This is a genomic window from Lyngbya sp. PCC 8106 (genome assembly GCF_000169095.1).
Lineage (GTDB): Bacteria > Cyanobacteriota > Cyanobacteriia > Cyanobacteriales > Microcoleaceae > Capilliphycus.
The window spans coordinates 115,343-203,149 of sequence record NZ_AAVU01000006.1 but is presented as its reverse complement, the minus strand read 5'-3'; the positions used below and the strand labels follow the sequence as shown (position 1 = coordinate 203,149).

General features: G+C 41.3%; 60 protein-coding genes and 1 riboswitch (1 of these 61 running past the window's edge). Of the genes, 33 read left to right on the top strand and 27 right to left on the bottom strand.

Annotated elements, in window-relative coordinates; genetic code table 11:
* Positions 1–250 precede the first annotated feature (250 nt).
* The 5 genes from L8106_RS06515 (at position 251) to L8106_RS06495 (ending at position 8,345) form a co-directional block, all read left to right on the top strand.
* Positions 251–646, top strand: a complete 396-nt coding sequence (locus tag L8106_RS06515; protein ID WP_009783440.1) for a hypothetical protein — start codon at positions 251–253, stop codon at positions 644–646.
* An 84-nt stretch (positions 647–730) separates the two neighbouring features.
* Entirely contained in the window at positions 731–1,864 is a 1,134-nt protein-coding gene (locus L8106_RS06510; protein WP_009783439.1) for a glutathionylspermidine synthase family protein, read from the top strand.
* Positions 1,865–2,108: 244 nt separating this feature from the next.
* On the top strand, positions 2,109–5,786 hold the full coding sequence (locus L8106_RS29415) for an MHYT domain-containing protein (protein ID WP_009783438.1): 3,678 nt from the start codon (positions 2,109–2,111) through the stop codon (positions 5,784–5,786).
* A 252-nt stretch (positions 5,787–6,038) separates the two neighbouring features.
* The gene (locus L8106_RS06500) at positions 6,039–7,547 is read left to right on the top strand and encodes a GMC family oxidoreductase (protein ID WP_009783437.1); all 1,509 of its coding nucleotides are present in this window, start codon (positions 6,039–6,041) and stop codon (positions 7,545–7,547) included.
* A 3-nt stretch (positions 7,548–7,550) separates the two neighbouring features.
* Entirely contained in the window at positions 7,551–8,345 is a 795-nt protein-coding gene (locus L8106_RS06495; RefSeq protein ID WP_009783436.1) for an SDR family NAD(P)-dependent oxidoreductase, read from the top strand.
* An 83-nt stretch (positions 8,346–8,428) separates the two neighbouring features.
* Here L8106_RS06495 and arsC read toward each other — a convergent pair whose 3' ends face one another.
* The 10 genes from arsC to L8106_RS06445 all read right to left on the bottom strand — a co-directional run bounded on the left by arsC (position 8,429) and on the right by L8106_RS06445 (position 16,501).
* The gene (gene arsC, locus L8106_RS06490) at positions 8,429–8,821 is read right to left on the bottom strand and encodes an arsenate reductase, glutathione/glutaredoxin type (RefSeq protein WP_009783435.1); all 393 of its coding nucleotides are present in this window, start codon (positions 8,819–8,821) and stop codon (positions 8,429–8,431) included.
* Positions 8,822–8,874: 53 nt separating this feature from the next.
* On the bottom strand, positions 8,875–9,486 hold the full coding sequence (gene arsH / locus L8106_RS06485; RefSeq protein WP_009783434.1) for an arsenical resistance protein ArsH: 612 nt from the start codon (positions 9,484–9,486) through the stop codon (positions 8,875–8,877).
* A gap of 24 nt (positions 9,487–9,510) precedes the next feature.
* Positions 9,511–9,957, bottom strand: coding sequence for an ArsI/CadI family heavy metal resistance metalloenzyme (locus tag L8106_RS06480; RefSeq protein WP_009783433.1), 447 nt, complete (start codon positions 9,955–9,957; stop codon positions 9,511–9,513).
* Between the two features lie 14 nt (positions 9,958–9,971).
* Positions 9,972–11,120: an ACR3 family arsenite efflux transporter gene (arsB, locus tag L8106_RS06475; RefSeq protein ID WP_009783432.1), complete on the bottom strand. Its 1,149-nt coding sequence runs from the start codon at positions 11,118–11,120 to the stop codon at positions 9,972–9,974.
* 30 nt (positions 11,121–11,150) lie between these two features.
* Positions 11,151–12,182, bottom strand: a complete 1,032-nt coding sequence (locus L8106_RS06470) for a PstS family phosphate ABC transporter substrate-binding protein (protein WP_009783431.1) — start codon at positions 12,180–12,182, stop codon at positions 11,151–11,153.
* A gap of 135 nt (positions 12,183–12,317) precedes the next feature.
* Positions 12,318–12,638, bottom strand: coding sequence for a helix-turn-helix transcriptional regulator (locus L8106_RS06465; RefSeq protein WP_009783430.1), 321 nt, complete (start codon positions 12,636–12,638; stop codon positions 12,318–12,320).
* Between the two features lie 82 nt (positions 12,639–12,720).
* Positions 12,721–13,494, bottom strand: a complete 774-nt coding sequence (gene pstB, locus L8106_RS06460) for a phosphate ABC transporter ATP-binding protein PstB (RefSeq protein ID WP_009783429.1) — start codon at positions 13,492–13,494, stop codon at positions 12,721–12,723.
* 41 nt (positions 13,495–13,535) lie between these two features.
* Positions 13,536–14,459, bottom strand: coding sequence for a phosphate ABC transporter permease PstA (gene pstA, locus L8106_RS06455; RefSeq protein ID WP_009783428.1), 924 nt, complete (start codon positions 14,457–14,459; stop codon positions 13,536–13,538).
* Positions 14,460–14,470: 11 nt separating this feature from the next.
* On the bottom strand, positions 14,471–15,403 hold the full coding sequence (gene pstC / locus L8106_RS06450; RefSeq protein WP_009783427.1) for a phosphate ABC transporter permease subunit PstC: 933 nt from the start codon (positions 15,401–15,403) through the stop codon (positions 14,471–14,473).
* Positions 15,404–15,574: 171 nt separating this feature from the next.
* Positions 15,575–16,501 carry a PstS family phosphate ABC transporter substrate-binding protein gene (locus L8106_RS06445; RefSeq protein ID WP_039895595.1) on the bottom strand — a complete coding sequence of 309 codons (927 nt, stop codon included), beginning with the start codon at positions 16,499–16,501 and terminating at the stop codon, positions 15,575–15,577.
* A 555-nt stretch (positions 16,502–17,056) separates the two neighbouring features.
* Between L8106_RS06445 and L8106_RS32000 the strand changes: the two genes are divergently transcribed.
* Positions 17,057–17,290: a hypothetical protein gene (locus L8106_RS32000; RefSeq protein WP_156803599.1), complete on the top strand. Its 234-nt coding sequence runs from the start codon at positions 17,057–17,059 to the stop codon at positions 17,288–17,290.
* A 16-nt stretch (positions 17,291–17,306) separates the two neighbouring features.
* Here L8106_RS32000 and L8106_RS06435 read toward each other — a convergent pair whose 3' ends face one another.
* Complete coding sequence (locus tag L8106_RS06435; RefSeq protein WP_009783425.1) at positions 17,307–18,767, bottom strand: mechanosensitive ion channel domain-containing protein; 1,461 nt, start codon at positions 18,765–18,767, stop codon at positions 17,307–17,309.
* A 105-nt stretch (positions 18,768–18,872) separates the two neighbouring features.
* On the opposite strand from L8106_RS06435, the gene L8106_RS06430 reads away from it, so the two are divergent.
* Both L8106_RS06430 and L8106_RS06425 read left to right on the top strand, forming a co-directional pair.
* Positions 18,873–19,856 (top strand): acetamidase/formamidase family protein, encoded by a 984-nt coding sequence (locus L8106_RS06430; RefSeq protein ID WP_009783424.1) that lies wholly within the window; start codon positions 18,873–18,875, stop codon positions 19,854–19,856.
* Positions 19,843–20,736: a sulfite exporter TauE/SafE family protein gene (locus L8106_RS06425; RefSeq protein ID WP_009783423.1), complete on the top strand. Its 894-nt coding sequence runs from the start codon at positions 19,843–19,845 to the stop codon at positions 20,734–20,736. Before L8106_RS06430 ends, L8106_RS06425 begins: the two co-directional genes overlap by 14 nt.
* A gap of 15 nt (positions 20,737–20,751) precedes the next feature.
* On the opposite strand, the gene L8106_RS06420 is transcribed toward L8106_RS06425, so the two are convergent.
* Both L8106_RS06420 and L8106_RS06415 read right to left on the bottom strand, forming a co-directional pair.
* Positions 20,752–21,624 (bottom strand): S-methyl-5'-thioadenosine phosphorylase, encoded by an 873-nt coding sequence (locus L8106_RS06420; RefSeq protein ID WP_009783422.1) that lies wholly within the window; start codon positions 21,622–21,624, stop codon positions 20,752–20,754.
* A gap of 194 nt (positions 21,625–21,818) precedes the next feature.
* Complete coding sequence (locus L8106_RS06415; protein WP_009783421.1) at positions 21,819–23,270, bottom strand: calcium-binding protein; 1,452 nt, start codon at positions 23,268–23,270, stop codon at positions 21,819–21,821.
* 300 nt (positions 23,271–23,570) lie between these two features.
* On the opposite strand from L8106_RS06415, the gene L8106_RS06410 reads away from it, so the two are divergent.
* Positions 23,571–24,629, top strand: a complete 1,059-nt coding sequence (locus tag L8106_RS06410) for an AAA-like domain-containing protein (protein ID WP_009783420.1) — start codon at positions 23,571–23,573, stop codon at positions 24,627–24,629.
* A gap of 11 nt (positions 24,630–24,640) precedes the next feature.
* Complete coding sequence (locus tag L8106_RS34175; protein ID WP_009783419.1) at positions 24,641–24,934, top strand: AAA-like domain-containing protein; 294 nt, start codon at positions 24,641–24,643, stop codon at positions 24,932–24,934.
* An 86-nt stretch (positions 24,935–25,020) separates the two neighbouring features.
* Here the strand turns inward: L8106_RS34175 and L8106_RS29410 are convergent, their stop codons facing one another.
* The 7 genes from L8106_RS29410 to L8106_RS06370 all read right to left on the bottom strand — a co-directional run bounded on the left by L8106_RS29410 (position 25,021) and on the right by L8106_RS06370 (position 35,468).
* The gene (locus tag L8106_RS29410; protein ID WP_009783418.1) at positions 25,021–26,577 is read right to left on the bottom strand and encodes a calcium-binding protein; all 1,557 of its coding nucleotides are present in this window, start codon (positions 26,575–26,577) and stop codon (positions 25,021–25,023) included.
* Between the two features lie 114 nt (positions 26,578–26,691).
* Positions 26,692–27,054, bottom strand: coding sequence for a hypothetical protein (locus L8106_RS06395; RefSeq protein ID WP_009783417.1), 363 nt, complete (start codon positions 27,052–27,054; stop codon positions 26,692–26,694).
* Between the two features lie 728 nt (positions 27,055–27,782).
* Positions 27,783–28,109, bottom strand: a complete 327-nt coding sequence (locus L8106_RS06390) for a hypothetical protein (RefSeq protein WP_009783416.1) — start codon at positions 28,107–28,109, stop codon at positions 27,783–27,785.
* A 213-nt stretch (positions 28,110–28,322) separates the two neighbouring features.
* Entirely contained in the window at positions 28,323–29,390 is a 1,068-nt protein-coding gene (locus tag L8106_RS06385) for a trypsin-like serine protease (protein WP_083798374.1), read from the bottom strand.
* 310 nt (positions 29,391–29,700) lie between these two features.
* A complete protein-coding gene (locus L8106_RS06380; protein WP_009783414.1) occupies positions 29,701–33,372 on the bottom strand; it encodes an NB-ARC domain-containing protein in 3,672 nt (1,223 codons plus the stop codon).
* 774 nt (positions 33,373–34,146) lie between these two features.
* Positions 34,147–34,569, bottom strand: a complete 423-nt coding sequence (locus L8106_RS06375) for a TIGR02588 family protein (protein WP_009783413.1) — start codon at positions 34,567–34,569, stop codon at positions 34,147–34,149.
* Complete coding sequence (locus L8106_RS06370) at positions 34,566–35,468, bottom strand: TIGR02587 family membrane protein (RefSeq protein ID WP_009783412.1); 903 nt, start codon at positions 35,466–35,468, stop codon at positions 34,566–34,568. The genes L8106_RS06375 and L8106_RS06370 overlap by 4 nt, the downstream gene beginning before the upstream one ends.
* 432 nt (positions 35,469–35,900) lie before the next feature.
* Here L8106_RS06370 and L8106_RS06365 point away from each other — a divergent pair, with 432 nt between their 5' ends.
* The 7 genes from L8106_RS06365 (at position 35,901) to L8106_RS06335 (ending at position 44,843) form a co-directional block, all read left to right on the top strand.
* The gene (locus L8106_RS06365) at positions 35,901–37,016 is read left to right on the top strand and encodes a carboxylate-amine ligase (protein WP_009783411.1); all 1,116 of its coding nucleotides are present in this window, start codon (positions 35,901–35,903) and stop codon (positions 37,014–37,016) included.
* A gap of 262 nt (positions 37,017–37,278) precedes the next feature.
* The gene (locus tag L8106_RS06360) at positions 37,279–38,871 is read left to right on the top strand and encodes an FAD-dependent oxidoreductase (protein ID WP_009783410.1); all 1,593 of its coding nucleotides are present in this window, start codon (positions 37,279–37,281) and stop codon (positions 38,869–38,871) included.
* Positions 38,872–38,923: 52 nt separating this feature from the next.
* Positions 38,924–40,450, top strand: a complete 1,527-nt coding sequence (locus L8106_RS06355; RefSeq protein ID WP_009783409.1) for a GMC oxidoreductase — start codon at positions 38,924–38,926, stop codon at positions 40,448–40,450.
* 42 nt (positions 40,451–40,492) lie between these two features.
* Entirely contained in the window at positions 40,493–41,362 is an 870-nt protein-coding gene (locus L8106_RS06350) for an SDR family oxidoreductase (protein ID WP_009783408.1), read from the top strand.
* A 324-nt stretch (positions 41,363–41,686) separates the two neighbouring features.
* Positions 41,687–43,219, top strand: coding sequence for a sodium:alanine symporter family protein (locus L8106_RS06345; RefSeq protein WP_009783406.1), 1,533 nt, complete (start codon positions 41,687–41,689; stop codon positions 43,217–43,219).
* 151 nt (positions 43,220–43,370) lie between these two features.
* Complete coding sequence (locus tag L8106_RS06340) at positions 43,371–43,907, top strand: Dps family protein (protein WP_009783405.1); 537 nt, start codon at positions 43,371–43,373, stop codon at positions 43,905–43,907.
* Positions 43,908–44,117: 210 nt separating this feature from the next.
* Positions 44,118–44,843, top strand: coding sequence for a rhomboid family intramembrane serine protease (locus L8106_RS06335; RefSeq protein WP_009783403.1), 726 nt, complete (start codon positions 44,118–44,120; stop codon positions 44,841–44,843).
* Between the two features lie 109 nt (positions 44,844–44,952).
* Here L8106_RS06335 and L8106_RS06330 read toward each other — a convergent pair whose 3' ends face one another.
* The 3 genes from L8106_RS06330 to L8106_RS06320 all read right to left on the bottom strand — a co-directional run bounded on the left by L8106_RS06330 (position 44,953) and on the right by L8106_RS06320 (position 50,140).
* Entirely contained in the window at positions 44,953–46,890 is a 1,938-nt protein-coding gene (locus L8106_RS06330; protein ID WP_009783402.1) for an iron uptake porin, read from the bottom strand.
* Positions 46,891–47,070: 180 nt separating this feature from the next.
* Entirely contained in the window at positions 47,071–49,314 is a 2,244-nt protein-coding gene (locus tag L8106_RS06325) for a PhoX family phosphatase (protein WP_009783401.1), read from the bottom strand.
* Between the two features lie 85 nt (positions 49,315–49,399).
* Positions 49,400–50,140 carry a winged helix-turn-helix domain-containing protein gene (locus L8106_RS06320; protein WP_009783400.1) on the bottom strand — a complete coding sequence of 247 codons (741 nt, stop codon included), beginning with the start codon at positions 50,138–50,140 and terminating at the stop codon, positions 49,400–49,402.
* A 514-nt stretch (positions 50,141–50,654) separates the two neighbouring features.
* On the opposite strand from L8106_RS06320, the gene L8106_RS06315 reads away from it, so the two are divergent.
* Positions 50,655–51,395, top strand: coding sequence for a creatininase family protein (locus L8106_RS06315; RefSeq protein ID WP_009783399.1), 741 nt, complete (start codon positions 50,655–50,657; stop codon positions 51,393–51,395).
* Positions 51,396–51,413: 18 nt separating this feature from the next.
* On the opposite strand, the gene L8106_RS06310 is transcribed toward L8106_RS06315, so the two are convergent.
* Both L8106_RS06310 and L8106_RS06305 read right to left on the bottom strand, forming a co-directional pair.
* The gene (locus L8106_RS06310) at positions 51,414–54,446 is read right to left on the bottom strand and encodes a UPF0182 family protein (RefSeq protein WP_009783398.1); all 3,033 of its coding nucleotides are present in this window, start codon (positions 54,444–54,446) and stop codon (positions 51,414–51,416) included.
* Between the two features lie 266 nt (positions 54,447–54,712).
* Positions 54,713–55,372: a DNA-3-methyladenine glycosylase gene (locus L8106_RS06305; RefSeq protein ID WP_009783397.1), complete on the bottom strand. Its 660-nt coding sequence runs from the start codon at positions 55,370–55,372 to the stop codon at positions 54,713–54,715.
* A gap of 16 nt (positions 55,373–55,388) precedes the next feature.
* Between L8106_RS06305 and L8106_RS34170 the strand changes: the two genes are divergently transcribed.
* The 10 genes from L8106_RS34170 (at position 55,389) to L8106_RS06250 (ending at position 73,581) form a co-directional block, all read left to right on the top strand.
* A complete protein-coding gene (locus tag L8106_RS34170) occupies positions 55,389–55,511 on the top strand; it encodes a putative tcpA (RefSeq protein WP_023065523.1) in 123 nt (40 codons plus the stop codon).
* Positions 55,512–55,649: 138 nt separating this feature from the next.
* Positions 55,650–55,757, top strand: a riboswitch (Glutamine riboswitch).
* Positions 55,758–55,800: 43 nt separating this feature from the next.
* Positions 55,801–56,154: a DUF4278 domain-containing protein gene (locus L8106_RS06295; RefSeq protein WP_009783396.1), complete on the top strand. Its 354-nt coding sequence runs from the start codon at positions 55,801–55,803 to the stop codon at positions 56,152–56,154.
* A gap of 229 nt (positions 56,155–56,383) precedes the next feature.
* Complete coding sequence (locus tag L8106_RS06290; protein WP_009783395.1) at positions 56,384–57,214, top strand: ABC transporter permease; 831 nt, start codon at positions 56,384–56,386, stop codon at positions 57,212–57,214.
* Positions 57,215–57,276: 62 nt separating this feature from the next.
* On the top strand, positions 57,277–58,683 hold the full coding sequence (locus L8106_RS06285; protein WP_009783394.1) for an ABC transporter ATP-binding protein: 1,407 nt from the start codon (positions 57,277–57,279) through the stop codon (positions 58,681–58,683).
* Between the two features lie 24 nt (positions 58,684–58,707).
* A complete protein-coding gene (locus L8106_RS06280; protein ID WP_009783393.1) occupies positions 58,708–60,150 on the top strand; it encodes a class I SAM-dependent methyltransferase in 1,443 nt (480 codons plus the stop codon).
* A 41-nt stretch (positions 60,151–60,191) separates the two neighbouring features.
* Positions 60,192–61,760, top strand: coding sequence for a methyltransferase domain-containing protein (locus L8106_RS06275; RefSeq protein ID WP_009783392.1), 1,569 nt, complete (start codon positions 60,192–60,194; stop codon positions 61,758–61,760).
* Between the two features lie 63 nt (positions 61,761–61,823).
* The gene (locus L8106_RS06270) at positions 61,824–68,141 is read left to right on the top strand and encodes a glycosyltransferase (protein ID WP_009783391.1); all 6,318 of its coding nucleotides are present in this window, start codon (positions 61,824–61,826) and stop codon (positions 68,139–68,141) included.
* 64 nt (positions 68,142–68,205) lie between these two features.
* Positions 68,206–69,789 (top strand): sulfotransferase domain-containing protein, encoded by a 1,584-nt coding sequence (locus L8106_RS30360; RefSeq protein WP_009783390.1) that lies wholly within the window; start codon positions 68,206–68,208, stop codon positions 69,787–69,789.
* A 66-nt stretch (positions 69,790–69,855) separates the two neighbouring features.
* The gene (locus L8106_RS06255) at positions 69,856–71,073 is read left to right on the top strand and encodes a glycosyltransferase family 4 protein (protein WP_009783389.1); all 1,218 of its coding nucleotides are present in this window, start codon (positions 69,856–69,858) and stop codon (positions 71,071–71,073) included.
* A gap of 390 nt (positions 71,074–71,463) precedes the next feature.
* Positions 71,464–73,581, top strand: a complete 2,118-nt coding sequence (locus L8106_RS06250; protein ID WP_009783388.1) for a calcium-binding protein — start codon at positions 71,464–71,466, stop codon at positions 73,579–73,581.
* Between the two features lie 847 nt (positions 73,582–74,428).
* Here L8106_RS06250 and L8106_RS06245 read toward each other — a convergent pair.
* Positions 74,429–75,343, bottom strand: coding sequence for a hypothetical protein (locus L8106_RS06245; RefSeq protein ID WP_009783387.1), 915 nt, complete (start codon positions 75,341–75,343; stop codon positions 74,429–74,431).
* A 21-nt stretch (positions 75,344–75,364) separates the two neighbouring features.
* Entirely contained in the window at positions 75,365–77,104 is a 1,740-nt protein-coding gene (locus L8106_RS06240; protein WP_009783386.1) for a glycosyltransferase, read from the bottom strand.
* A gap of 268 nt (positions 77,105–77,372) precedes the next feature.
* Between L8106_RS06240 and L8106_RS06235 the strand changes: the two genes are divergently transcribed.
* The 5 genes from L8106_RS06235 to L8106_RS06215 form a co-directional block, all read left to right on the top strand.
* Complete coding sequence (locus tag L8106_RS06235; protein WP_009783385.1) at positions 77,373–81,086, top strand: glycosyltransferase; 3,714 nt, start codon at positions 77,373–77,375, stop codon at positions 81,084–81,086.
* A 403-nt stretch (positions 81,087–81,489) separates the two neighbouring features.
* Positions 81,490–82,242 (top strand): peptidylprolyl isomerase, encoded by a 753-nt coding sequence (locus L8106_RS06230; protein WP_009783384.1) that lies wholly within the window; start codon positions 81,490–81,492, stop codon positions 82,240–82,242.
* Positions 82,239–85,223 carry a peptidase domain-containing ABC transporter gene (locus L8106_RS06225; protein WP_009783383.1) on the top strand — a complete coding sequence of 995 codons (2,985 nt, stop codon included), beginning with the start codon at positions 82,239–82,241 and terminating at the stop codon, positions 85,221–85,223. Before L8106_RS06230 ends, L8106_RS06225 begins: the two co-directional genes overlap by 4 nt.
* Positions 85,224–85,379: 156 nt before the next feature.
* Positions 85,380–87,335, top strand: a complete 1,956-nt coding sequence (locus L8106_RS06220; protein WP_009783382.1) for a chromosome segregation ATPase — start codon at positions 85,380–85,382, stop codon at positions 87,333–87,335.
* Positions 87,336–87,442: 107 nt separating this feature from the next.
* Positions 87,443–87,807, top strand: the 5' end (the start) of a protein-coding gene (locus tag L8106_RS06215; RefSeq protein WP_009783381.1) for a hypothetical protein. 1,405 nt of this gene lie beyond the right edge of the window; the window shows 365 of its 1,770 coding nt (coding positions 1–365); the start codon lies at positions 87,443–87,445; the stop codon falls past the right edge of the window.

The window sequence follows — 87,807 nt, the reverse complement described above, 5'->3', positions numbered from 1 at the left end:
CCCCCGTCACCCCATCACCCCCGTCACCCCGTCACCCCATCACCCCCGTCACCCCACCACCCCCGTCACCCCATCACCCCCGGCAATTTTTAACTCGGGAAGCGAGTCATCCGCAAGCACCGCCAATTCCGAGGCGGTGAACGGATGACTGAGAATGAAACAGCCCTGCCCATAGATCAGCATTTGACTCGCTTATTCTCATTCAAGGCTATCAGCTATCCTAAAGTTAGAAGTCGCTGAAAGCCTCTTTATGACTACTCCTCCTCGTAAATCTAAAAGAACGGCAGTGATCACCCTCGTCTTAATCGCATCAGTCGGTTTGAAAGCCTGCGAATCCTCCAAAAGACGAGAAGTTTATCGCAATCTGCCAGACTGTCAGCAAGAATGGGGTCAACCCGAACTCTGTGAACCGATCACCGATGGCTCCTATCCTGTTGGTTATTATTATGGCCCCTATTACCGACGACGCCGAGGTAACTACTACTATTACCGTACCTACAACAGCCCTCCCCGAGTCATTCCTCGCAACGCTGGAATTGTCACCACCTCTCCGAGTCGTCCGAGTTCCTCCGTCGGTCGAATTAAACGAGGAGGATTCGGTTCAGGGAGCCGATTCGGGGGACGAGCCGGGAGCCGAGGCGGTTGATTGAAATAGAAGTCGTCAAAACCCTTGAGAATGGGAACTCTAAAACTAAATCACTAACATTTTATCCAAAAAGCAGGTTTAGCTATGAAACGCATCCCCCTCACTCCACGTCCCCACTGGGAACAAAAATGCGATGAGGTTGGATTTCACTTTTACAACTACGATGGACTGTATTGGAACGAAAGCGCCTGTTATCAGTTTAGTTCTCCAGAAATAGACGAACTCGAAGCCGCAACCGTTGAACTCCATCAGCTTTGTCTAGAAGCCATTGAGCGCATTATTATAGAAGAACGCTATACTCAACTTTCCATCCCGCTCGAATTTTTTCAAATCTGTCGTCAGTCCTGGGAAGAAGGTGATCCTAGCCTTTATGGTCGCTTTGATTTTGTCTATGATGGCATCCATCCCCCCAAACTCCTCGAATACAACGCCGATACTCCCACCGCCTTACTCGAAGCCAGTATCGTTCAGTGGACGTGGTTAGAAGAAAGCTTTCCCAACGCTGATCAGTTCAACTCCATTCACGAAAAACTGATCGAACAATTTCACCAAATCTACTCTTATCTATCTCCTCATCTCAGACATCTACACTTTACCTGCGAACGGGATAGTACAGAAGATCTCGGAACCGTTGAATATCTCAGAGATGTAGCCATTCAAGCCGGGTTCTTGACTAAACATCTATATATAGATGAAATGGGCTGGAACTCTAGTGATCAGTGTTTTTGTGACTTGGAAAACTTCCCCATTCAAGCACTCTTTAAACTTTACCCGTGGGAGTGGATGATCCAGGATGAGTTTGGACAACACCTTTTAAGTGAACCGATGCTGCTGTTAGAACCGGCTTGGAAAATGATTCTCAGCAATAAAGCTATTTTACCGATTTTATGGGAATTTTTCCCGGATCATCCTCACCTATTACCTGCCTATTTTGACTCAACTCAACTTTCTCATCCTTACATCAGTAAACCGATTTTTTCCCGTGAAGGCGGTAATGTTACGATCTATTATGGCGATCGCATTTATCAAACCGAAGGCATCTATCAAGACGAACCCCTAATTTATCAATCCTACTGGCCGTTACCCCAATTTGACAGTTACTATCCGGTTATTGGATCATGGATTATCGGTGAACAAGCAGCCGGAATTGGTATTCGAGAAGATCAAACTCCCATTACCCAAAATACCAGTCAGTTTATCCCGCACTACTTTGTCTAAAGATCTATATCTGCCTTTCTAATCTCGAGAAAATCAATAAAGAATATGACTGAATTGTTTAAACTGTAAGTTAATGAAAACATTTTTTAGGTGATTTTTATGACTCCTATAATTTAACAATAGATAGATCGACAGAATTGAAAGTCGAAAAGTAACAAAAAAAATTGATATCATTACAAGACACACAGAATCTTAGAACGGCGAAAGAAATTCGTAAATATAAAAATTATCAGGATCAAAATCGATGGAAAACACAACAGAAATTGTAGGTCAATATAACACACTATTAATCGTTCTTTCCTTCATCATCGCTGTAATTGCTTCCTACACAGCTTTGGATTTAGCAAAACAAGTAAAACTCGGAATCAGCAAACGCAAAAGCATCATCTGGTTACTGGGGGGAGCGGTTGCTATGGGATCAGGAATTTGGTCAATGCACTTCATCGCCATGCTCTCATTTCACTTACCAATAGCTGTTCGTTATGATCTCAAGATAACATTGTTGTCTCTTGGTTTAGCGATCGCCGCCTCCGGTTTAGCATTATGGTTATTATATCAACCCAGTACCAATCGATTATCGCTTGTTTGTGGTACTATTTCCATGGGAACTGCGATCGCTCTCATGCACTACACAGGAATGGCAGCTATCAGACTAGAAGAAGCTCAAATACAATATAACTCTCTGATTGTAGCCTTATCTGTAATCATCGCGATACTAGCATCAGGGGCGGCTTTATGGTTAGCATTTCGCGCACAAAATCCAGATTCAAATCAGCAATTCTGGAAACAAATAGGAAGTGCAGCAATTATGGGAACTGGAATTAGTGGAATGCACTATACTGGAATGTGGGCAACTCACTTTTTTCCAACATCAGTTTTAACGGCTGATTCATTCTCAACATTCAATCAATTTGGGTTGGCTTTAGGGGTTGGTGCAATCACCTTAATGACTTTAATCTTTACCCTGATTAGCCTCTTTTTTGATCGACGTTTAAATGCTCATCAACTGCGAGAAAAAGCTTTAGCAGAGAGTGAACAACGCTTTCAAACACTGATTCGCGAAATGCAAGTCGGTGTATTACTCCTAAACAACCGTGCAGAAATCCTGATTAGCAATCAATCTGCACAAACATTATTAAAGCTGAAATCCAACACCGAAACCCCTCAAATTTTCGGTCAAGATTGGTATCTTATGCAAGAAGATGGCAGTGATTATAACCCCCAAAAACTTCCGGTACAATTCGCCATTACTCAACGTCAACCTGTTCGGAATATAATCATCGGAATTAAAAACTCATATCCGAACGCTCAATGTCGGTGGTTACTGGTGAATGCGACTCCGCAACTGGCAAAAAATGGCAGCGTTGAACGAGTGATTTGTACCGTTAGTGATATTAGCCAACAAAAGCAAACTGAAGCCGCATTAAGAGACTCAGAAGAACGATTTGCTTTAGCCGTAGAAGGTGCAAATGATGGGATTTGGGACTGGGATATCCCAACCGGAAAAACTTACTTTTCTTCTCGCTGGAAGATGATGTTGGGTTATGGTGAAGAAGAATTACCCAATCATCTCGAATCTTTCAAAAAAATCCTTTATTCAGAAGACTCAGAGCGGGTTTTTAACATTTTAGAACGTTACCTCAATCAAGAAATTCCTTACTACGAAGTTGAGTTTAGATCCGTGACTAAACAAGGCAATATTCGTTGGATACTTTCTCGGGGTGTAGCACTATGGGATAGTAAGAATAAAGCCTATCGAATGGTGGGTTCTAATACTGATATTACCGAACGGAAACAAGTTGAACAAGCCTTACAAGAAAGTGCAAAACGGGAAAGATCAATTGTTCGAGTCATGCAAAGAATGCGCGAAACCCTGGAACTTAAAACCATATTTAATGCAACGACAGAAGAACTCCGACAAGCGTTGTGCTGTTCGAGAGTTCTTGTTTATCGTTTTAATCCTGACTGGAGTGGAGAAGTCCTTGCAGAGTCTGTGATGTCAGGATGGAAAACATTAATTTCCAAAACAGAATATCAATCCTCTCTCAAACAAATTGCTGTCAATCAAGCCGATTGTGTGGTTAAATTACTTGATAGTAACGAAGCTTTGATCGAAGATACTTATCTACGAGAAAATCAAGGGGGATTTTATCGCCAAGGAAAGAGTTACTATCGCTCTGTACGAGATATTTATACGGCAGGATTTGATGAGTGTTATCTCAATTTCTTAGAGCAGTTACAAGCTCGTTCCTATATGATTGCACCGATTTTTTGTGGAACGAATCTATGGGGATTACTCTGTGCCTATCAAAATGGAACGCCGCGAGAATGGACGAACGCAGAAATCAAAATTCTAACCCAAATTGGGAGTCAGTTAGGGGTTGCGGTTCAACAAGCTGAACTCTTGGCTAAAACTCAGCAACAAGCCCAAGAACTTCAAGAAGCCAAAGAAGCGGCTGATGCTGCAAACCTAGCGAAAAGTGAATTTCTCGCCTCAATGAGTCACGAATTGCGAACCCCTCTAAATGCGATTTTGGGTTTTGCACAATTAATGAATTACGACTCTAGTATAAAAGTCGAACATCACCAATACCTGGAAATTATTAGTCGAGCAGGTGAACATTTGCTAAACTTAATTAATGATATTTTAGAAATGTCAAAAATAGAGGCAGGTCGAGTTACACTGACAGAAGATGATTTTGATTTGCTTCATTTGCTGGAAAATCTAGAAAAAATGTTGTGTTTGAAAGCACAATCAAAAGGATTATTACTAACCTTTGAACTAGACGAGACATTACCTCAATGGGTGAGAGGAGATGAAAAGAAATTGCGTCAGGTTTTAATTAATCTTTTAGGAAATGCAACAAAATTCACAGAATCAGGTTGTGTAACGTTACGCAGCTTTAGAGTGAATCAAGCCAAAGTTCGAGAAACAGAAAATAGTTTGATCAAGAATGATGCACTCAGAATTCGTTTTGAAGTTGCCGATACAGGTTTAGGTATTGCTGAAAATGAATTAAAGCGCTTATTCCAAGCCTTTTCTCAAACGACAACCGGGTTAAAATCAGGTGAAGGTACAGGTTTAGGATTATCCATTAGTCAACAATTTGTACAACTGATGGGTGGAGAAATAACCGTTAAATCTCAAGTTAATGTTGGGAGTACCTTTGCTTTTGAAATTCCGATGAGTTGCACTCAAGCTCAAAACAAATACAGAAATTATCATCCTGATCCAGTTATTAGTTTAGTTCCTGAAGATCTGAAAAGAAGTATTTTAATCGTAGAAGATCAACCGAATAACCGTTTACTCATGATCAAGTTACTCTCAGAAATTGGCTTTGAAGTTCGAGAAGCCAGTAGTGGTCAAGAAGCAATTGAAATTTGTTCAACTTGGCAACCTGACTTAATCTTGATGGATATGCGAATGCCTGTTATGAACGGTTTTGAGGCAACTCAACAGATTAATGCGATGTCTTTTGCCAAAAAACCGATTATTATTGCCTTGACAGCCAATACGTTTGAAGCAGAAAAACAGGCGATTTTTAATGCTGGATGTGACGATTTTATCGGCAAACCCTTCCAACGAGAAGAACTCTTAGAAATGATTAGAAAATATTTGGGAGTTGAATATATTTATGCTAAAGATGAGTCTGAAACTCTAAATTCATCGGCTCAATCCTCTGATTCAGAAAAAAGGCAGCCTATCTCTAATCTTGAGATGATAGAAACAATGCCCCCAGATTGGGTTGAAAAACTTCATAAAGCGGCTCAAGCTTGTAGTGACTTATTGATTTGGGAACTCATCGATCACATTCCTCCAGAACATAACATCTTATCAGAAACTTTAAAAGAGTTAGTTGAGGATTTCCGCTATGATCAGATTATGGAATTGACTGAACCTAAGACGGTTTCGCAGAAGTGACTTCATTGAAAATCAGTTCTCATTCATTAACTTAGAGGTCATTTTTTGATTCAATCAAAACTTGTGTTTAATATAGCGCTACGCGAATACATGATTGTCATTTCTAAATCCTAAAACCCCTCAAACCCGAATCATCGGAAAGTAAATCAAAGTCGGGACAATTGATCAATTGTCTGTTAACGCCCTCTCAATCATTTGTAGCAAACAGTAAACTGAGAAGAACAAACGAATCATATACATTCGGAGAACAGCGTGGGTTACGATTTTGATGCAATAATTATCGGTAGTGGTGCAGGAGGCGGAACGGTGGCGTTTGCGTTAGCCAGCGCTGGAAAACGGGTTCTATTAGTCGAACGTGGATCTCGATTTTCTGACACAACAGCCTACCAAGATGAACGCCGAATGCTGATTAATAAAGAAGCCTTCGACGATCGCAATTTTGAGGTCAACGGACAGCAAACTCGCTTACACATTTCCGGAATTCTCGGGGGTGGAACTTCCCTCTATGGTGGTGTTCTCATTCGTCCCAGTCGTTATGACTTCCATCCCGGTAAATATTACGACAAATGGCTACCGCGTCATCTCTGGGATTGGCCGATTACCTACGATGATCTCGCTCCCTACTATGACAAAGCTGAACAATTATTTCAAGTCAGCGGCGACAATACTACTCAAATTCCTAACGTTGAAACCCCAACCCACGGTTATCCCTGCGATGTTCCCGCTTTAGCCCCGATCAACCAACACCTCGAACAAGCTATCGACGCCGCAGGTTTTACCCCCTTTCACTTACCCTTTGGGATTGATTTTAATCGCTGTTTACGTTGTCCAAGCTGTCCGGGTTTTTATTGTCCTAACGATGCGAGGGCGTCTACAACGGTTCGACTTCTGGATACACTGCTTGAAAACGGCAATTTACAACTCAAAACCCTCACCGAAGCCGATCAGTTAGTTACCAATAGTCAAGGTAAAGTTACCGCAGTTCAGTTACAGGATCGCCAAACAGGTAACATTGAACAACTCACCGCTAAAGTTTACATCCTCTCTGCTGGGGCGATTGGGAGTCCCGTTATCCTGCTAAAATCGGGCTTAACCGGACGAAGTGACCAAGTAGGGCGAAACTATATGTTTCACTGTGGCGCCCTCGCAGCAGGCTTTTTTGCCGGGGAAACAGGCGGTGCAGATAGCTTAATTAAACAACTCGGCTTTACCGATCTCTATCTCGGTTCCCCAGATTTTCCCCACAAACTCGGACTCGCCCAAACTGTCCCCGTTCCCGGGCCACTTTCGATCCAAGCAGAACTTCCCTTTCCCCTTCCCACTGCGATCGCCCGTTTTCTGCTGAAGCGAATGTTAGTGATTACGGGGTTAGTCGAAGATATACCCCAAAGCGAAAATCGAGTTGAATTGGGTAAAAATGGAGAAATTCGTCTGACTCACCGCTTTCATCCCTACGACGTCTATCGTTCCAAATATTATATGCGTCAACTGAGAACTGTATTTCGTCAGGCGGGCGCTGTTTTTACCTACGGGGTAACGGGGGATAAAGACGAGGTTCATACTTCCCATCAAGCCGGAACGACTCGTTTTGGCAGCGATCCGCAAACAAGTGTACTTGACCCGGATTGCCGTTTGCACGACCATGATAACGTGTTTGTGGTTGATGGGGGATTTATGCCTAATTCTTTGGGGGTGAGTCCGGCTTTAACAATTATGGCGAATGCTTTGCGTGTATCAGAAGTGATCAAGGAGGTTTGTTAAAAAATGAAGAAAACAGTCGTAATTACTGGAATTTCGGGGACTTTGGGGAGTGCATTAGGAAAGGCGTATATGCAGCAGGGTTGTCATGTGGTTGGAGTGACTCGTCAGCCCGATTTACAGGGAGAAGGCTATAACGAGTTATGTGTTTCCCCGCAAGAAACCCTCGAAGATGCCCAAAAACTGTTTAGTTATAATCCCGATGTTGTCATTTTAAATGCGGGTCAAATTGAAACGGAAGTGGGTGAAGGCGGAGTTCCTTTGGTAGAATTAGTCGAGTCGATGAACCGCGTTAACTATACTTGGCCGGCGATTGTGGCGGTAGAAGCTGCCAAACAAAAGCGTGATCAACTGTTGGATGTGATTGCTATTGGTTCAATTGCTGATGGGAGTCCTTCTTGTTTTGGGCCTGTTTATCATTCGGGGAAAATTGCCTTACATTATTATTGGTCAGGTGTCGGGCCGATTGTTTATTATGCCAGTGACAAGATGATTCGTCTGCGGTTTTACCGTCCGGGTGTCATCGCTGGGCCGTTAGCCTGGGCGCCGGTCAATCGTTTGAACGAAAAAGCCTACAAAATTCGTGAAAGTCGGGTTAATTCTGCACCTTCTGCCGATCATGTTGCGGGTAAGATTGTTAATTGGATTGAAAACAGTAAACAATGGGTGGGAACTTACGAGGAACCGTTTAGTTTCAAAATCTTTAAGTACCTATTTGCTTTGTTTCCCAATCAGTTTTATCGTTTGCAATTGTTAGGGTGGCCGAGGGGGAGTAAGTTTATTAAACCCTCTGAGAAATAAACTCACTTCTGATTTTATTGTTGAGAGAGTGAAGAAGGTTTGGTGATTTAGCCAAACCTTAACTCTACTCAAAACAGACAAACTCAACTTAATTTTGCAATCAACTTTTCAACTCGTTCTCGAACTTCTTCTCGCACACGGGGAAAGATTTCGGGTTGTTCTGCGGGGTCATCGAGTTGCCAATCTTCAAACACTTCTTTTGTTACCCATTCCGGCGGTAAATTTACCCCACAACCACACAATGAAATCACCGCATCATAATCTTTGGGGTTAAATTCACTTAGGGCGTTAGAGGTTTGATTGTTAATATCAATTCCAACGTCTGACATGGCTTTAATTGCGTGGGGATTGACTTCGCTGGCTTCTAACCCTGAACTCGTGACGCTGATTTTTCCCTCACCTAATTTTTTTGCAAATCCTTCCGCCATTTGAGAACGAGAAGAATTTTTCTTACAAACAAACATGACTCGTTTCATTAGAGTAACTCCTGATTTTTGATGAATTTTATTGGGCTAGTTTTTGCAGAAAATTAGTTTATTTTTTCTTTGCGTTCACTATAGCGATCTGTCAGATAATCTACTTGATCTCGCAACAGTATGGTAAACTTATAAAGTTCCTCCATCACATCAACAACGCGATCGCGATAGGGTGAATCTTTCATCGTTCCATCTTCGTTAAATTCTTGATAAGCTTTCGCGACTGAAGATTGATTGGGAATGGTAAACATTCGCATCCATCGACCCAAAATTCGCATGGTATTCACTGCGTTAAAAGATTGAGAACCGCCACTGACTTGCATCACGGCTAATGTTTTTCCTTGGGTGGGTCGAACTGCACCAATACTTAAAGGAATCCAGTCTATTTGATTTTTGAGAATTCCGGTAATATTACCGTGCATTTCTGGAGATGACCAGACTTGACCTTCTGACCATTGACTGAGTTCTCGGAGTTCTTGAACGAGAGGATGAGATTCTTCAACCCTCCCCCGCAGAGGTAAGTCATAGGGATGAAAAAATTTAACTTCTGCTCCCATTTCTGTAATAATTCGCGCGGCTTCTTCTGCTAACAAACGACTATAAGAGCGTTCTCGCAAGGAACCATACAAAAAGAGAATTCTGGGGGGATGATCTAATTTTTCCATCGGTGTTAACGTGAGAATCGATGACTATTTACAGCAAGTCGATTTGACAGGTTCAGCCGCTTTTGAAGCTGTCGTTAAGTTGTCTTCTGGGGTGGTATCGGCAAGTTTAACCACAAATATTTCCCAACGATTTCCATCGGGGTCAGTTACCCAAACTTTATCCTGAATGGCATAACAACAGTCGGTATTGTGTTCTTCAAAGGTTGCGAGTTTTGCCTGTTTAAATCGTTCAATTGCCGCTTGTACGGTTTCCGAACTTTCGACTTGAATTCCTAAGTGAGACAAGGTGCCACCCGGTTGAATTTCTTCGGCTAAATTCAGGGTTAGATTGAGTGGGGGATTGTTCACGTCAAATTTAGCATAATCGGCTTTATATTTGACAGGTTCAACTCCAAATAAAGTCTGATAAAAGGTAAGAGACTGTTCTAAGTTTCGGACAACTAAAGCGACATGAGTTTTAAAGACTGACATAATTCACCTCTAATTTAACACTTCAAACAACGGGGATCAAGTAATGTTGCTTTTTCTGGTTCGCGGGGAAACCAAGAAGCAGTTCGTTTGCAAACTTCGACCAACATTAACATTACCGGAACTTCAATTAAAACGCCGACAACAGTTGCTAATGCAGCACCCGAATTTAAACCAAATAAAGTCACGGCTGTTGCAATGGCGACTTCAAAATGATTACTCGCCCCAATTAACGCTGCGGGTGCGGCATCTTCATAGTACAAATTCATCTTTAATCCAGCAACGTAAGCAATCAGAAAGATAAAGTTAGTTTGGATAAATAGAGGAACTGCAATCAACAAAATATGCAGCGGATTTTCAACAATCAATTCTCCCTTGAAGGCAAACAACAATACTAAGGTAATCAATAAAGCTGAAGTCGCAATCGGGCTTAAATACTTCAGAAACTTGCGTTCAAACCACGCTTTACCTTTATGTTTAAAAATCCAATAGCGACTATACATTCCTGCGGCTAATGGTAATCCCACATAGATTAACACTGATAAAACAATCGTTTCCCAAGGCACAGTTAAATCATTAGCAGACAGCAACCAACGTCCTAAAGGGGCATATAAAAACAGCATGGCTAGGGAGTTAATCGCCACCATCACTAATGTATGACCTTGGTTACTATAAGAAAGATATCCCCACATCAAAACCATTGCCGTACAAGGGGCAATTCCGAGTAAAATTGTTCCGGCAATATAAGAGTCAGCTAGTGTGACTTCTGTTCCTCTTAATACCTCTGTTGTACTTAATAACGGCCGAAATAAATACCCCAGAAAAAACTGTGAAAAGGCAACCATTGTAAATGGTTTGATTAGCCAGTTAACGACTAAGGTTAGGATGACTGGTTTGGGTGCTTTTGCCGCTTGACGAGCCTGGGTAAAGTCAATCTTTACCATGATGGGATACATCATAAAAAACAGGCAAATTGCAATCGGAATCGACACCTGATAAACACTCATCGAATCAAGGGCAACCGCCACACCGGGAAACAATCTTCCGAGTAAAATTCCGCCTAAAATACACAAAAATACCCAAACGGTGAGATACTTTTCAAAAACGCTCAGTTGACCGCCTGCTTGTACGGCAGATTCATTAACTTGAGGTGAATTAGAACTCATAGAAATTCCTCAAAATTACAGCAAAATCGACTACCATTCTGTAAACTTAGTCAACACTTCATCAATCGTCATTGTGAATTCAGATTCACCTCCAAAAGCAGTTCCTACTTTGGTTTTATGAAAGTTGCGGAACAGCAAAGCATAGTCATCTTCTTCAAAGGGAATATAACCGACAGAACTCACAACCCCCTCTGCATTTCTCAGATAAAAATCGATAAAATCCGTCATCAAAGGGTTGTCTTTAGCGGAGACAGCATTAACATAAATAAACAGGGGTCGCGCTAACGGTCTGTATTGATTTTGGCGGGCATTTTCTTCCGAAGGCATCACCGCAGAACCCGTACCATTATCAATCGCTAAGGGTTTTAATTTGTCTTGGTTTTTGTTGTAATAAGCATAACCAAAATAACCCAAAGCGTTGGGATTTCTACTCACTCCCTGCGCTAAAATCTCATCATCTTCACTGGCGGTAAAATCACTACGAGAAGCACCAGGTTGACCAACAATTGCTTCTGTAAAATAGTCATAGGTTCCTGAGTCTGTCCCTGGCCCGTACAATACTAACGGTCTATTAGGCCAAGACGGACGCACTTGATTCCATGTTGTAATTCTCCCTTGCGCCCCAGGTTCCCAAATTTTCTTCAACTCCTCAACGCTGATGTCAGACGCCCAAGTATTTTGGGGATGAACAACAACGCTGAGGGCATCAAAAGCCACTGGGAGTTCGATATAAGCAATATTGTTTTGTTTGCAGACTTCCATCTCACTGCGAGAAATGGGGCGAGAGGCGTTGTTGATGTCGGTTTCGCCTGCACAGAATTTTTGAAAACCACCTCCGGTTCCGGAAAAGTTTGCGGTTACATCAACATTTTTTGTGCTTTCTGAGTTGAACTGTTCGACAATTTTCTCGGTAATCGGATAAACGGTACTGGAACCATCAATTTTTATCGGTTCGTTTTGCTGCGCTTGATTGGAACCACAACCGGACAACAAGACAGTTGTACCAATAGCGAAACTAGCTACATTAAAGGTTTTTAGCCAGTTTGTCGGAGTTGTACTCATCGCTTTCTCCTCCTTTGCGGAGTTGAAGGTATACTTGTACTTTATCAAAAAAGTTTGATTAGTCAAGTAAACTTAGGTAAAGATTTTATATAAAAGCAGCGTTCAAAGCTGTAAAAATTTTGATGGGTCAACAACTTACTCACATTTGCGAGCGGGCCAAATTGGGCTAAAACGGCGAAATTCCGACAGATACTCCTCTAGGGCGATGAACTGGGCAAGGTTAAGGCGATAGTATATCCACCGCCCTTCTGCCCGAGATTGGACTAAACCTGCTTTCTTGAGGATTTTCAGGTGAAACGAGAGTTTGGACTGGGCGATGTCAAGTTCTTTACAGAGGTCGCACACGCACAACTCCGCCTCTCGCAACTCATCAATAATTTGCATTCTGAGGGAATCAGACAGGGCGTGAAATCCAGCAGCAAGTAAAGTTGATGATTCGGTCGAGGTTGTTTTCATCAATTTTTTTTGATACCATCACTGAGACATTATCTCTAGGATGCCCCATTCTGTCTGTTGTGGCAAGATACGGGTTTAAGTTTTAACCAATTCGTCCACGTAGATAGTTTTCTGTTTGGCTGTGAGAAGGGCTACTAAATACTTCTGAAGTGGTGCCAAATTCTAGCATTTCTCCTAAGTACATAAACGCGGTATAATCAGAAAATCGAGCTGCTTGCTGCATACTGTGAGTCACAATTAAAATAGTAACGTGCTGTTTCAATTGACTCATTAATTCTTCAATGCTAGCGGTGGCGATGGGGTCAAGGGCAGAAGTCGGTTCATCAAATAAAATCATTTCGGGATTTGCAACTAATGCCCTGGCAATACATAAGCGTTGTTGTTGACCGCCCGATAGATTTAACGCCATGTCTTTTAAACGGTCTTTGACTTCATCCCAAAGGGCTGCTTCTTTGAGTGCCTGTTCAACTTTTTCATCAATTAAACTGCGCTTTTTCTCACCGCGTACCCGTAACCCATAGGCAACATTTTCATAAATCGATTTGGGGAAAGGATTTGGCTTTTGGAATACCATACTCACCCGCATTCGCACTTCTATCGGGTCAATTTCTCGAGCTAAAATATTATCTGCATCTAAGAAAATTTGACCTTCGTAGCGATTCCCCGGATACAAATCGTGCATTCGATTAAAACAACGTAACAGAGTTGTTTTCCCACATCCAGACGGCCCAATTAAAGCGGTAACTTGTCGTTCAGGAACGGTGAGATTAACATTTTTGACTGCATGAAACGAACCATAATAAAAGTTGAGATCACGGGCTTCTGCTTTGGGCTTGAGGGTAATTAATTCTTTCATTTTCAACCTACTTAAACAATTTCAAAATAAACTTAATCACTTTACCATTTGATACCCCGACGGAACTGATAACGCAAATAAACGGCTAGGGCGTTCATGGTTAGCGTCATCATAATTAATACCGTACCTGCTGCTGCCGCATTTACAGTAAATTCTGCTTCTGGGCGAGATACCCAGTTAAACATTTGAATGGGCATAACGGTAAAAGGTGCCTTTAACCAAGCAAAAGAAATAAAGGGAAATTCACCCTTAAAAGGAGCATCGGGTAAAAAGGCAATAAATGTTAATGCACCAATGGTAATTACGGGAGCAGTTTGGCCAATTGCTCGGGATAAACCGATGATTACACCTGTTAAAATACTCCCGGCAGAATAGGGCAGAATATGATCCCAAATCATTTGCCATTTACTCGCACCCAAGGCATAAGCGGCTTCCCGCAAACTATTCGGAATTGCTCGCAATGCTTCACGAGTGGTGACAATGACAATGGGTAGAATTAACAAGGCTAATGTTAAACCTGCGGCGAGAACACTTTCTCCGAGATTGAGGATATAAACAAACAGACCCAGGGCTAATAATCCGTATACAATTGAAGGAACACCCGCCAAATTGGTAATGTTAATTTCAATTAAATCTGCAATCCAGTTTTTGCGGCTATATTCTTCGAGATAAATTCCCGAAGCAACCCCTAGAGGAACTGATATTATTGCGGTGACAAGCATAACTAAAGTGGTTCCTACCCAAGCTGATAGAATGCCTGCTTGTTCAGGTTTACGACTGGGAAAACTAAAAAAGAAATCAGGGGTAATTCGAGAAATCCCACTAATTGCCATTTGTAGGGTTAACCCAACGAGAATCAAAATGGAAAAGAAAATCACTAAAAAGCCAACAATGGCAAAGAGTTTATCAATTTTTTTTCGACGGTTTAATTCGCTGCGAATTTCTTGAAGGTTGGAGTTAGCCATCTGGTTTAAACTTAATAAATTTCTCGATAACGTTTTGCTAAAAAATGACCAATAACGTTTAAAATTAGTGTCATTAAAACAAGCGTTAATCCAGCCGCAAAAATGGTATGATATTCTAGAGTACCATGAGGAATATCTCCCAAACTCACCTGCACAATATAGGAGCTAATTGTAGCGGCTTGATCGAAAGGATTCCAGGTGAGTTGTGGTTGTAATCCGGCTGCAACTGCGACAATCATTGTTTCACCAACTGCACGAGAAACTGCCAGAATATAAGCGGCACTGATACCAGAAATGGCAGATGGAAATACAACTTTTAAGGCTGTTTGTAGACGAGTTGCACCCATCGCATAAGACCCTTCTCGTAGTCCAACCGGAACAGAACGCATCGCATCTTCACTAATTGAACTCACAAACGGAATAATCATTAATCCCATGACTAAACCCGCACTTAACATATTAAAGCCGGGAAGCATCGGAAAAATAGATTGGAGAATAGGTGTAACAACAAGTAGGGCAAAATAGCCATAAACAACAGTTGGAATGGCGGCTAAAACTTCTAGCCACGGCTTAACAATTTCGCGGAGTTGAGAATGAGCGAATTCACTTAAATAGATAGCCGCAATGGTTCCTAAAGGAATAGCCACAAACATCGCCACCGTTGAGGTCACAAGGGTTCCTGAGAGTAGGGGTAAAATCCCATAATGAGCATCAGCAAACAAAGGAGTCCATTGAGTACCCGTGAGGAATTCTACAATCGAAACTTCCTGAAAAAACAATACAGATTCATCAATGAGAATATATAAAATTGCTATTGTGGTTGCTACCGAAGAAAAGGCAGCAAGAAACAAAATAAATTCAATGACTTGTTCTCGTAAATTCCGAATTTGCTTCGGACTCAATTGTTTACTCTTTTTTGAAAGTTGCAGTTGGTTTTGGGTCATGTGCTAGCTGATTTTTAAAAAACTTAATCTGTTCTTTCCAAGACTAATATAGGGATTAGAGAGTTTTGCTATAGCAACAGCATTCCCCAATCCCTCCGGTGTGATAATAACCCTGATCAACGTGTTATTAATCAAATCAGATGGCAGTCAATCTTATTGAGCAGAATTACTTTAATTCTGGCTTTGCAAACGGCTGAGGGCTTGTTGCTGCATATTGCTCGGTAGAGGCACATAACCTACTTCTTTCGAGAGTTCAGCGCTATTTTGTAGGTAATATTCTACAAAGGCTTTAACCTCTGGCCGCTTAAGAGCATTAGTGCTAACGTAAATAAAGATGGGTCGAGAAAGGGGTTTGTAGCTGCCATTATTTACTGTGTCTAAAGAAGGCTTAACCCCATTAATTGCCAGTGATTTTAACTTACCTTTGTTGTTTTCATAGTAAGCATAACCAAAGTATCCTAATGCACCCTGATCACGAGAAACACCCTGTACCAAAACGTTATCATCTTCACTGGGAGTATAGTCAGTGCGGCTTGCTTGGGACTTACCGTTGATTTCTTCGGTAAAGTAATCAAATGTTCCTGAATCAGCACCCGGGCCATACAATTTCAGGGCTTTATCCGGCCAAGCTGAATTAATCTGATTCCACTTCATGATCTTACCTTGAGCAGCCGGTTCCCACATTTTTTTGAGTTCAGCAGTGCTAATACTTGTGAGTGGATTGCTGGGATGAACAACGACAGTAATCGCATCATAAGCAACTGGAAGTTCTATGTAGTTAATTCCTGCACTTTTACAAGCTTGTGCTTCAGAATCTTTGATCGGACGAGAAGCATTTGAAATATCAGTTTGTCCAGAACAAAACTTCTTGAAACCACCTCCTGTTCCGGAAATACCAACAGTCACTCGCATTGCGCCTTGTTTGGCTTTTTGAAATTCTTCGGCGACGGCTTCAGTAATCGGATAAACGGTACTAGAACCATCGACTTTAACCGTGGGAGTCCCTTGGGAACGTACCGCAGGGATAGATAATGCAACCGTTGCTGCGATCGCAGTCAAAGTACCAGCCAATGTCCAACGATTTTGTTTAAACTGCATATTTTTTAATTGCATAACTCTCTGTAGGATGAAGGTAAATTTAGAACAAAGGTCTGTCTACTTAATTCCTAATCCTTAGTCATCAAAATACTAGGAATTTACGATGAACAGTTATCAGGTTAAGATACAATTGCTATTTCTAATTTAAGTTTTGTTTAAATTTTGGTTAAACTTTATTCAAGCAGCTTTTTTGACAGTAGATAAAAGCTAACTCTATAAATCCAACTTTACAGATCAAATAAACCTATATTAATCTCAAAATCTACGAAGAATAGCTCAAGAGATGATTCACAAGTTCTACAGTCGAGAGAGCAACCAGGAACGAACCTCTACTCATCACTGTGACAGTTGAAGACTTGTCCGATCTTAACCGATCAGCTACAATCCGAGTGATCGCGGTGAAAGTCCTTAACGAAGACCAATTCAACCTTTCCTCAACAATTGCGATCGCGATCAATTATTCAAACAATTTAGAAATTAGCATAACCTTTCTCGCTGCACTTTGCAAGTTTGTTTAAGCTCAATGAAATTGTCGATCAAAAAACCGTCTTTGTTATGGAATCTCTAACCGTCTCACTCTTTCCATTATTCTTGTCTCTAACCGTTGCCAGTGCTGCAACATGGATTAGTTTCGATAGCGGTGAAGAAATCGTCTGTGTGTTCACCAGAGGAATCGCCTTGTTAAGTTTATTATGCGCCTTAAGCTTTACCCCTTGGTTTGTGCTACTCATCTTCATCACCCTCTTATTAGGCTTGAAAATTCCAAGTTTAGAAAAATATATTCGCTAAAATTATAAATTTCAATCTAAATATTAAATAAAGTTTTCATCCGTTTACGAATCCAAACCAACGGATTATTTTCCAAATCTTCATCATCGGATAAACCCAACTCTTTTTTCCGTTCAATAAATTCTTGTTTACGTTCAGCCAACTTTTCAGCAATTTGATTAGCCAATTGCGGATAACTGGATAAAAAGTTTTGAAAAATATTCCGACTCACCACAAATACAATTGTTTTTTCTTTGGCTCTTACTCCGGCTGAACGACGAATTCCCATCAATAAAGACAACTCTCCAAAAAAGTCTCCTGCATACAGATCTCGAATATGTTTATTTGCTTTTTCAGCGATAATTTCAACTGAACCTGATAAAATAATATGAAACGCATCTCCCGGATCACCTTCATGGAAAATAAACTGTTCACTATAATAGGTTTGGCGATAGCCTTTTTCAATTAAACTCAAAATCTCCAAATTGCTGAAGTTTTCAAAATAGACTACCTTTTTTAACAAATCGCGTAGAGACAAGTCTTGTGGAGAATATACTGGCTCTTTACTCAGATTAATTCGAGTAGATTTTTCATTTTCTTGCTTAGATCGATTAAAATTAATAGATTCAAAAACTGATTTTAAATCTTCTGGATTCCTGAGCCATAAATCTCGCTGAGAGACGGGAATGCGGATATTTTTAAAATAAAACTCGTGATGAATAATAAAATTTAAAGAACTCTGAATCGGTAATCTAAAGCGGGGTTTATCAATCCAAACCAGCAGTTCAAAATTAATCGAATCTTCACCAAAATTACTCAACCAAACCTGCGGAGGTGGAAAAGACAAAATTCGAGATTCTTTCTGGGCTGCGGCTAAAATCGCTTCTGTGACTAATACCGGATCGCTTCCATAAGCAACGCGCACCGGAATATGAATCCGACTATTCATATTTTCATAACTCCAGTTAATAATCCGATTATTCACTAAATCAGAATTAGGAACAATAATCGAAATTCCATCATTCGTTAGAACAATAGTAGAACGAATCGAAATTTTACGAATAGTTCCTTCTAAATCTCCCAATTCAATATAATCACCCACTCGGATAGGTTGTTCAAAAACTAAAATTAAACCACTCACAAAATTTTGGGCTAAACCTTGAAATCCAAACCCAATCCCAATCCCTAAACCTCCCGCTAAAAAAGCTAACGAACTTAAATCTAAACCCGCAGCTTGGGGAATAATAATAAACCCTAATGTAATCGTAAAATAGCGAAAAATTGTAGCAATCGCTTCACGAGTTCCTTCCTGAAAACCCAATCGAATCAAGAGATGATCTCTCAACCAGTTGCTCAGATAGCGAGAACTTATAACCACCGCAAAAAAAGCAACTAGAATCGTAAAAATGGAGCTAAGAGAAATCGAAATTCCACCCAGAAAAATGGGTTGTGTAAAAACTCTAGATAAAAACTGTAAAATATTTTCAATAATTTTCATGCAAAATAGAGGATTCACAAAAAGGATTTGTTTAGAGTATTAGTTGAAGTTCAGAAAGTGATAAACTGCAACAAACACTCTCACTTGTAGGATAACAGAATTAATATGGTTGATCATCTTTTAAAAGCAAATTGTCAAACCGTTCATTTAGGGGGATTTTCCGATCAACTTCCACCCGCCTTAACCGTTGACTCTGGCGATCGCATCTCAGTTGAAACCTACACCGGATTGAAAATTTGTCAGCAAGCACCTGAAGCCTTTGTCACGCCAGAATTAATCGAAATTTATCACAATTTACCCCCAGAACGCCGGATTGAGAATGGCCCTCACCTACTAACTGGGCCAATTTATGTGAAAAATGCTCAACCCGGAGATGTACTAGAAGTGCGTCTAGAAGCCATTTCTCCCCGTTTAGCCATGGGGTTTAACGCCATTCGTTCCGGTTGGGGTGCTTTACCCCAAGAATTTTCTGAACCCAACCTACGGTTTATTCCCCTCGACTTAGAACGAAATTGTGCAGAATTTCCCCCCAAAAGTGAGATTTATATTCCCCTACATCCCTTTTTTGGAATTTTGGGCGTGGCGACAACTGAAACCAACCGTTCATCTATTCCTCCAGGAGTTTATGGTGGTAATATTGATAACCCAGAATTACAAGCAGGTTCTCGTTTATTTTTACCAATATTTGTTCCTGGTGCGTTATTTTCAATCGGTGATGGACATTCAGCACAAGGCGAAGGAGAAGTTAGCACTACAGCAATTGAAACATCGATGAATGGCACGATTATATTAAACTTACATCAAAATTTATCTCTAACGACACCAATTGCAGAAACACCCACCGATATCATCACAATGGGATGGGGTTCAACCTTAGACGAAGCCTTTGAATCTGCACTCAAACAGATGATAGAGTTTCTCGAAAAGTTTATCGGATTGGAAGCAGAAGAAAGTTATGTTTTATGTTCTCTAGCCGCTAATTTTCGGATCACCCAGGTAGTTAATTCTCCACAAAAAGGGGTTCATGGTATGATCTCAAAGTCTACTTTACCTCAAACTTTTAAATTTATCAGGGATGACTATTTCTGAATTATTGACTTTAGCGGTCAGCGGAATTTTTGCCGGAATTTTAGCTGGTTTTTTAGGTATTGGTGGTGGTACGGTTCTGGTTCCAATGATGCTAGGATTAGGATATGAACCGATTAATGCAGTCGCCACCAGTACCCTTTCAATTATGATTACCTCCATTTCCGGTAGTATTCAGAATTGGCGCATGGGTTATCTGAGTTTAAATCGGGTGATTGGGATTGGATTTCCAGCTTTAGTTACAGCGCAAATTGGGGCTTATCTCGCTAATCTTTTTTCAAGTCAAATATTACTGATTTTATTTGGACTATTACTCCTGCTGAATATTTATTTAGTCGAAGTTCGGAAAAAAGTGACAAAGCAAAAGAAAAAACAGGAAGAAAATCAAAATTCATCGGAGTTTTCAAGCTATCCTCAAAACTCAACTTCATTAAATCTTATTCCTGAAACTCTCTTTCCGATTACGCCTCATCCGCTTTCGTTAGTCTTTGAATATCAACAAAACTCTAAACAAATTCAATCTCAACAAATCGCCCAAATTATTACCGGAAGTTTAGCCGGATTACTCGCTGGACTATTTGGAATTGGGGGCGGGGTGATCATGGTTCCTCTACAAATATTACTCTTAAATGAAACCATTAAAACCGCGATTCAAACCAGTTTAGGAGTGATTGTAATTACCGCTTTTTCGGCTTGTTTAGGACACGCTTTGCAAGGAAATGTGATCTGGATTACGGGTACAATATTAGGATTAGGCGGCTTACTCGGCGCTCAATTTAGCACTCGATTTTTACCCAATTTATCCGAAAAAACAGTGAGTTTAGCGTTCAAAAGTTTACTGTTTATCCTCTCAATCTACATTTTTTGGAAAGCGTTTCAATAATTTATTCTCGTCTAATTAGAGATATTTTTTCAACAGTAATTCTAATTCTTGGATTCGTTCAGCCGGAACTTTATCTAATGGCGTTAAAATTGCAAACTTTAAAGCAGAATGGGCTTCAGATTCGGGGAGATTTTGACTTAACCGTTTAACCGTTTCTTGAATCACTTTTTGAGCATTAACAGCATTACGTTGTAAATTCCCCACAACCATTTCTACCGTGACACTATCATGTTCAGGATGCCAACAATCATAGTCTGTAGCTAGGGCTAATGTAGCATAAGCAATTTCAGCTTCACGGGCTAACTTTGCTTCGGGTAAATTCGTCATTCCGATAATCGTTCCGCCCCAACTGCGATATAAATTAGACTCTGCTTTTGTAGAAAATGCTGGCCCTTCCATACAGACATAAGTTCCACTAGAATGTAAAGTAACATCCGGTAAATTTAGAGCAGAAATAGCATCTGTTAACACTTTTGCTAACTGCGAACAAATCGGATCACCAAAGGTAATATGAGCAACAATTCCATTCCCAAAAAAGGTTGAAATGCGAGAGCGAGTGCGGTCAATAAATTGATTTGGAACCACCATATCTAAGGGTTTCACTTCTTCTTTGAGAGAACCCACCGCAGACGCCGAGATAATATATTCAACCCCTAAACTTTTCAACGCATAAATATTAGCACGATAGGGTAATTCTGTGGGTAATAAGTGATGAGTGCGTCCATGTCGCGCCAAAAAAGCCACCCGCATCCCTTCTAACATCCCGATAATAATGCGATCAGACGGTGAACCAAAAGGAGTATTGACTTCAACTTCTTCAATATTTTGTAGTGCCTCCATTTTATACAAGCCACTACCGCCAATAATTCCAATTTTCGCCTGAGTCATCTGAGCATTCCCCTATCATATTGTTACTCAAGGTATTTTAGCAGCTAATTTGCTGATTCATCACAGTCGAGAACAATGAACTGTGTATTCTGCTGAAAGTGTGGACTAATCCTGTTAAAATCAAAAGATTGAGAAACCGAGTTCTGATTAAAAAACTAAGTTTCTCACGACGGAATAGTTAATTAAACAATGAATTAAACAAAGTCAAAATCGTTACCATCTAATTCCATTACATCTTTTACAAAAATTGTCGCTTCTGAACCGCCCAGAAATTCACCCTGAGATGGATCAACAGCACCGAGAACATTAATCGTAATCCCCGAAGAACTCACACTCACATTGAAATCTCCATCATCTAAAATATCATTGTCGTTGGTGTCTAAAGCATCAAAGTTTGTTCGGAGTTGATCGTCAACAAATACCCCCAGAGGAACATCACTCAAGTCAATGATATTAGATCCTCGCAAAAAGCTATCAATAGTATCATTTCCAAAAGACTCAAACTCAGCTTCTTGATTCATTTCCGAAAAAGTAAAGGAGATTCTATCACTACCCCCACCCGCAATTAGCGAATCATTTCCTAATCCACCATTGAGAATATCATAACCACTACCCCCAGTTAAAATATCACTACCATCACCACCATTTAAGAGATCATCGTCATCCCCACCATCAAGAAAGTCATCACCAACACTACCATTTAAAAGATCTTCGCCATCACCGCCATTTAAACTATCATCACCATCGCCACCATTTAAACTATCATTACCTTCATCACCTGTGAGGAAATCATCCCCCCAATCCCCTTCGAGTGTATCATTTCCGAGATCACCCGAGAGACTGTCATTACCAATTCCGCCCGAAATCGAGTCATCTCCCTCTCCCCCTAAGAGTTCGTCATTTCCACTACCTCCGTCAAGAGTGTCATTATCCTGTTGTCCAAGTAGGCGATCATTATTTTCACCTCCACTGAGAAAATCTGATCCTAAACCGCCTGAGAGTAAATCATATCCAGCTTCTCCTCGAACGACATCATCACCCGAACCCCCGTCTGCAATATCGTTACCGTCTCCAGCAAATATATTATCGTTTCCCGAAACTCCACTAATATTGTCATCACCGTCACCACCAAAGATTTCGTCATCTCCTGAGTTACCGACAAGAACATCGTTTCCGACACCCCCGTAAACAGAATCATCACCAGTTCCACCAAAAATGCGATCATCACCGCTATCACCATATAACCTGTCGTTACCTTGTTCACCGAGAATGGTATCTTTACCTGTTCCTCCCCGAATTAGATCGTTATTCGTGAGGAAGGTAAAGTCATCAAAGCGAACATTTAAAGTTGGAGAAAATTCAGCAACAACGGGAGTAAAAGAGTTATTAACTGTTGTATTTTGTGAAGTTGTATTCAGTCCCAGGGTAATGTTACCCGGCCCTCCAAATTGACTCCCTTCCGAATCACCTAGTAAGCGATCGTTGCCGCTATTTCCTTCAATTGTATCTGCACCTAAACCGCCGAAAACCTCATCGTTACCAGCATTGCCGAATAATTGATCATTGCCATTTAATCCTCGAATTCGATCTGCAAGCCAAGTTCCGTTGATGATATTATTACCGTTATCTCCATTTAATAAAGCCATTTTTTTCCTAGATAAATGAGTGAACTGTGAAATTTTGTTTGGGTCTTTCTACAATGTTCAATAGGAAAGAGTCAGATTTTTTATGCAAATCTTTTAAAAAGATAGATAGATCAAGATTAGATCGACTGATTAGAGTTAAACTAAAAAAAGCTGATCTAATAAAACTGATCGTTTGTCAAGTCACACAAATGAACGACATCTAAAAAAGGGACTTGTTAATAAATTTCAAAAAAGTTATACTGATTTAGTATCTGAAATTTGAAAACTAGGCAAACTTGCTTAATATTATATATAATTTATATGAGTATTCAAGAATCAGAGTTTAGTTGGGCTGAAGCCAAAGAGTCAGCGAATCTTGTTCTATTCAAAAATAGTGGAAAATATTTAAGTGATATCGAAATCAAAGTTCTTCAAGGTGCTTGGCAAGGAAAAACCTATGAAAAAATGGCTCAGTTTTATGGTTATAGTCCAGAATACTTAAACAAAGATATTGGAAACAAACTCTGGAATAAGCTGTCAGATGCTTTAGGGGAAAAAGTTAGAAAAAAGAACTTTAAAGAAGCCTTAAAAAGAGAATGGAAAAAACATCAAACTTTATCTAATTTTATTTCAGAAAATATATCAGTGAATCAATGGGTTACAGAACTTCCCTTTCCTGAAGGTTCTGTTGCCTTAAGTTCATCATTTTATCTAGAGCGAGAAGGAATTGAAAGTCTGTGCTATGAAACCGTAATGAAACCCGGTTCTTTAATTCGGATTGAAGCCCCAAAACTTATGGGAAAAACATCCTTAGTCAGAAGAATATTAGCTTATGCTGGCAATCATGACTATCAAACCGTCTATCTAGATTTGCAAAACGTAGATAAAGCTATTTTAAAAAATTTAGATAAATTTCTACGCTGGCTTTGTTTGAAAGTTAGCTACTATTTAAAGCTAGAGAATCAGTTAAATGAATATTGGGATACCGAGATTTTAGGTAGTAATGATAACTGTACGGCTTACTTTGAAGAATATTTGCTTGCAAAGATTAATAGTCCTTTGGTATTAGCATTTGATAACGCTGATCGAATTTTATCCTCTGCTGAACTTGGAGAAGACTTGTTTGGGATGCTGCGAAGTTGGCATGAAAAAGGAAAAATATTTGACTTGTGGAAACAATTAAACCTGGTACTTGCTTACTCAACTGAAACGTATACTCTCCTCGATATTAATCAATCTTTTTTGAATGCAGGAGTTCCCGTTTATTTGCTAGAATTTAATCTGCAACAAATACAAGATTTAGCTTATTTACATCAACTCAATTGGAATGAAACTGAAATCAAGAAATTGATGAGTTTAGTCGGAGGACATCTTACTTAGTTCGACTTGCAATGTACTATATTCATTCTGAAAAGGTTTCTCTCGATCAACTCCTCAAACAATCTACAACAGAAGTCGGTATTTATAGTAGTCATCTTCGCAGACATTTAGATAACCTACAACAATCTACACCTTTAGCTGAAGCCTTTAAAAAAGTTGTAGATTCCCTAGAACCTGTAGAATTAGATCCGATCAAAACTCATAAGCTGTACAGTTTGGGATTAATCACACGACAAGATAATCAAGTGATGCCTCGGTGTGGTTTGTATCGAGAATATTTTCAGAGAGTTTTAACTTTAAAGTAAATTCAGGGATGAGAAGCAAAATTGTGTCAACACCCCTGAATTAAGATTCCTTATTTCTAGTCAGATCCTAATTTCATTGATGTGATTCAGGAAAAGAAGATAAAGTCATTCTCGGTTAAACTGCTGACATTTTCAATTAATAATTTTCCTCCACCAAAGTTAAAAGTTTGACCATTCATTTGATATTCAATGACACCAGCTTGAAAACCCAAAGTAATGTTACCGGATGGAGGAAGGTAAATAAGTAGATCGTTACCAATTTCTTCAACAAAGGGGAAATCGAGATCTGTCAATTCACCATCCGCACCTGCTACATTACCATTAGGCCAGTAATCAAGAACCTCAAAATTCTTCAGGCTTGAATCATTAGGAGGTGGATTTTGAGTAAAATTCAGCAGAATATCAAAACCAAACTCAATCTTATCTAGATTCTTTTCAAATCCCTTGATAGTATCATTACCAAAACCACCAACTTCCTCACCTGTGATCTTGAAAATATCCTGTTTGTTATCCATATCAGCGACAGGTGGATCTTCATCTGTTAGCAAACTTCCACCACCGATGAGGATATCGTTATCAGTTCCCCCAACCAAAATGTCCTCACCAGAACCCCCCGCTACTGTATCATCACCACTACCGCCAGATACGGAGTCATCACCACTCGAACCGACGACAAGATCTTGATCATCACCCCCATCAACGGTATCGTTTCCGGTATCTCCAAACACCGTATCTCGACCATCACCCCCAAACATCTCATCATTTCCACTATCGCCATCTAAAGCATCGTCATCTCGACCCCCATACATAGAGTCACGACCCCCGCCACCCTTCATCGTATCGTCACCTAAATCTCCAGACAGGTTATCGCTACCATCTCCACCGTCAACAAAGTCATTTCCATCTCCCGCTTCGATAGTATCTTGACCGACATTGATACCTCCGTTGAGGACATCATCATCTCCTCCACCGAAAATCCAATCATCTCCTGAACCTCCATCTACAGTATCTTCTCCAAAACCACCAGAGATACTATCATCTCCAGAAACACCGCTAATATTGTCATCTCCTTGACCGCCATCAATGGTGTCGTTACCGCTATCTCCAATTAGATTATCATCATCATTTTCTCCTAAGATTTGGTCATCTCCTGATCCTCCTCGAATAAAATCATTACCATTACCACCTTCGAGAGTATCAAATCCTTGTTCTCCAAAAATACTGTCGTTTCCAGTTCCTCCAGTCATGGAATCATTGTAGGTAATAAGAAACTCAAAAAATTTGGCATCAAAGACAAATTCTTGTGTAGCAACAGTAGATTGGGGAGTGAATTCAAAAGCCGTAAAACTTTGGGGAGTTAAAGAAGTTAAAGAAGAAAATTCTTCAGTAGAAGTATTAGATCGTGAAGTCAAACCCGATGTAAGAACCGGGGGAAGCAAGACTCCAGAACTCCCTGTTGTGTCGCCATACATTCGATCATTTCCACTTCCGCCAGAAACAGTATCATTTCCACTTCCACCATAGACTCTATCATTATCACCTAAAGCAAAGATCCGATCATTTCCAGCGAGTCCCCGAATGTAATCTTCGTTACTGCTACCCAAGAGAAAATCGTTTCCACTGGTTCCTGTAACGTTAGCCATAATTTTTCCTCCTTATTTTTAGATAGGTTTGGATTCAGAGATTTTGCTCTTTTGATCAATTAGAGTGGGGTTAAAGTATTAACGCCTTAAACAATCAGCAAGATTTAAGTTGACTTAAACTCGCCGTTGAAACCAAATAATTACATTGTCAATCCGTACTGATCCGGCGGTACCACTATCGACGCGAAATTGAACCGTATTGCTACCATTTTGATTTAGAGAATTCACACTAAATGGTTCTAAAATTGTTCGTAAAGAAGTACCACTAGCGGTAATAGAATAAACCCGTTGATCATTAACCTCAACTTCAAGTTTGAGATTACTAGCATTATTTGATGGATCAATCATAAAAGAAAGAATGGCAGGATCATCAGCTAGACCCCCAGGAAGACTGAACGAATTTAAGGTTCGTTCTTGGTTAACATTAAGCGTGAAAGCGGAGTCTCGAAGAACTTTATAGTCAGTAACATTTGGCATAGGTCTATCTCCTGAATCTGTTTTCTGTGATTGATATCAACTATTATTGGGTTTAGATATATAATCTGCTAGGGGAAAAAGTCAGGAAGTTTTATATAACAAATTAGAATTTATAGGAAAAAGTCAGGTACAGTTTCCAATCAAATATTCAGTTTTATGAGGGATTTAAAACCGGATTTTTTTTACGTTTTAAACTTAAAAATAGAGGGGAATATAGAGGTTTAGGGTACACATGATGCAACACTTACCCGCAGTAGTAACTCTCTGTGATGCCGATTGATTTGATAGAAATTTATTGGAAAAATATAAAACCAGTTTTTAATCTAAATGGGATAGAATCATAACTCGTAAAACCAAGACTCTATTCAACCGAACTAATCTATAAAAAAATGCCCCAACTTTATGATAAAATAGTTGAGGCGAATCAGATCGCTATTGATAATTAAGTTTAACAGTCACAATTAGATGTTCCAGATGGGTAAGGGGAAAAATAGCGATCCTGTTAAATTTACTCTGAGAAATGTAGAGAACGTAAATGCCAGCCACGGCTTGTCTCTTTAGAGTCAATCGATATCAGATCAACACTATGATAGTCTCAATACATCCCGTTCAGCTTCTATCTCAGGGGAGTTGAATATTAAGAATTTTTGGAGTAAGCAACTGAACCCAGACCGATGAAAAATCCGGATAGTCCTCACTTATTATCTACAATGAAAGGGGTTGAATATTCATCGAACTACTGCTATCTCTATCATCAGAGTCTCGTCTATTCTGATTTGATAAGATTGACTCCGATCAATACAACAGTCTTTTTTCGCTCTCAACTTCTCTGCTAACCGATTATAAAAGATTGGAATTCCTCTCCTCATTATACAGAGTCGTTCGGGTGCCAGTGCAATTTCTGCCTTGAAAATCTGAATAATTGCGTCTTGTCTGGCTTCTACTGGGTCTGTAGATACTCCATAGTAGCCGTCAGAGGTAATCCAGGCGTAAATTCCTGTTCTATCCTCAATCATGGAGAATGCTCGTGTATCGAGAGAAGTTCTGTCTTTCATCTATTTTTGTTAAAATCCAACACACACCAGCTTATCATTTTGCATCTATCGAAAGGAATAAATTTTATACAGATCGCCAACCTTCTCGGTACAGACTCTGGAGGTATGGGGTTTTGAGCGGATGGAATGTCAACAATGGGGAGAACTACCCCAAATCAATTGATCTGAGGTAGCTCTGTTAATATTTATTAACGTGGAAGCTGTCGTTGTTTCCTACTTCGCTTTCTTGGAACGGGAATGAGTAGCAAAAGCACCCAAAGCCAATATAACACCAAAGATAGTATTGGGTTCAGGAACGGTTTTGGTTGGAGCAATATTACCGGCTAAAACATCATCAATATAGCCGGCATAAGTTGACACGCGAGTATCAAAAATTATTTCTCCAACAGAAAGATTGTAAGGAATATCATCTATCTCAGAAGGCAAAAGAGACCTGATAGCATCGGAGACGACACCTGCAACTAATCCATCAATAAAGGTTGGCCCTCCCGAATCTCCAAAAGAAGGAGAAACTTCATTTTCACCCAAACCAAAATTTGGAATACCTGCAATGATTCCCAAAGCATCGTTAGCAGGATTCCCATTATCAAAGTCGTAAAGTAAAGCCGATCCTACTGGAAAGTTTACCTCGGGAAATACGCCATTTAAAACCTCTCCAAAGGCATCATAAGTATTTAAACCCGACCGTTTTTTTAGATCAAGAACTCGTTCGTTAGTATTGCCATTCCCTGTTACGCCTATCCCCACTTTTATACCGGGCTGACCCAGTTCATCACTGCCTCGATAAATATCATATCGTTCTGCGTCTGTGGGTGCTAATTCTGCTAGTTTGATGATAGCAAGGTCGTTTCCATCATAATAACGACCATTCCAATTGGGATGAATGTACAACTCCTCCGCCTTCACCTGAACTTCGCCTGTCGGCAACTCAAAAAATGCCTTTGCACCCGTGGTAAATACATTGCCTAATGGTATAAATGGTTCAAAATCAATTGTATCTATTGAAGAAGCGAGACAGTGAGCCGCAGTCAGAATGTGTTGTCCTGTTGGTAACAATGAACCCGAACACAAGAAACCTCCGAAACTCGTTTGGATGTTTAAACGTACAACACCATCATACCCCGTTCCCGGTTCAACAATATAATCATTTGGGTCGCCTGGGACAACAATTGCTTTGGCTTGATGGTTCAGTTCAAAGACTACAAATACTCCAACTGTAGAGAGGGCAGTCGAAACTATTGTGGATGCAAGAAAGCCCACTTTTTTGAAACACATTGACATCAGATTTTCCTTAATAAATGTAGTGAATTTTTCTGAGGTTTGCGATCGCAAACTGTTTTTCTGCACCCAATATCTAATCTTGCTAGCAAGCCTATCAGAAACCTACTTTTTCACAAAACCAACTTTTGTTCAGTTTTTTACCTAGCCAAAAGTACAGGTACTCGCGACTCTAGGTTTATTAGCCCTCGCCCGCCTTTTTTATCCTTCCTAGCCCCCCTTTGAAAGGAGGGAATTCTTGGAAGTCCCCCGTATAAATCAAAGCGAAGCTTCCTTTGGCTTCCCCCTTATTAAGGGGGACGGGAGGGGGATTTCACAATTCAATCGCCCCTAACGCCTTCAGAGTCGCTTTTTGAGCATCTGTTAAACCCGTTGCGTCTGTAATATTCATCCCTTCATACAAACGAGTCGCCCGCAACAATTTAACGCATTCACCCGTTTCGACATCCCACAACCGAACGGTTTGATCTTGGGAACCACTGATGATAAATTTACCCTCGTGACAAAACCTAACCGAAGAAACTAAATGAGTATGTCCTTGCAAAATATGAATACATTCGCCCGTTTCGACATCCCAAACTCTAATCGTATGATCATGAGAACCACTAGCTAAAAACTTTCCATCAGGACTAAAAGCCACCGAAAAAATCCAATTGCTGTGTCCGTATAACGTCTTTAAACACTCTCCAGAAACAGTCCACAATTTCAATGTATTATCAATACTTCCACTGGCTATAATTTCAGCATTGGAGTTAAAATCAACAGCAAATACGCGATCGCAGTGTCCGTGACAAACTTTTAGACAATTTCCCGTTTTTACATCCCAAAACCGCACTGTTTTATCGGTACTGCCACTAATTAAAATGCGACCATCGCCACTAAACGCTATCGAATAAACTTGATCACTGTGTCCGCTTAAAATCTGTAAACATTGACCTGTCTGCGGGTTCCAGAGTCTAATTGTTTGATCTGCACTTCCACTAGCGAGTATTTCACCATTCGGACTAAACGCCAAGCAACGAACCCAGTCCGTATGTCCGGTTAAAATCTGAAAACAACGCCCTTCTGAGACATCCCAAAGCCGAATAGTTTGATCGGAACTTCCACTGGCGAGAATACCCTGACAATTAAAACCAACCGCAAAAATTTGATCCTCATGTCCGCTTAACGTCTTCACACAGTCTCCTGTGTATATATTCCACAGACGGATGGTTTTGTCATTACTTCCACTAGCAATATTATCGCCGTAACAAGCCACCGGAAGCGCCCAGTCGGTGTGTCCTGACCAAGTTTTTAGACATTGACTGCTGCGAACATCCCAGAGTTTAACCGTTTGATCGAGACTCACACAAGCCAACGTTTCACCCTGGGGACAAAAAGAGACACAAAATATTTGATTCGTATGTCCGTATAAGGTTTTAATAGAGTATGGACTCTGGTCTTGGTGGTTTTCATTTTCACAGTCCCAAACTCTAACTGTATAATCTGCACTTCCACTGGCTAACAAGTTTTCAGTCGGACTAAACGACACCGAATAGACGCCGCCCGTATGTCCAGAAATCGTTTTTAAATACTCTCCTGTGTCGCCCTTCCAAAGATTAATATTGTGATCGCTACTTCCACTTGCTAGCAGACTTCCATTACCATTAAACGCCACCGATCGCACCCAACCTTGATGTTCGTGACAGATTTTCAAACAGTCTCCCGTCTTCACATCCCATATTCTCATCGTTTGATCTTGGGAACCACTAGCGACCCGATCTGTTGTCGGACTAAACGCTACTGATCGCACCCAGTCGGTATGTCCGCTTAACGTATTCAGACATTGACCTGTGTGAGTATCCCAAAGTTTAACCGTACAGTCTCCACTTCCACTGGCAATTTTTGTCCCATCGCTGCTAAACGCCACAGAAAACACTTCTCCTTCGTGTCCGCTATAGGTCTTAATACAAGCACCTGTCTCCACATTCCACAACTTCACTAACCGATCCGCCCCTCCACTGGCTAACATTTCGCCATCAGGACTAAACGCCACCGATCGCACCCAGTTAGGATGACCTTGACAAATTGCGACTAATTTACCTGTTTTCACTTCCCAGAGGCGAATATTGCAGTCGGTGTCGCAGGTGGCAAGACCTTTGGGGCTAAAAGCGGCGGAGAGAATATTTCCGAGGGTTTCGGTAAAAACGGAACGAGACAGGTCACAGTGGCTAAAATTGACGTTGTGCAGGGGATAATTTTGTAGGTAGGCTTGCCGAATCGTTAGCCGTGAGAAATCATAATTTGTGATATCGCTTTTGAGTTGACGAAATAAATTCAAGAGATTTCCCGCAAGATAACCGACTTGTGGAGTTGGTTGCTGTTGGTGTTGAGTCAGAATCTCTTGTAAACACTTTTCAACCGCAGAAGGTGAACCCAACTGGGCGATCGCTTGATCGACAATAGGTTGTAAAATCAGACAAGTTTGAGCATCTCGAATATAGTCTCGGGTTTGAGCTTGTAAAAAAGCATAAGAACGCAATAAATTCGTCTCGCGATTAATAATTTCTTGAACACTGCGATCAATTAATTCACTGATGGCATATTCCATAACTACAGGTTGTTGGGTGAAAGCATTTCCGGTTTTTTCCACCAAAGATCGACGTTGCAGGGAAGCTAAAGCGGGGAGAAGTTCACTGATCGAGACGGGGGAAACAAGGTCTTCTAAAAGTTGATCTAGGTTAACAGGTTCTCGTTCTATCGCTAGCCAATACATTAATTCTCGTTCTAGGGGAGTGAGGCGATCAAATTGACTTTGAAGTAACTCTCGAATTCCATCAAAGATAAAGCAACCTTGTTGTTGAAAGACGTCTAAAAAAACAGAGAGATTCCCATCAAAGACTTCTTCGATTGCAGAAGCGACTATATTTAAAGCCAGAGGATTTCCGCCATAGCGTTCGTTGAGGGTTTGCCATTGGTGTTCATTTCCGGTGAAAGATCCTTTTGCTTGGATGATTGCTTGTCCGTCGGTTGCAGGTAAACCACTTAACTGAAGATAACGTATAGGTGATTGTTGACCTTCGAGGGCGGCGAGTCCTGCGGGTTTTTCACGAGAGGTTAAAATCAGACAACTTTGATGTCGGCTTTGACCGATTAATTTAAACAGTTGACCATAATTTTCATAGCCAGAAAGATAATTGCCTGTATATCGGGTAAAATTGGCTTGAGCAAAATCGCCACTTTGTAGAATAGATTCAGCGTTATCTAATACAATTAAACAGCGTGAGTTTCGCAAATAATTCAATAAACATCGCATTCGACCATCAAAGTCTAGGGGAAGATCTTCGACTTGTTGGTGACTAATAAATTGAATCAGATCAGTGATAATATCATCTACACTGGGGGCATGACGAAGACTTCGCCAGATTATACAATTGAATTCAGCTTCTAGGTTTTGAGTGAGTTTAGCCGCGAGGGACGTTTTCCCAATTCCCCCCATTCCGAGTAGAGTGATCAGATGACAGCGATCCCGTTTTACCCATTTTTCTAAGGTTGTCAGTTCATCTTGGCGACCATAAAATACAGTAACGTCAGGCGCTTCACCCCAGTCTAGTCTAGGAATATTATTCGCTAAAGCTTTACCGTTAACTGTGTTTCTGTTGAGGAGAGGTTTTGGAGAGGAGATCGGAGTTGGCGGTTGACTGGGTTGAACTTCTTCGAGTTCATCTAACTGACAACGACGTTCAAAGGCGGCGCGAAAGGTTTTTTTAGTGACTTTTTCATCTATTGCTTCCGAGAGGAGTTCCCACAGTTGTGATCCGACGATGCGAACATGAGTATTAGAACAGTAGCAGCTTTGGGCAATTTGATCATACTTTTGATCCAACCAAGATCCCCGAAAAATATCAGCTTGTAGGGTACTAAGATGTTGGTTTGTCTTCGCTAAAACCAGTTCATCTGCTTTGGCGAGTGCGGTTTCGAGTTCAACAGTGGCTTTTGGGTTCATGTTTATTCTCTCCTCAACTGTTATCGATATCAACTCAACTGCCTACTTCGTTTAATCACTAAACATTTCTTACCTAATCATACTTTTTCAAACATTTTTTTGATGCTGTCAAGAGAAGATCAAAAAAGTTATCAAAAATTTAGGGTTAGACCCCTGATTAACAAACATGAATGATACAAAACTTTAAGTTTCTCTTGTTAAACAGTAGCAAACGATGACGATCAAGCGATCTCGATCACATTTTGATCTGATCTCTCAGGGAAATCTCAGATAAATTTCAGAACAATTTTAGATAAAGTTCAGCAGAAGATTGGTTTTACAAAAATCATCCTTATTTTTTAAAAGCACATACTTTTTCAAACATTTTAATATTGTATTTCTGAGATAACTTGCTTATATTGGTTAACAACAAGACAAGCAATAAACCATTAAGTGATTGCCAAAACCCAACTCATTTTGAGGAGTAAAGTTATGCAGCTTTGTTATCGTGGTATTCGTTATAACGCTCAATCTACTTCTTTTCCGTCCTCAGCTTTCAGTCATTTTTTCAAGATCGGGGTGTTTCCTGCTATCACCAAAGCTTAAACCTCGCCAAAGAACTCTCAACGAAAAAATTAACCTATCGGAGGATTTCCTATTATCAAGATAGTTCTCAACCTGTACAGGAAGTTAAGACTATCCCCACTTTAAAATCAGCCTTGATCTAAAAATATTCAGCACTTCGTTTAACTGATAATGTTGTTTAGGTTGGATTCAACTCAATGGATAAAACCATTAAGGAAGTTTGTAACTGGCAACTCGAATAATTAATTTTCCCTTTTCAGGATTGTGTGTAAAAATAAACGCACCTGATGCTTTTTCACCCCCAGAAAGAAAGTCTATTTGTTGTTCTCCTTCTTGTTGAATATTTTCATCTTCGATTTGAAGTTCTCCAATCACTTGAACGGATTTTGCGGTTTGTCCTCCAAGATTAGAAACTGAGAAAGGAACATAAAATTGAGTTCCAAACTGACGAATTTCTTGATCAACAGTAACAACTAACATCGGGGGCTGATTTTCTTGAACTTTCCATTGATAAAGAATAAGAAATATTAGCAATCCTAGAATCGAAATTGCAAGTCCGAAACTTAAACGTTCTGGGAAAGAACGCTGTTTTTTGTGTTCCTTTTTCTCTGAATCTGTAGAAGTTTCACTCATACGGCTAAACGTCCTGCTGCACCCCCAATACTGGCGGGAAGTCCTAACAGAATAGTATAACGTACCCAGAGAAACCAAGGATCGGCGAAGCTTAATTTTTGAAAAAACAACAGCATTAGAAGTGATGCCATCAGAGAAATTAAATAAGATAAAACTGTTTCACTTTCGGGGGTTTGAAAGAGTCCTTGTTGCTGTTTGCGTTTTTTCTGGTTCGCAAACCCTGCTGCAAAAACAATCAGATAAGAAATAAATAGAGAAGCTAAAATAATAGCAATTAACCGAGGTGGAGAAGCCGCTACTCCCAATTCGGTGACTTCATCGGTTGGGGCAATACTAAAAGCAATAATAATTGCTCCGGTTAATGTTGCGCCTAAATCAGATAATGTCTCGTTTGCTCCTTCTAGTTTTTGCAGCTTTTGAACCATAAAATCATCATGGTTTCGAGAGTTGTCCGAGGATTCATTAGAATCATCTTCACTTAATATTAATCGACTTAAAGCAACGCCAAGTGCAAAAGGAACACTTTCAAATATAATCTTGCCTAGAGCTTCTTCGAGAGAAGTATTAAAGGTGATTCGTTGTAGCAAAACCATTATGAACGTTGCACAAACAATCGCAATCGCTAAGGCTTCTATACTTTCTAAAACTACATCGTTGAGGTTAGTTCGTTTTCTTCTCCGAAAGCCTTCAACTCGATTAAAAAAGAAAACAACTAAGTAAGTTACAGCTAAAATAGCCAACATCAAAGGCGGTTTTAAGTAAGAACCTGCTTGCCAAACTTCAAAGGTGTACAATAAGGGAATTCCAAATAAAAATCCTCCGGCTGCACCGCGCACAATATCATTAAGTTCTTTCAGCCAAACTAAACGTGATTGTCGTTTACTCATTCGTTTGTTCATTAACTTAACCTGTAAATCACAGTAATATTTGTATGGCCTCCTTCGGACTAGGCTGATTTTAACCGTTGTACCTTTGCCGACGCGATCTTCCTATTATACCGCTAAAAAAATACTTGTCGTTTCTCATGTCTCAGTTCATTCTACAGTAGGGTATTTGTTCTGACTCTATCTCCGAAAATAGTCCATAAGACTGAATTGTATCAAAATTTCCTCAACTTAACAATTAAAATTCAGCATAAAGAGGGTTGAAGAAGAAAGTCAAAATTAGATAATATCATAAAATAAACATAATATTAAGTTATTTCGCTATAGAACTCATATTCTAACTAAAATAGATCAGATAGATTAGAATTTAATTCAGATTGGCGAGTAACTCAATTATGCAGACCTCGAAAAGTTTAGATAATAATTGAAAAGGAATCAAATTCAAACATGAATTCTTATGAAGGTTTAACGCTTGGGGTAGAAGAAGAATATCAAATTATCGACCCAAAAACTCGACAACTGTCTGGACGAGGCGAGAAAATTATCTCCTTTGCAGAAGAAAATTATGGGAAAGAAATCGTTCAGCCAGAAATGCACAAATCTCAAATCGAAATTGCCACTTCTGTTTGTAAAAGTTTAGCTGAAGTTCGCAGCGAACTTAGTGAGGCGCGTCGGATTGTAATTGAAGCCGCCCAACGAGATAATAAAGCGATTGCTGCGGCTGCTACTCATCCTTTTTCTCACTGGAAACAGCAAGAAACCACGGCAAATTTTCGCTATCAGAAGTTAGAACAAGAGTATCAGCAAATTCTGCGAGAGTTAGTCACTTTTGGCTGCCATGTTCATGTAGGAATAGAGGATAAAGAAGTCGCAATTGCTGTGATTAATCGTGCGAGAATGTGGCTATCAGTATTGTTAGCCTTGTCTGCAAATTCACCCTTTTGGTTAGGTAAAAAAACAGGTTATATCAGCTATCGTACTGAACTTTGGAGTCCTTTTCCGCTATTTGGATCGCCTCCTGTTTTTGAAGATTATAAAGCTTATCAAAACTTTGTTGAGCAATTAATTAAAATGGAGGTTATTCAAGATACAACAACGATTTATTGGAATATTCGCATTTCCGAACATTATCCCACGATAGAATTTCGGGTGAGTGATATTTGTTTAACAGTTGATGAAGCGGTGATGATAGCCGGATTAGTTCGCGGATTAGTTCAAACTTGTTTAATTGAAATTGAGAATGATTTTCCTCTGATTTTTGTACATCCAGAACTGCTAAAAACGGCTGATTGGTATGCGGCGCGATATGGCTTACAAGGTAAATTAATCGATGTCATGCAACAACGTTCAAAGCCAGCAAAAGATTTAGTAAAGCAGTTTCTAAATTATGTCCGTCCCGCCTTAGAAAGTTTAGGAGACTGGGAAGAAGTTTCATCGTTGGTTGATAAAGTTCTCAAACATGGAAACGCTGCCCAACGTCAACTTGAAATTTATCAGCGTCAAGGTAATATTGTTGAGGTTGTTGATTATTTAGTAGAACAAACTCGCTTGGGTGTGGTGTAATCGTTGACTGACTGACCTGTAAATCAGATGTGTTCATAAAATAACATGATCTTGGGTATTTTTGTGAATTCAGAAGTAAAATTTTCAAAAATCGTTAATTTCTCTCCTTAACACTTTCAAATTCTATCCATAGATAGAGGGGAGAATTGACAATATTCAATCATCATATAGTATAAGAATTAATCATTCTAAATAGCTGCTTAATACTCGTCAACTGTGTATTAAGCCGAGATTTTTATGTCGATATTTTCAAGAGGATTTTATGAAAACTTCAGAAGTTACAGTCGCTCAAATTAATGACCTACGAATTGGTCAAATGAAGCAACTTTCTGTAAACAACTCTGATATCTTACTTGCTCGTCTGAGCGAACAAAAATTTTATGCTACTGCTCCCCATTGTACTCACTTTGGCGCCCCTTTAGAGAAAGGGGTTTTAGTCGGAGAACGAATTGCTTGTCCTTGGCATCATGCCTGTTTTAATATAACTACAGGCGACCAAGAAGAACCCCCTGGATTAGATGCTTTACCCAGTTTTCCGGTACGAATAGACGGGCAAAATATAATTGTTCAGCTACCTGAAACAATTCCCGAACAACGCACACCCAATATGACCAAACATAACCCCAGTGCCGATAGTCGGGTGTTTGCAATTATTGGGACAGGGCCGGCTGGAACCTTCGCCGCAGAAACCCTCAGACAACAAGGATTTCAAGGACAAATTTTTCTGATTACCCGTGAAGAACGTTTGCCTTATGACCGCACAAAATTAAGTAAAAAATATTTGCAAGGTAAGGCGGATGAAGAAGCATTACCCCAACGTTCTTGTGAATTTTATCAAGAAAATGACATCGAACTTCGGTGTGGAAAAGCGGTGACAAAAGTTGATGCTGACTTAAAAACCATTACCTTTGAAGACAATTCGGTAATGAGTTATAACAGCTTATTAGTGGCAACAGGCGGACGACCCAAACGTTTAAATGTACCAGGAATTGATTTAGATAATATCTTCACGTTACGTCAACCGACTGATGTTAATCAGATATTAGAAACGGCTGAACCTAAGCAACGAGTTGTGGTTGTCGGTTCAAGTTTTATTGGCATGGAAACCGCAGCAAGTTTAACTCAGCAAGGACTTTCTGTAACGGTTATTTCTCCCGATTCTGTCCCCTTTGAAAAAATTTTAGGTCAAAAAGTCGGGGAAATGTTTCAAGACTTACATGAGAGTAACGGCGTTTCTTTTTGCTTTGGAACTAAAGTCACTGAATTCAAAGGAAATGGTCAAGTTAAAGCGGCAATTTTAGAAAATGGCGAGGAAATTTCGGCTGATTTAGTTGTAATTGGAATTGGTGTTGAACCTGTAACGAACTTCCTTTCTGGTGTCAAGATTGAGGAGAAAGATAATAGCGTTATTGTCAATGAATATTTGCAAGCCGGAGAAGATTTATATGCAGCCGGAGATATTGCCCGTTTTCCCTACGCCCCAATTGACCAATTAACCCGCATTGAACATTGGCGTTTGGCTGCCCAACATGGACGAATTGCTGCCCATAATATGGTAGGAAATCAGGTTAAATTTACCGGAATACCTTTCTTTTGGAGTGGGCAATTTAATGTTAAACTGCGTTATGCGGGACACGCAGAAGATTGGGATGAAATTCTGTTTGATGGAGATGTTAATTCCCAAGAATTTTTAGCATTCTACATCAAAAATAATCAAGTTTTAGCCGTTACTGGATGTGGACGCGATCAAGAAATTACCGCCATTACTGAATTGATGCGCCTGCAACAAATGCCCGATGTCGATCAGATTCAGAATCAATCGATTAATTGGGTTGAATACATTCATAATTCCTAGCATTTTTCTGCTGATCAAAGCTACAAACTTATCAAAAATATCTACCTCAAACATGACTCTAAAACAGCACTACGACCTCATTATTATTGGGGCGGGTGCAGGTGGAGGAACTCTCGCCTATGCCCTCGCTTCAACCGGAAAAAACATCTTACTTCTTGAACGAGGCGGTTATCTTCCGCGAGAAAAATCTAATTGGAATCCTGATGAAATTTTTCTCAATCAACGCTATCAAACCCCGGAAAAATGGTTGGATAGTAACAATCAATCTTTTAGTCCTGAAGCCTTCTATTTTGTAGGTGGAAATACGAAAGTTTATGGGGCGGCTTTACAACGAATGCGGGCTAAAGATTTTGGCGAACTTCATCATTTTGATGGCATTTCTCCCGCTTGGCCGTTGGGTTATGATACCTTTGAACCCTACTATACTCGCGCCGAAAGTTTGTTTAAATTGCATGGACTTCGAGGGGAAGATCCCACCGAACCTCCGGCAACAAATGAGTATCCTTTTCCCCCATTTGAACATGAACCTCGCATCCAAGAAGTCGCCGATCAATTACAGAATTTAGGTTTAAATCCCTATCATCTTACGTTAGCTTTAAATCGGGATGAAAAACACCCCGAAAATCGTCCTTGTATTCGCTGTAATACTTGCGATCCTTATCCCTGTTTAGTTGATGCTAAATGTGATGCCCAAGTGACTTGTATCGATCCGGCATTAAAACAGGATAATGTCACCTTATTAATGAATGCTAAAGTCACCCGTTTGATTACCAATAATGAAGGTAAAATCATTCAAGCGGTAGAAGCAGAAATAGATGGAGAAACGCAACAATTTAGTAGTGATTTGGTCGTGTTATCTTGTGGGGCTATTAATTCGGCAACGTTGTTATTAAAGTCTACCAATAGCCATCATCCCAACGGGTTAGCTAACTCCTCTGGGTTAGTTGGACGCAATTTAATGTTACACAATCATTCGGCATTAATTGCGGCTTCTCATCAACCCAATGAGACGGTTTTTCAAAAGACATTGGGAATTAATGACTTTTACTTTAAAGGCCCAAAACAAGATTATCCTCTTGGACAAATTCAACTCACGGGGAAAACAGTTTGGCAACGTTTAAAACACATGGCGGAAGGAGAAATCCCCCAGGTGGTATTAGAATATATTGCCCAACATTCAGTAGACTGGTGGATCACAACGGAAGATTTACCGCAACCGGAAAATCACGTTACTCTCAATTCCCAAGGGCAAATTGTGGTGAATTACACCCCCAATAATCTCAAACCTCACCAGGAATTAATTTCCACGTTAGAACAATATCTAAAACAGTTAGGTTTTTATCTGTTTTGGACGAAACAAATGCCCGTGAAAGTGGTTTGGCATCAAGCCGGAACCTGTAAGTTTGGAAATGACCCTAAAGACAGCGTTCTTAACCTCAATTGTCAAAGCCATGATGTTAACAATTTGTATGTGGTTGATAGCAGTTTTTTCCCGGCTTTAGGGGCAGTAAATCCAACGTTAACAATTGTTGCCAATGCGTTAAGGGTTGCCGATCACCTCAAAAATAAATGGGGTTAAACTCTCAACTTTTAAAATGTAATTTATTTGGAGAAATTGACCATGAAAACTCAAGAACGTCGTCCTACACCCGAACAAATTCCTGGACAAAAGCAAGACTATCCCGCATCTCAAGAACAGATGACACCCAAGCCGGATAGTGATTTATCTAACTACAAACCTGCGGATAAATTGTTGAATAAAGTCGCATTTATTACGGGTGGAGACTCCGGTATTGGTCGGGCTGTCGCCATTGCCTATGCGATGGAAGGGGCAAATGTTGCCATCTTTTTTGACCAAAGTACCGAAGATGCGGAAGTCACGAAAAAAGCCGTAGAATCTAAACAAAAAGAATGTTTAGTCATTCAAGGAGATGTGCGGGATTTTGACACCTGTAAACGGGCAATTGAACAAACCGTTGAACATTTTGGTCATCTGGATATTTTAGTCAATAATGCCGCTTATCAGATGGCACAGAAGCAGTTTGAAGATATCAGCTTAGAACAATTTCGTCGGACAATGGAAACTAACGTGTTTGGCTATTTCTACATGGTAAAAGCTGCACTTCCTCATTTAAAAGAAGGCGATTCTATTATTAATACAGGAAGTATCGTCGGCAAAATGGGGAAAGGAATGTTAGTAGACTATGCCACCAGTAAAGGGGCGGTTCATGCGTTTACCAAGTCTTTAGCCCAAAGTTTAGGTGAACGCAAAATTCGGGTTAATTCTGTGGTTCCTGGCCCGGTTTGGACTCCGAATATTCCCGCAACAATGCCTGTAGAAAAGGTAGATAACTATGATACCGATGGCATTCTACAACGGGCTGGACAACCGGAAGAATTAGCCCCTGCCTATGTGTTTTTAGCAGCAGCCGATAGTAGCTTTGTTACAGGTGCATTATATGATGTCACGGGCGGTCAACTGGCTGCATAACATCCCAGAAATCACCTCAAATCGTTTACTTACAATAGATCTAAAGAAGGAGTCTTTCTTTCTTTAGATTTTTTTATCTTAAACAATAAAATTTGCTTTTTTATACTCTCAATCATTTCAGTTTTTTTTGGGTCAGTTGATTGAAACTCGCTTTTCTGTTCATGATGATCTACAAAATTAGCCACACCAATGCTAAACTAATCTATCTTGTTATCCTAAACATCGGATAGTACACTAAAAAAAATATAATATAGAGCGATGAAAAATAGGAACAGAATCAACTCAAAAAAGTATCGTCAGCTTTCTTCCCATCATATTTTGAGAATGCTGAAACGAAGTCTGAGGGGTTGGAATGGGCTGTTGTTACTCCTAATTCCGATTGTACCGACGGTGGCGATCGCAGTAGAAGAAGCAGAAACCAACCCATCTGGATTTATCGCCGGACTAGATGCGGTATTTTCCCAGATTGTTAACTTTTTATCCCAAATCTTCTTCTTTGAGATTTTCGGTCTTCCCTTCATTGTATTGTGGCTAATTGGAGGGGCAATTTTCTTTACACTGCGAATGGGTTTTATCAATATTCGGGGGTTTAAACACGCCCTTGATGTCGTCACAGGTAAGTATGACAATCCCGACGATGAAGGTGATGTTTCCCATTTTCAAGCCCTCGCTACAGCCCTCTCTGGAACCGTTGGACTGGGAAATATTGCCGGAGTCGCCATTGCAGTACAACTCGGTGGCCCCGGGGCGATTTTGTGGATGACGCTGGGCGGCTTTTTTGGGATGTCGAGTAAATTTGTTGAATGTAGTCTCGCCCAAATGTATCGCCGCATTCAACCCGATGGCACCGTTGCCGGGGGGCCGATGTATTATCTTTCTAAAGGCTTGGGTGAACGGGGTTTACGCCCTCTCGGACAGGGACTGGCGATTTTATTTGCCTCGCTGTGTGTTTTAGCAAGTATGGGCGGCGGTAATATGTTTCAAGCTAACCAAGCTTATGCCGCTTTAGCCGGGATTATTCCGGGTTTACCCAATTGGGTTTTTGGATTAGTTGTGGCGGTGTTAGTTGGAATTGTGATTATTGGTGGAATTAGTCGAATTGCATCTGTTACGGCGAGATTAGTTCCAGCAATGGCGGTGATTTATGTGTTGGCTTGTTTGTGGATTTTACTCAACAATTTCACAGAAATTCCCGGTGCATTTGGTACGATTATTACCCAAGCTTTTTCTCCCGAAGCTGTTGGAGGGGGTTTTGTGGGAACTTTAGTTCAAGGGGTACGACGGAGTGCTTTTTCTAACGAAGCGGGGATTGGTTCGGCTGCAATTGCCCATTCTGCCGCCCGTACAGATGAACCGTTACGGGAAGGAATTGTGGCTTTACTGGAACCGTTTATCGATACCATTGTTATCTGTAATTTAACGGGTTTAACGATTGTTATTACCGGGGTTTATCAAGATACCAGCGCCGCCGAAGCCAATGGCGTTGAACTGACGGCTGCTGCCTTTAGTTCGGTGATTGGTTGGTTTCCGATTATTTTAGCGATCGCAGTGGTTTTATTTGCTTTTTCCACCATGATTTCCTGGAGTTATTATGGTGAAAGATCTTGGAGTTATATGTTTGGTGAAGAAAGCGCCATCATTTATAAAGGCATTTTTGTCGTCTGTGTATTCATCGGTTCAGTGGTGAATTTAGGTGCTGTGTTGGATTTTAGCGATATGATGTTACTCGCTATGGCATTTCCCAACTTACTCGGTTGCTATATTTTGTCTGGAAAAGTCGCGTCTGCACTCAGCGAGTATATGAACCGTCTCAACTCTGGACAAATGCCGATTTATTCTCGTGAGACATCTGGCTAATCCTCTTTTTAACCTCTTTCTACAGCATTTGATTTATTCCTAAAGTTAGAGATTTGATCTAACGTTTATGGAAGTTCCCTCAAACGATAGATGAAAAACCTTCTGCTTTTTTGTTCTAATAAACTTAGAAATTAAATCAGGAGGTTTTTTTATGCCTACGCTCAATATTGGTTTAACAGATGAGCAACGTCAAGGCGTTATAGAGTTATTAAATGTTAACTTAGCAGATATGTATCTGTTGTTAATTAAAACCAAAAAATATCATTGGGATGTGATCGGGCCTCAATTCCGCACTCTGCATGAACTGTGGGAAGAACACTATGAAGCCTTAACGATAAATATTGACTCCACAGCCGAACGCATCCGCGCTTTAGGCGGTTATCCGATTGGGACTGCAAAAGGGTTTCTAGAGAAAGCAACCCTCCGAGAACACGCCGGAGATTTGCCGAATGCGAACGAAATGGTTCAACGGTTAGTGACCGATCACGAACAAATTATTCGCAATTTACGTGAAAATATTGATCACTGTTCTGAAAAATTCCATGACGAAGGAACGGCTGATTTCTTAACGGGATTGATGGAACAACACGAAGAAATGGCGTGGATGTTACGTTCTTTTATTGAAGGCGAACAGTTAAAACCCAGTGGTAAGATTCCCGACGATCGCGTTAAAGCGGGTATGAAGTAAGAATAATGAAAGCAGAACAGGCTGCTTGGGAAACGATTCATCAACGATACGATGAAGATGAAAATGGAGTTTTGTCTAAACAGAAAGTGACAGCATAACTCCTGGAAGTATCACAATGATTGGGTTGGAGTTCGGACGGTTCGAGCCTAGCTCCAGCCTTTTAAAAATAGTTTTGTTTAGGTTCAATTTGATGTTTAACTTTAGAGTCGTATGGTTCCATTAAAAGACGAAAATCCGATTCATATTACCCCCGTAGTTACCTATATTCTTATTGGTCTTAATTTTCTGATCTTTTTGATCGAGTTAATGTTATCTCCCGATCAACTGAATAGTTTTTTTCATCTATTTGCCGTTGTTCCCCAAGAGTTAACCGCCAGTTTTAACGGGATTTCGGTTAATCAACCTGTTCCTGAGTTTTTGACTCTGTTTACCTCTCAGTTTCTTCATGCTAGCTTTATTCATGTTGGCTTTAATATGTTATTTCTGTGGATTTTTGGGAATAACATCGAAGAAGAACTCGGACAGGTTAAATTTATCGTTTTCTACTTATCTTGTGGGGTTTTAGCCGCTCTGTCTCAATATTTATTAGCAACCGGATCGGCTATTCCTTCTTTGGGAGCGAGTGGTGCGATCGCCGGAGTAATGGGGGCTTATATTCTGAAGTTTCCCAACGTGAGAATTTTAACTGTAATTCCTATCGGTATCTTTCCTTATATTGTTAGAGTTCCGGCATTTCTTTTCTTAGGATTTTGGTTTGTTCAACAAGCCTTTAGCGGAATTTCGATGTTAGAAGTTCAAACCGCAGTCGGGATGGATAGTGGCGGAGTTGCATATTGGGCGCACGCAGGCGGCTTTGTCTTCGGTGCATTATTAGTTCAAATTTTGGGTTTATTTTCTCGCACCTCTGAGAGCGAAAATTCAGTTTTAGACTGGTAGTTGGACTGAGATTTTAACAATTTGAACTCAAAAAAAACAGAGGGGAATTTAGGTGAGTCATTCACATCTTTTCCCCTCTCTTTAAGTTTTTTGAATGAAACTCAACTCATTAGAAACGGAATTGAGTCCGGAATGTGGTGACAACAACCGTGTCATTCTCATCCGTATGTTCAGGGTCAGTGATAATATAAACACCAGGGACTAAAGCCACATAGTCATTGACCTGATAGCGATAGAAAGCTTCAATGTGAATTCCTGTTTTTTCTTCTTCCAAACGCTCCAGAGTGTGATAAACCACTTTCGGCTGCATACCGACAATCACACCCCCTAAGCTTCCTTCTCGGAATAAGTCAGGAAACGCTAATGTTACCGCGAAGTTCAGGATAGTCGCATCCAGGTCATCCCCTCGGCCAGTCGGCTTGTCATCAGCCCACGCGACACCGAGCCAACCACCTAACTCAAACTGATCGGCGATTCTCCAGTTCGTCTGGAAGCCTAAGTTATCGCTGGTTGTGGGGTTGTCTCCAAACGGACGGTTAGCGAGGAAACTACCTGTTCCGCCACTGACACTCACATCACCTTCTCGGAAATAGCGACGGTTATAATCAAGAGCGACGACCAAATTATCCAAAGGTTCGTAGATAAATTGCACGAAGGCGGAGTGACCCCCATCAAACAAACCTCGACCTTCAGTCGGATCAGGTGCATCATCTTGGTTGGCGAGGTAGCCGAAGTTTATCCGCATTCTCTCATTAAGCTGATACTTCATACCCAAACCCGTTCCCTCATTTCCTCGGAATGTTGTGGGGTTATAGCGTCCAAACCGGGAAGCCGCACCAGCACCCGTACTTTGGAAGGGGCTAAGAGGATCTTGAAGGTCATCCAAGTCTAAACTCTTGGCACCGAAGTAAACTTGACCTTTACCGTTGAAAACTGGGAAGCGATAGTAGAGGTCATCGAGGGTGAAGTCTCCATCTCCGCCATCAGTACCGAGACGAGTCATCAAAGTATTGGTCAAGCCTTCACGACTCAAGTTGGGAACGTCTTTGGCTTCGACACGAGTTCGCAGTAAATCTTCCCCGGTAAAGCTGGTATCGAAGTTTAAACGCGCCCGATAACCGAAGTAGCTTTGTGTCGGGTCATCACTGTCCTCAACGTTCGGCCCTCCGACAGTCGTATATTCAGCCCGATCTCCAAAAGTATCACCAATAAAGAAGATCACTTCCCCTCTTAACTTGGTGGTTGTGGAGAATTGATTGGCTTCGAGTTCAGCCGTGCGTGCTTCCAACGCTAATACCCGACCGCGTAAAGCAGCCAATTCTGCCGCAAATTCTTCTTGTAAGCGTTGCAGAACGGCTAAATCTTCCCGAGTCACCAAGTTCGCCGTAGAAGCGGCAATCAGTTCATTCACCCGTTCCAAACAAGCGTTTAAACCTGCGGCAAATTCGTAACGAGTCATCGCCCGGTTTCCCTTGTAGGTACCATCGGGATAACCTGCAATACAACCGTAACGCTCAACCAGGGATTGCAGGGCTTGGAACGCCCAGTCAGTCGGCTGTACGTCTGAAAGCTGAGAGACTGACGTGACTTGATCCATCACATCTGTTTCTGCGGTGTAGAGTTCCATTTGTTCGAGGTCAGAAATTCCCACCTCAGAATTCTCGACAGGAGCTGCGGTTTCAACTTGAGCCAGTTGCAACTCAGACGTTTCAGACACTGAAAGCGCATCTGAAGTAGCGGTCTGAGCTGGAGCCTCGCCATTATTTGTCATTACTGGGGCAACAGGTGCAATTTCATTCTTAGCTCCATCTGTGAGATCGACTAAGGATGAAACCTCAAAATCTGAATTCCCCTGAGTTAAAGTTAATAATTCTGAATGCTCTGCTTGCTGCCACTCAACTGAATGAATCGCTCCAGTTGCTAAGTCAGGGGTTGAATCTAACCTGACAGATGAAGTTTCAGTGGCTAGGGCGGCATTAGTTAAGGCAAGAGCAGCGCCCAGAATACCTGGACTCTGCTTAAGAGTGTTCCATAGAATTTTGTTCATGATCTCCAATCTCACACCGACTTAAAATACCAAAAGCAAGGGAGTCCCCAGCTCAGTTGAACCAATAGTACCACAATCTTAACAGGAGTTTTCTGACAGTCAAGCAGGGCTGAAAGAAGGTGTTACTTCTGTATGTTGAATCCCATCAGTTCAACTTTCGTCTAAGTTCCCTCATTGATCCTACACAATTTGTTTGGAATTGAGGTGACGAATTGCAATTACTCCCGGTAAAGGTGGACTATTGGGAGTTTTTAGCGGCCAGTTGGAACCAATTGGGACTCGTCGAGTTTGAATAAATTCCTCGCCTTCTGTGGTTCGCAAGGCAAACTGACGCTCTTGTGTCGCCATCTTTTGACGAATTCCATTGGCTTCTCCGGGGTGTTGAGCTGATAGAAATAAGGTCTGTTGATCCGGACTAAAAAAAGGCCCGGTCATTTCACATTCCATCGGCCCCATTGCAAATAAATAGGCATTCCCCGCATTTTCTCCCGAAGTCGGCAAAAACCAAACTGAATTATTGCCATAAACCCCTAACAAATTGGACTGGCTCAAAGGCTGACCTTTTTCATCGACTCGACCGGAGGGTACGGGTTGATTATGTTTACTCGTAGACATATCTGTGACCATCCAAATATTGCCTTTACCATCAAAAGCCAGGTTATCGGGGTTGGCAAAACCGGAACCTCCATCTGCGACTTCGCCCCCGGTGGCAAACATCTGCCATTGAAAGGTCTTCGCATCGGGTTGATTTCCTTGTTCGCTCAACCGCATAATCCAACCATATTCATAGGGGGTTTCGACCGTTGGACCTTGAAATACTTGTTGGTCTGGCCCGCCTGTTTGGTCATCGGGAGAACCGGAGGTAAAGGCAATAAATAAAGAGCCATCTGGGGCAATGTCTGTATCTTCGGGACGGGCGGTACAAGTCGCCCCGGCTGCACTAGCGGCTAAATGAGCATCAATTAAGATGGCACCTTGGATTTCATCTGGGGTATCCCCTTCATATAGATCCGCTAATGTCTGATATTGCCGCTGAAAGGCGATCGCTTCTTCATCTTTTGCCGCAATCATCGCCCCGCCTGCGGGTCGTTTGGGTAAACAGATGATTCCCCCTACGTGAACGCTCGGTAAATCGGGATTAACTCGCGTATCGGCTTTTAAAGGAATCCAACGACCTGTCCCATCGGCGTTAAATTTCGCCGCGTACAACATTCCTTGTTCGAGTAAGCGAGAATTCTGTTGATCTTGAGGATCTTGAACGGACTCTCGACTAACATATTTATAAACGTGTCCGCCTCGGCGATCGCATCCTGAATAAAATGCTAGCGGTTTCCCGGCTTCTACCCGAATTCCCACGGCTTCGTGACGATAACGACCTAACCACGTATGCTTCGTACCGTAATCATTGGCATTGGCTGGATCAACTTCCACCATCCAGCCATATTTATTTCCCGCCAGTCCGAACACATTCCCCAACCCGCTTAAATTCCCGGAAAAGGGGTTTTCACTCGGATTCACACAGGTGCCATCTGGGTATACATCCTCTGGGACGTGGGTTTGAATATTTTCTTCGGCACTAAACACGGTTCCCCAAGGGGTTGTTCCTCCTGCACAATTGCCAAAGGTGCCGATAATGCGATCGCCAAGCCCGTCGGTGTAGCCTTTGCCTTTTTTGCGAAAGACCGCGACAGCAGGCCCGGTTGACTTCAGATAACGGCCATCAATCCAACCGGAAATTCCGGTAATCCGTCGATCTTCGGCGGAGTAGGTGCGTTCCCATTGCCCTTCCCCATTACGACGAATGGAAATTACACCCATGCCCATATCGGTTAACCCTTGTTGGGAGACTTCTCGAATGGCTTGTCGTACTGAATTATTGGCTGGCAATGCAAAGGCATTAATTCGAGGTTTTTTCTCGGCTTTGAGAGCGGCTTCAATGGTTTGAATCGGTAGGGATTTACCGATTACTTTTTCGTAGGTTTGCACCCAAGTGGCTGAACTAATATATTCAAAATTTATGGTTAAATAACCTTCATTTTGATTCGTTTCGATGAAGGATAAATAATCATTATTGTAGCCAAATCGAGAGTCTCCGACTGGATCACCCCAAGCGGCAATTAGATCATAGGTAAACCCTTCAGGTAAGACCAGATCATCAACAACTTCATAGGTTTTATAGGCTTGAATTTGTTGGTTGGACGCTGAAGCTGTACGAACGGGGATGAATTGTCCGACTTGGGTTTCTACAACGTCTGTTGCTAGGGGCATCGGCCCTTTAATGGGTTTAAAACTCAAGGGAGTTTTAGGAGATTTCAGGGAAGATTTGGGGTCAAGTGAAAGATTTTTATTTTCACAAGAATTTAAGCTTGCTGTACTCAAGCTTGCACCGAGGAATAACAGAAATTCTCGTCGTTTGAGTCTCATAAAATCTTTGAGGAGGAGGGTAGAAGCATTATTCTTTTGATTATTTTAACGATTCCCCATCGCTTTGTGCCACCTCTTTGTTCCCCTACCCAAAGCGATACCCAAATCCTCGCACCGTGACAATATATTCAGGATTACTGGGGTCGATTTCGAGTTTTTCTCGCAACCAACGAATATGAACGTCAACCGTTTTGCTATCTCCAATAAAGTCAGGCCCCCAAATCAAATCCAGTAATTGTTCACGGGACCAAACTCGACGGGGATAACTCATAAAGAGTTCTAACAAGCGGAATTGTTTTGGCGAAAGTTTTAGCTCTTGACCTCGAGCCATAACCCGGCATTCTTCTTGATACAGGATGATATCTTTGTATTGCAACATGACCGGGCCTGGAAGCTGACACAGACGCTGACGACGCATCAAAGCCCGACAGCGAGCGATAAATTCTCTCATGCCAAACGGCTTACTGAGGTAATCATCAGCCCCGGCTTCTAAGTAAAATGCACAGTTATTAGCAGTTTCTTTTGTGCCGATAATTAGAATCGGAACGGGATTCCCTTGATGCCGTAACATTCGACACAGATCAAGACCATTAACTGCGTCTAATATTAATAGGTTAAATGGAAATTCACTCATCTTAGATGAGGGGCTATGAACCGTGGGTAAAGCTTCACGCCCATCTAGGGCAAGAATCACAGTGTAGCCGTGTTCTTTCAGCGCTAAAGACAGCATATCTCGCCAGGGTTCTTCGTGTTCCAGTAACAAGATTTGACCTGAATATTTCAAGTCAGTACGATAAGAACTCTTGTCTAAATCGGGAGAAAACATAAATATTCCTACTGTTTGGATCGTGTGAACTTGTCATTGCAATCAGAAGTCACTTTGGAAAAATTAAACTTCCTGAAAAGATTAATTCCCAACAATCCATCCAACGTAGATATGCTGCCATTGACGGGTAGGCCCACATTGAGAGGTTAGGGGTAGAATTGATCGAAAATCCCCACTCACAACGGTGAGCCAAAAACTCTTTACTCGCTCATCTAAACACTTCGATGCGAGTTTTCTAAACATTATCTACTCCAAATCAGCTTGATCGGATTAATAAAGGGGATACAGTTTGAATTGTATGATTAAAAGGTTAAGATTAGGTAATCTTTTGGTAATCTTTTGGTTAAGAAATTTTCTCCGAGTTAAAGAATTTTGACCGGACTCCGGGGCTTGCTTGAGAGACATCGCTTGAATTTTAGCGGGATCATTGCCTTGACTGTTAAACTGTTCTGGTGTAGGACAAATTTCATCCCTAAATTAACAGTCCGCAGTTTAACCTCTTTAACTTCATATAATGTTATTACATCTGAGTACCTGGCCGGAGGTCGAAACCTATTTATCCCAGTCTACAGGCATTATTATCCCAATTGGTTCCACTGAGCAACATGGGCCGACTGGACTGATTGGCACCGATGCGATTTGTGCTGAAGCGATCGCCAAAGGCACCGGAGAAGCAACAAACGCCCTAGTTAGCCCGACTATCAACGTGGGAATGGCACTCCATCACATGGCTTTTCCCGGTTCGATGAGCCTCCAACCTAGCACGCTCATTAACGTGATTAAAGATTATATCACATCTTTAGCCGGACATGGCTTTAATAAATTTTTCTTCATCAACGGTCATGGGGGAAATATTGCCACACTCAAAGCTGCTTTTGCGGAAACTTACGCCCATCTTGCTGATCTCCACCTCCCCAACGCTGACCAAGTACGATGTCAGGTGGGAAATTGGTTTATGTGTCGGTCTGTGTACAAACTCGCCAAGGAACTTTACGCCGATCAAGAGGGTTCTCACGCAACTCCGAGTGAAGTGGCTGTGACTCAATATCTTTATCCTGAAGCGATCAAACAAGCGCCCTTATCTGAAGATGTAGCCAAAGGTTATCCCATTTATGGGGCGGCTGATTTTCGCCGTCATTATCCCGATGGTCGGATGGGATCGAACCCCGCTTTAGCCACTCCTGAACACGGAAAACAATTGTATGAACTCGCCGTTAAAGACCTCAGTAATAACTATCTAGAATTTTTGAACTAGACCTGAGAGAAGTTGAGATCAATTTCCCAGAATATCTACATTTGTCGGAGAGGGAACGGTAACAGGGGCGACTGTCGGTTTAGCTTCAAAAACATCTCGTAATGCTTCCTGTAAACTCGATCTCATCACAATACTGTTATTGTAAAAAACGATCACTCGGGCAAGAGTAGGGAGACTATTTTCAGTCGCTTCTAAATAAATCGGTTCGACATAAAGCAGGGATTTCTCAATCGGAATCACCAATAAGTTTCCCTGGACAACTCGGGAACCCTGACGATTCCACAGCGAAATTTGTTCGGAAATTTCTGGGGTTTGATTGATTAAGGCTTCGACTTGTTCGGGGCCAAAAATAAATTCTTGTTTGGGAAAGCGATACAATAATAATTTACCATATTGTTGGGTATCCGAACGAGCTGCCATCCAAGCGACTAAATTAATTCGACTGGCGGGTGTAAAGGGTTGTAGTAATATAAATTCTTCGCTGCTTTCTTCAGGAAGCCGCATAATTAAATAGTAAGGTTCTATGGACTTGGGTTCATTCGCATAAATTTCTTTCGGGATTCGCCATTGGTCTTCTCTGTTATAAAATATTCGCACATCATCCATATGATAGGTGAGTAATTGTTCAGATTGAACCTTGAATAAATCAACGGGATAGCGAATATGTACATACAAGGTTCCGGGCATTTCCTGAATGGGTTGGAATAACTCAGGAAAAATCCTTCGCCAAGTGGTTAAAATTGGATCTTCAGGATCGTTGAAATAGTAAAACCGAACCGTACCATTATAAGCATCAACAACGACTTTAACGGAGTTGCGAATATAGTTAAATTTCTCATTTCCCGGATCAGAATAGGGATAACGAGTGCTAGTTGTATAGGCATCAATGATCCAATATAAATAGTTTGGAGGGGTGGATGCTTGATTATCAGGCCAGTTTAAATTTGCATCAGCAACGACTAAATACGGATCGCTATCGTAGCGTAAAAAAGGCGCGATCATTTTTACTCGTTCTTTGATATTTCGACGAAAAAGTAACTTTGTATCGGGTAAGAAATTTCGCGCAAACATCATTTGCCAGTTCTTTAAATGTTTAGCAAATAGTAACCGTCGCCATCCCCGACCAATTAAAATTCCGCCCTGACCATCATAAGTATTATAAGTGTTTTCACTCCCTAAAGGATAATCTAACTCTTGAATTTGAGTCGATGTCATAATATTAGTATTGGTCAGTTCACCGTAGTAAATACGGGGTTCTCCGATGGGAATACTATACTGAACTCGTTGATCAACTTCTAAGGTACTTTCAGGATCGAGTTTGGGATCGGCACCAATATCTCTGACAAAATAATTCGGTAGTCCTCCATCGCCAACGGTATTTACGGGGGAGAGTGTAAACCCATAACCATGAGTATAAACTAAATGTTTATTCACCCAAGTTTGGGCTTCACTGGGGACTGAATTATAGTTTAATTCTCGGGCTGCAATTAAAACTTGTTGCTTTTCGGTGCGATCTCTTGGGGTTTGTTCTGCGGGGGGTTTGAGTAATGTATAACGATCAATATTAGCATCGGGAAATTCGTAGTATAAACGGATTTGTTGTAACTGGCGGTTTGTTTGGAGGAGAGGACGTTCATCCCAAAGTCGAATGTTTTTGATGGTGAGATCGTTTTTTTGAATATCAGAGTAAGTTAATTCTCCTTCTGGATTAAAGATTTCTGAGGTAATTGTGTCGAGATTAAAGGCTTGGCGAGTGTAACCAATACTGCGTTCAATAAAGGGGGCTTCTCGTTCGATTTCATTCGGTTGTACGACGAAGCGTTGTACGGTTTCTGGGAGTACCCAACCGGCAAGAAAGGAGATGGTTAGATACCATCCTAAAATCGCTCGCAGGGAATAACTATCGGCGAATAATCGTGCTTTTGAGTTGTTTTTCTTTCGGTAAATACGCTGTCTAAATGGTTTTAAAATTTGATTAATATAAGGTTCTATTGCTTTGACGGAGAAAAAGGCTTGCCAAAATAGAAAAATTGCAATAATGATGGCGATAAAACAGAGCATTAAATCGGCGGGTGCCTGCACATTGACATCGGTATAACCTGCCCCAAAAATGACTCCGCGTTGAGAATAAAGGAGTTCATATCGAGACAGCCAATGCTTGAAAGCAACACTCAACATCAGCATTCCACCGAGAGCGTGTAAGTGTCGCTGTTGGGGTTGTGAAAAACCTGGAAATCGTCCTTGACTGAGACTATTTCCAGAGTGAAAATAAATCAGACTACAAGAGACTAATCCACAGAAAAATAATCCCACTATCCAGAATTCGAGTAGATGTGCAATGGGTAAGGTAAAGAGATAAAAGCTAATGTTTTGCCCAAAAATATCATCATTTTGGTTGAATAATGTCGGATTGAAATATTGTAGAACGTTTGTCCAATGACTGGATAAAACTAAGCCAAATCCTAAACTGAGAAATACTGCGATCGCAATTAAAGAAAATTCAAGTTGTAAAATTAAGACTAAAGTAATAATGACTAAAATTCCCAGCAACCACCACTGAGAAAATAACTGTCGAATCAGTTCAAATAGGGGTTTGACATCAAAGCGATCTGGGAGGAGAGGCGAAACTAAGGGTTCAGAAAAATCGGGTTTCCAATAGTCGATAAAGATTGTTCCATAATGCAAAACGATTAAAGCGAGTAACAGCGACAAACTGATCACAAAGACGAGTAACCAACCCAACTCTAATGCGGGAATTTTAGGTGCGGGTTCAGGGGAGAAAAAAGTATTTCTCTGAGTGGGTTCGGGGGTTGGTGGAGGATATTTGTAGTAGCTAGCGATAAATTGATTTCCCAGTAAAAAACTGGCGGTAATACTTAAGCCGAAAAACCACAGAATTGCCCGAGTGATTAATCGTAACCAATAAACAGATAAATATCCCAATTCCTGAAACCAAAACCCTTCTGCCACAATATGAGTGACTAAATCAACAAAAAGCCACAACCCAAAAAGGAGGATAATTGCTTGGAAAAATCGGGATTTGATCACCATTTGAATTCAAAGGTAGAATGCTAAAGTTGAGATGTTTTGCGAAGCCACCAGAGTTCTCGGTGTAGGGTGTCTGGAAGCCAGAGTTAGCCTAAAGTTTATCATACGCTCTAATTTTACCGCAAAAGTTTTAAAAATGATATTAAGTTTTTTTAAACAAAGCAGATTGTGTTAGAAAATCTAGAGTTATAGATTATTCAATTGCACTTAGAATGACAATTTTAGATGATGTTTGGCTGTTAAAATAACAAATTCATAAAATACTAAAATTAAAACTGAGACACAGCCGGACAGTCTGCAATATACCACCGCCAAGGTAAATCTGTTCCTTGAGTAATCCCAATACGGGTGGTTTGTATAAACTGAATTTTACCACTATTAACTGATTGTTGAAATGTGGGTGTTCGATGTTCTAGCCATAAAGGTTGATGGGGATGCAAAGGTAAATCGGTTAATGTGCGATCAATTTTTAACACTCGACAGAGTTTTCCCGGCCCCGCAGCCAGACGAGAAAATTTATCTTTTTTTAAGGATTTATTAACATTGCGATCGCTTTTTGCCGGGAAGTTTAAATCTTGTTGAAGACAGTCAGGTATCTTAGACAATTCTAAAGCCCGAATTAAAACCGCACTCGCGATTCCATCCTCATCGGTGACGATATTTAAACAGTGGTAGATTCCGTAGATTAAATAAACATAACTCATCCCCGCCGGCCCAAACATAACAGTATTGCGAGGAGTCCGTTTGCGGTAAGCATGACAAGCCGGATCACCCGCCATATAAGCTTCTGTTTCCACAATCACGCCCCGAATTTGTTCACCATGGGGAAGTTGTCGCACCACAGTACAACCCAACAATTCTAACGCTATGGTAGGAGATGGACGAGATAGCCAAGTCGCGTCTACAATCTCATTAAAATTGGTATTCATTACAGGAGATTCCAAAATGGAAGTTAAGTTGATTTTGGCAGGATTAACGGTTTTATTTACTATTTCCTGTCTGTTCTTCGGCACCAAAAACGGTTTCTATGATAGCGATGATTATCACGGTAATGGTTGCGCCCACTAAATAGGGAGATGGGGAGGTCGGGAGGTAGGGAGATCTCTTGCCTTCCCCTGTTCCCCGTTCCCTATTCCCTAAAAAAAGTGAGAGATACTTGACATTTTTCTGAAAAAGCGTAACAATAGATACAGACAGGAAAAAGAAAACGTTCATCTCTCTGATCTGGAGAACGCTGATCTAGGTATAGTCAGGAAAATCATCGAGATAGGAGAGACGGAAGTAGGGAAATCATCATTCCCGAAGGAACGCGCCTCACTTTGTCAACCCATCGCATTAAAAAGGAGAGGCGATTAAGATGAAACTGAACTATCGTGGAATAGATTACGAATACAATCCGCCGGAAATTGCCACTTCAACTGGAGCAGTCGCCGGAAAATATCGGGGACAAGATTGGCGTTTTTGCAACCTGAAGAAACCCCCCGTTTTGCAACCGAGTCACAATCTCACCTATCGTGGGGTTAAATATGGCAATCATGATGTCTCTACGGAAAGCCCGACAGAAACTTCCCTAACCATTGCCGAGAAATCCCGAATTCTAATGTTAAAGCACGAACGCTCTGAAATGAAGCGTGAACAGTCGATGCTGAACCGTCTGGCTGATGAAGTCGGACTCAACCTCAACAATCAAGCAACCTATAGCCCTGTGTAGGAAATTGACTGTTTAATAAATCTCTGTTGTAGAAGTTAGCACCCCCATTGTGGGGTGTTTTTTTGTGGACTACCCAGAAGTTACGTTGATGTGGCACACTTATAGACTAAGCTAAATGCTGACAGTTTTCCATCGTCGCCGATTCCGGGTGCAAACTTCAGGAACGGGTCTGAGGATAATCTAGTCGTGGTGTGTGTAGTGGACGAGGAAACAGAAATTGGTCAGATCTATGAAAAGCGTTGTCCTCCGCCGACAATTGCTAGAGAATCAGTGGTCGATCAAACTGAACTTACTGATTACCCTAGTACGACGAGACTTGGAAGCCCGCTATAAAGGTTCCATTTTAGGGAATTTATGGCCACTTCTCAATCAGCTTGTCCAACTGCTGATTTTTACCTATGTCTTTTCAATCGTCCTGCAAGTCAAACTTGATATTCAAGGGGTTCCGGCTGATAATAAGTTGGCGTTTGGGTTGTGGTTATTTGCAGGATTGTTACCTTGGTTAGCCTTTACCAACGGACTGACGCAAGCCACGACTTCTGTTGTGGGACAGCCTAACCTCGTCAAAAAAGTGGTGTTTCCATTGGGGCTGCTTCCCTTGGTGCCGATTTGTTCCGCGTTTATTGAGAGTAGCTTTGGGCTAGTTGCTTTAGTCGGGTTAACTTTGATTATCGTTCCCGAACCGACGATTAGTTGGTGGCTGTTACCCTTGGTTTGGATTCCTCAACTTCTCCTCACCTCAGGTTTAGGATATTTAAGCGCAGGTTTAACGGTCTTTTTGCGAGATATTCCTCAAAGTTTGGGCGTGATTCTCAATCTCTGGTTTTATGCGACTCCGATTGTTTATCCCGCTGCTAAAATTCCCGAAGCTTGGCAGGTTTGGGTATTTTGGTTGAATCCGATTACGGCGATCGCTGAATCCTACCGTGATATCGTACTAAAGGGTCAGATTGAACATTGGGGAGAACTTGCCACCGCCTCCATCGTCTCTATCATTATATTCTATGGCGGTGTGTGGGTCTACAAACGTTTGCGTCCGGCTTTTGCAGATGTTTTGTAATTGCCAATCGTTTTTTTCAGACAACAACCGATTACGATGTCTCGGTAGCTAGTAAACGACGAATGTCCGAAATTGCAATTTCAGTTAATAATGTTTCCAAGTGTTTTAAGCGGTATCGACATCCGGTTGACCGACTTAAGGAGATTTTTCTGCCCCATCAGCAACTCGCCGAGAAATTTTGGGCGTTGCGAGAGATTAATTTACAAGTTTATAAAGGGCAAACTTTAGGAATTGTCGGTCGAAATGGTTCGGGAAAAAGTACGTTACTTCAGATTATTGTCGGTACACTTACCCCAACGACAGGAAGCGTAGAACTTCAGGGGCGAGTTTCGGCGTTGTTAGAACTTGGCAGTGGATTTAACCCCGAATTTACCGGACGACAAAATGTATTTTTTAACGGTCAATTACTGGGGCTAAAACATCAGGAAATTGAACAAAAATTTGATGAAATCGTTGCTTTTGCAGATATTGGAGACTTTATCAATCAACCCGTTAAAACCTATTCTAGCGGAATGTATGTGCGGTTAGCATTTGCAGTGGCGACCAGTTCTGATCCTGATATTTTAGTGGTCGATGAAGCCCTTTCTGTTGGGGATGAAGCCTTTCAACGCAAATGTTTTAGTCGTATCCATGAAATCCAAGATCGAGGCGGAACGATTTTATTTGTTTCTCACGCAGCTTCCTCTGTTACTCAACTTTGTGATTCTGCGATTTTGATGGATCGGGGTGAAATCTTGCTTGAACATAGCCCCAAGATGATTATATCAAAATATCAAAAAATGATCTACGCCGATGCCACAGAATCAGAACGATTACGGGAGGAAATTCGGCATCTTAAAGCGTCTTTTAAGCCCCAGGAAGTGTTTCAGAAGGTCGAGTGGAAAAAATATCATCGCAGTCAAACTAACTCTCAGCAAACTGAGTCTAAACAAGCAGATTACTATGACTATTATGACGCCAAATTAAAGCCTGATAATCCTATTCATTATCCTTCTCGCGGGGCTGAAATTCGTGATCCTTATATTGCGACTCCAAAAGGGGAACGAGTTAATCATATTATCGCTCGGAATGATTATGTTTATACCTATACGGTAGACTTTCAAAAAGCCGCCTCACACGTCCGCTTTGGAATGTTGGTAAAAACCGTCAGTGGGTTTGAACTTGCAGGTGCTTCTTTCCTCGCTTCATCCCAATTTATTAAACACATCGAACCCGAAACCCAACTCGTGTTAGAATTCAAGTTTAAATGTTTACTGGCACCGGATGTTTACTTTTTGAATGCCGGGGTATCGGGAATTGTAGAAGGCGAATTTACCTATCTTGACCGATGTATTGATGTTGCTATGTTTAGAGTTCAACCTTGTGAAAGTTCTTGCGGTACGGGAGTTGTAGACTTACTCGTTGAACCCAAATTAACCGTAACTTCGGGTCAAGTTAAACCGGAACAGGAAATACAACAATATCTTTAATCCTCTTTAATCAAAAATCCGGCTATGGAAGTTAATTTTTTTGTTGAAAATAATCCTATTGTTGAAACTTTAGTTCAGCATTTGGCTCGCTATCCCCAAACTTTTCAGGCTCAAATTGCTGCTATCGATGAGATGTTTTTGTATCAGTTGGATGAACTCGAAGATCAGAATTTTGATCAGGCTTTAGTCAGTTATTATGGATTAGGTCGGACATTATTTGATTCTATCCAACAAATTATTAATCAATATTTTGGCAGTTTTAAACAAATTTCATCCTTTCTCGATTTCGCCTGTGGATATGGTCGCTTGATGCGGTTTTTAGTTCAAGAAATGCCAACGGAAAAGATTTGGGCTTCAGATATTTATACTGCTGCGGTGAAGTTTCAAACGGAATATTTTGGGGTGAATGGTATTGTTTCCACTCGCAACCCTGAAGATTATCAAGTTCAGCAAAAGTTTGATTGTATTTATGCGGGGTCATTTTTTAGTCATATGCCGCCCCGTACTTTTAAACCCTGGATGCAGCAACTCTATCATTTATTAAATCCCGAAGGATTGTTAATTTTTAGTGTATTAGATGAGGAAATTTTACCGTCATCTACCCCAATGGCAGCAGAGGGAATTCTCTTTTCTTCCGAGAGTAGCGAAAGTCAGTTGCTTGACCGCAATGATTATGGTACAACCTATGTAAATGAAACTTATATTCGAGAATTAATTACTCAAGTTAGTCATAATAAAGCCTCTATTTGCCGAATTAAAAAAGGATTGAGTAACTATCAAGATTTATATTTAGTCACACCTCAGCCCGATAAAGATTTTACGGCTTTAAACTTTAAGTATCATCCCCAAGGTTATCTAGATAACTGTAACATCACCCCAACGGGAGATATTCAACTCGCAGGTTGGGCAATAGATTCTAACCCAAACGGCTCTGTTGAGTCCGTTCAAATGATTGTCAATCACAAAATCATTCAACAGTGTCAGCCCTCACAAGAACGTCCAGATTTAGTAGATTTTTTTAAAACCTCTCAAGCCCTTAAATCAGGATGGAATTTGTCAATAGATGCGGGTCAAATTTCACCTCAAGATATTCTTTTAATTAAAGCTAAAAATACAGCCGGACTTGAATGGATTATTGCTGTAGAAACCGTTAAAAATCTGATGCTTAAGACTCGATGGCGAGAGGAACTTTATCAAACTCAAAGCCAGTTAAAACAGCATGAAACTCTACTCCAAGCAACACAATCTCAACTCGAATTGACAGAATTTACCCTTTCTCAAGCCCGAGATAAACTAACACAACTTGAAACAGAATTAGGGAATTGTCAGTTTAACCTTGAATCTAGTCAGTTTCTATTGGAACAATCAAACGATGAAATTAAAGCCATGAAAAGTAGTAAGTTTTGGCAAATCAGAACTCAATGGTTGAAGCTTCGACAAGCGTTAGGAACTATTATCAAAAGATAAAAATAAAAAACCTCAAAAAACATTTAACTTGAAAACAAACTATGGAAACTAACCGTTTTGTCGAGAATAACCCCATTGTTAAAACTGTAACTCAACATCTAGCTCACTCGCCCCAAAGCTTTCAGCCTCAAATTGCAGCCGACGATGAAATGTACTTGTATCAGTTGGATGAGTCAGAAGACCGCAATAGTGATCGCGCTTTAGTCTATTATTATTTATTAGGACGTTCTATTATTGATTCTATCCGACAAATTATTAATACACACTTTGGCAGTTTTGCTCAAGTTGATTCTTTTCTAGATTTTGCTTGTGGTTATGGACGTTCGACCCGATTTTTAATTCAAGAAATTGCTCCTGAGAAGGTTTGGGTATCGGATATTTATGCCAATGCGGTAAAATTTCAGATAGAAACCTTTGGTGTGAATGGGATTATTTCTACTCGTGAACCTGAAGATTATCCGAGTGATAAAAAATTTGATTGTATCTATGCAGGCTCATTTTTTAGCCATATGCCTCAGCGAACTTTCACTCGTTGGATGCAGCGACTTTATGACCTTTTAACTCCTGAAGGCTTGCTAATTTTTAGTGTATTAGATGAGGCTGTTATGCCCTCCCACGTACAAATGTTACCGTCAGGAATTGTCTTTTCAACCGAAAGTAGTGAGAGTCAGTTTCTTGACCGGAATGAATATGGGACAACCTATGTTACTGAATCTTATATTCACGAATTAATAGGTAAAGTTAGTCAAAATCAAGCCACAATTTACCGCATCAAAAAAGGACTAAGTAACTATCAAGATTTGTATGTCGTCACCCCCAAAAAACAGAATAGCTTAACAGAAATAAACTTCAATTATCATCCTCTGGGTTATTTAGATAGTTGTGAACTCAAACCGAATGGTAATCTCTATTTAGAAGGATGGGCGGTTGATTTTAATCCCAATAGTCAAGTGAAAACAATTCAAATGATAGTCAATAATCAGTTGATTCAACACTGTCAACCTCAGATTGAACGACCAGATTTAGTTAAACATTTTAATCGACCTGAAGCATTATATTCTGGTTGGTCTTGTGAAATTAACCGTCATCAGTTTTCACCCGAAGATATTCTTATAATTCGAGCCGTAAATTTTGCAGGTTTAGAATGGATTATTGAAACAGATGTTGTGAAATCACTCATTCCTCAAACTCAATGGCAGACTCATCTGATTTCATTGCGAACTGACTTACACCAAATGCAAGTAAAACTACAACAAAAGCAGGTAAAATTAAACCAAACTCAGACCCAATTACACCAGACTCAAAATCAACTTGAACAGTCTCAAGCAAAGTTGGCTCAAACTGAGGAAAAACTAGGACAAACCCAAGCCCAACTCTTGCAGAGGGAAACACAACTTGACTTTGTGCAAGCCCAACTCGGACAATGTGAAGCGAAACTGTCACAGACTGAAACGGAAGTGGGTAAATATCAAGGGCAACTGGAATCATATCAAGTTCTGCTTGAACAGGCACAAAACCGTATTCAAGCGATGGAAAGTAGTAAATTCTGGAAATTGAGGACAAAATGGTTTAAACTGAGGCGTGCTATAGGTTTATCGGATAACGATTGAGCAAAAAGGATTTGAGGGATAAAAAAGAATTATTAGTTACTTTTGAAAAACAACCTAAAAACGATGGAGAAAGCTGAAAGTCACTCACCGATTATTATTGTTACTGGAATGCACCGTTCCGGAACTTCTTTGACGGCATCTTTACTACAACGTTTGGGCGTTAATATTGGGAAACGCCTTGTTGGAGCAAATTATGGCAACGTGAAAGGACACTTTGAAAATGTTGATTTTGTCGAATTTCACAAGGGAGTTTTACGCGACCATAATATTGATGAGTTGGGGTGTACTTTTCAGTCGAATATTTCCCTAAATTCACGACAGACTGAACAAGCTGAAAGTTTAATTCAAAACAACCAAGATTCTCAGCATCCTTGGGGATGGAAAGACCCGAGAACGACATTATTTTTAAACTTTTGGCAGGAAATGCTGCCGCCTGCTCATTTTATATTTGTTTATCGTTCTCCCTGGGAAGTTGTTGATTCTCTTTATCGCCGTTCCACAGACTTAACGCTGATAAAATCTCCAGAATTAGCGGTAAAAATGTGGATGTATTACAATAAAAAAGTTCTCGATTTTTATCAAGAAAATCCAGAGCAGAGTTTGTTAGTAAATGTCTATAAAGTGGGGACTAAGCCTCAAGAGTTTATTCAAGCAATTAATACTAAATTCAACCTGGATTTACCCACTCCTCCAGAAGATAATTTTGACCCTACTTTATTAGTTGATAATATTTTAGCCACTCCCAGACCGCAACTGATTAAACAATGTTTTCCAGATTCTATCGACCTTTATTTACAACTTGAAGCATTAGCTGAAAATCTCAGTCGCGGGTTAACCCCAGTAGAGTCACAAGTTTTAAACCAGTCCACCTCTTTAACTTGGGTGTTTAAAGATTGGTCACAAATTCGTTTATTGGAAAAAGACAAAAAACTATTAACTCAAGAAAACGAACAGCTTCAAATTGATATTGAACAGTGGGAAGATAGATTTCAAGAAGCCGTTGATAAATTAGTTACAACTGAAACCGAACTGGGTCAAACCCAACTTCAGCTTGATGGCGTTGAAATTCGCTATCAAGAAACCTTAGATAAACTGATTACAACAGAAGAAGAACTTGGTCTGGCTCAACTCAAAACGAATACTGCTGAAAATACCCGTCAAGAAGCGATTAAAAAACTCACAACAGTCGAAGAAGAACTCGGCAAAACCCAACAACAACTGGTCGGAACCCAAAATAAGTTAAATGGGTCAGAAATACACGCCCAAAACTTAGAAAGAAACTTTCAAGAAGCCGCAGATAAATTAACAGTAACAGAAACAGAACTTGGGAAAACCCAAGGACAACTCGAACAAATTCAACTTCAATACCAAGAAACCCTAACCCAACTCACTCATACCGAAACTCAACTCGCCCATGCAGAAACTCAACTGAGTCAACATCAATATCAAACCGCGACGTTTCAGCAAAGTTTACTTGAGTCTCAAGCCCATTTTCAAGAAGCCCTCAATAAAATTTATACCCTGGAAAATGAACTCGGTCAAACCCAACTCGAACTCGTTCAAACCCAAGGCGAAGTCACTGCGATTAAATCTTCTAAACTTTGGAAAATCCGAGAAAAATGGGTTGACTTTAAAAGTTTTGCTCGACGCCAACTCCCCGCCAAATATATCCATTACATCGAGACTCCAACCCAATGGGAATTTATCGGCAATGGCGATACATTTACCCAAATAGAAGGCTGGTGTTTTTATACCGGAAAGCGCGATTTTACCGAAATTCGTGCTAAAATAGGTTCAGAAACATTTGAAGGGGTTTATGGAATAGAACGCTTAGATGTTGCCCAACATTTTGATAGGATAGAAGCGGCTAAAAAATGTGGATTCCGCCTAGAAATTCCCTTAATAGTTGGCAATCACAGCGTTAATTTAGAACTGCAAAATCCTAAGGGAAAATGGAAAAAATTCGCCACCTATACCCTGCAAGTTTCCCCCATTCAAGCCTCTCTTGATGTTCCCACTCTAGAACAACGACCCGGACAAATTCTATTTGCAGGTTGGTGTTGTCACCCCCAACATCCCATCACCCAACTGACCTTAAACTGTGGCGAACATTCGATGCAATGTGCCTATGGGTTGCAACGTCGGGACGTGGGCGAAGTCTTTCCCGACTGGCCCGGAAGTGGCAATAGCGGCTTTGAAGTCTTGATGGATGTCCCCGTCGGTCAGTGGCCTGTGGTATTAGAAGCCGAGTTAGAAACCGGAGAAACCGTTACTTACAGCTTTAGTCAACCGTTGACTGTAAGGCGCTATGGACTCGCCGCCAAAAGTTCGGCCAAAATGCGACAGTTATCAGAATTTGTCGGGGCCATTCGCCAACGGGCCGCCGAACGCAAGCAACGCCTGGGCCGCCTCCTGCCCCTACCCAACGAAATTCCGGCAATTATTCGTCAAACGCGGATGATGTACCGCAAAACCAAAGCCACCACCGACCTCGCCCTCCTCCCTTCGGGTTTTGAACTCCCCAAACCCATCGACCCTTATGAGGCTTGGTTGAGTGCGAACCAATGGACACAACGCAGTTTAGAGTATTTACAAACTCGACTGCAAACTTATCCAACGGAAAAATTAGCAAAAATTTCGGTGGTGATGCCTGTTTATAATCCCCCGATAGAATTTTTAGAAAAAGCGATTAATAGCGTCATTAATCAAGTTTATTCTAACTGGGAATTGTGCATCGCTGATGATTGCAGTAGCGACCCAGAAATTGCCGAATTTTTGAATAAATTTGCCGAAGAAGATGAACGAATAAAAGTCATCTTTCGCCCCGAAAACGGTAATATTAGTCGCGCAACCAACTCAGCCGCAGTTCTCGCCACCGGGGAATTTATTCTCTTACTAGACCACGACGACGAACTCACCCCCAATGCGTTAGGAGAAATCGCCCTTTACCTCGTAGAAAACCCTGAAACCGACGTTATGTATACCGACGACGACAAAATCGATACAGAAGGAAAACGGTTCGCGCCTCAATTTAAACCCGATTGGTCGCCTGAACTCCTGTTATCTTATATGTATATAGGTCATGCGTTAGTTTTGCGGCGCAAACTATTTGAACAAGTCGCCGGAATGCGGTTAGGATTTGAAGGGTCACAGGATTATGATTTAGCCCTGAGAATAACAGAAAATACTCATCATATTGCTCATTTACCTTTAGTATTATATCACTGGCGAACAGCTCCCGGTTCAACCGCTATTTCTGGTGCCGCTAAACCTGCGAGTTTTGAAGCAGGTCGTCTAGCCGTTCAAGAGGCTTTAGACCGTCGAGAAATTGAATCTAAAGTGTATCAACCGGACTGGGCGGTTAAACAAAGTTTGGGAATTTTTTCCCATCAATTTATCGATAACGGCCCCTCTGTCACGATTATTATTCCCACGAAAAATCAGCTTAATTTATTACAAGCTTGTTTGAAGTCGTTGTTAGAAAAAACGACCTATCAAAACTATGAAGTTATGATTATTGATAACGAAAGCGATGACCCCAAAACTTTAGAATATTTGGATTGGATTGCTCTGGCTGAAACTGAACCCAAAATTTCTGTTCTCAGAGTTGCTAATCCTCACGGTAAATTTAGTTTTGCTGCGATAAATAACCGGGCGGTTGAACAGACTCAAACTGACTATGTTTTATTTTTAAACAACGACACCGAAATTATTTCTCCCGAGTGGTTAAGTCAGATGATGGGTTATATTCAGTTTGAAAAAGTCGGTGCTGTCGGGGCGCGATTAATCTTCCCCGATGACCATATTCAACACGCCGGAATTATTCATGGGTTACACCACAAACTCGCAGGTCATGCGTTCAAACTTTCTCATCGAGATTATTTTGGATATCTGGCTTATTCTAAAGTCGTGCGAAACTATTCTGCGGTGACAGCAGCTTGTTTATTAACCCCTCGTCAACTGTTTTTAGAGTTAGGGGGATTTGATGAACAAAACTTTGCTGTTGCTTATAATGATGCCGACTATGGTTATCGTTTGACCGAAAAGAATTATCGTTGTGTCTATTGTGCAGAAGCGGAATTATTACACAAAGAAGGAACATCCAGAGGGTTTAAAGATGACCCGAAAGAAGTCGCTCATTTCCGTCAAAAATATGCTGATAAAATTGACCCTTATTACAGCCATCATTTATCCCTAGATAATGAATGGTTTCACATTCAACCCCGACGGTTTAATATACAAAATCCCCCGGTGAAAATTAAGCCGCGAGTGTTGATGTGTAGCAACGCTTTAGAATATACAGGCGCACCGTTACATCAATATGAAATTGCGGTACAATTAGCCGCCCAGGATAAAATAGAACCTGTTATTTTTTGTGTGAATGATGGGCCGTTGCGAGCAGCTTACGAACAAAAAGGCATTACGGTTATTGTACAAGACCATCCTTTAATTAATATCTATCAACGGGAACAATATGACCTCGCCCTCACCGATTTTGCTGAACAAATACAGCTAAATTGTTATGATGTGGTTTATGCAAATACCTTAGAAAACTTTTTCATGGTAGACTGCGCCCAAAAAGTAGGAGTTCCTTCCGTTTGGAATGTTCACGAAAGCGAGGCTTGGCAAACTTATTTTAATGGGTTTGGTGCAGAAATTGCCGCCCGAGCGTTAGAATGTTTCCGCTATCCTTATCGGGTTATTTTTGTGGCGGATGCAACCCGAAATATTTATTTACCTTTAAATAGTCATCACAATTTTACCGTCATTCACAATGGAATGGATGTGGAACGGTTTAAATTAGTCGCCGAACAATGGAACCGCCAAGACGCGAGAGAAGCGTTACAAGTTAAAGACTCAGAAATTGTTATTCTGTTAGTTGGAACCGTTTGTGAACGCAAAGGTCAGCAGGATTTAGTCAAAGCTTTAGCATTATTACCCCCAGAATACTATAACCGAATTCGTTGTTTGATTGTTGGCGATCGCCCGAGTGTTTATAGTACACAAGTCACAACATTAGTCAAGCAACTTCCGCCTCCTTTACAGTCTAAAATTTCTATTATTCCTGAAACACCTGAAACTCCGAAATATTACCAAGCGGCTGATATTTTTGTTTGTACTTCTCGCATTGAAAGTTATCCGCGAGTGATTCTTGAAGCAATGGCGTATAATTTACCCATTATTACCACCCCCGTTTTTGGGATTTCTGAACAAGTTAGACCCGGAGTCAATGGTTTATTTTACACTCCCGATAAACCTGAAGAATTAACTGAAAATTTGATTAAACTGTTAGAAAACGACTCTGAACGTCAACGCCTCGCAGAGAATGGGAAATATGTCCTCGCCTCGTTAAATAGTTTCGAGGAAATGACACAAGAATACCATCAAATATTTGAGGAAGCCTACTTTATTAATCCCCATCCCCATCAAACTGTTTCCCCCGCAGAATTTATTCAACCTCTGTCAACACCCGAACCCGTTTTGCAACCCACAAAACCCGCCCAAGATAAAAGTTATTGGGAAGCAAATCCGACTGCGGCGAGTGCGAGTGAATGGATATCAAACCCGATTATTGAGGATACTATTCATCGGCGAATGTCGGGAGGTCAAACACAGAAATATTGGTTGCGATGGTTGATAGAAGATTATTTCGCAGGAAGAAGCTTTAATAATTTATTATCGTTGGGATGCGGAATGGGAAACCATGAAGTGACCTTAGCGGAGGCTAATTTTGCCAAAACAATTGATGCGTTTGATTTCTCCGAAGCCTCCCTAGACATAGCAAAACATCGTGCGGAAATTGCCGGAGTTAAGGTTAATTTCTACACCGATGATTTTAATACCTTCACCCTCGATAGCGGGAAGAAATATGATATTGCGTTTTGTTCGGGTTCATTGCATCATGTCAAAGAAATTGAGCGGTTTTTAGAAATTGTTCATCAATCATTGCATCCCGAAAGTTATTTTATTGTCAATGAATATGTCGGCGATAACTACTGCATTTATAGCCGCAAGAAAGTAGAGTTAATTAATCGTTTGTATGGTTGTTTTAACGAACTGTTACGTTCGGGACTACAAAGCGAATTTATTAACCCAACTATTTATCAAGTCTTTAATACTGACCCCTCCGAAGCGGTGCGTTCTAAATTAATTTTACCGTTTCTTGAATATTATTTCGACGTTGAAGTTTATAATCCTTTTGGGGGTGGAATTTTACATCCTCTCTATCCGCTTTTAAATCATGCTCAACTGTTACCCGGTGAACCGAAGGGAGAAACTATTGTCCGGTTGTTGCTAGAATTTGAAGAAATTTTAATGGAAATTCCAGGGAGTTTAGAATCTGATTTTTGTTTGTGTATCTTGCGTCCTAAGAAATTCTAGGAAGGAGACTTTGAGAAAATTTAGTCTAAAAAACACTAAGGAGAGCAACTTGAACCCGTCAAAGATGAATTCGTATGAACGCCTAAAACCGCCTCATTTTATGATTTTAGGAACTCAAAAAGGCGGAACAAATTCCCTCTATAATTATCTCTGTCAGCATCCCCAGATTATCCCTGCGGTACAAAAAGAAGTTCATTTTTTTAGCTTATACTATCAAAAAGGAATAGACTGGTATCACACTCAATTTCCCACCTCAGCAGATGGAAATCTCTTATTCACAGGAGAAGGAACCCCTTATTATCTCTTTCATCCTGGTGTTCCCGAACGGGTTTATCAACACTTTCCCCAAATGAAATTTATTGTTTTGCTGAGAAACCCTGTAGATAGAGCAATTTCTCATTACTATTGGGAAGTGAATTTAGGCTATGAAATGTTATCCTTAGAAGAAGCAATTACTCAAGAACCCGAACGACTTCAGGGAGAACTTGAAAAACTCCTATCCGATGAAAATTATTATAGCTATAATCATCAACATTATTCCTACCTTTCCCGAGGAATTTATATTGAACAGTTACAAAACTGGATGAATTTATTTCCGCGAGAACAATTTTTAATCCTTAGAAGTGAAGATTTTTTAAGCCAGTGTTCAGAGAGTGTGAATCAAGTCTTTGAGTTCTTGGGTTTACCCCCGTATCAACTTCCGAACTATAAAAAATATAATGTCGGTGCTTATCCACAAGTCAGTCCACAAATTCGTCAACACCTAACTGAATATTTTCAACCCTATAATGATAAACTGGTAGAATTTCTAGGTCAAGAATTTGACTGGAAAGAAAAACAATTACCGCTAAAATTAGAGGAAGAAGATTCCTCTAACAAAGCGGTTTTAGAAAGAACTTCTTCTTCCTTATTTACGTCTACTACTCAACTTAAACAACCGATAATGAACGATTCAAAAATTGATTATGAAGGGGCTTGGGATGATTATATTAAAAATTGGCGTACCGATTCTGAGTATAGTTATCCGGGTGATGAATGGATTGGGTTAGCCGCCGGTGCCGCTCAATCTCTAGCCGAATATGAAGCCTTAATTGAAAACCAGTTTATTGCGCCTTATATTCAATCCCATCAAACCGTTTTAGAAATCGGAATTGGGGGCGGAAAAACCGCCGCATTATTGTTAAAATATTGTCAGAGTTTGATTTGTGCAGATATTTCAACTAAGATGTTGCAAACAACCCGCGATCGCTTAGGCGAAGAACGAGTCAGTTATGTCAAGCTTGATGGTTTAAAATTAGAGGGGATTAACCCCGGCTCAATTGATTTCTGCTTCTGCTACGATACGATGGTACATATTGAACCGCGAGATATTTTCAACTATCTAACCCAAATTCCTCAACTGATGCGGGGCGAGCGCTTATGTCTTTTTCACCATACCAATATTTTGAGTGAATTAGGGTGGAATAAGTTTCTAAATGACTGGGATAAGAACTTATTGGGACGCAGACATGGAACGTCATTTTCAGTGATGACTGACTCGATTATGGAGAAGTTTCTGACTCATCTAAACTATGAGATTATGCTCAAAGATACTCAAACTATCCCGAGAGATTGTGTGTGGATCTGTCGAGCGCCCGCAGAATTTTAAGGGATTTGCATCGATTGTGCTGAAATTTGTAATGAGTATCAATTCAAGATCCATTTTACATGAACCATGCGAGCCTTATTTTTACATCCTAACTTCCCTGCTCAATATCGCCATATTATCACCGCATTAGGGGCCGACCCAAAAAATCAAATTGTATTTGGGACAAAAAACGAGCGTCCAGAGTGGAAAATTCCCGGAGTTCATAAAGCCTTATTTAAACCCTCTCGCGATCCCAGTAACCAAACCCATCAATACGTTCGCGCCTTAGAAAGTGCTGTGTTGCATGGACAAGGGGTATTTAGAATGGCCGAACAACTAAAAGCCAAAGGGTTTGTCCCCGATATCATCTGTGGTCATTCGGGGTGGGGGCCAACGTTGTTTACAAAAGAAGCCTTTCCCGATACACCCCTGCTATGTTATTTTGAATGGTTCTATCACAGTCGAGGATCGGATGCGGACTTTGATCCAGCCGATCCCCTGACCGTTGATGATATGGCCCGTATTCGGATTAAAAATACTCCGATCCTGGTTGATTTGTACTCTTGTGACCGGGGGATATCTCCCACCCATTGGCAGCGATCGCAATTTCCCTCCCAATTGCAGAGTAAGATCTCAGTTCTCCATGATGGAGTCGATACCAGCTACTTCAAACCCGATCCAGGGGCCAAGCTGGTGCTTCCCAACTGTGATTTATCCGGTGTCGAGGAACTGGTCACTTATGTCGCCCGAGGAATGGAACCCTATCGAGGTTTTCCCGAATTTATCGAAGCAGTGGCGTATATCCAGGAACGTCGGCCCAACTGCCATGTAGTCGTTGTGGGGTCAGAGCGAGTTTGCTATGGTAAATCCTTACCCGATGGGGTCAGTTACAAAGAGCATATGCTCAAGAAAATACCGTTAGATTTATCTCGAATTCATTTTGTGGGGCCATTGCCTTACGGCCAATATTTAAAAGTGATTCAAGCCTCTGATGTCCACATTTACTTAACCCGGCCATTTGTGCTGTCTTGGTCAATGATTGAGTCGATGTCTACAGGGTGTTTAATCGTCGGTTCGGATACATCCCCGGTCAAAGAAGTCATTCAGGATGGAGAAAACGGTTTATTAGTGGACTTTTTCTCGCCCAAACAGATTGCAGATCGAGTCTCAGAAGTCCTTGATCACCGGGATCGCATGGCAGAAATCCGTCTCAAAGCACGTCAAACGGCTTTAGAACGCTATGATTTAGCAAAACTGCTTCCCCTGCAATTACAACTAATTCAGGAAGTCGCAAATCGTTCCTGACAATCACAAACACGCAATAAGTAGAACCGTTTGTATCCGGGCGTCAATCAGCCTGATCATACTCTCAGTGTGAGCGGGTAGCGAGGGGATAACAACGGATAGACTGGAACCTTGAGCAAACCCACTGCGTCTACAACAGTTGGGTACCCGACGCAACTTTATAGAGAAATGATTAGCAGACACTTAAAGGAAGGTCAAGCTTGAAAACATTTAGGGTAAACTCTCAAAGTATAAACAGCCACCAACAGTCAGTAGACAGAAGTGGTTGTCAGGGACTAGACTTGCTGAGGGCGGAAAGGTTAAACTACTGCCGAACAAAGTATGGTGTCTCAGGCAGTGTCTGTAGTCCCAACGGTTTTATTGACATGATTGCGGAGGAGTGAAAAATCAATGACATCACAACCAATAGGTAATCCGACAAGACTTGATGAAATACTTGGCTCGGGTCCTAATTTTTGGGATCAAAATTCGATAGTAGCGGTGAAGCCGGATACTGTTTTAGGGGGAATCGGCAATGACACGATTCTCTCCGCCACTTTGGGCGGCAGTCAAATTGAAGGCAACCAAGATAATGACGTCCTCACCAGTAGAGGCCCGAACGATACACTTTTCGGGGGTCAAGGCAATGACTCGCTGATTGTTGAAAACGTTTCTCGGGCAATTGGCGACGATGGTCGTGATACCCTAACGGCCAGTTCAACGGCGAGTCTTTACGGTGGGGCTGACCGAGATTTTATTTTAGCTTTATCCGTTAACAACCTACAGTTTGGAAACGCGGGTAATGACACCATCTTAGGCGGTGTTCAAGGCGGTGACTCCATCTATGGCGGTAAGGACGATGACCTGATCGGGTTCTCGACCGCAGGCGGTGGTAGTAATATTGGTATTAACATCGGCTCTCAAATTGCAGGCGTTAACCAAGGTCGTAACTTCGTTGCAGGAAACCTCGGTAACGACACAATTGTGGGTACAGGTGAGTCGGAAAGCCTCTACGGGGGTCAAGGTGATGACTCTGTTGTTGGGGTGGGTAGCACGACCTATGCAGCAGGTGACTTGGGTGATGATGTTGTCATTATCCGAAACCGCATTGAACAACGGACTGCGATTGGTGGAACAACCTCACAACCGTCTACTCTCGGTATCGTCCGCACAACCTTAGAAGGGGGCGACGGTAACGACCTACTCAGAGGCGGTATTGGTTTATTTGGCGAAGGTAGCAACATCTTCAACGGGGGTGCGGGTAACGACACGATTCAAAGTTTTGCCGTCCAAGATTCCGTTTTCGGGGGCGATGGGGATGACAGTCTGATGACAATGACCTCAGATGTCCTCACGGCTCAAGGTGTATTCAGCAGTTTACCGGGTTTTGCTGGAGAAAGTACCCTCGATGGCGGAGAAGGTAACGATACCCTAAATGCTGCCTTTGAAAGCGATGTCATGATTGGCGGTGGCGGCGATGACTTGATGTCTGGCTTGTTCACGCTGATGGATGGCGGAGACGGTAACGATACCCTCGATGGTACTGGCTTCGTTAGAACCGCAACCACTTCACTCGAAGTTAGTCTGTTTGGGGGTGCGGGGGATGATATCCTCAGTGGTGCCTCTCAAGATGCAACCGCATCTGGGTTAATCAACGTCTTCGCTGGCGGTTCTGGAAACGATACCATTACCCTCAATTCCACCAGCGATATTCTGCTCACAGACTCCGCAAACCTGGAAGGAAACGACAGCATTACTGCTTTTAACATCCAACCGGCTGAAGGTGAAGTCTTTGTTCTGTTTGATACCTTAGGCGACAACGTTATTGACGGTAGTAACGGCGATGACAGTATCCGAGGCGGTGCAGGTGATGATGTCCTGCGTGGGGGTACACAAGTTACGATTACAGGTGACAACCAGGGCGAACTGACATTCATCGGTCAAGGAAATGATACCATCGCCGCAGGGGGTGGAAATGACTTCCTATTCGGTGGACAAGGTGATGATTCTCTGGTCGGTCAAGATGGAGATGATACCCTCCAAGGTAGCTTTAACTTAGACCCGGTTGCAGGTGGACCTTCTTTTGGGGATACGTTAATTGGTGGAGAGGGCAGCGATTCCTTCTTCTATCAGTTTGCAGCAGAAGTCTTCCAAAGCACCGGAGCAACCAGTACGTTAGCGGACTTAATTGGTGACTTCAGCATTGGTGTTGATAAGTTAGTCTTTACTCGTGCTGCGGGTACTAACGGTGGCTTTGAGTTTAATTCCACTGGACGTCCGAATGACAGTGAGTTAATTGAACTCGGTGCAACTCAAACCTATCTGGCTAGCCCTGGAAGCACTGTCAGCACGGCTAATACCGTGGTTGCAGATGTTGATACCGGAGTTCTGGTTTACCAGCGCCAAGGCGGTATCTTGCAGTATGACCCGGATGGTTTAGGCCCAGATGCAGCAACAACTGTAGCTCGCTTTAGTCTCCAAGATGGACGTGGCCCTGATTTATCTCGGACTGACATTATCTTTATCTAAATGAGTCAGCACCCCGCTCTAAAGAGCAGGGGCCGAAGCGCCTCTCTCTTAGATAGCTGACCTGCCTAAGTCTTGTTGGACTACGTTTTTAGAGTTATGACACCTACAAATGCTTGACCGTTTGTAGCTAGTCGCGTATTTTTGTTAAACATTCCGACTCGGGGTAAGAAAGTGCAACTAGCCGAACAAGCTTGAAAAACATTGGCTCAGAAAAAATTACCCCAGAAATGGGTGTTGGGGGCAACCATACCCCCATTAATTTTTTTATACAGGCGGTTAAAACTGCTCGTGTCGTTTTTCCTCCCCGGTCTAAAGACACGGGGCTTCCAAACTCCCGGAGGTTTCTCGTGAGTGAGTTCAGTTGAATTCTTCATCTTCCGGCGGCAGGAGACCCACGACCTAAAGAATGTTGGAGTTGGGAGGAATGCCGCACAGAGATTTCTGGTACAATACAAGTGGTCACTGACCCACCCGAGACAATGGATTCAGATAGCCATGAGCGTGCGCGCGTCCAGTTACACCTGGCGGCGCAGACAAATTGGTAGACTCAGGAATTGATGACGGGGCAATGGCATAAACATCCCTTGAATCAACAGTTAAAAAGAAATTCAGTTTGGATTTCGACACATATCTAACCGCAGGACTTGCGGGGATAGTCTGTGGAGCGACCTTAAGACCTAAAGGGAATAACTCTCGGAGGGCAGGTGCGCTCGCCCCGCTCGGGAAGAAGCAGAAACTCAAATAGCGATGTTTGGGAATCCCACGCCATAAAGAATGTTGGCGTTGGGAGGATGTCAATGAATTAAGAGTAGGATGGGCATTGCTCATCCTATTGTTTTTTGTGACCTCACTCAGAAGGTAAGGGGAGTTTGGTGGGGGTTTTAACCTCATCTTCTATCGGACTAACAAACTTAACTTGTTTCCCAATTAAGTTCAAAAAACCAGACCCAAAATGTTGAATTTCGAGAAAATTAGCATAACTAGGGGCGGGTTTATAGATTTTAAACGTTTTCATAATTCCGAGTGTAGCTGCACTTTCTAAAGGCCCAACAAAGCTACAATCTCGATCTAAAAAATAGGGTTGTTTCACCCAATATTCCATCTGTTCAGCATTTAAAAAATAACAGCCAGAATGAGGGTTTAAAGCCCGTTGAAACTTCACCGACTGTTCCATCACTTTTCCCACAAATTGCGGTTGTTCCTGGACGTTTTGAAACTTAGCCGTTAGATGAGGTAAAAGATCACCATCAACATAAGCTTTTGCCACTTGACCATTAGGAGAAACTTCATAGCGATTTAATTGCAATAAACATCCATTTCCCGCATGATGAGTGAACCAACCCAACTTGACAAACAACCACGGATCATGCAAAATTAAATCATCTTCTAAATAGCAATAATAATCATACTGACCCAAACAATCCCGTAAAACCGTCTGACATTCAAACCCTAATAACATCGGTTCAGCATTCGTTTGATGATGTTTAAAACTACCTGTTGGTAAGGGAATATGAGAGAGCAAATGGGCGTTTTGGGTCGTACAAATAACAATATCAATCTGGTTTCTGTTGCTTTGATTAGCCGGAAGCGTCACACATTTACCAATGTCAATTGTACATTGAGACTGGCTGTACAACCCTCGTAGCGCCGTTAACGCCATACTTAGTGCAATCATACGCGGACGAGGATCTTTATCGAGAGAAGCGTGTTTTCCTTCGTTAGTGGCTTGATAAAAATGGGGAAGGGTAAATAAAATTCGCATTGCTTGTTACCATATATTGATTTATTTTACAAACAATTCCGGTACACGCTGACGTAATTGTTGATTTAACTCAGGTAAGCGATCGCGCATTTGCAAATACCAAGTTCGTCGCTGGGGATAATGTTGGCAGAGTAAACGATGATTCCGCACCCATTCATAGGCATTTACGGCGAGTTCTTGGCGAAATGTATGATTAGCTATTAATTCACTCAGCTTTGTTTCAAACTGTTTTATTGTATAATAAATTAATCCAGTTTTTCCCTCAATGATCGACTGTTTATAAACCGTTGGACTCGCTAAAACAGCAACGCCATGACCTGCACATTCTATAAATTTTAAATCTGATTTCATTAAATTAACGGGTGTAGCAGCCAGAGGCAATAATCCAATATCACAAGAATGTAGAATCTCTTGGTACCGCTGATAACTACAAAAGGGTTCAAATTCTTTATTCTGCGTTTCGAGTCTATCAAAAAATAAGCGATCATGGATTACTTTTACTCGCACTTTTTGTTGATATTTTGCTAAAACTTTGTTTAACGTTTTAATAATTGGTTTCCAGTCTTTTTCCCGATTTAATGCCCCAAAAAATATCGTTACAACATCCGTTTGATACTCTCGCGGAGGCGGTAAATAAGCCAATTGATTTGCAAAGACAGCAACATGAGGATTAAGTTGTCGTAAAAACACCCCTAAAGCCTCGGTTGAGGTTTGTACACCATGACATCCTCGATAACTTAAATAACGATTTTCTGCATATTCTCGTCGTCTGAGAGGATTATCATCAATTTCCGCAATAATCAGATAATCTTGTTGGAGGAATTGTCTTAATTTGGGGAGATAATCTTGATAAGACATAATCGTTCTCTGCCAAATTATCACCTTTTCTTCTCCCGGTATCGGTGCAACAGTCGGAAAAGATTTAGCCGCAGAAACCGCACGAGTTCCGAGTTGAGTTTGAGTCAACCGATCTGGTTCTAAAACGCGCACGCGATCGCAAGCAGTTGGCGCCATCATTATTGTTTGAATGAGTAAGCGACGTAGCAGTTTAGGTGAACGAGTTGCTCGGATTAAATAACGTTCGGCAGCAGTTTGAGTTGCAAAACGATTCGCATCTAAACCTAATGCTTGAATCATCGGTTGCATCAGTTGTAAAAACTGTTGAAATTGTTCATCTTTTTGTCCGCGAGTTTGGATTTCACAGATTTGAAGTCCCGCAGATTGAAATAAATATTGGATTTTTTCTAAGGTGAATTCGGGTTGGGGATTTGGTTCGAGTTGAGTTAGGGTTTGGTCATCAAGACTTCCCCATTTTCCCTGTAACAAATTTACAATTTTCCGCCAATACTGTACATTATAAATACAAGCGATTACTTCTCCTTCAGTATGTAACCAATTACTTTGAAGCTGAAGAATTTGAATCGAGTTTTTCGTTAACGGGAGAATATTATCATAGACCAAACAATCAACCTTACCGCCTTCTAAACCGATAGATTTCAGTTCAATCTGTTGAAAATCTCCAACAATTACCCGATCAAAATGTAGACAGGCTTCAGCCTCTTGAGAATTTGATACAATTCCAATATATGAACAGTGAGGATTTATTTGCTTATACTGACTTGCTGTTGTGTTCGCACCCCTTCCAACTTCCACAATCACTTGAGCATTGGCGCTTAACAAGGGGAGCAAATCAGAAGAAGGGGAGAACGGATGGAAACGTTGTTCTTCTGGAGTTGGAGAGCTAGCTATATTTGCATTCATAAATTTAACAGCCAGACTATGCTCAATGTTCGATCTAATCCTTAATCCGTTGTATCCAACAAGGACAGCTCAATATAATCCTTGCAAGCGGACTCAACTCTTTTTACTGTATCATAAATTCGATGTTTTTTTGACGAATTCACAAGCTCTATTGACTCCCGTACAAAAATCGCATGAATCTTAAACAGAAGACACCGAACCAAAATAATCTCCGTTAAACTCTAAACGCAATATTGTAATTTTTATTTAAAGTTTACCTCTACTCATTATGCCACGAGTTTCTGTTGTTATACCCGCTTATAACCAAGCCGCCTATATTTCTCAAGCTGTTGATAGTGTTCTCCGTCAAACCTATCAAGATTTTGAGATCATTATTGTCAATGATGGGTCTTCCGATCAAACCGTTGAGAAAATTCTAGAAAACAACGATCCTCGTATTCGACTCTTTAGCTTTGAACAAAATCACGGAGAAAGTATAGCCACAAATTATGGCATTCAACAAGCCCAAGGAGAGTTGATTGCGATTCTACATTCCGATGATGTATTTGTTCCAAAAAAGCTAGAAAAACAAGTTTTATTTTTGGATCAAAATCCTCAATATCAGGCGGTTTTGAGTTATCCTCAGCTCATTGACAGTCAAGGGGAAAATTTACCCCCTTCTAACTCTTTTCTCGACCAGGTTTTTCTTCAGCAAAACCGAACTCGCTTTCAATGGCTAAATACCTTTTTCTCGAAAGATAACTGTCTCTGTCAAACAAGCTCTCTCATTCGGAAAAACTGTTATTCACAAATTGGGTTTTACGACTCTCGATTCCGCCAAATTCCTGACTTTGATTTTTGGGTGCGATTTTGTCTGAAATATGAACTTTATATCTTACCAGAACCTTTAGTCAACTATCGAGTTCATCAATCTAATATTAGTGGAATAAAACCTGAAACAATCATTCGTCATAACTTTGAACTCTCTCAAACTTTAAAACGATACTTCTGTCAAGACGTTTATGAAAATCTACTCAAAATATTTCCCGACTGTCTAGAATTCGGTGAACAACTCAACCCCCAATTAGCAGCCTTTTTAATCGCCAGACAAGCCTTAAAAGTCGAACGTTCACCTCATAGATATTTGGGTTTAGATACCCTCTTTAACCTTCTAGGAGATCCGAAAAAATCTAGCTTAATCAAACAGTATTATAACTTTGACTATTCTAACTTGTCTTTTCTAACCGGAAGTTATGATATTTTCAACTTGATGACAACTCACCCACTCAAAACTCAATCCCCCTCACCCAAAACAGAAGTTAAAACCAACCCAACATTACCATCAACCATTCAAAGTCATCCTAAATTTCCTCTCGTAAGTTTAATCATTCCCACCTACAACGGAGAAACCTTTCTCACTGAAACACTCAAGAGTGCTTTCTCTCAAACCTATCCGCATTTAGAAATTATTCTATCTGATGATGGTTCTAGTGATAAAACCCTAGAAATTGCCCAATCATTTCAACAAAAAACCTCTATCCCGTTTGAAATTTTTCCTCACCCCAACTATGGCTTAGTTGAAAATTTAAACTTCTCAATTTCCCAAGCCCAAGGAAAATATATCAAGTTTTTATTTCAAGATGATCTCCTTGAACCGCACTGTATTGAAACTCTAGTTAATTTAGCAGAACAAGATTCAGAAATTGGTTTAGTCTTCTCTGCACGGCGAGTTTTTATTGATGAAAATTCTCAATCTAACTCTCTTTGTCAAGCCGCTTTAAATGGAGGGAAAGATCTTCATCAACAATGGTCACATCTCAAACCCATTCAGTTAGGTCAAGATCTGTTATCTGATGCTAACTGTTTAAAAGGACAACTAAATAAGATTGGTGAACCTACAACCGTATTAATTCCTAAAGCTGTTTTTGAAAAAGTCGGGGGTTTTGATGAAAATCTTCATCAACTTTTAGATGGAGATTTATGGTTTAGAATTATGGGAGATTATAAAATTGGTTTTGTCAATCAAACTCTCTCTAGCTTGAGAATACATACCCAACAACAAACTCAAAAAAATATTTCCGCCGGCCAAAACCTCAAAGATTATCAAAGACTCTATCAAAAGATGCTATTTCATCCAGACTATTACTTCTTAACTGCTGAGTTTAAATCTCATATTTTTCAAAAGTTAGTGACTAAAACCCCCGAGTATTTTTCCTTAACTCAAAACCTGATTAAACAGTATCAACAAAATCCAGTCGATTATTTAATTCAAAGTTATTTGCGTCAAATTCGTCAAATTCTTGCTCACCGATGGCTGACCTTACCGATTGATCAATTAAAACAAGCTTATCAAGGAGATTGGGGTCAAACTCATCGGGCTATAATGGGTTGTGGTTTACTAGAAGAACAACAAACTGACTCTGAAACAGTATTTGTGCAACAATTAACTCAACAAGTTGCTCAAGGATTTCAAGAGGTTAAAGGAATTCAGGTCGTCTTAGCAGCAATGCTTTATCAAAAAGCATATCAACTTCCTCTGCAATATCAAAATGCTTTAATTCCTACATATATCTTTGAAGATTTTCTGGAGTTTTTATTTACAGGAGTTGGAGTGTGTTCAGAATTAGACGCAATCAACCAGTTTGTTGAGTTTATGCACAATTTACTCGACTATATTTATCATAACCTGATGACCGAAACAAAAAATCCGGTTTGGTTGTATATCGCTTCTGTTTATAGTCAAGTTAGTCAAGGAGAAACCTGGAAACTGTCTCCTCATTCCCAGAATTTAAAAACATTATACAGTTATCGTGCAAATATTATTGAAATCTACCTCACACAAGCTGGACACAAAATTGATCAGGATTTTGCATTTCCTCACTCCCCTTCAAGTAAAATTTCTTGGGGAATTGTTATCGATAAAATTGGGTTTAACGCCGATACTTTTGCCCTAATTCCTATTCTTAAAAAAATAGACTTGACACAATTTGAACTGATCCTGTATAGTTTTAACATAGAAAAAGATATGTTGGGTGAACTATGCAAAAACTTAAAAACACCCCCCATTCAACTGCCAGAAACTCTCCCGGAAGCCGTTTCCCGCATCCGTCAAGATAGCCTTGATTTCCTACTGATCGGGTCTGATGTCACCGCTCAAGCCAACTCAATTTTTCAATTGGCGCTGCACCGACTCGCGGACAAACAACTGATCAGCACAGCCACTCCACTCACCAGTGGAATTCGCAACATTGACTACATCCTCACCGGAGAACTCACCCAAGCCGAGAGCGAACAACCCCACTACCGAGAAAAAGTAATTAGCCTCAAAGGGTCAGGATTTTGTTGGAGTTATCCCGAGCAACTGCCGAGTCCCACAGTAGAACCTACTCGCCAAAGTTGGGGAGCAAGCGAGGACAGGGTTATATTTGCCGTCAGTGGTCAACTCAATGCAATCACCGCCGAGTTTAGACAGATGTGGAGTCAAATTCTAGCAACCGTTCCTCAATCAATCCTCATCCTACTTCCCCAAACCTCAGAACCCCAAAATGATCCGATTAGCCCATTTTTCCATCATGTACAATCAGATCTCAACCAGCAAGGAATTGATCCTAAACGATTTGTGATGGTTAAGCCCTTGAGTTCATGGGCGAACTTAAGAAAATGTTTAAGTTTAGTTGATATTTATTTAGACTTATTTCCCAGTCACAAAACCTTCTCAATCATGGAAGCCTTACTCACCGGAGTTGTACCTGTTGTTTATGAAGGTCAAACCCCTCGCCACCGACAAAACGCCGCCTTATTGCGAGAACTGGAAATTCCAGAATTGATTTGTTCAACTCCGAGCGCCTATATTCAACTCAGCCGAACACTCGGAACCGACTTCAAACAACGCCAACAATACCGCCAAAAAATTCAGCAGAATCTCCAAAAAAATCCGCTCTTTCTAGATAGTCAAAGCTATGTTAAACAATTGGAAGCTGTGTTAAAAAACCTCTACTCATAAATTTTCAACAATAACCTCTAATATTCTCCGATTGATTCGGCAAAGTGGAGAAGAACAAAAGCCATTAAATAGCAACGTCAACTCAGCCTATCCTGAAAACACTCACTCAAAGCTGTTTAATGAATTCTAGGGGAACAGTCAGATTGATGTCAGAAGTAGAGACACTCTAGGGTACTCTTAGACTAGACTAGGAATACGGAGATAAATAGATGCCCGATTCGCAGGCCATTAGGCAATTGGGCGATATCATTCCCACGACGAGCGGTAATTACAGGGTAAATCCCTCACTGAGGGTCGGTTGTGTCTGCTATTATCGGGACAGAAAGATATATAGTATTCGGGGTTGCTGTGGCAGTCCCGCAGCTTAATGAACAGGGATAGTGCAAGTCCGTTGGAGAGTCCAATGACAGGAGTGTACAAAGTCGGAGAAACCGTCATCAAAGGCGAAGAAATTCCAGCGCTGCTGAAGCGTTATCAGTTAATGCCTCAATTTCTCAGAGAGGTGATCATTGATGGTGCGATCACCGAGATAGAATGTAGCCCAGAAGAACAGAAAACGGCATTAGAAAAATTTGCCGCTCAACATCAACTCACCTCTAGCGAAGCCCAAGAAGCCTGGCTAAAAAGCCAAAACCTCACCACAGAAGATCTACAAGCGATCGCCGAACGTCCTGTAAAGCTCGAAAAATTTAAGCAGAATACTTGGAGTAACAAGGTCGAAAACTATTTTATCAGTCGCAAAAGCAACCTAGATCACGTCGTTTATTCTCTGATTCGGACGAAAAACTCTGGACTCGCTCACGAACTGTACTTTCGGGTTTTAGAAGGAGAACAATCCCTGGGCGAAGCCGCTCGCGAATACTCTGAAGGGCCAGAATCCCGCACCGGAGGATTGTTAGGGCCAGTACCTCTGTCTCAGCCGCACCCGGCAATTAGTAAACTGTTGTCCGTCAGTCAACCGGGACAACTGTGGGCACCCCGTCCATTAGCAGAATGGATGGTGATTATCCGGCTTGAAAAATTTATCCCGGCACAATTAGACGAGTCTATGCGTCGCCGTCTAATTGATGAACTGTTTGAAACCTGGCTGCGTGAACAACTGACGGCAGTCGGTTCGCTTGAACCCCTTCAAACCTCAGTGTCTTCTGTATTATGACCACAACTACCGTATCTCACACTCAGATTCGCGCTTTTTTAGAGGAAACCAGTCCCTTTGATCGGTTGTCAGAATCCGCTCTCAAAGCCGTACTTCCCAAATGTCAACTATTGGGTTATCGCACAGGTCAACCCATCTTTGAACGGGAAAAAATGCCCACCCAAGTGTCAATTATTTATCAGGGACAAGCCCGTTTATTAGGGTATGACCTGAGAACACAACGCCACATGAGTTTGCGACTCTTGGGGGCAGGGGAAATCTTAGGGTGGCCGGGGTTAATTCGAGGAAATCCTTGCGAAACAGCGATCGCCTCAACCGATATGATTTGTATTACCCTCGCAGCCGAGGAATTTTTGCAACTGGTCAGTCGAGAACCTAGTTTTGGGGAAGCCTTCCGTGATCATGCCAGTATTAGTGAAGTTTTTGAGTTACTCAGTCAAGAAGTCCAACAACGGGCAAATTTAACCGGAAACCTCAAAGAATTTAGTCTTGATGTCTGGCCAGATGCGATTGTGGTTAACCTCCTCAACGGTCAAAAGCGAGTCTCAGACTTAACAGCAATGTTAGACCCGGAGCGGGTTTGGCTGATTAGTAACGGTACGATTGGGGAGTGGGAAACCGGAAACCGACTGCAATTAGAAGGACAATCTGGCTCCCTGAAAATAGAAGGGCCTTCTGGAGTGCGGTTAGTGGGGCTTCGTCCGACACTGAGTTCACCCCCAGAAACGCCGGAGGGGGAAACCCCAACCCTGGAGAAACCCGCAGATATTTTTCAAGATATTCCCCTCGCTCCGCCCACGCCTCCTGAACCGGAAATTGAGTCACCTTCCTCGCAACGCTTCCCAGTCGTCCGGGGTTCTGGACAAATAGACGCACCCTTAGCTTGCTTTAATATGTTGAGCAAGTTTTACAAGGTCAACTTCCGTAAAGACCTAGTAAAACGGGTACTCGAAAATCAATTGACTACCGTGGGTTCCATTAGCCTACAAGCTTGTGGGGCGGTGGCTCAAATGATGGGTCTAAACGCTCAATTGGTGCAAGTTCCCGCCAAAGCCATTGGACGTCTAAAAGCTCCGGCGATGGTCGTATGGCAAGATAGTTTTGCGATTCTCTACAATATCACCGAACGAGAACTAACCATTGCCACACCCGAACGAGGCCTCAAACGGATGCGTCCGGCTCAATTTGGTGAGGTTTGGGGCGAATCGGGACAAGTCTTGCTGCTGCAACCCCCCAAAATTGAACAAAAAGAGCAATTTAGCTTCTGGTGGTTCTGGCCGGCGTTGATGGAGCATCGCACGGTTTTTGTCGAAGTGCTGCTGTCTTCGTTTTTTGTGCAACTGTTTGGGCTGGTTAACCCCCTGATGACCATGATCATTATTGATAAGGTCTTGGGACAGCGAAATATTGACGCCCTGAATATTTTGGGGATTTTGATGTTGGGGGTGGCTTTATTTGAAGCCTTGCTTTCAGCCCTGCGAACTTACCTGTTTGTCGATACCACTAACCGCCTCGATGTCCGACTCTCAGCTGAGGTAATTGATCACTTACTTCGACTTCCCCTAAACTATTTTGATAATCGTCGAGTCGGAGATTTGGTGGGACGGATTGGAGAGTTGGCCAATATTCGCAGCTTCCTCACCGGAACCGCCCTCACGGTTGTCCTTGATGCCGTGTTTTCCGTCGTTTATGTGGCGATGATGTTCTATCTCAGCGTCCCGATGGCGATTGTGGCGTTGGCTCCGTTACCTCTGTTTGCGGGCATTATTATTATTAACTCTCCGATTGTCCGACGGTTGCTGCGGAAAAAAGCCGAACGTTACGCCGACTCCCAATCCTACCTCGTCGAAGTCCTCAACGGGATTCAAACGGTTAAAGCTCAAAATATTGAACTGAAATCTCGCTGGGAATGGCAAGGACGCTATGCTCGGTTTATGAGTGCGAGTTTCAACACCATCTTGACTCAAACGGCTTCGAGTTCGATTAGTAACTTCCTCAACAAACTCTCTGGACTCGCTCTGCTATGGGTTGGGGCCTATTTAGTCATTGACAACAAACTGACGATTGGGGCCTTAATTGCTTTTAGAATTATCGCCGGAAACGTCACCGGATCGCTGCTACGATTTGTCAGTGTTTGGCAAAGTTTCCAAGAAGTGGGAATGTCCGTTGAACGTCTGCGAGATGTGTTAGACTCTCCCCCGGAAGTCGATTCCGATGACCGTAATAATATTCCTATGCCAGAAGTCAATGGCGAAGTCACCTTTGAAGAAGTATCTTTCCGCTTTGGGGAAAGTGGGCCTTTGCAAGTGGCAAACGTCAATTTAGAGTTTCCCGCTGGCTCCTTTGTCGGTATTGTAGGCTTGAGTGGTTCGGGTAAAAGTACCCTAATGAAACTCCTACAACGTCTCTATCCGCCGATGTCTGGCCGGATTAAAATCGACGGCTATGATATTACCAAAGTCGAGATGTATTCGCTGCGCCGTCAAATTGGGGTGGTTCTACAAGATACTCTGTTATTCAATGGTACCGTTCAAGATAATATTGCTCTGAGTAATCCCGATGCGGGGAGTGATGAAATTGTTCGAGCGGCAAAAATTGCAGCAGCACACGAGTTTATCATGGGCTTGCCCAATGGGTACAATACCGTTGTGGGAGAACGAGGGGGATCTCTGTCCGGTGGACAACGACAACGAATTGCGATCGCTCGTACCGTCTTACAAAATCCCCGCTTATTGATTCTCGATGAAGCCACCAGCGCCTTAGATTATCAGTCTGAACGCCTGGTTTCCGAAAATTTAGAAGTCGCTTTTGAAGGTCGAACCGTCTTTTTTATTACCCACCGTCTACCAACCGTTAGAAATGCCGATTGTATTATTATGATGGATCAGGGTTCAGTAGTAGAGCAGGGCAGCCACGATGAACTGATGGCACTTAAAGGGCGTTATTACTGTCTATTCCAACAACAGGAATCACAACAATAATAGGTTTTCAATGGAAAAAGCAAGATTAACGATTTTTGATCGATCTCCTCCGATAAAATAGCTACTTGGGGTAGGAGTTCAACGGTGAGGAGTGAGTTGATTATGAGTTGTTGAGTCAATAAAACAAACTAAAGACCATTAAAAAACGAGATCACAATGAAATCTTCTATATCACTTTCCGATCAACCCGTCATTTTAGAGAAACCTGCCTTTTGGTCCCATATGTTTTTATGGGTAATCATGCTCGTTTCAACTTCGGCGATCGTTTGGGCCTACTTCGCCCGGATTGAACAAACCGTTCCTGCTGTCGGAGAACTTGAGTTTTCCGACGGGGCGCGAGAGATTCAAGCCCCCACAACCGGCGCCGTGGTTAGATTACACGTCGAAAATGGCGATCGCGTTGTCAAAAATCAACCTCTCCTCACCTTTAGCCCGACAAATCCGAGTGCAGACCTGAAATCCTTAGAACAAGTTCGAGAAACTTTAGAACGAGAAAATCAATTCTATGAAGGGGTTGTCAGGGGTCAAGGGAGCGGACAACTTTCGGCGGGATTGGATACTTTAATTACAGAGCGAGAAGCCCGTATTGGAGAAAATCAAGCCCTGCAATCCCTGCTTGACGAACTTTACAATGGTCGAGGTGGGATAGGGAGTTATAATCCCAGTCTCAGTGGTTTGGTGTCGAACTATCGGGCGGAATATATATCTCGAATTAATACGGTACAATTGCAAATTCAAGAGTTAGGAAAGCAACTCAATCAAGCAGAAGATGCAGAAGCAGCAGCGCGTGATCAATTAAGGGTTGCTCAATCTCAGTTAGATTATGCTCGCAATCAACTTGCTTATTCCCAAGAACAATTAAATTCTGCCCGAGAACAACTCGAACTCGCCAGAGGACAACTGGAAAAATCTAAAGAAGTTTTAGGGTCTAATGAACGAATTCTCGGTAGACTTGATCCGTTAGTCGAAGAAGGAGCGATCGCTGAACTTCAACAAGATCGCCAACAGCAAGAAGTTCTCAGAGGGGAAAATGAAGTCCTCCGACAACAAGATCAAATCGAAACCCGTCTCGGCGAAATTAACCAGCGTCAAGGCGAAATTAATACCCGTAGAGGAGAGGTGAATGCTCGTCAGGGTGAAATTTCACGGATCGAAGCTGAAATTCAAAATCAAAGGGTCGAACAGGAACGGCTTCAGGTGGCGATTTCTCGAACCACAGAACAATTGCAAAATACAAAAGATGCTTGGGCTAGAGAACTTTATACTCGGATTGAAGAAAATAACAAGGCAATTGCCAGTACAGATGCTCAACTGGGTCGATACAAACTTGAAAACACCAAGCGACTATCTGAAATTAATGCTCAACTTGAAAAAGTAGAACAAGAGCGAAATACTCAAGTTCTACGAGCGCCTTCCGGGGGAATTGTTTATGAACTCGCTCCTTCGACGAAGGCTGAATCAGAATTAGACCTGAATCAAGATGAGATTTGTCAGTACATTACAACTTCCGTTCTGAATTCAGGAGATCCTCAAATCAAGCGGTGTGAAGAAGCCTATTATGAAGCCCAACAAACGGAAACTTTACTGCAAATTTTAGATGATGATGGCGGTTTAGAAGCGGTTGTTTATGTTCAAAATACTGATGTTGCTTTGGTGTTAAATGCGTTACGAAATAAGCGAGAAAAGCTGGTTCCTTACAATGATCAGGAAATCGCCGGAGAGGTGATCGAATGTACACCCGAGAAAGATTGTGTCTGTCCAGAATCAGAAGAAGCCCGTCAACAATTAGGTTTGGGTGATCGCGATTGTATTCCGGTTGAGGTGAATATTGATGCGTTTCCTGCGGGAGAATTTGGTACGGTTCCGGGTGAGTTAAAATGGATTAGCCAAGAAGCTATTCCACCGGATGAATTACGTCAATATTTTTCGTTTAAAGCGAAGATTCAGTTAGAACGAGAACACTTTGTTTTAAGTCAAGATGAAGAGATCAAAGTGAATCTACAAGCGGGTATGGCGGTAAACTCTAAGATTAATATTGGTAAACGAACGGTTTTACAAATGTTGTTCAGCCGACTGACTGGACAGTTTAACAGTGTTACTAATGTGAGATAATTCATCAATTGGAAACAGAGAATAGTTATGCAGTGACTAGCGTAGGGGGAATTTATAAATTTCTCCTACCCGTGATCTTCTCTCTCAACTTTTGATTATAAATATGGATGTTCAAACAATCTTTGAGTCTTTCTAAAACGTCTCTCATTCTTCTAGGGTTATATCTTTTACCCCTTATTATTGTGATTGGGTTTATTACCCAGTTTGGGGTGAATATCCCGGTTTATGATCAATGGGTGTTACCAAAGCTGTTGGAAAAAGTCGCTACAAAGCAACTTGCGTTTAGTGATTTATTTGAACTTCATAATAATCATCGTATTCTTTTTCCTCGTCTTGTTTTTATTGGGTTAGCATTTCTTTCAGACTGGAATATTAAACTCGAAATGTTCTTCAGTTTGGGGTTAGCAGTTTGTACATTTATTGCGCTTTATTATCTAGCTTCTCTAACGTCATCTCCCCGATTTCGCAACTT

Coding starts and splice junctions, on each gene's coding strand:
- L8106_RS06515 (WP_009783440.1), top strand. CDS start 251: ATGACTACTCCTCCTCGTAAATCTAAAAGAACGGCAGTGATCACCCTC.
- L8106_RS06510 (WP_009783439.1), top strand. CDS start 731: ATGAAACGCATCCCCCTCACTCCACGTCCCCACTGGGAACAAAAATGC.
- L8106_RS29415 (WP_009783438.1), top strand. CDS start 2,109: ATGGAAAACACAACAGAAATTGTAGGTCAATATAACACACTATTAATC.
- L8106_RS06495 (WP_009783436.1), top strand. CDS start 7,551: ATGAAGAAAACAGTCGTAATTACTGGAATTTCGGGGACTTTGGGGAGT.
- arsC (WP_009783435.1), bottom strand. CDS start 8,821: ATGAAACGAGTCATGTTTGTTTGTAAGAAAAATTCTTCTCGTTCTCAA.
- arsH (WP_009783434.1), bottom strand. CDS start 9,486: ATGGAAAAATTAGATCATCCCCCCAGAATTCTCTTTTTGTATGGTTCC.
- L8106_RS06480 (WP_009783433.1), bottom strand. CDS start 9,957: ATGTCAGTCTTTAAAACTCATGTCGCTTTAGTTGTCCGAAACTTAGAA.
- arsB (WP_009783432.1), bottom strand. CDS start 11,120: ATGAGTTCTAATTCACCTCAAGTTAATGAATCTGCCGTACAAGCAGGC.
- L8106_RS06470 (WP_009783431.1), bottom strand. CDS start 12,182: ATGAGTACAACTCCGACAAACTGGCTAAAAACCTTTAATGTAGCTAGT.
- L8106_RS06465 (WP_009783430.1), bottom strand. CDS start 12,638: ATGAAAACAACCTCGACCGAATCATCAACTTTACTTGCTGCTGGATTT.
- pstB (WP_009783429.1), bottom strand. CDS start 13,494: ATGAAAGAATTAATTACCCTCAAGCCCAAAGCAGAAGCCCGTGATCTC.
- pstA (WP_009783428.1), bottom strand. CDS start 14,459: ATGGCTAACTCCAACCTTCAAGAAATTCGCAGCGAATTAAACCGTCGA.
- pstC (WP_009783427.1), bottom strand. CDS start 15,403: ATGACCCAAAACCAACTGCAACTTTCAAAAAAGAGTAAACAATTGAGT.
- L8106_RS06445 (WP_039895595.1), bottom strand. CDS start 16,501: ATGCAGTTTAAACAAAATCGTTGGACATTGGCTGGTACTTTGACTGCG.
- L8106_RS32000 (WP_156803599.1), top strand. CDS start 17,057: ATGGAATCTCTAACCGTCTCACTCTTTCCATTATTCTTGTCTCTAACC.
- L8106_RS06435 (WP_009783425.1), bottom strand. CDS start 18,767: ATGAAAATTATTGAAAATATTTTACAGTTTTTATCTAGAGTTTTTACA.
- L8106_RS06430 (WP_009783424.1), top strand. CDS start 18,873: ATGGTTGATCATCTTTTAAAAGCAAATTGTCAAACCGTTCATTTAGGG.
- L8106_RS06425 (WP_009783423.1), top strand. CDS start 19,843: ATGACTATTTCTGAATTATTGACTTTAGCGGTCAGCGGAATTTTTGCC.
- L8106_RS06420 (WP_009783422.1), bottom strand. CDS start 21,624: ATGACTCAGGCGAAAATTGGAATTATTGGCGGTAGTGGCTTGTATAAA.
- L8106_RS06415 (WP_009783421.1), bottom strand. CDS start 23,270: ATGGCTTTATTAAATGGAGATAACGGTAATAATATCATCAACGGAACT.
- L8106_RS06410 (WP_009783420.1), top strand. CDS start 23,571: ATGAGTATTCAAGAATCAGAGTTTAGTTGGGCTGAAGCCAAAGAGTCA.
- L8106_RS34175 (WP_009783419.1), top strand. CDS start 24,641: ATGTACTATATTCATTCTGAAAAGGTTTCTCTCGATCAACTCCTCAAA.
- L8106_RS29410 (WP_009783418.1), bottom strand. CDS start 26,577: ATGGCTAACGTTACAGGAACCAGTGGAAACGATTTTCTCTTGGGTAGC.
- L8106_RS06395 (WP_009783417.1), bottom strand. CDS start 27,054: ATGCCAAATGTTACTGACTATAAAGTTCTTCGAGACTCCGCTTTCACG.
- L8106_RS06390 (WP_009783416.1), bottom strand. CDS start 28,109: ATGAAAGACAGAACTTCTCTCGATACACGAGCATTCTCCATGATTGAG.
- L8106_RS06385 (WP_083798374.1), bottom strand. CDS start 29,390: ATGTCAATGTGTTTCAAAAAAGTGGGCTTTCTTGCATCCACAATAGTT.
- L8106_RS06380 (WP_009783414.1), bottom strand. CDS start 33,372: ATGAACCCAAAAGCCACTGTTGAACTCGAAACCGCACTCGCCAAAGCA.
- L8106_RS06375 (WP_009783413.1), bottom strand. CDS start 34,569: ATGAGTGAAACTTCTACAGATTCAGAGAAAAAGGAACACAAAAAACAG.
- L8106_RS06370 (WP_009783412.1), bottom strand. CDS start 35,468: ATGAACAAACGAATGAGTAAACGACAATCACGTTTAGTTTGGCTGAAA.
- L8106_RS06365 (WP_009783411.1), top strand. CDS start 35,901: ATGAATTCTTATGAAGGTTTAACGCTTGGGGTAGAAGAAGAATATCAA.
- L8106_RS06360 (WP_009783410.1), top strand. CDS start 37,279: ATGAAAACTTCAGAAGTTACAGTCGCTCAAATTAATGACCTACGAATT.
- L8106_RS06355 (WP_009783409.1), top strand. CDS start 38,924: ATGACTCTAAAACAGCACTACGACCTCATTATTATTGGGGCGGGTGCA.
- L8106_RS06350 (WP_009783408.1), top strand. CDS start 40,493: ATGAAAACTCAAGAACGTCGTCCTACACCCGAACAAATTCCTGGACAA.
- L8106_RS06345 (WP_009783406.1), top strand. CDS start 41,687: ATGCTGAAACGAAGTCTGAGGGGTTGGAATGGGCTGTTGTTACTCCTA.
- L8106_RS06340 (WP_009783405.1), top strand. CDS start 43,371: ATGCCTACGCTCAATATTGGTTTAACAGATGAGCAACGTCAAGGCGTT.
- L8106_RS06335 (WP_009783403.1), top strand. CDS start 44,118: ATGGTTCCATTAAAAGACGAAAATCCGATTCATATTACCCCCGTAGTT.
- L8106_RS06330 (WP_009783402.1), bottom strand. CDS start 46,890: ATGAACAAAATTCTATGGAACACTCTTAAGCAGAGTCCAGGTATTCTG.
- L8106_RS06325 (WP_009783401.1), bottom strand. CDS start 49,314: ATGAGACTCAAACGACGAGAATTTCTGTTATTCCTCGGTGCAAGCTTG.
- L8106_RS06320 (WP_009783400.1), bottom strand. CDS start 50,140: ATGTTTTCTCCCGATTTAGACAAGAGTTCTTATCGTACTGACTTGAAA.
- L8106_RS06315 (WP_009783399.1), top strand. CDS start 50,655: ATGTTATTACATCTGAGTACCTGGCCGGAGGTCGAAACCTATTTATCC.
- L8106_RS06310 (WP_009783398.1), bottom strand. CDS start 54,446: ATGGTGATCAAATCCCGATTTTTCCAAGCAATTATCCTCCTTTTTGGG.
- L8106_RS06305 (WP_009783397.1), bottom strand. CDS start 55,372: ATGAATACCAATTTTAATGAGATTGTAGACGCGACTTGGCTATCTCGT.
- L8106_RS34170 (WP_023065523.1), top strand. CDS start 55,389: ATGGAAGTTAAGTTGATTTTGGCAGGATTAACGGTTTTATTTACTATT.
- L8106_RS06295 (WP_009783396.1), top strand. CDS start 55,801: ATGAAACTGAACTATCGTGGAATAGATTACGAATACAATCCGCCGGAA.
- L8106_RS06290 (WP_009783395.1), top strand. CDS start 56,384: ATGAAAAGCGTTGTCCTCCGCCGACAATTGCTAGAGAATCAGTGGTCG.
- L8106_RS06285 (WP_009783394.1), top strand. CDS start 57,277: ATGTCCGAAATTGCAATTTCAGTTAATAATGTTTCCAAGTGTTTTAAG.
- L8106_RS06280 (WP_009783393.1), top strand. CDS start 58,708: ATGGAAGTTAATTTTTTTGTTGAAAATAATCCTATTGTTGAAACTTTA.
- L8106_RS06275 (WP_009783392.1), top strand. CDS start 60,192: ATGGAAACTAACCGTTTTGTCGAGAATAACCCCATTGTTAAAACTGTA.
- L8106_RS06270 (WP_009783391.1), top strand. CDS start 61,824: ATGGAGAAAGCTGAAAGTCACTCACCGATTATTATTGTTACTGGAATG.
- L8106_RS30360 (WP_009783390.1), top strand. CDS start 68,206: ATGAATTCGTATGAACGCCTAAAACCGCCTCATTTTATGATTTTAGGA.
- L8106_RS06255 (WP_009783389.1), top strand. CDS start 69,856: ATGCGAGCCTTATTTTTACATCCTAACTTCCCTGCTCAATATCGCCAT.
- L8106_RS06250 (WP_009783388.1), top strand. CDS start 71,464: ATGACATCACAACCAATAGGTAATCCGACAAGACTTGATGAAATACTT.
- L8106_RS06245 (WP_009783387.1), bottom strand. CDS start 75,343: ATGCGAATTTTATTTACCCTTCCCCATTTTTATCAAGCCACTAACGAA.
- L8106_RS06240 (WP_009783386.1), bottom strand. CDS start 77,104: ATGAATGCAAATATAGCTAGCTCTCCAACTCCAGAAGAACAACGTTTC.
- L8106_RS06235 (WP_009783385.1), top strand. CDS start 77,373: ATGCCACGAGTTTCTGTTGTTATACCCGCTTATAACCAAGCCGCCTAT.
- L8106_RS06230 (WP_009783384.1), top strand. CDS start 81,490: ATGACAGGAGTGTACAAAGTCGGAGAAACCGTCATCAAAGGCGAAGAA.
- L8106_RS06225 (WP_009783383.1), top strand. CDS start 82,239: ATGACCACAACTACCGTATCTCACACTCAGATTCGCGCTTTTTTAGAG.
- L8106_RS06220 (WP_009783382.1), top strand. CDS start 85,380: ATGAAATCTTCTATATCACTTTCCGATCAACCCGTCATTTTAGAGAAA.